Here is a 115,343-nt window from a genome sequence, read left to right as displayed (position 1 = left end):
CCCGCTTATCTTTATTCGCAAAATGCGCGATGTGCAGCTTTTTGCATTTTCAACGGCAAGTTCAAATGCAACCCTACCGATTACAATTGAAGCTTCTGAACACAGATTAGGTGTCGATAATAAAATAGCCTCTTTCACTCTCCCCCTTGGTGCAACCATCAATATGGATGGCACCGCAATTATGCAAGGTGTCGCCACGGTATTTATCGCCCAAGTGTTTGGAATTGAATTAACACTGACCGATTATGCCGCCGTTGTAGTCACAGCAACTCTGGCATCTATCGGCACGGCAGGAGTACCTGGTGTCGGTCTTATTATGCTGGCCATGGTTCTCAATCAAGTGGGTTTACCTGTAGAAGGTATCGCATTGATCATTGGTGTTGACCGCTTACTCGATATGGTGCGTACCGCCGTTAACGTTACCGGTGATTGTGTCGCCACTGTTGTGATAGCTAAATCTGAAGGCGAATTTAATGAAACTGTGTTTAATAACACTCAAGCAGGGAAAGTTGCACGAAGCTTTGATGAACAAGTACACCTACTGGATAATTCAAAAAACTAGCTCCTGTTTAGCATATGACTCCTAATAAAAACGCCACATCACTGTGGCGTTTTTATTTATGTGCCAGTCATGCATGATATCCATAAGTGTGAACATACGGGTAGAATGAAACTTCATTTCTCGCTACATTAGTTAAATTTTTAATTTCAGCATAATGGAGAAATAACATGTGGTGGAGAAGCATTTGGATAATTGTCGCTTATTGGTTACTGAGTGCCCATTTCCTACGATATGACCAGCTATATTTAGCAGGTGCATTTGCGCTAGCACCACTTGGCATATATCTTAAACACAGCCTCATCATACGGTTATTACAAGTCATTCTATTTGTGAGTATTTTTTCAGTTTGGGGTGTTACCGCTATTGATGCAATACAAATACGAATGGCTCACGGTACACCTTGGATAAGATTAGCGGTAATTATGGGGGCTGTAATGCTGTTTACCTTTGGTGCAATTTTCTGCTTTAACGGTATATTGCGATTAAGGAGACAAAAATCCTACTGGGGCACTTCCTCTATTCATTAACATTGCGCACTCAAATCTCTTTTTAATACATTCTATTTAGTGTTTATTTTAATCAATGATTAACCTCGGTCAGCCTAGGTTAAGTTCATCTTAGATAGGATAAGACACTATTTGGCTCCAGTGGGTATTTTGCGTAAACTGAGCCTAATTGACGTTGAGGCATAAATGTTATGAGAATTTTGGTTGTTGAAGATGATGTTATTTTATCCCACCACCTAAAAGTACAACTAAGCGATTTAGGCAATCAGGTACAAGTTGCCCTCACGGCTAAAGAAGGGTTTTATCAAGCCACGAATTACCCCATCGATGTTGCGATTGTCGACTTGGGCTTACCAGACCAAGATGGGATCAGCCTTATTCAGCAACTGCGTGACGCAGAACTCAAAGCCCCTATTCTGATCTTAACCGCACGAGTAAACTGGCAAGATAAAGTGGAAGGTCTCAATGCTGGTGCTGACGACTATTTAGTCAAACCTTTTCAAAAAGAAGAACTTGTTGCTAGGCTAGATGCTTTAGTACGCCGCAGTGCTGGATTCGTTAAACCGGTTATCACAAGTGGGGAGTTAAAACTTGATCTCGCCGCAAAACAAGTCACGCTTGCCAATGAAGTGATGGAAGTCACCGCTTTTGAATATTTAATTCTCGAATATTTAATGCGTCATTGCCATGAAGTTGTCGCTAAGCAACGTTTACTCGATGTGATTTATGGCGATAAAGAAGGAGACCCCAATACAATTGAAGTGATGGTGAGTCGTCTACGTAAAAAACTTACCCGAGATGGTATAGATAATCCTATAGTAACAATTCGTGGCCAAGGATATAAATTTAACCTGCCATGCAACTAAAATTTACCTTTAAGAAACGTCTGCTCACGCGGATGTTTCTCACCTCACTATCAATAATCACTTTAGTGGGTTTTGGCTTAGCGTGGATGGTGAATATTCTGCACGCGCAAAATAGTTACAACGAAGAAACTGCCCAACTCATTGCCGAAATACCTCAAGTCGCCGCAGAGTTAAGGGAACATGATCTCATTCCTGATACCAGCGCATGGCTCGAAGAAAATAACAAACAAGAACGCTATGTTATCGCTAGTTGTGATGACAAGTTCAAACAGGTATGGACATCATCACTCGCAGTCGATCGTGGTTTATTTGATACCTGCGAACGTTTTAATGAAATCCGTAACGATTCACCGCCCTATTATCTAACCATGGCCGATGAAAGAGGCTACTTTGTCTATTTACTCGCAGTAGAAATTGCAGGCGTACACTATAACCTGCTGGTGATGAAAGATGCCGAGAAACTTGAACAAGAATACAGTAAATTCAGTAAGCGGACTTACATGCGCTTAGCCATGGTATTGGCCTTAGCCTTAATTTTACTCGTCAGTGCTGCCTATTGGGGAATGCGCCCTCTGGTACTGATGCAAAATGAGTTGCAATCGATCAATGAAGGTAAAACTAAATCCCTATCAGAGGGTTACCCTGTTGAGTTAGAAGGGGTAACTCAAGCACTGAACCAAATGTTACAACAATCAAGTGCCCAGCAACAACGCTATCAAAATGCGATGAACGATTTAGCTCACAGCCTTAAAACTCGTCTAGCCGCTGTCCATGCCATCACTGACGATACGAGTCTAAGCAAGCAATCTGCTAATGAAAAGATTATGGAGCAAATAAGCCAGATGGATCAACTGGTTAAATATCAGCTCAAGCGCGCGATGCTCGGCCGTCAAGGACTAAAACAAGAGCATACCGCTATAGCACCACTGGTTGATCAGCTTTCGCAGATGCTATTTAAAATTTACCGCGATAAACAAGTTAACTTTACCGCCAAGATAGCACCTAACTTACAGTTTCCAGGTAACAAAGGTGATCTAATGGAACTGTGTGGAAACTTAATGGAAAATGCTTTTCGACTATGTATTAGCCAAGTACAGCTCAGTGCTCATTTTAATGCACTGGGTGAATTTGAATTAATCGTCGAAGATGATGGACCAGGTGTAGAGGAAACACTGCGGCAAAAGATAATCCAACGCGGTGTACGTGCCGATACACAATCGCCAGGTCAAGGTATTGGTTTAGCCGTATGCGATGAAATTGTTCACAGTTATGGTGGGGCACTCGATATTGAAGAAAGTCATTTGGAAGGGGCTCTTTTTAGGATCCGCATCCCAGTCTAATCTCTACATACCATGATTAAGCGTATACCGTATATAATTGCTCAGCACGGTTAAACATGACCCAAGATGTTGCAATATATTTATCATTACTGATAGGCATATTGCCACGGTGGGAATGGGTAAACCCTGCTGGCGCTATAACCATAGTGCCTTTTTTAGGACTAATTTTACGTCGTTGGTAGTAAAACTCCGTTTCTCCCCCCTCCTCAACATCATTAAGATAAAACATATAAAACACAACACGGTGTAAGGCCTCATTATGGCCACTTTGTGGAAACTGTTCTGAATGCCAGTGGGGATAACCACCTTTATTACGCTGATATTTTTGAATATTGATACTGCCACTGCGATACAAATATTTAACTAGCCCATCAACCTTAGGCAATCCCAACTGAGCAAAATTTGAGGGGGTTAAGGTCGTAGGCTTTCCCTCAGCATCACTTACTGATACCGCCACCGCCCCCATTAATGCCATAGAATACTGAGTAAAATAATCGACAACTCCTTTTAAGGTATAACTTAAAAGCTCATTTTTTAAGGGCTGCATATCGTCAAAATTATCTAAGGTTAAATCTCGGCTGATCTTCTTTTCTGGGTCAACACCATTTCCTGTTTGTCCATCGACAACACCAGTATGTTGATCAAATGCTAAAATCAGACGGTCACACAGGTCATCTGGTAACGCATTAGGGTATACTTCAATAAAGTCCATACATCCTCAATGGTGTAATTGTTTCTATACTTGCTATGCTGACATGCTAGTTAAGTAATTGTAAAGCAGCATTATTGATATTAAATAACACCATTGACTTCGCGATAACAAAAATATGAAAAAAAGCTGTAAAGTGTCAGTTCATCAACTCCAGATAGGTAACTTTGTGCGTTTGCCCGTCGCTTGGAAAGATCATCCCTTTTTATTCAGTAGCTTCCATATAAAACAAGCTGCACAAATTGAGTTAATTAAAAACCTTGGCATTGCACATGTTATCGTCGATCTAGAGCGGAGCGACGTTGAACCTTTGAGTATTGATGCCGTAAACCCGATCAAGTTGCCTCCTGCTCCAGAGATCCATGACCTTAAAAATGACATGGAACTTTACAAGGCTGAGCAAATTGAAGTGCAAAAAAAATTGCGCAGAGATATCCATAAAACAGAACAAAACTTTACTCGCTCAGTGGCGATGATGCGTAGCATGATCTCCAAACTACGTAATCGCCCACTCAACGCCGTTGATGATGCAAAGGATTTAGTCCATAGCATAGTCGAACAGCTACTCACTTCTGACAATTTGGTTCTGCACTTAATGAGTGATGCTAAGCAAGATGAAAGCATCTATTACCATTCATTAAATGTCGCCATTCTATCAATGTTGATTGCGAAAGAGATGGAATGGAGTCGCAGTGAAATTGAAGCGATTGGTTTAAGCGCCCTTTTCCACGATGTGGGTAAACTCAAAATCCCCCCGCAGATCCTTAAAAAATCAACACCTTGGTCAGCGCCCGAACTTAACTTTATTAAACAACATCCATTACTCGGAGTTGAACTACTAAAACTAGCGGAAAACTTTCCACCTAGTGCACTCCCCGCCATTACTAACCACCATGAGTTTCTTGATGGCACTGGTTACCCTAAGGGACTTAAGGAGGCAGATTTGGATCAAATGTCACAGCTTCTTGCAGTAGTAAATGAGTACGACTCACTTTGCTATCCCAACCCGCAAGATAAACCAATGATGCCATACGCGGCTCTGGGGCATTTGTATAAACAATATAAAACGAAGTTAAATCAAGAATATATTGGAAAGATAATCAAAATGCTCGGCATCTATCCCCCTGGCAGTGTAGTGGAATTATCCAGTGGTCAATATGCCATGGTGATGTCAGTTAATCTGCAAAAGCTGCTCTGTCCTAAGATTCTGGTCTACGATGCCCAAGTGCCAAAGGATCAAGCGCCAATCGTCGATCTTGAACTGGAAGGTATTAGTATTGTTCGCTGCCTTCCTCCGGCCGCTCTGCCCGAAAAAGTACATGAATATCTTAATCCCCGTGAGCGTGTCAGTTACTATTTTGGTGGCGATAGCCGTAAGTAACCTGTCATAAAAAAAGCCGAATTAACTATTCGGCTTTGTCTCAATAATCTGACCTAGTGTTATAACCAGTGTTTACGTTTAAAGAAAAAGTAAGTGCCTGCCGCACTAGCTAACATCATTACTATTGCCATTGGATAACCATACTGCCACTCAAGCTCCGGCATACTGCTAAAGTTCATTCCATAGCTACTGGCAATGAGCGTCGGAGGCAGGAATACCACTGCCGCAACCGAGAATATTTTGATGATTTTATTTTGTTGTAATCCACTAAAACCCATCGCCGCATCAAGCAAAAAGTTTAATTTATCGAAAATAAACTGGCTATGGGGCATCAGTGACTCGATATCTGACAACATTTCCCGCAGATCTTTAAGATGCTCATCGGACAATTGTCCACGGTAGTAACGCTGCATATAACGCAGTGAACGCTGAGTATCGAGCAAACTTAGACGAATTTTTCCATTGGAGTCTTCTTGCAAGGTGATCAGTTTGAACACGCTATCAAGTTGATCGTTATCAAATACTTGCTCACCGACATTTTCCAATACGGTATATACGTCTTCAATTAAATCTGAAAGGTAGTCCACTTTGAGATTAAAAAGCTCGAGGAACAACTCCTGTGGAGTAGAAACCTCAAGTCGACCTAAACGTAGGTAGTTACGTAATAAGCGGATAAGTCCTACATCTTCTTCACGGATAGTCAGCAAAAAATTGCTGCGTAAATTAAATGAGACGTTTACACCGCGGACGTCTTGGCCTACACGTTGTGGAAACAGAGAGTTGATATGAAGCCCATCGCTATTTTGATAAAAACGCGCCGACGCCTCAATCTCATTAATATCTTCTTCATCAGGGACTTCTTCAACGGAAAAATGACTTAACCATTCTCGCTCTGCATCATCAGGTTTATAAAGATCTAACCAAATGGTCGACGTGGGAATACTGTCTTGTATACTGATTTCTGCCACGGTGAGGTGACGATTTTCGTAGATATAAGCAGTAATCATTTGTCCTCCTGAAACAAAACCTAAGCGAAAAGGCCACTTAAGTGCAGGCTAAAAAATTGTCGCTAGTTTACCGCATAAGTTAGCAATGAAAAGATGCATAAGATAATTTAGTAAAATAAAGAAAAGTTAATCTTCAATGATCTCTAGGCGCTCAGCCGTAGAAAAACGAATATGTATCCCTTCCACTGTTACCATTTTTGCCTCTGAAATATCCCCCTTGCGGGCTTGATACACACCACTATGAGTCCCAGTGGGTGACACAATAGTCACAGTGACAATTTTATGCTGATCACGCCAGTACCATACACTGTAGCTTAAGGTGCTAATTCCAATCAGTACAAATAATCCCGTCATCAAATAACGCCGCCAAAAAGGTGCATAAGGCACTATCGTTAACCTCTCTTGGTAATGACTTTGGCTTTGAGAACCAACACTTCGTCCTCGCTTTAACAGCAAAAACCAAGCACCGATAACGATCAGTAGAGTGAACAGAATTTTTGTTAGCAAGGAAAACTCCCGTAAAACCATACGCAGCAGCGCATTATACGCGAGTCAAAATGGATAAACTGCCTGTAAGATCAAGCTTAAAAGGAATAGGTGACAAAAAGAAGAACGCTATCATAGGATGATTCATTACAATATCGATTAAAACGCATCAAATGCTGTTGCCATACGTTGAATATGCGCAAGGGAAACATGATGACGATTACGCTCAGCACATAATCGTTGATGCTCAGTATTCAACGGCTCGCCCACAAGTACAATGCGTACTTGATAGCCAAGCGCTTTTGCCACGGCATCATAGGCCATATATTCCCAGTGACAAAGATTAGTGTTATCGCAGATAACAATAGGCTCATTCGATACGAGAGCTTGGATAAACGCGGTTAAATTACGTTGATGGTATTCAGGCAATTTTTTCGCATCAAAACGATATTCATTACCCTGATAGAAAAATGTATCGGTTGAAAAAAGTCCATATTGACGCAGACGAAAAGCCATATCCAAAGGTAAGTTGGCAATATACTGCTCAACCCAATAAGATTTACCGCTTCCAGGCAAACCACGCATAATAATCGCGAGTTTTTGGCTCATATTGTCACCAAGTCGCTACCAATCACTTTACCTGCCAAAATGGTATCAACAAGCCTAGGCACTATATCACCCGCTTTGCCTGTAAGGTGATATTGAAATTGACTGTGTCTATCGGGAGCCATTAAATTCACTTCAACCGTCTGAGCACCATGATGATTCGCGCTATCCACAAACCCTGCTGCGGGATAGACTGTGCCAGAGGTTCCTATTGCAATAAACAGATCGCAACTATCAAGCGCATCATGAATTCGATCCATTCCTAATGGCATTTCACCAAACCAGACCACGTGGGGACGTAAACGCTGAGCCGGAATACAGCAGGTACAGCAATTATCAGGACCAAATGGCTCACGCAAAAGAAAGGTTTGACGCGAACGCGGGCACCGACCTTTAGACAATTCGCCATGCATATGCAACAACCGGCGGGAGCCTGCTCGCTCATGCAAATCATCAATATTCTGCGTTACTATCAATAATTGCCCTACAAACTGCGCTTCGAGTTTTGCTAAAGCCTGATGTGCGGGGTTTGGAGCCACTGCCCCACTATGCAATTGTTGCCAACGGCTATTATAAAATCGTTCCACTAACTCAGCATCACGCTCATAGCCTTCTGGTGTAGCAACGTCTTCAATATGATGCTCTTCCCATAAACCATCTTGATCGCGAAAGGTACGCAATCCCGATTCAGCAGAGATCCCCGCGCCAGTTAATACCACTATATGTTGGTACATGCCGATTCCTTTTATTCTCTTTATTATTCTTATTGTCACGGACTTTTATGGTCGTGAACATTATTCCTTGGTATAACCTTACAAAAACTATGCTTGAATTGTCGCAATTTATTGTAATTTCGCGTCAATTAACACAATTTATCTGCATATAAGACCAGAAAGCTAGAACAAAGGTTTAAGTTTTCAATTTCACCCCCTATAATGACAAGCTCTATCCACGGATGAACCTATTGGTTCTGCAATCAAGAGATTAGCAATGACAGATGGAAATCAAGCGCTAAAAAAAGCGGGTTTGAAAATTACCCTGCCACGAGTCAAGATCCTAGAACTGATGCAAGGACCTGAAAATCAACATATCAGTGCAGAAGACTTATACAAGAAACTGCTCGATATTGGTGAAGAAATTGGTCTTGCTACAGTCTACCGTGTGTTAAACCAATTTGATGATGCCGGCATCGTCAGTCGTCATCATTTTGAAAGCGGTAAAGCCGTATTTGAATTGTCGACTCAGCACCACCATGATCACTTAGTTTGCCTATCCTGTGGCAAAGTGATTGAGTTTTCAGATGAAGTTATCGAACGTCGTCAAGATGAAATAGCCATGAAGCATAATATTAAGCTAACTAATCACAGCTTATATCTCTATGGCCATTGCACTAATGACAACTGCGATCACAACGACGAGTAGTCAACCGTCTTTAGCCACAGTCTCTAGACTGCAGGGTGTTAAACACACGAAATCTAAAAACCAGCCGTCGGCTGGTTTTTTATTTAGAGTGATAATTATAATGTTCTGGCGTAAATATTGACCCTATGCCCCATAAATTCACTGTACTCCCGCCAAGACATACCAATGCGTTTAGCCACAGCTTCAGAGGCCACGTTTCCCTCTAAAATTAATGCTATCGTTTTATCAATCCCAAATTGTGGAAATACCTTCAGTGCAGCCTGTGCCGCTTCACTGCCAATTCCCATTCCCCAATACTCAGGAAAATAACGATAACCAATTTCAACTTCGTTAAACTCTGGAATAAACTTCGGCCCACAAAAACCAATCACTTTATTATCGGCCTTGTGCTCAACGGCCCAACGGCCAAATCCGTGTTGTTGGTAATCTGCTTGGATCACATTATGAAATAATACTTCGGCCTGCTCACGGGAAGTAAAAGCCGCTGTGGGAATGTATTTCAGCATGGCTGGATTACTATTCATCAAATACAGCGCCTCAATATCTTGCTCTGTAAATGGCCTAATAATTAAGCGTTCGGTCTGCGTTATCATCTCAACTCCCTATACCACTGCTGAAAATAAGGCGTAAAGTAACACACTTACTTTACGCCAATTGATTAGCGGTGAAAATCGCCACTACGCTCTGGTTGATATACAATCTCTTCAATACGAACCTTAACCATAGTGCCGCCAGGACCTGGCCATTCAATATCATCACCTTGTGATAATCCAAGCAATGCGCTGCCTACTGGGGCAAGAATGGAAATAGTTCCTTCGCCATTAGCATCCTTGGGATACACTAACCGTAGACAAAAAGTATCGTTACTGGATGAAACACTAAATTTAACCAACGAGTTCATTGTAACGACATTGTCAGGCATTTCGGTCGCGGGGACTATCTCTGCTCTATCAAGTTCAGCCTCTAATGCCGTTTTCCCTGGAAATGCATTCGCTGGTAGTGACTCTAATAATCGTTCTAATCTTTCCAAATCGATTTCAGAAATAATAATGTTAGGTGTATTCACAGTCTTTCCCTCATTAAAAAACCTGATGTAGTAGCCCATAGCGGTGGCAAACATCAAACCATTGCTTACCCTTTCCTTGCGATAAGCGCCATAAAAAATAACTACGCTTACAGCACTAAGCTGCAATCGTGTCGTATAAAAAAGTTAAGATTGGTTGCTGAAACAGCATTGATGCCATAAACACTAAGCTTACGGTTATAGGCTCAACTAGGACTCATTCGCGCCAAGAGACAAGCTGCCAATATCCTAGAATATGCTTTAATCTAACCCGTTAAAGATAAAATATCTAGTCTTCATGGTGTTAGCTCAATCCCATTCCCATCATTTGCTGGGTTTCATCACGTAAATGACCGCCAATAAAAAAGGCGCCTTAGGCGCCTTTTAGTGTTTAAACGGTTAGCTTACCAACCTGTTTTAGCACGTAGCGCTTTGCCGATATCCGCTAACGAGCGGACTGTGGTCACACCCGCCGCTTCTAAAGCTGCAAACTTGTCGGCAGCAGTACCTTTACCGCCAGCGATAATCGCGCCAGCATGGCCCATACGCTTACCAGCAGGTGCAGTGACACCGGCAATGTAAGAAACTACAGGCTTAGTCACGTGAGCTTTGATATAAGCCGCCGCTTCTTCTTCAGCAGTACCACCGATTTCACCGATCATCACGATGGCTTCAGTCTGTGGATCGTTTTGGAACATTTCCAATACGTCGATGAAGTTAGTACCTGGAATTGGGTCACCACCAATACCTACGCAAGTAGATTGGCCGAAACCTTCGTCAGTGGTTTGCTTAACCGCTTCGTAAGTCAAAGTACCTGAACGAGAAACGATACCCACTTTACCTTTTAAGTGGATATGACCTGGCATGATGCCGATCTTACACTCACCAGGGGTGATAACACCTGGGCAGTTAGGACCGATCATACGAACGCCAGTTTCTTCAAGCTTCACTTTCACTTGTAGCATATCCAGTGTAGGAATGCCTTCAGTGATACAAACGATAAGCTCGATGCCACCATCGATTGCTTCAAGAATAGCGTCTTTACAGAAAGGTGCTGGAACATAGATAACAGAAGCTGTTGCGCCAGTTGCTGCAACCGCGTCTTTCACTGTGTTAAACACTGGTAGGCCTAAATGTTCAGTCCCACCTTTACCAGGAGACACACCACCGACCATTTGCGTACCGTAATCGATAGCTTGCTGTGAATGGAATGTACCTTGACCACCGGTAAAGCCTTGGCAAATTACCTTGGTATCTTTATTGATTAAGACAGACATTATTTGCCCTCCGCAGCTTTAACTACTCGTTCAGCCGCATCAGTCAGACTGGTAGCTGCAATGATATCAAGACCAGATTTTGCCAGAACTTCACGGCCTAATTCAGCGTTAGTACCTTCTAAACGCACCACAACTGGAACCTTAACGCCCACTTCTTTAACGGCGCCAATAATACCTTCAGCGATCATGTCACAACGTACGATACCGCCGAAAATGTTAACCAGAACCGCTTTCACATTGCTATCAGACAGAATGATTTTAAACGCTTCAGCAACACGTTCTTTAGTCGCACCGCCGCCTACGTCGAGGAAGTTTGCTGGCTTGCCACCGTGCAGGTTAACGATGTCCATCGTACCCATAGCAAGCCCTGCACCGTTCACCATACAGCCAACGTTACCGTCTAATGCTACGTAGTTCAGTTCGAACATCGCTGCGTGGGCTTCACGGGCGTCATCCTGTGATGGGTCGTGCATTGCTTTAACTTTTGGCTGACGGAACAGTGCGTTACCATCGATACCAATTTTACCGTCTAGGCAGTGCAGGTTACCTTCAGTGGTGATAACCAGTGGGTTGATTTCAAGTAGCGCAAAATCGTGATCAACGAACATCGTCGCCAGACCCATAAAGATCTTAGTGAACTGTTTCATTTGAGTTGGATTCAAACCCAGTTTGAAGCCAAGATCACGGGCTTGATATGGCTGTGGGCCTGTTAGCGGATCGATAATCGCTTTGTGAATGAGTTCTGGCGTTTCTTCTGCCACTTTCTCAATTTCAACACCACCTTCAGTTGACGCCATAAACACGACGCGGCGTGTGCTACGGTCAACGACTGCGCCTAAGTACAGTTCGTTAGCGATGTCGGTGCAGCTTTCTACTAAAATTTTAGCAACGGGCTGACCTTTCTCATCTGTTTGATAAGTCACCAGATTTTTGCCTAACCAGTGTTCGGCAAAGGCTCTGATTTCTTCTTTATCGCCAGTGACTTTAACGCCACCCGCTTTACCGCGGCCGCCAGCGTGTACTTGACACTTAACAACCCATAAATTTCCGCCAATACGGCCTGCCGCTTCTACAGCTTCTTGGGCTGTATCACATGCAAAACCTTCTGACACTGGTAAACCATATTCGGCAAATAGGGATTTTGCCTGATACTCATGCAAATTCATGATGATCTATCCGTATACTTCTAATCAAATCCAACTGGCCCTTAGGGCCAGTCACGAGGGTATGTCTGGCTTTTTCTTATAGATCGAGCAGCAGACGTGTTGGGTCTTCTAGGAAGTCTTTAATCGCAACCAAGAAACCAACAGACTCACGGCCATCAACAATACGATGGTCATATGAGAGTGCTAGGTACATCATGGGCAGGATTTCAACCTGACCATTGACTGCCATTGGACGATCTTTAATGGCATGCATGCCTAAAATCGCACTTTGTGGCAGGTTAAGGATCGGTGTAGACATCAGTGAACCGAAAACGCCGCCGTTAGTCACGGTGAAGTTACCACCAGTCATATCGGCAACCGTCAGTTTGCCATCACGGCCTTTGATAGCGAGATCGCGTACTGCTTTTTCAATTTCAGCAAGACTCATAGTATCTGTGTCACGTAAGACAGGTGTTACCAGACCACGTGGTGTTGATACAGCAATGCTAATATCGAAATAATTGTGATAAACAATATCATCACCATCGATTGATGCGTTCACTTCTGGGAAGCGTTTCAGGGCTTCTGTCACTGCTTTCACATAGAAAGACATAAAACCTAAACGGATGCCGTGGCGCTTTTCAAAGATATCTTGGTACTGCTTACGGATATCCATGATGGGCTTCATGTTCACTTCGTTGAACGTCGTGAGCATAGCGGTAGAGTTTTTCGCTTCTAATAGACGGTTAGCGATAGTTTTACGTAAACGTGTCATAGGTACACGTTTCTCACTACGGCCTTCTGCTAATGGCGCGACGGCAGGTGCTGCAGGAGCCGCTGCTTTGGGCGCCCCTTTTGATGCAGAGCTAACAAAAGCTTCAACGTCTTCTTTAGTGATACGACCGCCTACACCTGTACCTTTCACTTTGCTAGCATCAACATTGTGCTCTGCCAGTAAACGGCGTACAGATGGACTTAACGCATCATTACTTTCATCACTTGTTTCAGCAACCGGTGCTGCCGCTTCAGCTTGGGCTTTAGTGACTTCTTGACCAGCAACAGCCCCCGCGATGAACTTAGCAATCACTTGTTCACCAAGTACGGTATCGCCCTCTTGGAACAGAAACTCACCAATGTGGCCATCTTCAGGCGCAACCACTTCGAGTACAACTTTATCTGTTTCAATATCAACAAGATTTTGATCACGAGAAACATGCTCACCCACTTTAACGTGCCAAGTGGCAATCGTAGCATCGGCAACAGATTCTGGTAGTACGGGTACCTTGATTTCGATACTCATGAAAAACGATCCTTTTATAAAATGTCTATTACTACAGTTTCAATGCACTGTTCACTAAAGATTCTTGCTGATGTGCGTGCAACTCAGGGTAACCACATGCGGGTGCAGCCGAGGCTTCACGACCAGCATAGGTTAACTGTGCACCAGCAGGAATCGCGGCCCAGAAGTGATGTTGACTAGAATACCAAGCACCTTGGTTTTGCGGTTCTTCCTGACACCAAACGAAATCTTTCACATGTTGAAAATCAGCCAAAGCAACGATCATTTCATCATGTGGGAACGGATATAACTGCTCGACACGGATAAGCGCTACATTAGTGATATTTTCTTTACGGCGTTTTTCCAGTAGTTCAAAGTAAACTTTACCGCTACAGAACACAACGCGATCAACCTTGCTCGCTTCCAACGTATCGATTTCACCGATCACGTTCTGGAAACTCCCATTGGCTAACTCTTCCATGCTTGAAATCGCTAATGGATGACGTAGCAATGACTTAGGTGACATCACCACCAAAGGACGACGCATAGGACGCACCACCTGACGGCGCAACATATGGTAAACCTGTGCTGGTGTTGACGGTATACACACTTGCATATTGTGGTTAGCACACATCTGCAAGAAACGCTCTAAACGGGCGCTTGAATGCTCAGGGCCTTGACCTTCATAGCCGTGGGGTAACAACATAGTCAGACCACATAAACGGCCCCACTTCTGCTCACCGGATGACAAGAACTGATCGATAACTACTTGTGCACAGTTAGCAAAGTCACCAAACTGCGCTTCCCAAATCGTTAAACCACCGGGTTCTGCTGTGGCATAACCATACTCAAACGCCAATACAGAGGCTTCAGATAATACTGAGTCAGTAATATCAATTGGGCCTTGTTCATCAGCAATATTGCGCAATGGCATGTAAGTCGTGCCATCGTTTTGATTGTGCAGCACAGCGTGACGATGGAAGAAAGTGCCGCGGCCTGAGTCTTGACCTGTGATACGTACGCGCTGCTTATCCTCCAAAATAGAAGCATAAGCTAAGGTTTCTGCAAAGCCCCAATCGAGTGGCTTCTCACCTTTTGCCATTGCAACACGGTCGCTATAAATCTTAGCCACACGAGATTGCAAAGAATGACTCTCAGGAACATAACTCAACTTATCAGCAAGGCGTTGCAAGCGTTCCATTGACATAGAGGCTTGATATGCTTCATCCCACTCACGGCCAATATGAGGTGTCCAGTCAACAGAATGCAACGTCATTGGACGCCATTCTTTTACGACACAATCACCCTGATCTAACGCGTCACGATAGTTGTTAACCATACCTGTCACGTCATCGGCAGCGATGGTATTTTCAGCAATCAATTTATCAGCATAGATCTTACGTGGTGTAGGGTGTTTCTTAATTTTGGCATACATCAACGGCTGAGTCGCACTTGGCTCATCCGCTTCGTTATGACCATGACGGCGATAACAGACTAATTCAACCACAACATCACGTTTAAATTCATTACGAAAATCAACGGCCAACTGGGACACAAAAGCAACCGCTTCAGGATCATCAGAGTTAACGTGGAAAATAGGAGCCTGCACCATCTTAGCAATATCGGTACAGTATTCAGTCGAGCGGACATCCGCATGATTAGAAGTGGTGAAACCAACTTGGTTGTTTACCACAATACGGATACTGCCACCCACTTTAAAGCCACGGGTTTGAGACATGTTAAATGTCTCTTGTACTATACCTTGACCAGTAATTGCGGAGTCACCGTGGATAGTAATTGGCATAACCTGTAGGCCATCCTTACAACCACGACGGTCTTGGCGCGCACGCACAGATCCCATCACCACTGGATTAACGATTTCAAGGTGCGATGGGTTAAAGGCCAGTGCTAAATGCACATTGCCACCCGGAGTTTCAAAATCAGACGAGAAACCTTGGTGGTATTTTACGTCACCGGATCCTAAGTTATCGTTATGCTTACCCGCAAACTCATCAAACAAATCAGCAGGACGTTTACCGAGTATATTCACTAACAGGTTTAGACGTCCGCGGTGAGCCATACCCACAACGATCTCTTTAGTGCCTGCCTCACCTGCGCGATAAATAATTTCACGCATCATAGGCACTAACGCATCACCACCTTCTAAGGAAAAACGTTTTGCGCCAGGGAATTTAGCGCCTAAGTATTTTTCAATACCTTCTGCCGCATTTAATCCTTCAAGGATCCGAGTTTTAACACTCTTATCGTAGTTGGCTCTACCTAAGGACGGCTCAAGACGCTGTTGGATCCAACGCTTTTCATCGGTATCGGTAATGTGCATATATTCAGCACCGATAGAACCGCAATAGGTGGCTTTCAGTGCTTTTACTAGATCCGCCAGCTTCATGGTTTCGCCACCATGAGCAAAAGAACCGGTATTGAATTCGCGCTCCATGTCTTCTTTAGTCAAACCATGGAAGGCGGGATCTAAATCGGCAACAGGTTCACGTTTCCACAGTTCAAGGGGATCAAGGTTAGCACCTTGGTGGCCACGGAAACGATAGGCGTTAATTAACTGTAGGACTTTAACTTGTTTAGCGTCCATTTCAGGATCGGTCACACGAGCAAAACTCTTATGACGCCCTTCTAGGGCTAAACTGCGAAAATAATCACGTACTTTTGAGTGAGCAGCTTCAGGCGCATCTTTAGCAGCACCGTTCACCGGAGGGAGATTATCAAATACCGCACGCCAATCGTCAGAGACTGACTGTGGGTCCTCTTGATAGGCTTCATACATCTCTTCTACGTAGGTCGAATTTGCACCACTTAAGTGAGATGATTCGAGCCAGGCTTTCATGATGCCTTGGTGCATTTCTATTCCTTTCAAACTTTATACACGTGCTTAGCCATAGTATTAAATATGCAGTCTTTAGAGATTACCTTCGACGCATAATTTCTGCCGCCCCTAGATATCCAGATATACGGCGCGTTGTCTTCCATTACATACGCAAAAGAGCCACCTTCTAAACTCAGAAAGTGACTCTTTCAAGAGCTATATTATTATTGGTTTTAGCTCGGGTTCTCGCATTACACTGCTCGCTTCAACAGCATGGACTTAATATGACCAATTGCTTTAGTCGGATTAAGACCTTTTGGACACACATCAACGCAGTTCATGATGCCGTGGCAACGGAACACGCTATAGGCGTCGTCCAGCTCAGATAAACGCTCTTCTGTAGCTGTATCGCGACTGTCGATCAAGAAACGGTATGCATGGAGCAAACCGCTAGGACCGATAAACTTATCAGGGTTCCACCAGAATGATGGACAAGCCGTAGAACAGCATGCACACATGATACATTCGTACAACCCGTCTAAATGAGCACGCTCTTCAGGGGATTGTAAATGTTCACGGGCAGGCATTTTCTCATCATTGATGAGATAAGGCTTGATCTTCTCATACTGCTTATAGAACTGAGTAAGATCAACCACTAAGTCACGCACAACAGGCATACCTGGTAACGGACGGATCTCCAATTTCTTACCTTTAAAGGTTGAAATCGGGGTAATACACGCCAGACCATTTTTACCATTCATGTTCACGCCATCGCTACCACACACACCTTCACGGCATGAGCGGCGGAATGATAGCGTCGGATCTTGCTCTTTTAACTTGATCAGTGCATCAAGCACCATCATGTCTGAGCCATCTGCCACTTCTATGCTGTAATCCTGCATGTATGGTTTAGTATCTACATCAGGATTGTAACGATAAACTGCAAATTCCAATTTCATCTTTGCAACTCCTAGTAGGTACGCTTCTTCGGTGGGAATGCTTCACGTAACTTAGGTGCCATATTCACAGCACGACGGTCCATGGTCTCTGTCACAGGGTCAAACAAGCTGTGGCATAACCAATTTTCATCGTCACGCTCTAAATAATCTTCACGCGAATGAGCGCCGCGGCTCTCAGTACGGAAGTTGGCAGCATAAGCAGTCGCAATCGCCGTCGCCATTAAGTTATCTAACTCTAAACATTCAATACGTTGCGTGTTGAATTCACGGGAGTTATCTGACAACTTAGCATTTTCTAACCGCTTACGAATCGCTTTTAACTGCTCTAAGCCTTCAGCCATAGCATCACCACGGCGGAATACAGAGAAGTTTAATTGCATGCAAAGTTGTAAATCCTTACGGATTTGCGCTGGATCTTCACCATCTTTGTTGTTTTCCCAACGGTTCAGACGTGCAAGTGACGCTTGAATATCCGCATCGGTCGCATCTTTAGGATCGGCTGTCTCATCGAGCGCCTTACCTAAATGTTGTCCCGCTGCACGACCAAATACCACTAAGTCAAGCAGTGAGTTGCCACCTAAACGGTTAGCACCGTGTACAGATACACAGGCAATCTCACCTACCGCGAATAAACCGATAACATCCTGTTCAGTGCCGTCTTCATGCTTACGAATCACTTGACCGCTAACCTTAGTTGGCAGACCGCCCATCATATAGTGACACGTTGGTAATACTGGGATTGGGCCATCGGCCGGATCGATATGGGCAAAGGTACGAGACAATTCACACACGCCTGGTAAACGTGCTTCTAATGTTTCTTTACCTAAGTGATCAAGCTTCAGTAAACAGTGTGGACCTAATGGACCATCTAAACCACGGCCTTCACGGATTTCAGTCATCATAGAACGTGCTACTACGTCGCGTGATGCTAAATCCTTCGCGTTGGGCGCATAACGCTCCATAAAACGCTCGCCGTCTTTATTTAGAAGATATCCACCTTCTCCACGACAACCTTCAGTCACAAGTACACCCGCGCCGGCGATGCCCGTTGGGTGGAATTGCCACATTTCCATATCTTGCATTTGTACGCCAGCACGCATTGCCATACCGACACCGTCACCGGTGTTAATATGTGCGTTTGTTGTAGACGCATAAATACGACCTGCACCACCCGTTGCTAAAACGGTGGCTTTGGCTTTGAAGTAAACGATATCGCCTGTTTCGATTTCAATCGCGGTACAGCCTACGATAGCACCATCAGCGTTCTTCACTAAATCTAAGGCATACCACTCAGAGAAGACTTGCGTTTTGTGTTTAACGTTTTGCTGATACAAACAATGCAGTAAAGCATGACCTGTACGGTCGGCAGCTGCCGCCGTACGCGCCGCCTGCTCACCACCAAAGTTCTTAGATTGACCGCCGAAAGGACGTTGATAAATCTTACCATTTTCAAAACGAGAGAAAGGCAACCCCATATGCTCAAGTTCAATAATGGCTTCTGGACCAGTTTGACACATAAATTCGATAGCATCTTGGTCGCCGATAAAATCGGAACCTTTAACGGTATCGTACATATGTTGTTCCCAGTGATCTTCATGGGCATTACCTAACGCAACGGTAATACCTCCCTGTGCAGACACAGTATGAGAACGTGTTGGGAAAACTTTTGATAAAAGCGCACAGCTTTTACCTTCTTTAGAAATCTGCAGAGCTGCGCGCATACCCGCACCGCCCGCTCCTATCACTACTGCATCAAATTCGCGTACTGGAATACTCACTTAGACACCCCACACAATAACAATGCCAGCCGCCAGATAACAAAAGACGGTAACGACAAAGGTGAACTGTAAAACACCACGTAACGACGTGCACTTAACGTAATCGGTCAATACTTGCCATACACCAATCCATGCATGTACTAACAATGCGACTAACGCTAAAAGAGTGAATACTTTCATCGGCAGAGCGCTAAACAGGCCATGCCAAACGTCGTAGGTGAGAGGGGAACTACATGCAATAAAGCCAACCAAGAAAATAGTATAACAGGCGAGGATCACTGCACTAGCGCGTAGTAAAATAAAGTCATGAACACCACTGCGTCCAAAACTTGCTGCATTGGTTACCATACCCAGATCCCCGCTACAATTGAAAAGGCTACCGTTAGCACGAAAACAGCTTTCGCTGAGGCGGTACCCGAAGCCAACTCTTCCCAACGACCGGTATCCATTACTAAGTGACGTAAACCACCGAATAAATGATAGGCCAATGCGGTCATAATGCCCCATAGGATAAACTTCATAATGAAGTTATCAAATAGAGATTGTACGCTAGCAAAACTTTCAGCGGAGGCTAAAGAAGAATTTAGCAACCAAATCAGAATGCCAACAGCGAACAGCATGATGACACCGGATACACGGTGAAGAATTGACGCAATCGCTGTTGCAGGAAAGCGAATGGTCTGCAGATCTAAATGGACAGGTCTTTGCTTTTTCACGTTCTGCTCACTCAGCTCCATTGAGCATTTTTTTTGTTATGTGAACCGCTTTTGTACAAACTTTAAACTGGGAGATAAATCACGGCAAAAGTAAACACAAAAGCAAAGTTTAAACAAACAGTTAACTATTTGAACACACACTCATTTAACATGTAAAAAATGGGTGCTTTATAATCATTGTTTGCAGCCCTTATTGGGCGGAGGCAAGTATACTCGCGGCAAATGTCAAATACAAACATCACAGAATGCAAATTATGTTTTTTTAATAACTTTTTCGCGTAAGTACCAGTCGTAGCAAGGAAAGTAACCGCTTTTATACCATGGTCTAACAAATTTAAACGCTTATTTAAATTGAAATGTGATCTAGAATGGCTGTAAAGTAATGGCGGTTTGACATGCCGCACTCACAGATAAAAATGAAGTAAGGAGAACGGGGTATGGCTGATTTAAGAGCCAAATTAGAATTACCAGGGAACGACTCGATAGAATTGCCAGTAAAGCAGGGATCCGCTGGTTTTGATGTAATCGATATCAGTAAACTTGGCAGCAAAGGTTACTTTACCTTTGATCCAGGTTTTCTCGCGACAGCCTCCTGTGAATCTGCAATAACCTATATCGATGGCGATCAGGGTATATTGTTACACCGTGGCTATCCAATTGAGCAACTCGCCGTTGACTCCGATTACCTAGACCTGTGTTATCTGTTGCTTTACGGTGAACTGCCGACGAAAGCGCAATATGCTGAGTTTGTACATACAGTAAAAACCCACACTATGGTCCATGAGCAGCTAGCCTTCTTCTTTAGAGGCTTCCGTCGTGATGCTCATCCTATGGCGATGTTATGTGGTGTGACTGGTGCATTGTCTGCATTTTACCAAGACTCACTCGATGTCAACGATCCTCGCCACCGCGAAATCGCCGCTTATCGCCTAGTCTCCAAAATGCCAACGATTGCTGCTATGTGCTACAAGTATTCTTCAGGCCAACCATTCGTTTACCCACGTAATGACTTGAGCTATGCAGGCAACTTCTTAAGCATGATGTTTGCAGTGCCGTGTGAAGAGTACAAAGTAAATCCAATTGTTGAACGCGCTATGGACAGGATCTTCATTTTACATGCCGATCATGAACAAAATGCATCAACCTCAACCGTACGTTTAGCCGGTTCTTCAGGTGCCAACCCATTTGCCTGTATTGCAGCGGGTATTGCTTCACTGTGGGGTCCTGCACACGGCGGTGCCAACGAAGCTTGTTTACAAATGTTAGAAGAAATCGGTTCTGTAGACCGTATTCCTGAATTCATTGAACGCGCGAAAGACAAGAATGATCCATTCCGTCTGATGGGCTTTGGACACCGTGTTTACAAAAACTTTGACCCACGTGCCAAAGTGATGCGTGAAACCTGTCATGAAGTGTTAAAAGAGCTAAAAGTACAAGATCCACTGTTAGATGTAGCAATGGAACTTGAACGTATTGCCCTTGAGGATGAATACTTTATTTCTAAAAAGCTGTATCCAAACGTCGATTTCTACTCTGGCATCATCATGAAAGCCATTGGTATTCCGACCAGTATGTTCACTGTGCTGTTCGCACTGGCCCGTACTGTAGGCTGGATTGCCCACTGGAAAGAAATGTTAGATCAACCCGGTCATAAGATCAGCCGTCCACGTCAATTGTACACTGGCGAAGTCGCACGCGATTTTGTTGACTTAGACAAACGCTAAGCATTGATGCTGAAGTCTAGTCCTGAAATAAGTTGATTCTTATTTCTACCTAAAAAGCGCCTTTATGGCGCTTTTTTCATGTCAAAGACACTATCCAAGTCACTCTGTCATTAATTGTTACAATGACATCCTTGAATAATCGCTATTAACCGCATTTAGTTATTCTCATCACTTTTTAAACTTTTTAGCTACATTTAGTAAAATCAATCAATTCAAAACAAGCATATAAAATCATAACCAATTGAAATTTAAAAACATTAAACATTGGCATATTTAATGCTAATCGTTGACATCATAATTAAGATAATAGGTCTCTCTCTTATGGAAAAGTCTAAAATAACCACCTTCGCTTTGCCTTTATTAATGATGTCTATGTTGGCGGCCTGTGGTGAAGAACAAGTCACAAAAAAAGAAGATAAATATGCCATTCCGGTCGAAACTACCACTGTGATGCAAGGAGATGTTTCTTCTTTTTACAGTACAACAGCGACCTTAGAAGCCCCACAGGAAGCCAATGTCGTCAGTCGTATCTCTGGACTCATTGAATCCATCACTGTAGAAGAAGGCGACCGCGTACGAAAAGGTCAAGTGCTGGCGGTTATCGATGCTAAAAGACAACAATATGATTTAGACCGCTCGGAAGCCGAAGTAAAAATCATTGAACAAGAACTTAACCGTTTAAATAAAATGAGCAATAAGGAATTTATTAGCGCCGATTCTTTGGCAAAACTTGAATACAATTTGCAAGCCGCTATCGCGAAAAAAGACCTTGCCGAGCTACAAGTGAAGGAAAGCCGGGTTATCTCCCCTATTGATGGCGTTATCGCCAAACGCTACGTGAAAGCGGGTAATATGGCCAAAGAATTTGGCGATCTGTTCTATATCGTCAATCAAGATGAACTTCACGGCATAGTCCATTTGCCAGAACAACAACTCACTAGCCTTAAACTTGGCCAAGAAGCACAAATTTTTAGCAACCAACAAAGCAATCAGACTATTGATGCTAAAGTACTGCGTATTAGTCCAATCGTCGATCCCCAAAGTGGTACTTTTAAGGTGACGCTCGCCGTTCCTAATGAAAATGCCCGCCTCAAAGCAGGCATGTTTACCCGGGTTGAACTTAAATACGATACCCATGAAAATGTGATTACCGTTCCCTACAGTGCCTTGATTAACCAAGATAATAAACAAGCACTGTATGTTATTGAGGGAACAAATGCTAATCGTCGCGAAGTCACAATTGGCTATCGTGAAGGGGATGCGGTTGAAATTGTTTCAGGTATCAAACCTGGTGAGCAAGTCGTTACCCGTGGGCACCAAAACTTGAAAGACCAATCCTTAGTCGAAGTGATCACACCACTCGATCTCGCATCTGCTAAGAACTAAATAGGAGTCTTTCATGTCAATTATTAGCACCTCGGTTAAGCGGCCAGTCACAGTATGGATGTTTATGCTGGCAGTAATCTTATTCGGAATGGTCGGTTTTTCTCGCTTGGCTGTGAAATTACTTCCTGACTTAAGCTATCCAACCCTCACGATTCGCACTACCTATGATGGTGCTGCGCCCGTTGAAGTAGAGCAGCTGGTCTCCAAACCTATTGAGGAAGCAGTTGGTGTTGTTAAGGGCCTACGAAAAATTAGCTCTATTTCCCGTTCAGGCATGTCGGACGTTGTGCTTGAATTTGAATGGGGTACCACTATGGATATGGCAAGTTTAGATGTACGTGAAAAGCTCGACACTATTGCCCTACCACTCGATGTTAAAAAACCACTCTTACTGCGCTTTAACCCAAATCTTGACCCCATCATGCGCCTTGCACTGTCAGTGCCAAACGTCTCTGAAGCCGAGCTTAAACAAATGCGTACCTATGCCGATGAAGAGCTCAAACGGCGCTTAGAAGCACTTTCAGGAGTGGCTGCGGTACGCTTATCTGGCGGTCTAGAGCAGGAAGTACACATTCTGCTCAACCAAGAGAAACTGTCGCAACTTAATCTTAATGCCGATGATATTAAACGTCGCATTAACGAAGAAAATATTAACCTCTCTGCGGGCAAGGTAATCCAAGGTGATCGTGAATACTTAGTACGAACACTTAACCAATTCAATTCATTAGAAGAGTTGGGCCAAGTTATCGTTTATCGTGATGAACAAAATTTAGTACGGCTGTTTGAAGTGGCAACTATCAGTGATGCCTATAAAGAGCGCAGCGATATCACTCGCATTGGTAGCCAAGAATCTATTGAATTAGCCATTTATAAAGAAGGTGATGCCAATACCGTAGCCGTTGCCAAAAAATTACGCGATGAACTGGCTAAAATCAATCAAGACCCCAAGCAAAATAAACTTGAGGTGATTTACGATCAATCTGAGTTTATCGAAAGTGCGGTCAGTGAAGTCACCTCTTCGGCCCTAATGGGCAGCGTATTATCTATGTTGGTTATCTACCTCTTTTTACGCAATATTATACCAACACTGATTATTTCTATCTCGATCCCCTTCTCTGTTATCGCGACCTTTAACATGATGTATTTCGCCGATATCAGCTTAAACATTATGTCATTAGGCGGGATCGCTCTCGCCATTGGGTTACTGGTTGATAATGCCATTGTTGTACTAGAAAACATCGACCGCTGCCGCAGTGAAGGCATGAGTAAGCTAGACGCGGCAGTAACGGGCACCAAAGAAGTGGCCGGTGCAATTTTTGCTTCAACACTCACCACATTGGCGGTGTTTATACCATTGGTGTTTGTTGATGGAATAGCCGGAGCATTATTCTCGGATCAAGCCTTAACAGTCACTTTTGCACTATTGGCCTCGCTATTGGTCGCCTTAACATCCATTCCAATGTTGGCATCTCGGGAAGGCTTTAGCACCTTGCCAGCATTAATAAAAACTGAGCCGAAAAACAAACCCACCACCAAAATGGGCAAACTAAAACACTACAGTGCGACAGTGTTCTCCTTCCCTATTCTATTAATTTTTAGCTACTTACCAAGTGCAGCGCTCACCTTAGTGCTAATTTTAGGCCGCTTATTCTCATGGCTAATCGGTTTAGTGATGCGGCCTCTAAGCTCGGCTTTTAATTTTATATACCACGGTATTGAGAAGGTGTATCACACACTATTAGCCTCGGCACTACGCCAACAAAAAATAACACTGTTACTGACCATTGCGCTCACAGGTGCTTGCATTAGTTTGTTACCGCGCCTTGGTATGGAATTGATCCCCCCCATGAATCAGGGTGAGTTTTATGTGGAAATTCTACTCCCCCCCGGAACGGCAGTCAGTGAAACGGACAAGGTATTGCAGCAACTTGCGCTATCGATTAAAGACAAAACGGAAGTCAAGCATGCCTATAGTCAAGCGGGCAGTGGCGGCTTAATGACCTCAGATACTGCCCGTGGTGGCGAGAACTGGGGACGTTTACAAGTCGTACTTAACGATCACAGTGCCTATAATGCCATCACTCAAGTGCTACGTGATACCGCGCGCCGTATTCCTGAGCTTGAGACCAAAATCGAGCAACCTGAGTTATTTAGCTTTAAAACGCCGCTTGAAATTGAACTCACAGGCTATGATTTACAGTTACTCAAACGCAGTGCAGATAATCTGGTTAAAGCCCTCGCAGTTTCAGATCGTTTTGCTGACGTCAATACCAGTCTGCGTGATGGTCAACCCGAATTGAGTATTCGCTTTGATCATGCTCGCTTAGCTGCGCTAGGCATGGATGCGCCTATGGTTGCAAATCGTATCGCCCAACGTGTAGGTGGTACCATTGCCAGCCAATACACAGTGCGAGACCGTAAGATTGATATTCTGGTGCGCAGCGAGCTCGCGGAACGGGATAATATCAGTGATATTGATGCCTTGATCATCAATCCAAACAGCAGTCATCCCATAGCACTAAGTGCAGTGGCCGAAGTATCACTTCAACTAGGCCCCTCAGCAATAAACCGCATCAGCCAACAACGGGTCGCACTCGTATCGGCAAACCTTGCCTACGGTGATTTAAGTGATGCAGTGGCTACAGCGCAGGACATCTTGTCACAACAAGTACTTCCTGCATCGGTACAAGCCCGCTTTGGTGGTCAAAATGAAGAAATGGAGCACTCGTTCCAATCCCTCAAAATTGCCCTTATCTTAGCCATTTTCTTAGTGTATTTAGTGATGGCGAGTCAATTTGAGTCTCTGCTTCATCCCCTATTAATCCTCTTTGCAGTACCTATGGCACTGGGTGGCAGTATTCTTGGGCTCTACCTTACCCAAACTCATTTGAGTGTGGTGGTGTTTATTGGTCTTATTATGCTGGCAGGTATTGTGGTCAACAACGCCATTGTATTGGTTGATCGTATTAATCAATTACGTTCTGAAGGCGTACAAAGACTTCATGCGATAAGTGTGGCGGCAAAATCACGCCTACGTCCCATTATGATGACCACACTCACTACCACTCTTGGTTTACTACCAATGGCCTTAGGTTTAGGTGATGGTTCAGAGGTGCGTGCCCCAATGGCGATTACAGTGATCTTTGGTCTGAGTTTATCGACTTTACTGACCTTAATTGTGCTGCCAGTGCTTTACGCCCTATTCGACCGGAAAACCTATGCCGTGACGGACTCACATGTCAGCGTTGAGGAGGCTCGCCCATGAACCTCACTCGTTTAGCCATTAAACGCCCTGTCACTACCAGCATGTTTTTCTTTGCTATTTTGCTTTTTGGGCTAGTATCTAGTCGCCTATTACCATTGGAAATGTTCCCCGGTATCGATATCCCACAGATAGTGGTGGAAGTGCCTTACAAAGGCTCGACACCTGCGGAGGTTGAGCGAGATATCACGAAGATTTTGGAAGAATCACTCGCTACTATGGGGGGGATTGATGAGCTTGAATCAGAGTCCTCCCAAGAAGGCGCCGAAATCGAAATCAACATGAAGTGGGGCGAAAACGTTGCCACTAAGAGCTTAGAAGCGCGGGAAAAAATTGATGCGGTAAGGCACTTACTCCCCAAGGATGTTGAGCGTGTTTTTATTCGTCAGTTCTCTACTGCTGATATGCCAGTACTAACCATTCGTATATCGAGTGAGCGAGAACTCTCTGGCGCGTTCGATCTACTTGATAAACAACTCAAGCGACCACTTGAGCGAGTTGAAGGTGTGTCTAAGGTCAATCTTTATGGCGTTGAACAAAAACAAATTGAAGTGCGTATCAACGCCGATCGTCTGGCAGCCAGTGGCATTTCGGCAACCGATTTACAGGAGCGTTTAAACAGAGAGAACTTTGTGATTAGCGCAGGTACGCTCAGGGCCAGCAATATCGTTTATCAAGTGTCACCTAAGGGAGAATTTAGAAACCTTGAAGATATTAATGCACTGGTACTGATCCCCGGACTCACCCTTGGCGATATCGCCGATGTACAGTTTGCCTTACCCGAACGTGTACAAGGCCGGCATTTAGATAAACACTATGCCGTAGGTTTAGATGTATTTAAAGAATCAGGCGCTAATCTAGTCGATGTGTCTGAGCGTGTGCTCAAAGTGATCGATCAAGCGAAACAAGACCAACAATTCCAAGGTATTCGCCTTTTTATCATGGAAGATCAAGCCTCTGGAGTAAAATCCTCATTAATGGATTTGCTACTTTCTGGATTAATCGGTGCACTGTTGTCCTTTATAGTGCTGTATTTGTTCCTGCGTAATTTAAAAATGACCTTAGTTGTCGTGTCGTCTGTGCCTATTTCAATCGGCATGACACTCGCTGCCATGTATTTGCTCGGCTACAGCTTGAATATTCTGTCTATGATGGGGTTATTGCTTGCCATTGGTATGCTCATTGATAACGCCGTTGTGGTAACAGAGAGCGTGCTCCAGGAGAAACAAGGTAAACACCCTAAAGACAATGAAGAGTCAGTGATGACGGGGGTCGATAAGGTCTCTCTGGCTGTATTAGCAGGCACAATGACCACCGCCATTGTCTTTTTACCCAATATCTTTGGGGTAAAGGTCGAGATCACCATTTTTCTCGAGCATGTTGCCATTGCCATTTGTATTTCCCTCGCAGCATCATTGCTGGTTGCCAAGACCTTAATCCCTTTGCTGCTCACTAAGCTCCACTTCGACATCCCGACCAAAAAAGAGACGGGTAATTTACAACGCTTCTATAACAAGAGCCTTAACTGGGTGTTACTCAGACCTTGGCGGTCAGGCATGATCGCTGTGGCAATTCTCACCTCGACTGCGCTACCACTCTCCATGGTTAAGCAGGACCAAGAAGATAGCCAAAGCAAAGAGCGAATTTATATCAATTATCAGGTGGAAGGTCGCCATAACCTTAATGTCACAGAAGCCATGGTGAATCAAATGGAAGAATATCTTTATAAAAATAAAGAAGAATTCCATATAGATTCTGTCTATAGCTACTATGCCTCTGACGATGGCTCATCGGTCATTCTGTTAAAAAAAGACTTACCTATACCACTTGATGAGTTAAAAAAGAAAATCCGCAGTGGCTTCCCTAAATATTCCATCGCCAAGCCACAATTTGGCTGGGGCAATGATAACTCCGGCGTTCGAGTCACACTCACAGGTCGCTCAACCACTGAACTTATTCACTTAAGTGAACAAGTGCTCCCTTTGCTCTCCAATATTAAAGGATTGCAAGATGTTCGCTCCGAGCTTAACGGTGCGCAGCAAGAAGTGGTGATCCGTATCGATAGGCAAATGGCGGCGCGGTTAGATTTAAAGCTCAATGAAGTAGCATCGAGTATTTCTATGGCGCTTCGAGGTTCTCCACTGCGATCATTCCGCCACGATCCCAATGGCGAGCTCCGTATTGAAATGGCCTATGAAAAGGAATGGCAAAAATCCTTAGAGAAACTTAAACAGTTGCCCATAGTACGCATAGACCAAAGGGTTTACACCTTAGATAACTTAGCGAAAATCGAAATCCAACCACGTTTCGATACTATTCGGCATTACAATCGTCAAACCTCATTGTCGATTGGCGCTAACCTAGAGGAGATGACCACGGAAGAGGCGCAAACAAAAATCAAGCAAGTAATGGAAAATATCCATTTCCCTGATGGATATAACTACTCACTGCGTGGTGGATTCGAGCGTCAAGATGAAGACCAAAGTGTCATGGCTATTAATATGTTACTCGCCGTGGCGATGATTTATATTGTGATGGCGGCGCTATTTGAATCTTTGCTTTTACCTGCGGCCATTATCACCTCAATCCTATTTTCGATAACTGGCGTATTTTGGGCGCTATTCTTAACGGGTACTCCCAATTCGGTCATGGCAATGATTGGGATCTTGATTTTAATGGGTATCGTGGTGAACAACGGTATAGTACTGGTTGATCAAATCAACCAAATGACGCCAGATCTCGATAAACTTTCCGACACAATACGCGAGGTTTGCATCACGCGTTTACGCCCAGTGTTAATGACGGTTGGTACAACGGTACTGGGTTTACTGCCACTGGCGTTGGGCGAAACCCAAATCGGCGGTGGTGGCCCGCCATACTACCCCATGGCAATTGCTATTATCGGTGGTTTATCGTTCTCGACCGTGACTAGCTTGTACTTAGTCCCCTTGTGCTATCAAGCCTTTTATCGAATGCGTCACCACGCCGCAATTCGTTTAGGTGAGTCTAACAGACTGGCTCAAAAGCTATTGCCATGGACGGTTTAATCTAATCAAAAACTGTGAAAAGGCTGCATGACAGCCTTTTTTATTTCACTATTTTCTTTCTATTTATCAATAAATTGAATTTACAACACCACAAAGCTAATCATATACAATTGTTCAAGTCCGGGATAAATCTCGGCTATCACACTGCGAAGCTGTGGCAGCGTCATATTCTCTTGCTCGGCATGAACGTCGGTGAGCTCAGTTAACTTCACTGGCATGACATCAATAATCTGGATATCACAGAACCAACGATCAGTTTCGAAGGTTGAAACAGGCAAAATTTGCCCCGCAACTACATGGGATTCTGTTTCATCGCGCAGGGTTATCGTTTTAGCACCACTTAAAATATCTTGCTCAAAACGTTCAAAAAAAGTGATTTTACTAAGTAACACAACTTATCCTCAGCTCAGTATATAAGTCATTAAAATGGTATTAGTGTCAAAAATGCGGAGCAACATAATGGCTTTTGATCCGTACTGACAGCATGTCTAGCAAAATATCCATTATCTGTTCCCCCACGCGGTCTCCTATTTGAGTCACATTTATATGCTAAGAATCTCTCGAAATTGTGCCACAAAAAGTTGTGCTTCTTTTCGACAAAATACAGCAAAATATAGTCAGTTCGCTTGGATTGAGTTAGAATCCGCCCTCAATTGAGCCCTTGGCCTCATGTTCCTGCGTATAGCGGGTACGCAACGAAATTAGAGACGTCATGAACAAGAAACAAAAGATCATCAAGAAAATAGCAAAACGTGCCAAGGCTAGACTGAATAAAGTCGACCCAGTGACTATCGGCTCACCTGCCAAATCAGGTTACATCTCTAAAGCTGAACGTGCACGACTCGAGGCGCTTGATGTATCCGCTAGTAGCCAAGTTGCAGAAGCTGACTGCGACTCTAACGCAAAATAATCACTCAAGATCACAAATAAAACGCCACATTGATTGTGGCGTTTTATTTTAGGGATAGTTTTCCAGATGATAACGAAACGATTCGTCAAAGGTATCACTCACCCACTTTAGATTTGGTTCGGTTATCCTTGGTCCCTTCTACTTTATCCGGTTTGTTAACATCGTCACTCGTTAATATGGACTGGCATTCCTGTTCTTCAGTCATTTGTCCCATTTGTACATGGGAAGAAGACAAAGGGTTTGTGGCACTCGGTAAGTTCTCAGCGACACAATTGGCAATCTCGTCCTCATCAGTAAGTAATACTTGTTCAGAGTTTAAGGGCGTACTAATCGCCTCGGCGTTTACAGGTAAAACGCCAGCCTTAGCTTGGGCAGCTACTTTGTCGACTAAACGGTAGGCCACCAGCACACCTAAAACCCCAAATAAAATAGAACCGATAACTTGGCCAATCAACACACCATATACGCCGCCCCAAAGCGCCCCAAAATAAACAAAGGGAATTGTGCCTAAAGTCGCCTTGCCTACATTAAATAGCGTTGAGTATTTTGCTTTACCAAGATTATTAAATGAAGCATTTGCCACAAATAAAACACCTGAGAAGGTAAAAAAAACAGCAATATAACTGCAGAAAAACTCGATTAACTCTGCGCTATCTCCCTTCATGTCAAACACGCTAACGACTTGGGATTTCAAAAGAAATAATAACAGAGACACGGAAAGTACATACAAAGTACAAAACTGAATAGCCTTCGTCAGGCTCTCACGCACTCGCTCGAATTGTCCTGCGCCAAAATTTTGCCCAACAATGGGACCAATGGCTCCAGATAAGGCAAAAATCATCCCAAATGCAACGGGAACAAGTCGGCCTAATACGGCCCACCCTGCCACATAGGCATCGCCAAAATCGGCTATCGCTCGGGTTACAAAAGCATTACCAATAGGCGTGGCAATATTTGTCATCATCGCTGGGCCTGCAATGGCAAATATAGGCCTAAGATCGGCCATAAAATGGGATAAATCAAATTGACCTAAGAGCTGATGTTTTACCACCACGCCTCTGCCCGCAATGATAAACACTGCGATACGTGCCAACACAGATGCCAGCGCAGCGCCTTCAATTCCCATCGCAAACAGGAAGATAAAAATCGGATCCAGTACCGCATTGACGCCACCGCCCGCTAAGGTCGACATCATTGACAACTTAGCATCACCCACGGCCCGAAGCGCGCCACCAAGTGCCATTGCAAGACATATAAAAGGCAGTGAGGGCACAAGGATATACAAATAACTTTCAGCAAGCTCGGCCGTATAACCATTCGCCCCAACAAGAGCGACGAGTTCAGGAATAAAGAGGGTGACGACTACGCTAACTAATACACTTATAAGGGTCGTGACAACGGCACTATTAAGCAATAATCGCTTCGCCAGTAACACATCCTTAGCACCGATGGAACGCGAAACTAACGCACCGAGGGCAATGGATAAACCTATCCCGATGGATGTGGTAAAAAATGAAATACTGCCCGCATAACCGACCGCAGCAGCAAGCTCATGTTCACCAAGCAAACTTAGGAAAAAGATATCGATTAAATCAACCACAAATAGGGCTGAAATCCCCACCGCAGCAGTCGAACTCATGACTAAAATATGCCTAAGAATCGGGCCTTCAACGAACTTTGCCTGTGTCATAGCTGAGGTGCACCTGCAGAATAAAAATATTTAGCGACCATATTAAGTTGCGTTCTTTGCCGTTGAAGAGTCAAGCAAATCAAGCTCACAACCACAACGGCTACAATACATTGCATCAAGATCATGGCCTGACTTATGGCACTGGTTACAGGAGCGTAAATCTCGATGGCGCTCAACCTCTTGGGATATTTCAGCCGTCAAAATCCCCGTAGGAATAGCAATAATCGAATATCCCAATAGCATAGTAAACGCCGCTATCGCTTGGCCCAATCCTGTTTTGGGCGTGATATCGCCATAACCTACCGTTGTAAGTGTCACTATGGTCCAATACACAGATTTAGGGATAGAGCTAAAGCCATTTTCGGGTCCTTCGACTACATACATCACTGCGCCAAGCACCATAATGATCAAGCTAACCGAAAAGAAAAATAAAAACACTTTACGACTAGACTGTATCATCGCCCTTAGCAGTACATTCCCTTCGCTTAAATAACGCAATAGCTTAAGTACACGAAAAATTCTAAAGAGACGCAATACTCTGATCACGAGAGTCAAGTTTGCACCTGGGATAAAGAGCGATAAATAAGTTGGGAGTATGGAGAGTAAATCCACAAGGCCATAAAAACTACGTGCATATAACACTGGATGAGTTGCGCAGTACAACCTTAGCCCATACTCAATAGTGAAAATAATAGTAAAGCCCCATTCCAAGAATAGAATGAGATCTCCATAATCCCGATGAACAGTTTCAACCGTATCAAGGAATACCAACCCGACACTCAACGCAATACAAATCATCAAAGCAATATCAAAGTAACGTCCTGCAGGCGTATCAGTTCCAAAAATAATCGTCCGTAATTGGCGTTTTAATGGGGTTTCGCTGTCGATTTTTTCAGGTAATGATTCAGACATAGGGGCAAAAACTTCCTTGAAATATCAGATGTAACACACTAATAACTCTCTCCAGATAGTCAGAGTCTGACACGCAATCACACACAGCTCAAAATTATCTACTCACAGCACAAGAAATTTGCGGTATGATGCGCGAAAAAGACCAACATTTGAGTCACTTTTTCGAGGAAGATATGCGCATTAACCTACTTTCGACACTGACATCCATGACTGTGGCAATTGCAGTCCTTGTTTCTCCCCATGTGTATGCCTCATCGAGCATAGGTAAAGTTGATCTTGTCGTTATCACTAAATCTGAGTCCAATATGGCCTTACTACGTGATGGCAAAGTACTAAAACAGTATCGGATTGCGATGGGAGATTTACCTGCTGGACATAAACTTAAAGAAGGTGATCAACGTACTCCACAAGGACGCTATATTCTTGACTACAAAAAACCTGACAGTGCCTACTACAAATCAATTCACATTTCCTACCCCAATGAAGAAGATAAGCTAAGAGCTAAAGCCCTAGGTATCAAACCGGGTGGAATGATCATGATCCATGGTCAAGATCCCAAATCACCATTATCGCCAGCACAAGCACAACAGTTTAATTGGACTAACGGCTGTATCGCCCTCACCAATGCTGAAATGGATGAACTATGGAAAGCCGTTGATGAAGGTACGCCGATTGAGATTTGGCCTTAAATTTGATCATATAGAATATACGAGTTTCAGAGCGCCGAAAGTGCGTTTCCATGCCGTTAACATCAGTCCGCTGAATTCTGCATCTTCAGGTTGTTTGGGGATATATAGCTAACGCCCAATACAATGGGCGTTTTTATTTGCTCGTCATATAGTGTTGCCACAGGAGCCCTAATGTCACACTCAAAGGAACTCAACTTGACTCCCAATACTGCAACTCGCATCGCCAGCCTCCGTTATGATGATCTCATAAAAAGCTGGCCTGCATTTGAAGCCAAAATTTTACATTTACTCGCCACATTAGGTTTAGCAGACAAAAATCTTGAATGTGATCATGTGGCACTCAGGGTTAATTCCATTGCAAGTGCCGATGCCCTTCGCCATGACTTTAGTCAACTGGGTACTGTTATCTCTGATAATCAAATCAACGGTCGGCCTATATTGATCATCGAATTGAATTCACCACTCACCCTAGGTACGTTTTCTATTCCCTGTGTTGAACTGCCCTATCCTAGCGATAAGCACTATCCACAGGAAGGTTGGGAACATATTGAGCTCGTTATTCCCTCAAACGCACAGGACTGTGAAACCTTGAGCCAAGATCTTCAAGCAATCAGCCCTATTCTCAGCTCGCTATTATCAGGGGAAATTGAGGCGTCAAAGGGGGCAATTAAGCTGAAAATGAGTTCACCTAAGGGCGATAGGGAACGCTTAGCTAATCCGACCATCGCCTTTAAGCAAGGAGATATTTGCATCAAGCTACATCCACATGGGATAAAAACCGTTATTGCTAGCGAGCAAAATGAATATGCTCAAGCGAGTGCGCTGACCATAAAGTAGGAAACGGTGCATCTATTTATCAAACTGCGCACTATCGAGATTCAATCGTCTATTCATTGAAGCACAGGAAACAGAATATGAAGTCCCATAAAAACGATGTGCAATTGCTAAAGTTTGCCCTAGAAATTGGTATCGGTTATGCCAAAAAACGCGGATTTGATGATTTTGAACGGGGGGTCTCTCCCAAGGACAAAGTGGAATGCATCTATCGACTCCTCGTTACCGATAATCTTATTCAACCCTTAGCAAAAGACAAAGAGGATGGACCCAATATGAAACATAAATTGATTTTGTGGATTACCCGTCAGTTACCTGCAGATCATCCACTGTTAAAATAATTCTTTTACACTCATCCGTTGAAACGAGATCTGAAAATCCAATTGACTAAAAATTAACAGTCAATTGGATAAAAATGGTGCAGTACTGCACCATTTAAGTATTGAATTTAATCCTTTTTAGCCGATTTCTTTGCTTTCTCATTTGCTAACACTGTTGCCATAGGCGGGACTATCGTGGTGGGATCGAGGCGCATTTGATACCAATTCAAACGCCAATCTAAATGTGGACCATTTGCGCGTCCCGTGGCTCCGACTTCGGCCACAGCTTGGCCTTGTTTTACAGTTTCACCCGCTTGGACATAGAGCTTACTCAAATGCAGAAAACTCGAGCTCACACCATAACCATGGTCGATCACCATAGTCCCACCGGAATAAAACATATCGGGAACAGATAGGCTTACCACACCATCAGCAGGAGCCACAACAACAGTACCGGTTTTTGCTGCCACATCGACACCAAAGTGAGGGTTACCGGGTACATCGTTATAAATTCGTTGGCTACCATAAACGCCTGAAATGCGCCCTGTCAGCGGCCAAATAAACTCCTGCAAAAAAGCAGTCTGTTCACTAAATGTCGCTCGCGCCGCTTTTACCTGTGCTGTATCTTTAGCTGCTCTTTCCTGCGCAGCAGGATCAGGTTTCATAATTTTATGACTAATACCTTTAACACTTTGGATATCATATTCCCGCTGAGCAATAGTCAAAGGCTTAACCTCGGTTAAACCATCGGGATAGACTAATGTTAACTGTTGATTAAGTTCTGCATCACGCTCAAAACCGAAGGCAAAGTGACCGTTCGGAGTCACTCTTAACGCTTCGCCATTTAAACTGACTTGAGTGCCTGCGGGCACTTGTCCTCGAATAAGCGCGCCCTGTTCAAATTTGCCCTCAAAACTCACCTGAGCATTCGCATTTGTCATCATAACGAGCATGCTTAATGCTGAAAAAATAATGCCATTTACGACCTTTGGTATGCTTTGCAGGTAAATCAATCGCTGAAAAGCAACACAAGACTGACCTAGACTGCGTGGTTTCAGGTAATGAAACATCTTCACAAAAATCCTTATTAGGTTGATTAAATACGACAGCAAACCCTAGTGTTTAAACTAGGTGGATACACCTTTAGTCACTATGGCCCCCTTACCAACGCCCTCATAGGCCACCACAGTAAACTGGCTAGTGGGCACTTTAGCCGCCAATGTGGTTGCCATATAATCGGCTAACAATTCAACCGTAGTGTCATGGGGGATCAGATCACAACATTCTTTTGGCATTGCCAACTGAAAATCGCCTTGAGGAGCCTGATAGTGAAATCCATAGTGGCTACGATTAGAAATACGGGTTTGTGGTGATAGGTTTAAGGTGTTGACGGAAACTACATCTTCTTCACTACCCAAGTAAATATCATGCCAACGCTTAGCCCAATATTCATCCCACTTAGGTGCAGGAACGCCATTTTCGAAGACATTCACAGGACTACGATGCCCATGGGCAATACGTTGGCAATTACCGTCATGTTTACGTAAACCATGGCTGTAATGATAGTAGGGCGAATTGAGTACCTCGTGCCTTAGGGTCAACGTAATAGCTTCAACATTGGCAGGTAAACTTTCCCGTAGGGCTTTTTGTAAAAAGGTATTCACACTTTGAATATCAATTTGTTCTGTTGGCACTAAGGCAAACGCCTGTGACGGGCAAGCTAAATGGATTTCACCCAATGCGCTATCAAAATCCATCCATACTCTATCGCCCTGCTGCTGCCATCGCACATGGCTGCACGCAGTGGGCACAAGTAAACGATGATCGGCCACCGCATCTATCGTTTGCTTAATCGTACGTTTTACCTTCGCAAAATCGAGCACCATATTTTGCTCGTCGAGACCACCTTCAAGCAGTACATCAACAATCCAACTTTCCCCCACCATGCCACGCTTAGGGCAAAGGTAGGAAAAATCGATCACAGTTAATTCTTTTACAAACAGTTGCATTTTCTCTCCTCGGCGGAAAAACAGTCCACCTTTGTATCCGGTAGCACCACTTAGCAATGGCCAAACATGCTAGATTGAATGGCGTTAAATCCATCCACGAAATGGGATTCTAATCAATTCTGCCCTCAGTCGCGACAAATGAATCGGTACTACAGGTCATTTTGAGCAAACAAGCTAAAATGAAGTGATGGTATTGATTATAAAAATAGCGGTTATCTGTTGAATCACAGCTAGCGTGGCAAAATGACAGCACATGGCTGGAGATATTCATCGCTCACAGAAATACAACATCTAATTTGTCGATTAGCAACCAAAAACCTAACCGGTGCGACATAAACCCTATCTAATAAATGAAGCAAAAACAGCGTATTAGATCACAAAAACTTAATCCGTAACAGCGATAGACCCAATCGAAACAAGGCGTTATCACTCTGTAAAATTAAGCGTTAGTATCCCCCCGTAAACCATACAAAAACCAAGGTTATATAGGGAGAAACAAGATGACTAAACTCACATCTATCGCTATTTTCATCGCAGGTATGTTTGCCAGCGCCCATGCCACCAGTGCAGAGCCCATTGAGGTGATCGCCGCGGCTAAGATCACTGAGCCAGAAAAAGTCGAATTAGGTAAAATGCTATTCTTCGAACCACGATTATCAAAGTCTGGGTTTATCTCTTGTAACTCATGTCATAATTTATCGACTGGCGGGGTTGATGCACTACCAACGTCAATCGGGCACCACTGGCAAGAAGGTCCTATTAATTCGCCCACAGTGCTTAATGCTGATTTTATGCTGGCTCAATTTTGGGACGGCCGCGCAAGTGATTTAAAAGAGCAAGCTGCTGGCCCGATTGCCAACCCAAAAGAAATGGGCTTTACCCATGAACTTGCAACTGAAACGATTGCCTCTATGCCTGCTTATCGAGCGCGTTTCGCTAAAGTCTATGGCGATGAAACCGTCAGCATTGACCGTTTAACCGATGCTATTGCCGCCTTTGAAAAAACCTTAGTAACTCCCAACAGTCCCTTCGATCAATACCTCTTAGGCAAGCAAGAGGCGATTAGCGCAGATGCCAAAGCGGGTTATCAACTGTTTAAAGATAAGGGTTGTGTCAGTTGCCATAATGGTCCTGCAGTCGGTGGAACCATGTTTATGAAGATGGGACTTATCAAGCCGTTCCACACAAACAATCCTGCTGAAGGTCGTAAGGGCGTTACTGGCAAAGAGGGGGATAAATTTGTATTTAAAGTACCTACATTACGTAATATTGAACTCACCTATCCCTACTTCCATGATGGTAGCGTATGGACCTTGGAAGAAGCGGTAAATACCATGGCCGATATCCAGCTAGGACAAAAATTATCAGATAAAGAAGTGAAAGAGATGGTCGCCTTCCTTGACTCTTTAACGGGTGATCAACCACAGATTACCTTACCTATACTACCCCCATCGAATAAAGATACGCCGCGTCCAGTTCCTTTTGGACGAAGTGCGCAATAAATTGGTTAAAAAAATCGTTTAATCAAAAAAGCAAATAGGCCGAGAATAATGATTCTCGGCCTATTTTTAAAACAAGATATTAATCTAGGCTATTCGCCTTTTAAACGACGGTCGAGTTGATCCTTTAAGTTTGCTGGCACGCCTTTGATTAAAATCGTGTCTGAAATCGGATCATAGATCACACGTTGACCTAAATGACCGCCATCAAAACTTAAGGTCACGCCACCGCCAGTGCCTGAAAATTTCTTCAATTGGCGCAGAGTCGATTTATCGGCTGGAAACTCTTCGTCGAGATCATAACTGCCACCACGGGCGAAATCGTAGAAGGAGTCCATACCTTGATCGGCTAACTCATCGGCCAAATCTTTGATTTCGATATCTGCACCTTCGTCAAAACGCTCACTGCAATATTCAAACACTTTATTACGGCACTGCTGACGCTCATCTTTAGTGAGATCGCTACTAGCAACAAAATCTTCAACCGCATTCATCAGTGTCTTGTTTTGCGCTTTAGTGTTTACCCCTTCGACACAGCCCATAAAATCGAGGAAGAAGTCGGCAACTTTACGCCCCGCGCGGCCGCGGATAAAGGAAATATACTTACGAGAATCTTTATCCGCCTGCCATTCGCTCAAATCAATACGGGCAGCAAGCTGAATATTGTTTAAATCTAAGTGGTTGTTTTGTGAAAGCTCCATATCATCCAATACTGTCATGGAAGATTTTGCGCTCAAGAGTGCCACAAACAGATAATCGCTGGTGATGCTGGTGTAGCAAGACATCAGCAGGAATCCACCTTGACTGAAATCATATTTCGCCAATTCTTCCTGCAACAATTTACTGGCTTGACCTGAAAACTCCACAAAACCTAACTCGCCAGCACGGTACTGTGTTAATGCATTGGCAAAGGCAGGATTGGCTTCGCCATCATCACCGTGAATGCCAAAATAGCCAAATCCCTTCCCCGCTTTACTGGTATAGGTTTGGTGCAATTCGTCCAGCATCACCTCGACCGCTTGTCCGTTCAGCAGGGGTTGAGGACGTAAACGGCAACGCAACTGCCCCTGACTGTCCTGGGAAATCTCGTGAATAATTGCTTGTTCGATGTTAATACTCATAAGCCCTGATAGTGATACTGGGATAAATCCGCTATTATATGCCGCTAATCCATTCCAAAGTGAAACATTTTTTGATTATGGCAATCCAATCCAAATACTCAAACACACAAGTTGAATCATTAATCGCCGAAGTATTGGCTGTGTTAGAAAAACATAAAGCCCCTACTGATCTAAGCCTGATGGCGCTCGGCAATTGCGTCACCTATTTGTTAGAGCGTAAAGTACCTAGCGAATCACGCCAAGCGGTAGCTGAGCAATTTGCGAAAGCACTCGCACAATCGGTCAAATCCAATTAAGTTAGTTGGGTTATAATCGCCAAAAAATAAGATACAACGTCTTTTAGGAATAAGCGGATCACTATGGTCGAGCGTAAAAAGCAAATGAGCCGCGATCGCGTTTCACGGCTCATCAACTGGGGACATTGGTTTGCCTTCTTCAATGGCTTATTAGCTATGATTATAGGTACCCGATATCTGAGTAGCGTCGGTTATCCAGAAACTTGGTATGGCTGGATTTATCTCACTGTAAGCACAATTGGCCAGTTCAGTTTTCTTGCTTTTATTGCTTACTTGATCTGCCTATTCCCACTGACCTTAATATTACCTTATTCAAAGATATTGAGAGGCTTAGCGGCAATAATCGCGACATTAAGCCTGTGTATCTTATTATATGACACCATTGTTTATGCCGATTATGGTATACATTTAAGCCCATTTGCCTTTGATTTAGCATGGGCAGATCTCAATGCACTACTCCATGGCACATCTTACATTGTCACCCCACTGGCCATTATCACCATCGAGCTCACCCTTGCCAATTTTTTGTGGAAACGCATAGATAAGCTCCAAAAACTGAATTTAGGCAATAAGGTTATTGGCTTTGTAGGCATCTGTTTTATTAGTAGCCACTTAATCCACATTTGGGCCGATGCTGCCGATATCACCGAAATAACCCGTTTCGATGAAGCTTATCCTTTGTCTTATCCAGCAACCGCTCGCTCCTTTATGGAAAGTCACGGCATCGATGGTTCATCCCAGAACAATGACGGAGTACGAGTGCTCAGCTATCCAACACAGCCCTTGCTATGTCAAGCTGACACACAAACCAACGTATTGATGGTCGCCATCGACAGCTTACGTGCAGACATGGTTGACCCTAAGACTATGCCATTTTTATATCAGTACATGGAAAAGAACCAGTCGTTTACAGAACACTACAGTGGCGGAAATCAGTTTAGAACGGGCATGTTCTCGCTCCTTTATGGCATTCAGGGCAGCTATGGTGATGCCAGAGTTTTTAATAGTACGAGCCCGATAATCACTAGAAGCTTCCAACAGGCGGGTTATCAGTTAGGCCTTTTTATCCCTGAAACTAACTTAAATCTACGCTCAGCCCAAGCTATGTTTAATGATTTTAATACTGTGATAGCCAAAGAAGCGAATGGCAGTGCCGATGCTGACTTACATACCGTCGCCAGTTTCAAAGAATGGCACGGCATACAAAATAAACCTTGGTTTGCCTTAGTCAATCTAAAAGCCCCTGAGAATTTTGATACCCCCGTAGGCTTTTTAGGTGTTGAAACGATAAAGGCCAATCCCAACTTAACACCGGCGCAAAAAGTACTCTTTAATCAATATCGTCAATCACTGTATTTTATTGATAAACAGCTACAAGCCATCCTAACCGATGTGAAAAATGATACTTTAGTGATTATTACAGGTGTAAACGGCAAGATGTTTACCAGTAATAGTGATGAGGCCATGCGCAATTTATCACCAGAAAGTATTAAAGTGCCCTTAGTGATCCACTGGCCTAATGCAAGTGAAGCTAAGGTTAAATATCGCACAAGCCACTATGGTCTCGTGCCGACCCTAATGACCCATGTGTTAGGCTGTACGAATAACACGACCGACTATAGTGCAGGACGTAGTCTATTAGAACCTAGCAAAGAGACTTGGATTTATATTGGTGATAGCCGCATTTTTGCGATTTACCAACAGTCAGAAATCACAGTGATTGACAGACATGGTAAATACCGGATATATGATGAAAATTTTCAGCATCGACTGCGTAAAAAAATCAGCGCACCCGAGTTAATTGAAGTTATGCGAGAAGGTAGACGTCTCTATAATCATTAATTAAACAATAAATAAAAAGCCCTAATCCAGCAATGGCTTAGGGCTTTTTAGTGATAAAGCATCAAGATTGAAATAACCAGTCGCTCAGCCAACCTTAACCGTTGAATAGCGCTCCAACCAATGGGCATAGGAGGATGGTAGCACCCAAGATGGACGGTCTATCTTTAATATTTGTGCCGCTTGATAAGGCCAATGCGGATTAGCTAAAAACGCCTTGCCTATCATCACTAAATCCATTTGCTCATTTTCAATTGCCGCATTGGCTTGATGTGGATCATCCATCCCCCAGGAAGTCGCAACAGGGAATCCCACCTCCTTACGCACCCGCGCTGCAATAGGCGCTAACAATGCAGGACGCCATGGAATATTGGCTGTTGGGGTCGAAAAACAAATGCTCACATTTAGCATATCCAAACCTATCTGCTTGAACTGTTTAACCAATTCAATTGATTCTGATAAGGTTTGCTCATCTTTGTCATCAAATTCAATCACTCCGAAACGTGCCGTTAAGGGCAGATGTTGTGGCCAAATCTCTCTTACGGCTTTAATCGTTTCTAATAGGAATCGTCCACGCCCTTCAGCACTACCACCATATTGATCTGAACGCTGGTTGGCATAGGTTGAAAAAAAGCTTTGTGCTAGGTAACCATGGGCAAAATGCAATTCTAACCATTCAAAACCAGCGGCTAAGGCGCGCTTAGCTGCCGTCACAAAATCGACTTTAACGCGCTCAATATCTTCAACGGTCATCTCTGTGGGCACTTTTGATAAGTTAGCCCCAAAAGCCACTGGAGACGGTGAAATAGGTTGCCACGCTTCAGCCTCACCATTGGCAATATGGTCATCCCCTTCCCAAGGAATGTTGGCACTCGCCTTACGTCCAGCATGACCAATTTGGATCCCTGCTACAGCACCAGCACTTTTAATTGCATTCGCGACTTTAGCTAAACCAGCAGCTTGCTCATCGTTCCAAAGTCCAAGACAACGGGGAGTAATACGTCCTTCAGGGGACACTGCGGTTGCCTCAACGATGACAAGCCCTGCACCACCTCTAGCAAGGCTAGTGTAATGCACTTGATGCCACTCATTGGGAAGCCCTTCTTTGGCTTGATATTGGCACATAGGAGCAACAACTATTCGGTTTTTAAGGGTGATATCTTTAAGTTTAAATGATGAAAATAGATCAGCCATGGGTATTTAATTTCCTGTATCCGTCGAATGTTCAGAATCAATGACGACAGCCTAATCCCATCATGCCATAATTAAAAGCACTCTTAGATTATAGGTTTGATAAGATTTCATTATGATAAATCCACAATGGTTACACACATTTGCCGTTTTAGTCGAAAAAGGTAATTTTACCCGCACGGCAGAAGCCATTGGTATAACCCAAGCGGCAGTCAGCCAGCATATCAGTCGCTTAGAAGAAGAATATGGCACCTTATTTTTACGACGAACGCGCCAGCTTGAAATAACGCCAATAGGCGAAAATTTACTCACCTATGTAAAAGAAGTAGAATGCGCGGAAAAACGATTACGACAAAAACTGATCAAAGATGACACCGACGTCGGTGATATCAGTCTTATCACACCAGGAAGCATAGGCTTAACACTTTTCCCATTGTTATTGGAGTTACAAACTGCTTTTCCCGCCTTAAATATACGACACCGCTTTGCACCAGATAACGAAATCCTAACATCCGTTCTAGCCAATCAGCATGAAATTGGTATGGTGACGTTAAAGCCCTCCGATCCTCGGATTTTCAGTACTTACTTTACCGAAGAACCTTTAGAGTTAGTCGTACCTGCCGGCCATAAAATTAACACATGGCAGGACTTACAACGGTTAGGCTTTATCTCTCATCCTGACGGTGAAGCCATGGCCATGAGGTTACTGACCCGAAAGTATCCTGGTTGTCCCAATATTCAAGAACTCCCCTGCAAAGGGTTTACCAATCAAATTAGCCTTATTCTTGAACCTGTTGCTAGAGGCTTAGGCTTTACCGTTATACCAAGATATGCACGTAAAGCTTTTGAGCGGCAAGAAGATATTTATGTAGTGGAATGTGGCATCCAAGTGGTTGATACCATTTGGCTTATTCACCGCGCAGAATGGCCCTTGTCGCGCCGAGCCCAAAAAGCAGTCGAGTTCCTTAAAAGCAGAATATAAATGCCTAATCTTATACCAATCGTATTAAGGGGTGACTTAACATTTAATTTTGCCTTGCAAATCAAAAACTCATTTATCAATGTAAATATCAATACAAACAAAAAAGCCTATAAACTGTTAGGTTTATAGGCTTTTTTACTCTTATATAAAGAGGAATTTGGTCGGTATGAGAGGATTCGAACCTCCGACCCCTGACACCCCATGACAGTGCGCTACCGGGCTGCGCTACATACCGAATTTTTCAGTGATAGATTTTTATTCTATAAAAATGCTAACACAATTGACCTAAGGCGCTATTGCTGGGGTAACCTTAAGTGAGCGTGACTTTAGCAATTGCCTCGCGCCTGTGCAAGTGCTTAGTGACATCTCTTTGATTAACTGCTTAGTTTCTGGTCTGAATAACAGATTTTTGGTATGTAGCCGTAGACGTTTATGTCCTAATCCCCATGTTAAGTCACTTATGTTAAGTCACTTATGTTAAGTCACTTAGTTAAGATGACATATCTATCGTATATGACATTAACGGGGTTGGGCAAAGTCAGGTTAAGATCAACCACCTATTTTTCTACTGACCTGATATAAACCACGATGATCATAGGAAACCCTCACGCTAAGTTTGCTTTCTATCTGCCCACTGCGCCAATCATTCCAGATGACTGGCACTATGCTCAAGTTGATGCAATCACATCACTTACCACACTAAATGGTAATCATTGGCGTAAGATATTCACTATCATGGCAAAAATTTGCGTAACCGATGCTGACTGGCGTACCTACCGTGATCATATATTGCTCAAACAACAGGAAATGCTCATTATCGGCGGTAAAACACTTGTGCCTAATGCCAGTATTCACCTTATTTGTGGGCATGTTGCAGCGGCCAATTTAGGTATCACCCATAAAGAAATTACACGGCCCACTCGACCAGTCGATCTTCAACATAAACGGATCGACTCGATAGTAACTATTCCCTATGTGACACCAGCAATAACACATTGTTTACTCACGCCCTATTTGGACTATCGCCAATATCCCAATGCACTAATTGAACTGACTCGTCAACAGTTATACCAATCGTATTAAATATCTGTTCATTCAGCGGGAGCCACACAGGCCCCCCACTCCGCTGTTGCATTGACTTAAAAGGGAATGACCATTTCTGCGTCAATGCGCCTTGGATTGAGATGCCTGTGAGGCTCTGAACTGATTAGATATTTAATGTGATTGGTATTGCTGACAAGAGAACCTTCTAATCAGTCATAAAAAAGCACCCTAGATCATACCATCTGGGTGCTTAGCGCAATCATAACGAGCAAGAGAAATCAGTCATAGATAGTCGCAATAGGCTGACGCTTATGTTGGGTGGCTTTGTAGATATTAATCAACTTAGTCTCAACTGATTTATCAACCTCTTTGCCTTCAAGAAAGTCATCAATTTGGGCATAGGTTAAGCCCAATGCAACTTCATCTTCTAACAGTGGTTGATTATCTTCAAGATCAGCCGTCGGCGCTTTATACACTAAGGATTCTGGTGCCCCAAGGTAAGCTGCAAGTTGGCGAACTTGGCGTTTGTTCAAGCCAAATAATGGGGCTAAATCACAGGCCCCGTCACCCCATTTAGTGTAAAAACCCGTGATATTTTCAGCACTATGATCTGTACCAACAACTAAACCGCCCACAAGTCCAGCAAGTTCATATTGGGCGATCATGCGCATACGGGCCTTAACATTCCCTTTGACAAAATCTACCTTTGCCGCATCGGGTAACGTCAACCCAGCCTCGACAAAAGCCGCTAATGTAGCACCATGTACAGCATCAACACCTTGATGCACATTTACAGTGACAAGCTTCGAAGGTTGAATAAACTGACAAGCAAGCTGGGCTTCATGTTCATCTTTTTGGATATGATAGGGTAAGCGCACCGCAATAAACTGATAATCACTATTGGCTTGTTCACTGTTTAAGCTATCAACGGCTAGCTGACATAAACGCCCCGCCGTTGATGAGTCAACGCCACCACTGATCCCCAATACGAGTGCCTTACTGCGCGCTTCTTTCAGTGTGGTTTTGATAAACGCGACACGACGTTGCACTTCAAACTCTGGCTCAATCGCCTTGAGCACCTTCATTTCTCTTAAGATTTGCGCTTTCACCGAAAATTCCACCTTAAATAATCGCTGTAATTTGGGTCAAATAGAACAAAACTAACGGTAACATTTATTTGCAACTGCCTGTAGCAAAAAATCATGCTGCTTGAGTTAATTATTGATATAAGGTGCTAAAAACAAGCGCAATAACAATAGGCTGTTATTGCGCTTGCATTAAATCGTGAGCTTGAGATAAGCCAAGAAGCGATAGCTTATCTTTCCCAATAGGATTCTTCTAAGCTGTCTTCCCGTTCAGGCAAGCCACGGGATAAACGCGGGCTATGCTGTGCAAGCACTTCATAGGCGACACGGTTAGCATATTTACAAATTTGCGAGAATGAGGAATAACACAAACCATCGCGCTTATGTTTACTCGAGCCTGGCACATTGGTTTTATGGAAAGTATTGGCCGCTAAATCGTGCAATAACGCCGATAATGCGCCATCACCCGCACCATTAGTGTTGCCGATTTTTTCAGGGCCGCCCATATAGGGTGAAATATGGGCATACACTTTGATGGGTGTTTCACAGTCACTTTTTAATTTGGGGCGGGAGAATTCATAGCGATTAAATTCAGGGATAGCACCCGGCAGTAAAGTATGGGTCGTTTCACGCTTTTCAGAATCCTCAGTGTAACCTGCGGTATAAAGGCCGATTGGCCCCGCAGTGGTGAGTACCATATCACACCACTCTAGCGCTTTTTCACTGGCAAGCAGAGGGTCGCGCGACCCCGTTAAGGCTTCACCTTCATCCTCATTCATCGCCAGAATGGTGACATGTTCTTTAATAAAGTTCTGCCACCAGAGGGGATCTTCTTCAATCAAAAAACGTGTACCTAATGTTAATACCACGGGCACATCAGCAGCTTTGGCATATTCAATAGCGCACATAGCCGCATCGGTAATTCGATCGCCGCCACTGGCACGCATTAAGTATGCCGTTAGCACTAAAGCCGAACTGCCCTGCACGACATCTTTATCGATAAACTCTGGAGTAAGTTTATCCATTGCACCTTTGCTGATGGCAAAAGTGCGTTCACCACAATCAGAAATTAACGTAAAACAACGGCCAATAGGTCCATCGACGGGTTGCAGATAGTTAAGATCAACTTTTGAGGATGTGTTGCAAAGGTAACGATAGGCATAACTACCCACTTCGATATTTTGGCTCATCACCCCAAATAACACTGAACGGTCATCGGCCAAAATGGAATAATTGTGCACTGTATTACCGATAGTGCCACCAGCAAATTCATCGCTGATCAGGCCATGAATTTTTAACTCTGTGTAAAGTCTGTGGGCCTGTTCATCATTTATGAGGGTTGAATTACCTTTGGGTAAGCCATATCTGCTAAGCAATTCATCTTCTACTTTCGCTTCGATATCCACTAAGGTTTGATCGATACCGCTGATATAAGTCGCAAACGGTTGAGGTTGTTGAGTCAGCTGTTCAAGCAACGGATCTCGGGTTTTTACTGGAAAATAATGTTTCGATTTGCGCTGACCGGGAAACTTCATAGTGGTTCTCTTTCCTGGCATCCATGCTAATTGGCGTTATGACGAGATAAACTCGCCAGAGTCCTAAAAATAATGAGTCTAGGCTAGAGAGACCAAAAATCCACTCCTTAGCCGGAAGGGCGCAGATTCTACCATAAAATCAGCATGAAACTAGGGGGATCAACAATGCTTCGCAATGTTTACTTAAAAATGTAGTTCGCCTCCTTTAACTCCTTAAACAGCCTTAGTCCTGCATTTTCAGCGCTTAGGGATAATTCCAAGAATGTGCCTGTTCTTGGACTAATTGCCTTAATAATTCTATATGCATCTCATCATCATTAAGGCAGGGAATAAAACGATATGTTTCACCACCCGCATGTAAGAAGGTTTCTTTGCCACCAATAGAAATCTCTTCTAGGGTTTCTAGGCAATCGGTTGCAAAAGCGGGACAAATGACATCAACACTTTTAATGCCCTGTGAAGGTAACTTAGCAAGCAATTCATCAGCATAGGGGGTAAGCCATTCTTCACGACCAAAGCGCGATTGAAAACAAACCTGCCATTGTGCTTCATTCAACTCAAGCTTTTGTGCCAAAAGTTTCGCTGTCACAAGACATTGTTCGCGGTATGGATCGCCCTCTTTCACATAACGTAGTGGAATGCCGTGGAACGAAAGCAGTAATTTGTCCGCTTGACCATAGGTTTTCCAATGGCGTTTGACACTGTGGGCAAGTGCTGCGATATAAGCTTCATGGTCAAAATAGTGTTTATTAAAACGAAGTTCCGGCATATCGCGCACGGTTTTAAGATAACTGGCAACAGCATCAAACACGCTTGCTACCGTCGAGCAAGAATATTGCGGATAAAGAGGTAAGACTACAATCCGCTCAGCACCTTGTGCCTTAAGCCTCGCAAAACCGCTATCAATCGACGGATTACCGTAGCTCATCCCCAATTCAACGGGAATATCTTGATTAAAGGTCGCGCTTAAATCCACCGCCAATTTTTGGGCTTGGCGTGAGCTTAACACCATTAAGGGCGAGCCTTCATCTGTCCAAATACTCTGATATAACTTGGCCACTTTCGCAGGACGCGTATTGAGAATAATGCCATTTAACAGCGGTTGCCACAGCCAAGGCGAGAGATCGACGACCCGAGGATCACTTAAAAACTGCTTGAGAAACCGCTTAACCGCTTTTGGAGTAGGTTCATCGGGCGTACCAAGATTTACTAATAACACGCCAAACGCAGGAGAGGGAGAAGTCAATGTGTTACCTTTTATCAGCCAATTACCTCGGCAGGCTAACATTCAGTCACACATAAAAAAAGCCTGCTTAGGCAGGCTTTTTCTTAATATGAGAACTTGTTCTCGAATTTAGCTAATGTGGCTTATTTAAGTACACTGGCAAGCTGCTCACTCACCGCAGCAACTGACTGAGTACCATCAAATTTGTTGTACTTCGTTTGGCCTGCGGCTGCCACTTTACCGTAGTATTCAACGAGCGGTTTAGTTTGCTCATGGTAAATCGCGAGGCGTTTACGCACTGTCGCTTCTTCATCATCGGGACGAATCGCTAAATCTTCACCGGTCACATCGTCTTTACCTTCCACTTTAGGTGGATTAAACACCACATGGTAAACACGACCAGAACCAGGATGAACGCGACGACCGCTCATGCGCTTAACAATTTCTTCGTCGGGCACATCGATTTCAATCACGTGATCAATGCTAATACCGTTTGCCGCCATCGCATCCGCTTGTGGGATAGTGCGTGGGAAACCGTCTAACAGAAAACCTTTAGCACAGTCGTCCTGTGCGATACGCTCTTTCACCAGTCCAATGATCAGATCATCAGAAACCAGTTGGCCTGCATCCATCACTTTTTTCGCTTCTAAACCCAGCGGAGTACCGGCTTTAACGGCGGCACGTAACATATCGCCAGTAGAAATTTGTGGGATACCATACTGTTCCATAATGAACTGGGCTTGGGTACCTTTACCGGCACCTGGGGCGCCCAATAGGATAATGCGCATCTCAAGAGTCCTCTTTTTCGCATTGATATTCTTCTTAGGGCGGCGATCTTCGCACATCTGGCCGCCATTGAGAAGGCTTTTAGCTTCGACTTTAGCCTCAGAAAGTGCAAATAAACTGCGGAGAATCGGCTATTTTGATGATTAATAAAGTAAAGTATAAAGCTTACGGCGATATTGATTAGCAAGCGGGTTACCTTGACCAAGTGCGGTAAGTAATTCCATAAACACTTGTTTTACAGTACCATTCTCAGCATTTAGGTCCTTAGCTAACACACCAAACAATAGACTTAACGCCTCTTCATCACGGTGTGCGGCGTGTAACGCCTTACTCAGTTCGAGTAATAACACTAAATCCTGTGGATTTTGCGCAAACTTTTGCTGTAAATCGCGAATTTCAGGGGTATCTGCTGCATCCAAGGCCAGTGCAAGCTTAGCTTTTAGACTTTGGTAATAACCATCTTGATCCGCAAGACCAATCTGCTCCAATAAGGTTTGTGCTAACGCTAATTCTCCCTGCATTAAATACACATCGGCAAGCACTAAACTGACCTCGCCTGCCTTATTAGACGAACTATGGGCTTCTTTTAGCAGTATCACTGCCGTTGCTAAGTCCTCATGGGTGACTTGGCTTAACGTGAGCAATTCCTTCGCTTGGGCTAATTGCAATTGCCACATGGGAGGCAGATGCTTATCAAGCATAGCATTCACTTGCATTGCTTCCTGTATGCCAGCAAAACCATCAATAGGTTGCCCTTTATCGAGCACGAGAGTAGTAGGCAAACTTTGAATACGAAAATAATTGGCAATTTCTAATTCGGTTTCACAATTCACTTTGGCAAGTACAAAACGCCCCGAATGCTGCGAAGCGATCTGCTCTAACGTTTGCACCATAGTGACACTTTGTGGTTGAGATTGTGCCCAAAAGACCAACACCACGATCTGTTGCATCGAGGCATCAACCACTTGCTGAATATTGTCTTTTGTCAGATCGAGGATATTATCCATGGTATTTCCTTAATATCGAAAGGTGACTAACCGACGCCATCATTAAGCTTTAGTCCTCACCTTGATACACATGCCTTTGTGGTAACATTCGCCACGCGTTATAGCGTAAATCATGTCAACCAATAAAATACATAGACGCTAGTTTTAACATGCTTAAGCTAAAACATAACTAAGTTAAAACTGAGATAAGCTCAAAAATAGTTGGGGCCCATTTGAGCAATAACGTCCATGGGCCCCAAATTTTTTACTTCATATTTGCCAGTAACATTTGGTTCATCAGCTTAATAAAGGCCGATGGATCCGCAAGGCTACCTTTTTCAGATAATTGCGCCTGTTGTAACAGTAAGTTTGACCAATCCGCAAAAGCGGTTTCATCTTGAAGATCATTTAAGCGCGACACTAATGGGTGCGCAGGGTTTACCTCAAATGTTGGCTTCACTTCCGGCACGGGTTGACCGGCAGCTTGCATCAGCTTGATCATTTGCGTCGACATTTCGCCTTCACCCGTGACCACACAGGCTGGGGTGTCAGTTAAACGAGAGGTCACTTTCACATCGGCAACCTTTGTACCTAGTGCAGCTTTAATACGCTCGATAAGAGGAGCAGACTCCTCGGCAAGTTTCTCCTGTGCTTCCTTCTCCGCTGCATCTTCCAGTTCGCCAAGTTCAAGTTCACCACGAGTCACTGAGTGCAATTGTTTTTCTTTGTACTCTGTTAAGTGGTTGATTAACCACTCATCGATACGCTCAGACATCAGTAATACTTCAATGTCTTTTTTGCGCAATAACTCTAAATGTGGACTGTTAGCGGCGGCGTCATAGCTGTCGGCAACAATATAGTAAATCTTCGTTTGGCCTTCTTTCATACGGCTGATGTAGTCATCGAGTGACACAGTCGGCGCAGCGCTACCCGTGTGGGTTGAAGCAAAACGCAGTAAGCCAGCAATACGTTCACGGTTTGCGAAATCTTCTGCGGGTCCTTCTTTTAACACTTGGCCAAATTCAGCCCAGAACTGTTGATATTTTTCCGCATCGTCTTTCGCCAGTTTCTCCAACATACCCAGCACGCGCTTAGTGATACCAGTGCGCATCGCTTTGGTAATGTGATTGTCCTGCAAAATTTCGCGGGAGACGTTCAGCGGCAGATCGTTTGAGTCAATTAAGCCCTGCACAAAACGCAGGTAAGATGGCATAAATTGCTCTGCGTCATCCATAATAAACACACGTTGCACAAACAGTTTTAGACCGTGTTTACGGTCACGATTCCACAGATCCCATGGCGCTTTTGAAGGAATATACAAGAGGTTAGTATATTCTTGCTTACCTTCTACGCGGTTGTGGCTCCACAGTAATGCGTCTGTGTAGTCATGGGAAATGTGCTTATAAAATTCTTGATATTCTTCGTCGCTAATCTCAGACTTATTGCGCATCCACAGGGCTGTCGCCTTGTTCATAACTTTCCAGTAACCTTCGGTTGCAGGAATTTTTTCGCCGTCTGGACCGTCGCGCTCTGGTGTGCCTTCCTGCCACATCTCTACGGGCACAGAGATATGATCTGAGTATTTAGTGATGATAGAACGTAGGCGCCAATCATCGGCAAACTCTTTTTCTTCATCACGTAGGTGCAGGGTGATTTCAGTACCACGGCTCGCCTTAGTGATGGTTTCAACGGTGAAACTACCCTCACCTTCCGATTCCCACAATACTGCTTCATCGGCCTTATGGCCGGCGGCACGGGTGCGAACGGTGACTTTTTTCGCCACTATAAAGGCGGAGTAGAAACCCACACCGAACTGACCAATTAACTGCGAGTCCTTTGAGGCTTCGCCAGAGAGGTTTTTGAAGAATTCGGCGGTGCCTGATTTTGCAATAGTGCCTAAATGCTCAATCACGCCATCACGGGTCATACCCACACCATTATCTTCGATGGTCACTGTGCCTTTATCTTTGTCTGCACTAATGCGCACACGCAGCTCACCGTCACCTTCATATAATGCGTCATTGGTCAACGCGAGGTAACGCAGCTTATCGGCCGCATCCGCAGCGTTGGAGACCAGTTCACGCAAGAAAATTTCTTTGTTGGAGTACAAAGAATGGATCATCAAATGCAACAGCTGTTTGACTTCAGTTTGAAAACCATGAGTTTCTTGTTGTGACATGAAATTTTCCTTATTTGTTACGCAATTTGGTAAAAGTAACGCTCAGTGCTTACTTAAATGGGGCTGCAAATTTGCTTTTCAAGGGCAAGGAATAAAACGAGGTTTGAATGATGAAAAATAAGACAAAAGAAAGCCACTGTAAAATAGCGGCCTTTACTTAACAATCACAGGCGTGAGCCAGGACAACAGCATTAAACGACAATATCTAGAAACAATATCTAGAAACAATATCTAGTAACAGTAAGACCCGCAAAAGCGAGTCCTATCAACTTGATTAACAATCCATTATCGGCAAGATTTACAACGGCAAACGCCCATTAAATGAGAGTGCCAACGTGGTGCTATCCACATATTCAAGCTCACCGCCAACGGGAACACCGTGGGCAATACGGCTGATCATCACCTTATGACGTCTTGCCATATCGGCAATAAAATGCGCTGTCGCTTCACCTTCTACCGTTGGGTTGGTTGCTAGAATCAACTCACTGACATCCCCCGAGGCTAAATGACGCTCGAGTAAAGCCAGCCCTAATTCTTCAGGGCCAACACCGTCAAGGGGAGATAAATGGCCAAGTAGTACAAAATAACGGCCTGTGAAATGTCCACCCGCCTCAATAGCCAACACATCGGCAGGCGTTTCCACTACACAAATGGTGGAAGATGAGCCGCGTTTATGGCTAGCACAAATGGGGCACAGCGTTTCTTCAGTATAAGTTCGGCAAGACTGACAGTGGCCAACATCACTCATGGCACTGGACAGTGCACTGGCTAATTTAAGCCCTGCTTTTCTGTCCCGTTCAAGCAATTGAAACGCCATACGTTGTGCCGATTTAGGTCCGACCCCAGGTAAACAACGCAGGGATTGAATTAACTCGTCAAGCAGTGGACTGAATTTCATTGCTTATCTCAATTAAAACGGCATTTTCATGCCTGGTGGTAATTGCATACCGCCAGTCACTTCAGCCATTTTAGCTTTTTGATTCTCTTCGATTCGACGTGCTGCATCGTTACAGGCCGCAGCAATCAAATCTTCCAGCATTTCTTTATCGTCTTCCATCAAACTTGGGTCGATTTCGACTTTACGCACTGTGTGTGCACCCGTCATAGTGACTTTGACTAGACCTGCACCCGATTCGCCCACCATTTCCATGCGAGCAATTTCTTCCTGCATCTTCGCCATTTTTTCTTGCATCATCTGGGCTTGTTTCATCAGATTGCCCATACCGCCTTTTCCAAACATAGTCTTTTCTCTTCTATTAGGGTTAGTCGCAAGCTTTAAAGCTGGCTAATCTTACTGAAATTAATGGGATTGGCAATCTATGCCGTGATCCCATTAATAAACTTATGATCTTGATAGCGAGTTTCCATCAATGACTCATTTTAATACTGCTATTCAGGCACATTGATAATTAAGCCTTACTTAGCGCTAGTTTACCCTCGCTCTGAGTGAACTCATTCGTCAACTCTGGTTCAGGTAACGCTTGGATCTGCTGGCTCCGTTGGTTTAACAGATCGGGAGGATACACTAAAGTATCGGTATCAAGCTCTGCACCCAAACGCTGAATAAGCCATTGAACATTATCGTCTTTAATTAACGACTGCTGTGCCTGTTGTAATAGTTCTTGATGAAAACGCTTACGTAACTCAAGGGGTGTTTCCCGCTTTGGATCGCTTCCTATGACTACTTGTACTCGCCTTGGGTTCCCGAGCGCCGCCGTCAATGCTTGTTCTAATTGCACGATTGCGACATCGGCTGCTAAGTGTTTTTGATCGGGTTTTAACAGTAATGGTAGTGGATCGCTTTGCGCTTGGCATACTGAATTAACCGCAAGTTGGCGTACTCGACCGCCAATATCTAAACTCGCCATTAACTTATACCAATGTAAATCCAATGGATTACCACTTACAGATTGCACCACACTCAGTCCGGTTTGATTCGACAAACCCGTTACTGGTTCAGTTAATGATTCCTTGACCGCATCCTCTATAGGGTCGCTCATAAGTGAAACGGGCGTATGGGGAGCCTGATCAATTGGTGCCAATTCATCTTGCATTGCAGTAGGAACTACTGGCTCCAACGCTGAAACAGGGTGTACCACAGGATGCTGCATATTTGTAGCAGGGGCAGCCTCCCAAGGCGGACGATCATTGGGATCATCGACGCTGACGGGTTTTTCCCCCGAAGGTTTTTGCCCATTTTGTGTTATTTGCCCATTTTGTGTTAAAGGTTGCGATGCTTCTGGATTTTTGTTTGCTTGTGTAACGCTTTGAGCGAACCCTCCATCCATCTGTGGCGCAGGCTCAAAATCATCGTCAAAATCAAATTCTGAGTCAATGGATTCTACAGACTGAGATACCGCCTTTACCGCTTTAGGAGAAGTGGTTATATCTGATCTGGTGGCAGATAACGGGCCAATTGTTGGCTCTTTACGTTTAAAATCCAGTGAAGGCTTTTTTTCATCACCATCCTTCGCGCTCAAGGCATCGAGATCCAACAACAGCGACTCTCTTGCAGCTAATACCGCCGATAAAATATCGTCATCCTCCAACGAGGCTGTGGCAGTTTGCTTGAAACTGGATTGCCCTAAAGAGGGATCCACCGCGATGCCTGTGGCGGTTGGAATAGTGACTCCAGTGGTATTTTCAACTTGAGTTGAGGTTTGAGTTGCAGGGCTAACAGGGTTAATAGTCGCTTGTTCAGCCACCATTTCCTGAGTCAACGAACTGTATGACTCAGAAGAAAAGCTAGCATAATCATCTTGATAAATATCCAATGGCGCGACATCTTGGGTGTAATCCCCATGCCCATAGACATAATCTAATTGGGTATCACTGTCAGTGTTATTTACAACTGCCTGCTCATTGGTTGAGACCAGTGTTTCGACTTTGGTATCTTCACTTTGCGATATCGCAGCGACAGGTATCTCGATGCTTGTTGGTGCAATGGATTCAGATAACTTATATCCCTGACTTAGGGCTTGGCTAATGATCAGCGTTTGCTCTGCGAACAAAGCGCTATCTGCTGTATCCGAAGGTGCATTAATCTCAACTGCAGCATGTACGTTAACATCTGTAGGTTGTTCAACTAAATCTGTTTTTTTTTCAGCTGCCGATGTCGCTAACGCCGCCAATGAAGTTGATGTTTGCCCTACAGGTAAACTCACCTCGGCTGGCGATTCGACTTGCCAGCGTTTAACGGGCTTTTCTGGCACAAAGGCAACGGCCCGTAAGAGTGCCATTTCTAGGCCTGATTTAGGATCTGGGGCATGGGGTAAATCCTTGCGACCCGTTAATAGGATCTGATAATAAAGCTGTACTTGCTCCGGCGTTAATTGCTCAGCAAAAGCACGAATTTGTGCGCTGTATAAGGACTGCTGAGCACAAGCGGGGGCAAACTGCGTTAGAGTAATTTGATGTAACAGCTCAAGCAAACTGCGCAACACTTCTTGGGCATCGGCGCCGTACGCGAGCACTTGGGCACTGGTTTGCATTAGTACTGTGATATCGGCATCCGTTAAGGCTTTCAGTAAGGCGATAACGTGTTGCTCATCAATACTACCAAGCATGGTCTGCACTTGTGTGAGCATCACAGTACCACCACCAAAAGCAATGGCCTGATCCGTTAAGCTCAACGCATCACGCATACTACCATTGGCGGCTTTGGCAAGGAGTGTTAGCGCTTCAACCTCAAAGGGGAGCTGCTCCTGCGTCAAGATATGATTAAGCTGAGTGCCAATTTCATCCTGTGTCAGACTTTTTAAATTAAACTGCAAGCAACGGGATAACACAGTCACGGGTAGTTTCTGTGGGTCTGTTGTCGCGAGGAGAAATTTAACGTGCTCAGGGGGTTCTTCTAAGGTCTTAAGCAGTGCGTTAAAACTGCTGCGCGACAGCATATGCACTTCGTCGATAAGATAAACCTTAAAACGGCCACGGGTCGGGCGATACTGCACATTGTCCAGCAGCTCGCGCGTATCATCGACCTTAGTGCGGGACGCTGCATCAACTTCAATTAAATCGACAAATCGGCCTTGGGCGATCTCGACACAACTACCGCAGACGCCGCAGGGAGTTGCAGTAACGCCTTGTTCGCAGTTTAAGCCTTTGGCAAAGAGTCGCGCTAAGCTGGTTTTACCTACGCCTCGCGTCCCTGTAAACAGGTAAGCATGGTGTAAACGCTGCTGACTTAGTGCATTGGTTAAAGCATGCAATACATGGCTTTGACCAACCATTTGTTCAAATGTGGCAGGGCGCCATTTTCTGGCTAACACCTGATATGACATGGAACTCCCCAGAGTGTGTGATACAAAAATGGGAGCATGCGCCCCGGGAACTTTGAAAGATAACATGTCATGGTGTGACATGCCATCAAACTATCCTAAGGCGCCTTTGGCTGAAGAATTATTCGCCTTCAAACTCACAAAGTTTAACCAACTCAAGCCCTAATGCCGTTAAACGCGCCTCACCACCTAAATCGGGTAATGAAATCACAAAAGCAGCATCTTTCACTTCACCACCTAATTGGCGGATAAGTTTTACCGTCGCTTCAATCGTACCACCGGTTGCGAGTAAATCGTCAACAACGAGCACTTTGTCATTTGCGCTAATCGCATCAGTATGAATTTCTAGGCTATCGTGACCATATTCAAGTTCATAGCTTTGGCTGATAGTCGCTCGGGGTAATTTACCGGGTTTACGAACGGGCACAAAACCAATGCCTAATTCTAAAGCAAGTGGTGCACCAAATAAGAAACCACGGGCTTCAGTGCCGACAATTTTGGTAAAACCTTGACCACGATAATGTTCAACCAATAAATCGATGGCCGCTTTATAGGCTGCGGCATTCTCAAGTAAACTGGTGACATCGCGAAATAGGATCCCTTCCTTAGGATAGTTCGGAATCGTTTTAATGCTTTGCTTTATCAAGGATAAGGTTTCTGTATTCATAGCCATCATATTTACTTAGTAAGTTACTTAATCAATTCGCCAAGATTGGCGGTATAAAACAAAACGTCCACATCGAGTGTGGACGAATTGCAAAAAATCGCACAAAGCTTATGCCGCTTTGGTTTGAGTTGCAACAATCACAACGCACAAGTAATAAATTGGTTATCGATTTGTGCCTGAGATCAAACCCTGTAAGCACAACGGCAAAATCTCCCTAAAAGAAGGATTCAGCCACCCGTTATTCAACTTCGGGAATACTTTTGAGATACCAAAGTAAAATCAATGCCATAGCAATGAGCATTCCTTTTACCCACATAATGGGCACCAGCATAATGCTGATGCTAAAACTCAGAGCACTAATCAGCATTGCTTTACGCTTTAAGCCTTTGCGTATTGCACCTTGTTGCTGCCATTGGGTTAATGCATCGGCAAACCAAGGGTGAGTCATCAACCAGATATGTAAACGCTCGCTCGAACGGGCAAAACAAAACGCAGCCAGCAAAATAAAAGGGACTGTCGGTAACAGGGGCAGCACTATGCCAAGTAATCCAAGGGCTAAAGCTGTTAATCCCAAAAGTAAAAAAAATCCGCGCTTCAATACCATAAGCTGATAATGCCCTTCTCTAAAAAACAAAAGCCACTCAATAGAGTGGCAATTGTATACCCATTCGAGATTAAAACCCGCTTAAATTAAACCTAACTGCTTTAACCACATTAGGGTTGCTGGCAGAGTTGGTAGCAATAAGACTAAAATAAAACCAATAAAATACATAAAGTTAAATGGGTCTTTAAATGGCTGACTACTCATTACAGCTCCTAAGGTATATGCAAGTATAAGTGTGCAGAAATCAAACGGTGATGGAGATCACAAAACGGGCGACATTGTAGCCGTTTGTCAAATCAACAAAAACCCTTTTTATGTAGGGTTATTGCAATTATTTTGATCAATAGTCGTGCTAAGACTGATGAGTTCGCACTATGCCTTTGATGGCTAACTGTTCGAGTAGCTGCAAACAACCTTGTGCTAAAGCCTCAGGCGTTATCTGCGGATAAGTTATTGTTAACCAATTGACTATACCATCAAAACTCATCAAGCCTTGCTCAGCAAGATAGGCTAACACTTGGGCACTTAGTGGGTTTAATTGCAAAAAACGGACTTCACTATCTTCATCTTGGTAAATACAAAAAAATACTGGCGTATCAAGACATGCTGTAGGACAAAAGTCATCACGAATAAGTTGCACTGGATAATGGTACTGCGCAACCCTCGCTGTAGACGAAAGGCACAGCGGGAGATCTTGAATATTTTCAGGCTTGAGCTCCACTTCCTTAGCATCCTGTTGTGCGACTGCAACGACAAGTTCAAGCCACTCATAATGAGCCAACTCCAACATAAACACAGGATCAGTATTTTTAAGTTGGTATTCCTGTTGCAGAAAATCGAGGAACTCCCCAGCGATATCGATGAAAAGTGGAGACTGGCAGTCGTGCTGACTAAAAAAATCTTGTACCAAAATCAACCAATCATTCTCGGTGTATAAACTCTTCAAAACCGGAAAACCGTTAGAGACAAACCCCATCACATTACTAAAAAATAATTCACGGTAAACCTGCATTCGCTCAATGGATGTCCCAGCCGGTAATGGCTTAGCAGGGTCGCGAATATAGTCGATAAAAGACTGCTGAACCTGTTTAAAATTCACTAAGCACTCCTTTTCGCAACAGCCGAATTAAACGCAATCGCTTGATGTTGATGAATTTGTTCAATCTCGCGTAATAGCTCAGAGGTGGGTGGTAAATTAAAATCCCGCTCTAATAACGTCGGTAACACCCCATGCTTGGCATAGCAAACTTGTAATAGTGCCCACACGGGATCATTAATATCGGCGCCATGGGTATCGATAATCAGATCCTCTGCTTGTTTATAGTGCCCAGCAATATGTAAATAAGCGATACGCTCAGTGGGCATTGCGTTTAAAAAGACATTGGCATCGTAGCGATGATTTATCGAGTTTACATAAATATTATTGATATCCAAGAGCAGCTTACAGTCAGCCTCTTCCAGTACTGCATTTAAGAATTGAAGCTCTGTCATCTGTGCAGCAGGCGCTGCGTAAAAAGAGACATTTTCTAAAATAAGTGGTCGCTCTAAGATATCTTCAACCTGCTTAACCCGTGCTGCCACATATTTGACTGCGGTATCGGTAAACGGTATAGGCATCAAGTCATATAAATGGCCTTGGCCTGAGCAGTAACTTAAATGTTCGGAGTACACTTGAATTTTGTGCAAATCCATAAAGGCCTTTACACGGCGAACAAACTCGACATCTAAGGGTGCTGGACTACCAATGGATAAGCTAAGCCCATGACAATAAAAAGTATGTTGCTCCGTAAGCTGACGAAACTGCTTGCCATATTTACCACCAAGGGTCATCCAATTCTCAGGTGCAACTTCAAAAAATTGAATGGTACTGGGCACTTGATGGCAAAACTCCGTTAGCATTTCCCGCCGAAGGCCAAGCCCAACCTGCTCAAGATATGGATTTCTCATAAAACCTCTTTGCCATAACAGGCAAATCTCATGCAGCAATATCATCAAGATCATTGAAAGTACAAGCCAGCTCTCGCTGGCTTGTTATTCAACATCCCACACAATGCCTGTTCAGTGTTGAAAATGCTGAAACTTATTTTACTTCTTTTTTAACCTCTTCCACTTTTTCTGCGGCTTTCTTCATATCACCACCACATTTGCCTTCTCCGCATTTGCCTTCTTTGGCTTTATCAACGGCTTTTTTCATATCGCCGCCACACTTGCCTTCCCCGCATTTGCCTTCTTTAGCTTTATCAACGGCTTTTTTCATATCGCCGCCACACTTGCCTTCCCCGCATTTGCCTTCTTTAGCTTTATCGGCGGCTTTTTTCATTCCTTCGCCACATTTACCCTCACCACACTTACCTTCAGATCCAACGACTTGATAGCCGGCATCCATAGTTTGAAAACCAAATGGATTGGTTTGTGCGTTTACAGCAAAAGCAGAGCTGACAACAACAGTACCTAATGCAACTGCGGCGGCGGTTTTCTTAACTGAGTTCATAATATTTTCCTTGTCGTTTATGGTGTAAAGTGCCCAACAACAGTTTATGTAGCTGGTTTGTAACAAGAGACCTGTTGAAACTCAATTCTATTGCAAAAAACACATTTAGATCACAGAAATATTCAATATTCCCTGATAGAGGGCGAATCAATAACTCAATCCAGCTGGAAAAGTTTCTTGTTCGCAACGCTAGAACGATAAGGTAGAATGCACGCCCTTTGAGAACTGATGCGGGTTAACGGCTGTGCGTGTGATTTTGGCTCCAATGGAAGGTGTGGTAGACGATTTGATGCGTGACATCCTCTCTGCAATCAATCCCTACGACTTACTTGTCACTGAATTTGTACGAGTGGTAGATCAACTTCTGCCAGAGAAAGTTTTTCTTAAACTTTGCCCTGAATTACACAATCAGGGGAATACACCATCAGGTACGCCAGTACGTGTTCAATTACTCGGTCAAGAACCCCAATGTATGGGAGAAAATGCCCTACGAGCAGTAGAGCTAGGTTCCCATGGCGTCGATGCCAACTTTGGTTGTCCGGCGAAAATGGTTAACCGCAGTAACGGTGGCGCTGTACTCCTGCAATATCCAGATAGTATTCACGATATTGTCCGCGCAATGCGTCAAGCCGTGCCTAGCGAGCACCCTGTTACGGCAAAAATCCGCCTAGGTTATGAAGATAAGTCACTCTTTATGGAAAATGCCTTGGCTGTCTATGAAGCGGGGGCAACCGAACTTGCCATTCATGCACGCAGTAAAGTTGATGGCTATAAACCTCCCGCCTATTGGGAATACATTACTGAAGTGAGAAAACGTCTGCCTATCCCAGTGATTGCTAACGGGGAAATTTGGAACAGTGATGATGCCAAGCGTTGTATGGCCGTGACTGGCTGCGATAGCATTATGATTGGTCGTGGCGCCATTTCATTGCCCAATTTAGCTGACACCATAAAAACAGGAGCCGCACCTTATACTTGGGCGCAAACCTTAGCACTTATGCTCAGTTATACTCAAAGGGAACTCAATGGCCGTAAAAGCGATTATTACCCCGCCCGAATCAAACAGTGGTTTACCTACCTCAATCGACAATATCCTGAAGCGGATACCCTTTTTAGAACATTAAGAGTCCATAAAACAACCGAAGACATCGTCAGAGAACTTGAAGCGGCACACAATGCTTTACCAAAAACACATTAATTTGCCTATGTAATAGTAACGCCATGGGTGATGGGTATTGATACCGTACATTTGCAGCAATAATTCAATAGGAATGAAGTACTTTTCTGGTTTATTACTGCGAAAAAACTAAAAATCTCGCTGATACTTGATCTTTATCATAGTCGCTGATAGTGGAACTATTAGACTGAACACCTAGAGTCAGATAAAACAGGCGATTTTACGTGAGCACCACCCATATCAGACATGAATTGTCAGAGCTTGAGGCTAATCTAAGGAAAGAAATCGGCGCGCTCCCGCAGTTCCTTGAAGTACTCGGGACGCATTATGCCAACCTAAGTTTAGGCGAATTGATCGATCAATTGGCACAAAGTCCCTTGGCCGAACACCCTCTTTTCTGCCAATTAAATAAACTTGATGCCGCGATCTGTCAGCTTGACTTAGGTCTCTATGGTCTGTGCTCAGATTGTGAAGCAGAAATAGAAATTGAACGCTTAAATCAAGATCCCACCGAACAACGCTGCGCCACCTGTGCAGAACACTACCAGCATGAGCACCGTCACGAGCTACGACTTACTCACTAATAAGTGTTCTATTTATTGTTATCCAATAAATGCCGTACTGACACACGAATATAAACCACATTACACTGCAATCTAGCTGTATCAAAGTCATTAACGCCAGCATACCCAGTATGTAATCAGTAAAATGACTGGTTATATTTCAGCTAAATCACAGTAATAACTCGAATCATTAAAAGTAAAAAATGCCACTCAGGTGAGTGGCATTTATGCTTAAACAAATATCGATTAGTTGTTACAGTTTACAACCTTCAACACTTGATGAGTTTTCATAAACGATGTCGCCTACAGGATTATAGTCTGCAGCAACGATCGTTTGTTTGTCTTTTAAGAATGTATACAGTAAATCAGCATCAACATAACCCGTTTGAATTGGGCTTGCTAATTTCGGATAACCGTCACCACCAGCAGCATTAAAACTCGGCACAGTGAACTTATAGGTTGCTCCGGCACTAAAATCTTTACCATTGATTTGACTGATATTGGCGGTCTTAGCCACACAGTCAATGGTCATTTTCACACCTGTGATTTGTGCATAACCACCGGATCCAATTTGAAGACTGCCCACTGCGCCTAAGTATGCAGCAACTTCAGTCCCAGTCATTTCGTTCAATGTCACCATGTTACCAAACGGTTGTACGGTAAGTACGTCACGGTAAGTAATGTTACCTGCTTTGATAGAGGCGCGCACACCTCCCGAGTTCATCACACCGAAGTCTGCAGACACTTTACCACTTTGCGCCATCGCTAACATACGGCCTAAGTTAGTTTGTTTATTACGCACGTTTGCGCGTTCACCATCTAACAGGGCATCTGTCGTTGCAATCACTTCATCTAGCTTAGCTTGCCCTTTTTCTTGATAGTAAGACAGTAACTCTTTTAACTCAGTATCTGGTTCAATTTTAGCACCAGCTAACTCGGTAGTTTTAGCACCTTTCTCATCCAGTTTACGCATGTTAACAGGCACAAGTTTGTAGCTTGCTAGATGTAGCTCACCGTTGAAATATTCAAAATCAGCTCGGCCTACATATTTACCCCATTCATGGGCTTGCATAATCCACGTACCATTTTGCTTATCTGGAGCACACTCATCACCCGGCTTAAAATCGGCGTAAACTTTGTTTTCACTGCCAGATTCCATACAAACAGGATTCTGTGAGTGGCCACCAATAACAACTTGCAAATCACCTTCTTTCAGCGCGCGTGCGAGAGCAACATCACCTGGAGCGTTACTGCCATTTTGACCGTCAGCATAGTGGCCCATGTGTGTCGTTGCGAAAATAATATCAGCCGATTTGGCATCTTTAATTTCTTTGATGACCTTAGCAATTTCAACTTTGGGATCAGTAAAAATCAGATCGCTAATAAATTCAGGGTTACCAATTTTAGCAGTATCTTCGGTAGTTAAACCGATGACAGCAATTTTTAAACCGTTAACATTAAAAATTTTATAGGCATCAAAATAGCGCTCACCTTGACTACCATCGGTATTTTTACGGTATATATTGGCAGCCAACATTGGAAATTCTGCAAGACGGCGCTGCATATCAAGTACTGATAACGGATTGTCAAATTCATGGTTACCAACGGCCATTGCGTCATAACCAATTTTATTCATACCGGTAAAATCAGGAATAGCATCTTGTAAATCTGATTCTGGTACACCAGTATTGATATCACCACCCGATAATAATAAAGTTTGACCGCCATTCTTGCTCACTTCAGCACGAATCTGGTCTACAAGTGTTTTCTGCGCTGCTAAACCATATTCGCCGTCACTGTTTTCCCAGAAACGACCATGGTTATCATTGGTATGTAAAATAGTGAATGCTTTACACGCACTCCCTGCTTCAGCACATGTTGTTGGAATTTTATCATCATCACTATTGTTACAACCTGCGAGAGCTGCAAGCACAGCCGTTGCAACTAATCCTTTAATAAGCTTATTTATCATTACATCAACCCCTTGATTTTAATTATTTTATCATAGAAAGTTTGTCTCGAACTCTATCAAGTTCGACGCAGAGCATAATAGCAAATAATAAAGATGAAATGTGTCATTTTTATTAATAAAAGTGACTTTAATGTGGTATTTACCAAAGGGTTTAAGATAAATTTGTTTCAAATAAAAAATAAGCTTAACAATTAAATTTTATACATTTAAGCTAGAAGAAATAAAAACAAAATAATTAGTTTTAAACCTTTAAATATAAACAACTTAGAAGGAAATAAATGAAATCACTATTGTTCACTTAAAAGAACAGGCATGGATAATATTGACATTACCGCATGCCGTTTTTATCAGCAATTAGACTTAGCTACATTTCAAATTGCTGTAATAACCACTGACGAATATCGTTTAACTGGGCAGGAATAACCGAATGTGCCATGGGGTAAGTTTGCCACTGCACTTGATATCCATCCGATATTAAAACATCTTTGGCTAAGGCTCCCGCAGATAGCGGGACAACATCATCCTGCACACCGTGTTGTTGTAATATCGGAGTATTACGGTTAGCCATACTTAAGTCCGCTGGTAACGCATCGGCTGTCGGTAAATAACAAGATAACGCCATGATGCCAGCAAGCCTTTTTTCAAAACGTAGCCCTGAGAATAAGCTCATCACACCCCCTTGGCTAAATCCAGCCAAGACAATGCGTTCACTCGGAATACCTGCCGCGATTTGTTCATTAATCAATGCGTTAACATGTAACTCTGATGCCAAAACCCCTTGCATATCGGCTCTGTCATGTAAATCCATGCTTTTAATATCATACCAAGCTCGCATGACGTAGCCGCCATTGATGGTTACAGCTTGCTCTGGTGCATGGGGAAAAATAAACCGAATGCTATGATGACTGGGTAACCCTAAGGCTGGCACAACAGGGGCAAATCCTGCCCCCGAATCCCCTAATCCATGTAACCAAATGACCACGGCCGTAGCAGGCGTCTTAGGCTCAACGACAATACGCTCAAGAGAAGCTGACATACTAAAAAATCCCTAATTCGATATTAAACACTCATCAACTAAAAAGTGATGATAGATCTATAAGTTAGACACGCGACGCAGGCGTACTTTATTCCGCATCCATTCCCAGCACATCTTGAATCGCACGTAACTGGGTATTTGAGTCCAATACTAAGCTCCAACGCACACCGCCACCATCGGCGATCAACATAGGTGGCTGACGTCGCAAACCTATATCCTCCGCACTCGCTTGCAGTACGATACTGGCAACATTGAGCCGCACTTGCACTTCAAACTCAGTGACGATGAGCTTACCCTGCGAAAAATCTATCACCATTATGATAACCGTCCTATGTGAAAACACCGTAATCATAGCAAACTTGTGGTCTTTTACCGATGGCATTTCCTTGCCAGCATACGAGCCATTAAAGTTTGATTACATTTGAGCTAACAGTGAGATCACAAATCCAGTGGATTATCAGGTAAACTTTTGCCCGATATTGAATGGGTCAATAGAACACCAAGCAAATTGTTGCACTTATCGCCCAAAACTCGAGCTAAAATACTTCATCATTAGGCTGTTAAATAATGCTTTCACTTCGCCCAACCGTCCTTTGCAGCGCCCTACTGTTTGCGCTGCAATTTCTTCCCAGCACCTATGCCAATAGCACTGATGCCAATAGCGCTTCTAACACCTTCGCCTCCGAGCCTGCTGCCACTTTTGCACAAACACAGACGCAGCAGAACCAAGATACACTGACCTATGCCAATTACACTGAAGTCAGCGTGAGTCATGTGGCGCTTGCCCTTGCCATCGATTTTAAGCAAAACCACTTATCCGGCGAAGTCATCCTCGATTTGGCTTGGCATAAGGCGGGGAAAGAACTCATCTTAGATACTCGAGATCTAACGATTAACAGCGTAACGGCTTTAAATACAGCTGGGAAATGGCAAAGCGTGCCCTTCACCCTAGCCAACGCTGACACGGTAAAAGGCGCGGCACTGACCATCAAACTTGCAGATGAAGATACCCAAAAGGTTAAAATCAGCTATCACACCTCGAATAATCCGTCCGGTATTCAATGGTTAACCCCTGAGCAAACCCAAGGTAAACTGTTGCCTTTTATGTTCAGTCAGAGTCAGGCGATTCACGCCCGCAGTTGGATCCCACTGCAAGATACGCCAGCCGTTCGCCAAACCTATAGTGCGATAATAACCGCAGATAAAGCCATTACTGTGGTCATGGGGGCCGAACGTAAGGTGTTATCAAGCACCCAAACCCAGTTCACTATGCCGCAGGCCATTCCCGCTTATTTGATTGCTATTGCTGCTGGGGATTTAAAATTTTCTCCCTTAGATAACATCTCGGGTATTTGGGCAGAGCCAGTTATGCTCGACAAAGCCAGCAAAGAATTTTCCGACACGCCTGAAATGATAAAAACAGCATCCAAGCGTTATGGCGATTACCGTTGGGGACGTTATGATCTGCTTATCTTGCCGCCTAGCTTCCCCTTCGGTGGCATGGAAAACCCCCGTTTATCATTTATTACGCCAACGGTCATTGCCGGAGATAAAAGCTTAGTCAGCCTCATTGCACACGAACTCGCCCATTCTTGGTCAGGCAATTTAGTCACCAACGCAACTTGGCGCGATCTCTGGCTTAATGAAGGTTTTACCACCTATGTTGAAAACCGCATTATGGAAGATCTCTATGGTCGTGACCGAGCCCTGATGGAACAAACGATTGGATACTCTGAACTGTTAGCAGAGATTGAAGCATTACCACCTGAGGACTCAGTGCTGCATATCACACTGGGTGAACGGGATCCAGACGATGCCTTTAGCGGCGTCCCCTATGTGAAAGGCCAGTTATTCTTAATCTTTTTGGAGCAAAAATATGGCCGTCAACGCTTCGATGCGTTTGTGAAAGATTATTTCAGTCATTTCGCGTTTCAGAGTATTACCACTGAGCAGTTTCGCGAGTATTTATCTTTAAATCTATTAAACAAATACCCTAATATTGTCAGTGAAGCTGAAGTCGATACTTGGATTGAGGGCCAGGGATTACCCTCATTCCTCGTGCCCCCCAATTCCCACGCCTTTGATGATGTCGATCTTCAAAGACAAACTTGGCTTGAAGGAAAGGTTAGCGCCAAAGCCCTTAAAACGAAGACATGGACCGTCCACCAGTGGTTGCGGTTTATTAGCGAAATGCCAAGAATTAATTTACACCAAGCTAAACTTGCCGAGCTAGATAATGCCTTCCATTTTACAGGCACTAGCAACAGTGAAATCGCTTTCGCATGGTATTCACTCGCATTAGATAACCGCTATTACACTGTATTACCCGCGCTAAAGCAGTATGTAAACGAAATTGGTCGACGCCGACTTATCCTGCCTTTATATCAAACGCTGGCGAGTACCGAGCACTATGATTGGGCCAAGCATGTCTACCTTAATGCTCGTTCGGGATATCATCCCCAAACGCAAGCAAGCCTTGACCTGCTGTTTGCAGACAAACCCATAGCGCATGAACATAACCACTAGCGAGATAGAAAAAGACAAAAAAGCCCAAACCAACAGGTTTGGGCTTTTAACTTCAAGATTGCATACCCGTTTTACTCATCTTCAATCGAGGAACAAAACCAAGTTTCAAATCCTAAAAATTAGTGGTGATGACCACCAGCACCATGGGCATGACCATGGGCGATTTCTTCATCAGAGGCATCGCGAGCACCGACAATTTCGATATCGAAGGTTAAATCACGGCCCGCTAAGGGATGGTTCACATCCACAGTCGCCATAAATTTACCTACTTTAACGATAGTGACTTGACGTTGACCGTGGTCAGTGTGTACCACAGCCGTCATACCTGGCTTCCACACGCTGGCGCCTAATAGGTGTTTCACAGACACTCGTTGTTGCGCAGCGTCTCCTTCAACGCGCTCACCGTAGGTTTCCGACGCAGGTAAAGTCACGGTAAACTTGTCACCAACAGCTTTGCCATTAATGGCATTTTCAACACCTGGCATCATATTGTCATGGCCATGTAAATAGGCAATGGCTTCACGGCCTTCGTTGGTCTCAATCACATCACCTTTCTCATCGCGCAGAGTGTAGTTAAACTGCACAACCATGTCGTCTTTAATAATGCTCATCGAATATCCTTTGATTTACTTCGATTTCAAATGTGAGGCGAGCTTAACAAAACTGACCTTTTCACTCCACATTTTTATCCCGACTGCACTGCACATCTGCTTAACATTAAAGCGTTAGCCCTAAAGCGGCGAACACCTCAGGACTTGGGAAACCATCAGCAATCATTTTTTTACTGCGCTGAAAAGCTTGGATCCCAGCCATTGAATTACGCCCTAGCACACCATCGGGTTTACCAACCTCAAACCCCGCCTCATTCAATTTTTCTTGCAGTTGTTTAACTTGCTCACGACTGAGACGAGGCTGTTCAGGTGGAGCGACTTTTAGAGGCTCGCCACCATTAATACGATCCGCTAGATGTCCTACGGTAATGGCATAGAACTCTGAACGGTTCCAACGCATGATCACATTAAAGTTTTCATACCCTAGGAATGCAGGACCCGTATGACCCGCGGGTAAATATAATGCAGCCTGAATATCCGCTTGTGGCAAAGGTTGTCCATTAGTCAGGGTTACAGACTGCGCAGCCCATTCAGCTAAAGGCAATGTCTGTTTTGCACCTAAATGGCTGTAACTAAAATTCTTTGGTAGTAAAACTTCACGCCCCCAACGCTCATTACGCTGCCAACCTAAACTTTGTAAAAAATTAGCCGCAGAGGTTAATGCATCTGCCGTGCTATTCCACAAATCCACTTTACCGTCACCGTCGCCATCAATAGCATACTTAGCATAGGCTGAAGGCATAAACTGTGTATGCCCCATTGCCCCCGCCCAAGAGCCCACCATAGTGTTTTTATCAAACTGATATTTTTCTTTTAACTTAAGTGCTTGCATCAATTCGGTGGTGAAATAACTGCTACGACGAGGCTCACAAGCCAAGGTTGCCAGCGAGTCCAATACGGCCATTTTTCCTTTGTAAGAGCCATAGTTGGTCTCAAGTCCCCAAAAAGACAGAATATATTGTGGTGGTACCCCATACTGCAGCGACAACTTATCCAGCAATGCTCGATGCTTTTGTAATAAACGTCGCCCTTCATTGACACGCCAATCGGTAGCTCTCTTAGTAAAATAATTCGCAAAAGTTTGACTAAATTCAGGTTGCTGTTGGTCGAGCTCAATCACGCGCGGCACAAATTGTAAATGCGCAACGGTATTATTAATGGTTTCCTCTGATAACCCCTCACTTCGCGCTCGTGCCTGTAGCGTTGTGAGGCAACTAGCAAAGGCATCGGCATTTAATTGCACTGTGGCATTGATATCCACAGTGGCAAGTGCCGCATTAGGATCTGCAATGGCATTATTACTGCTAACACTGGACGTTGGCGCACTCGAGCAAGCACTCACACTAACGCAGGCTGCAAAGCTAGCCGCAAGATAGGTCAACCCTTTCATTTTAATCAAATCGACAACTCCAATATTTGATTTCACAACAATCACTGTATTGTACTCAACTGAGTTAATAATCCTGACCCATAGTGGCGGCTAACACAATCCTTATTGACATAAATACGCTTATGTCGAGTCTTATTGCTCAGTTATCCAACACAAGAAAAATCTTAACAAAGAATCCCTTGGCCTCTGTCGATGTTACCGTATAATGGGCAGGTTAACGGCATACTTCAAAGAGACCTATCATGACAGAAATCAATGCGGCTTTGGCTGGCTTTATCGAAAATGTAAAAGAACATCAGACGCTTTGGGGTCTAATGGATGAAACAGGTGAAGGTTGGGTTGTTTGCGACTCATCTGAATTTGAAGACACTGATGTGATGCCATTATGGTCAAGCGAAGCTGCCGCAAAATCCCATTGCAGTGACGAATGGCATGATTACCAAGCTGTCGCCATTTCCCTTGAAGAATTCCTTGAGTATTGGGTGTCAGATCTAAATGACGATGGCGTGTTGATCGGTGTTGATTGGCAAACAAATGAAGAATGTTTGGAACTCGACCCTATTGTATTAGCAAAAGACTTAGTTGATGTTGAAGAGTGTTAAGCACGTCAATCATCTATTAACGACATCAAGGAATGAGGTAATCAAACCTTGATGTCTGCTATCCCCATCATAGATATTCCCTTCGATAAACGTCATACCTGCTGGTTTTGTGGCGAACCTTGTAATCAACATTTTGAGTATCACAGCCAAACTCATACCCCTCACCCATCATTGGCCGTTCCTGCCTGTAGTGAGTGTGCCAAACTAGCTAAGCAACATCCGTTAACCTCGATTTGGGACTGCCGTATAGCAGTTAAAGATGCATTGATGCGAATTTATGCCAAGCATTTGGCGATCGGGATCAACTGGACGGAAGCTGAACTCGCCGAGTCGGAGTTTTCCTGCAACGTATTTGAAGGATTTAAGAAAAGTGCTTGGATGATGTACCAAATCGCTCGAGATAGGATCAATGCTCCAGGCTGGCCACTACGGCTCGAAGAAATAGAAATTGATGATCAAGGTTATAGTGCGGGCTTTGAATTTGATGGTGTTACTTATACATCAGTACATGCTGCTATCCACTATTACAGCACTCAATTTACTTTAGATCCGACCTTTTTTGCCGACCTCGTGCGTTTAGTCGGTCGAGCTCGCTTCAATTATGCCCTCAGGCTCGCACGTATTCACATTGCTTCCGCTAAGGAAATGAAACGTCAAGTGTTAACCGATCTTGAAGCCGAATTGATATAACGCGATGGTTCAAGGCGACAAGACCGGACTATCTCTTGCTAACTTAATGGTAAATTAATCCACTAAACAAACTTCAACAAAGGAACGAAACATTTATTGCGCAATAATTTGTCTTAATCTTTCCTGAACCACTTCCACTAACAGATCGGGTTGGAATTTTGAAATAAAACGATCGCATCCAACCTTTTCAACCATAGCATGGTTAAAACTACCACTAAGCGAAGTATTTAGCGTAATAAATAAATCCGCCATTGCTTTATCGCTGCGGACTTCATGGGTGAGTTTATAACCGTCCATTTCAGGCATTTCGGCATCGGTAATCATCATCAATAATTCTTTTGAGATCTGCTTCCCTTCATCACGCCATTTTTGCAATAACTGTAATGCTTGCAAACCATCGGAAGCCTCAATGATTTCAATACCGAGTTGACCTAACGTCTCGCGAACCTGGCGTCTTGCCGTTGAAGAATCATCTACAATCAAAATCTTACGCCCAGGCATTTCATGGACTAAGGTTTCGTCAAGTACACCCTCAGAAAGCCTAATATCGTAGTGAATGATCTCCGCCAGCACTTTCTCTACGTCAATAATCGACACTAATTGCGACTGGCCTTGGTGCTCAATGCGGGTAATTGCCGTCAGATAATTATTCCGTCCAGCCATTTTAGGCGGCGGCATAATGTCGCTCCATGTCATGTTGATGATATGTTCTACCTTGCCCACTAAGAAACCTTGAACACTGCGGTTATATTCGGTGATGATCATATTAGCATCATCACCTGGAGCAACAGGCTTAAAACCAATAGCAGAACGTAAATCAATGACAGGAATGGATATACCGCGAATGTTTGCAACACCAAATATATGCGGATGGCTGCCTGGCATGGCATTAAGGGGCGGAAGTTTTACCACCTCTTTCACTTTGAACACATTAATGGCAAATAGCTGCGTGGAATTTATACGAAAAAGCAGTAATTCAAGCCGATTTTCACCAACGAGTTTGGTACGTTGATCTACGGTTGCCAATACGTTTGCCATAATGCTGCTTCTCTAATGTGGAGGAAAATACTTTCATCGCATGCGACGAACTTGGCTAAATTATAGCGGCAAACTCACCGTGAGAACTATGCTAAAAGTCGATTTTATCTAAAAATTACAACCACTCTCGCAAAACGGCTCTCTAAACCTAGAGCGTCATTAGACGGTCAGGGGCTGTAAAGTGTTATCCAGCGCCGCATTTTCAACAGCAAATCAATCTATACCCATTAAAATAGTGGCAATACCAATACTCACCGCACCATTTATCGCTGTGATATTTTTTGTGCTAACACCATTCCTGCAAGATTGAACATATTTCTATCGCAAACAAGGTGAAATCCTTCTTGGTGTAACACCGCTAAAAGTTCTCTGTGATCAAAGCGGTTCTGCTGTGGATGTTCAAACAAGCGGCGACTAATTGGATTACAAATTGCTGATCGGTATAAATCCTCAATCACAAAAAAACCACCGAGTTTGAGCACTCTTGCCACCTCTGCAATAGCCGTCTGCCAAGCCGGAATGTGATGAAATACAGCAAAATTAAATACGATATCAAACCGATCCTCAGCAAAGGGAAGTTGCGTTGCATCCGCAACAGAAAAGTGCAAATTGTTTAGACCATGGGAAGAATCCTGCCAGCGTTTCTGAGCCGCTGCCACCATTTCGGGATCAATATCCATTGCGGTAACATGGCCAGCACCAAAGTGTTCGCGGATCAAATGAATACCATTACCAAAGCCACAGCCTATTTCTAAAGCCTGCTCAAAACAAGCCAAAGGTTTTGGCATCATAGAGGTCAGTAAAGGAGCTTCCACTTGATTTTGCAGCCAAAAACGCAATGGATGCTGCACTAACCTTTTCTCAAATTGATTTAACTTCATATCATCCTCAACATTAAGTGATCTATTATTTGATTAACTGATCAAACTCTCGCTATGGTACGTAATAAAAGAGACTTAAGTTCATCTGAGGCCACTATGAAATTACCTCTTTTCCCATTACCTATCTGCCTATTACCTGAGGGATACACTCAGCTACGGATATTTGAACCTCGATATAAACGCTTAGTTGCCGAATCTCTTAAATCCGCGCAAGGTTTTGGCCTATGCATGATAGAAGAAGACAATAAAACCATTCAATCAATTGGCACTTTAGCTCATATCATTGACTTTGAAACATTAGCCGATGGAATGTTAGGTATTAGTATTCAGGGAATACAACGCTTTAAACTGACGAGCTTCGAAATTGAAAATGATGGGTTAAAACGGGGTGAAGTTAGTCTACTCGATAACTGGCCCACAGCCGCCATCGCGACAGATGAACGCTACCTTAGTCAAATGTTGAAAAACATCCTCAAGGAATATCCTCAACATTTACAACACTATCACCCTAAACAATTCGATGATATTGCCTGGGTTTGCCAACGCTGGCTGGAGATCCTTCCTGTTCCAGCCTCAGAAAAATATTCCTGTATAAACGCGCTAGACCACACTACGGCAAGGGATTTATTGCGGGCTGTTATAAAATAATTTTTCAGTGATCTTTTTTTTGCCCATACCGTATTGACTTAGCAAGCAAACGAATTCAATGCGCTTTATTGGCGGAGAATCACGATCATAGTGTTCTAAACACAGGATTTAATGATTAAGTTAAGAGCAAAATAATGGAAAATATTCAATCACAAAGCCGCCAAAATCGGTATCATAAGCACATATCGTCCTTCACTGAATCGGCTATGGATATCGACACTAAAGCTCCCTGCGTAAGTGAACCACAAATAGAATTGTTGTCCACATTAATGCTCAAAGTGGCAAATCATAGAGATAGAGCCGCTTTTGGATATTTATTTACTTATTTTATGCCCAAAATCCGAGCGTTCGGTCTACAAAGACTCAATCAACAAGGACTTGCCATGGATCTGGTGCAAGAAACCATGACGAGTGTCTGGACCAAAGCTCATCTCTATAATGCTGACAAAGGTTCAGTTGCCACTTGGGTATTTACCATCATGCGTAATCAGTGCTTCGATATGTTAAGACGAGTCCAACATAATAAGGAAGATGCCTACGGTGATGATATTTGGCCTTTATGCGATACGGCCACGAGTCAAGAAACTCAAATTGATCATAAATTAACAGCCAACCTACTCAAACATTTAGATAATCTTCCCCTTGCACAACGTCAGGTTGTACAAGGTATTTATATGCAAGAACTCACTCAGCAAGAATTGGCTGACGCCCTAGAAGTCCCGATAGGAACAATAAAATCTCGCCTAAGATTGGGGCTAGAAAAGCTGAAAAGCTTTTTGGAGACACCAAATGATTAAGCATCACCCAAATCAACAACTATTGCTTGCCCATGCAAAGGGCGAGTTATCTTTATCAATGGCTATTGCCGTTTCAGCCCATTGTGCGCTGTGTGATACCTGTAAAACAGCTGTTGCTCAATACACAAAAGAAGCCGCGTCCCTCGCCTTCAATCAAGAGGAGATAGCCGATACAACAGCAGATAAAGCCGACATCAGTGCTCACAGTATTGCATTCATGGAATACGATGTTCCTGAAGAGTTGCAAACCATGTTAGCGCAAATACTTTGTCAACCAGAGTCAACGACGACTCCAAGTTATGAACCTCTTTTCGTCTCGGTAAAAAATCAGCAATACTCAGTACCATCAGTATTTCGCCAACATCTTGATCATCCTTGGCAACAGTTAGGCAAAGTTAGCCGCATGCGTTTCGATTTAGATGAGATGAATACACGCGCAAGCCTATTACATATTGATGCATTAGGGGAAATTCCACAGCATACACACAAAGGCTATGAACTCACCCTCCTACTTGCCGGAGAATTTAGTGATATTAATGGCCACTATGTTCCTGGTGACTTTATTATGCTGGACCAGCATACTAAACATGCACCTAAAACACTCGAGGGGTGCTTATGTTACACAGTGCTAAATGCGCCTCTGCACTTCACTAAAGGATTGAGCAAGTTATTAAACCCCATTGGCGAACTCATTTATTGACCATATCAAAAATTCAAGCGTCAACTTAACCACAACATATAACGCTTAAGTTAAGCTAGTGAAACCTCCATTAAAATGCTCTATTTTGATGGAGGTTATCGTAAAACAGTTGCAAATAATGGGCGCGACAACCACACCAAAAAGCAACGTAAATTCAACAAAAAAGCAAGGGTATTAAAATTAAATTATAAATAACTTGCGTAAGTCGTTTTTCCTGATACACTTCGCCTCGTTTTGAGATTCACCTTGTTGTTCTTTTTAATCCAGTTTGATAAATATTTAATCAAATCTTGATCCTCACAAAGAAAGCCTACTACAAGCAAAACCCCATAAACTTAATTAATTGATAGTTACATATACATGATTAGGTGTATTGAACTTATTAAACCTTATGCTGTCATAGTCTTGTCATCAAGCTATGTTTAACTGGTTTAATTGAGTTAATCCATTGACATAATCGCTGACGTGTATTAATTATCGATAAAACATCTCTTGATTAATGAATCAGAGATGGGGTAACCTCGATACTCACTAGAACCATCTTTTGCACTTAATGCTAAGGATATTTTATTGTTAAAACTCTCTCACCCAAGGGTGAATTAAAACAGAAGGAGTGTGGCATATGTCATACAAAATTAATGGACATGAAATTACAGTGAACTTCCCTGTAGATTCAATCTCAGTAAATAAAACCTCAATTGCTTTTACTGATCGTCAAGGTAAAAACAGACAGACTTTTTCTAAACGCACAGAAGCCATCAGCTTTATGAAATGGTTATTGTCCGCGAACAAATAAGTCAAAAGTCAGTAAAACTGATAAGTTAAAAATTAATACCGCAGTACCCGTTTACTCAAGTGTATTTAATCGGTTTCCATTATCTTCGCAGTACCGAGCACTTTAAGTAAACTGATAGCCGAATGTCACGAACACGCTATCCTTTTTACGTCATTATGACGAACGCATTTGGTTCAGGCTGTATCTCTCTCACACAGATACCTGCCGAACCAAATGAGTCAAATCCAGCGTTAGATCACCTCTTTCCATTGCAGCATCCGCTAATATTCATACACATGAATACTGTTCAGCACATCATCTATGCCAAAACCCAATACTCAAATTGCCATGCAAACCTTGATAAACCAGATCAAAGAGACTATCCCACTCAATTTAGAAGAAGCACAACTGTGCCAGGGACAATGTTTAGGTTGTTCGAAGAAAATGCTGGAAATGTTGGATGCCGAAATCAGTTATTGGCAATTTAGTGAGGTGACGCCTAGCCTAAAAGATTTAAAAAACCTCGAAAATATTGGCCGTCGTACCTATAAAATTCTTAAACGAAACCAGTTGCTGTCTTAATCACTTCTATTTGCATTTTACTATTAATGGGGCGTTTTACTTACACGACTTAAAATAAATGTAAAACTTAACTGACAATATGACCCTAATAGAAATCGCATTGCCAGTTTTATCTTCGCTATTGTCGATAGCCGTTAAAAATCAAAAATCGATAGGCTCAACTTCTAGACTCTGCCAACCTTGCGCGAATATCTGCCAAAGAATATTCCGTTAATAGTTCACCATCGGCAAATACAGGAACAAACTCGCAATTGTTAACATCTTGCCAGCTGGCTTGATCTTTAAGATAAAATTGACCCTGCTCATCTTTAAATACCGCCACTAAACCCTTAGCGGATTTTTTAGTGCCATCATCTGTTTTAGGATCTTTAAATATTTCTCTGTCTTTGCCATCCACTTTCGCAAAGGTTGCTTTCACCGCGTAACCGTCAGTATCTCGGGTCACGTGTTGATAGGTAAAACTGCCAATCCCAAACACAATATTGGTTGACGCAAAACCTTTGGCCTTTAAGCCGGCACAAATGGCTTCAGCACGTTCAATGGTGATTGAATCGCCATAAATCAGTCCAACATGGCTATTCAGCGCTTTGTAACCTTTGGCAGTTGTGCTGCCCCCAAAGACGTCCCACAGACACTCAATAGCGCCTTTATATTCGGGACTCCCGATTGGTGCTTGTGGATCGCCACAAATGATCTTCACAGGACAACCCGTATCGGGCCTAAACACCACTTTGCCATCGCGGGCAAGAATGCGGTCTTTTAACGCTAAGGTGAACTCTGTCATCACCTGCCAAAAATCCCAAGAATCAGAAACGATACTGACAATGCCCGTAGGATAAATATCTTCGATCAAGCGGCGGAACGTCTCTAATTCATTCTCCATACCACCCGCACACATCACACTGTGCTCCGTTGCGGCCACACTGCCACCAACGAGTTCCTTATCACTGTCTGCAAGATAATATTGTTCAAGAAAATCAATGGCGGGTATGGTATCAGTCCCAGTAAAACTGAGTAAATGGGCGGCGCCGCTCATAACAGCAGCCTCTGCACCATACATGCCACGGAAACTAAAATCGTGACCCTGCCAATCAACAAAAGCGATGTCACCATCGGTTTCTAACGCATAAGTCTCAAATATTTTGCGGTATTGCAGCGCGGTAGTGGCACTGGTACACATACCCCACACATTAGCGGAAAGGATAGTTTCGAGATAATTAGTCAACCAAAAGAATCGCTCATCAGTATTGTATAAAATCAAGCAAGGCACTTTTAATGGATACACTGAGCCTTCAGGTAATGCCATAATTTTAATGGGTAAATAGCCTAAATCATGCAACTCCTCAATATGCTGAGTGCCGACGTTATTCGGCCCGAGATAGTTATTGATACGGCGGGAGAATTGGCGAATGACCTGCTCTTTAGGTTGTTGAAAGAAATCACGGTTCCAACTGTCGATCAAGAAATGCTTGATAAAATATTGCAAGCCAAAAAACACCATTTGGTCAGTATAACCACGACGGGATTTACGGGCGGTTAAGTTACTAAAAATCACTTGAGTATTATCGGGATATTGACGACGGTGGTCGACTTTATAGCCATCAATGGCGGTAACGGGATTCAAGTACATAATATTTTCCTTAATGATTCATATAACTCAAAACAGCATGGCAATGGCAGAACTCGCTCGAAATATGTGTAGGGACACCTAAACTATCGGTACAAAATAATCTGTCTATGCCCGCCTCTCGCAGTGCCAACTCACTGGCCTTATCTTCATAATGTGACACGATCAAAATGACGCTTTGGGCCCCCTTTTGCTTTAATTTGATGGCAAGTTCAATAAAGGTTCTGCCACCTGCGCAAATATCGTCAACGATTAAGCAGGTTTTACCCGACAAGTCATCACAGAACACTTCGGTAGCGATAATATGGCCATTGACCACATCACGATGTTTATCGGCCCTGATCACAGGCATTCCCTGTAACGCTTTAGCTAAGCCGAATACTTTTTTATTCGCCCCCGCATCGGGCGAGACTAACACTAGCTCCCCCGTTAATTGGGCTGCGATCGCGGCAACAAAACTGTGGTTATCTATTACCCGAACTCGGTCTAACAATGCGGCGGTGACATCGCTGTGAGGGTCAAAAACGCTGACAGAAGCATATTGCTGCTGATTAATCAGGCTAGCATAGACTTTTACCGACAAGGCTTCACCCAGATTACACACCCTATCTTGGCGAGCGCCAGGCATATAAGGCAGTAACAGATCGATTTGCTCTGCACCGCTGCGACGCAGTGCATCAGTTAACAACAAGAGCTGCATGATGGAATGATCGCCCCGATAACTGAAAAAGATCGTTACTCGTTTAGCAGGAGGAACAAGTATTTGAACATGGTTTTCCCCCGCACCAAATTGAAATAAACGGTAGTGAGCCTCATCGCTAGCTGCGGGTAACCGATAAAAATCGGCTTGCGAACATTGAGCGTGAGAAGCATCTTGAGACGTTTGAATACGTTGAGACATAGTAACCTCCTGTCTGTGGCAAGATTGCCGAAATTGACGGCGCCCTTGTTGTCTACATGAACAATAGTGTCTTAAAGACATTATCATGTAAAGTTGATTTTTAGACTATTTCAGACGGAGCAATCTGAAATGTTATGCTTAAATGGTATATAGTGTCCTTTAGACACTATTAATGGGCGCGACAACTAAGAAGCCACAATATGTGGTATCGAGTAATACAAGAACCGGAGGCATTAGGGCAAAATCAGTAATTAAACAGCCTTTACTGATTCAAAGTCACCATGAATAAGGCATAAGCAGTTGCTGTTACTCATATTGAGCAAGGCGAATATCTTGCTTAAATCCACATTCACTGTGATTAACATTCTAAATTTCTTAAGAAGCGATACGATGCGGTATTGGGTTTCAAGCGGTATAAATTAGCAGGACGACCCCGTTCGGTGCGCTTTAATCCCGTATCGATCAATAAATCGGCCTGTTCAACCCGCCGACGAAAAGATTTACCTTGGATAGGCTTACCCAGTAGAACCTCATGTACATGCTGCAATTCTGGCAAGGTAAAAGGTTCAGACAGTGCAAATCCTGGCACTAAAGAATATAAGGCTTTTTGTGTTAAGCGTTCCCGCGCTTGCTCGATTAACTGCAGATGATCAAACGCCAAGGGCATCTGCAACACATCCACTAGTGGCCACCACTTAACATCACTCACTGAATCAATCTGGATTTGGCAAGCTTGATAACTCATCAAGGCGGTATAACATACAGTCACAGACCAGCCTCTTATATCACGACTACAATTACCCACAGTGCATAGCTGCTCAATATAAGGTGGCACTACTGCGGTTTTTTCCTGCAGTTTACGTAATACAGTTTGCTCAAGGGATTGATCGCAATTTTCATCGATAAACCCACCAGGTAATCCCCATAAACCTAAAAATGGATGATTTGAGCGTTGTACTAGGAGTACTTTAAGTTGCTGATCGTGATAGGTAAACAATACGGCATCCACTGTCAGTAGCTGAGCCTTAAAAACCTTAGGATCGTAATTGGCGAGATATTCCGCTTCAGTCATTGATATTCCCCATCGTTACAAATCATCAGTTTAACTTAGCATTACATAGCTTCAAACATATTATGTCTTAGCGTCACTAAGTCAATGATCAGAGGCACAGGATGAGCCACTTTGCCCAAATTTACGCTGATAACGTGGCAACATGGTCTCGTTCCCGAGTAAGCCACCTTGGTGGATATACATCACAGGACGAGAGCCTCCGTCTTGTAAATATTCCTCAAGCACAATAAAACCTAAGGGATCGTAGAGTAATTCAAACTGCACGCCTGAGGCGCAGACCCGCTGCCACATGGCATAAAATTCCGGATAAAGTTTACCAAAATGATATTTCTTGCCGACATTAACAATCTGTGGATGCTCACTGGTATTGGAATTAAGTAAGGAAAATTGCAAGCGCAAATAATCATCGCCACCGACAACGGCACAAGTCACGACGCGAATATCCGTTTGCTGACGGATAAAATACTGATTTAAAAATAACGCAGTCGTTCCCGTCCCCGAAGGTAAAAACACCGTTAAATCAACCAATCCATTCGCCTTCGCAAACTGTATTACCTCTTGCGCCAATCTATTCACCCCATATTCGGCGTAAGCACAGCGACCACCCTCTGGGATAAAAAGCGCCGTCGGCTCATTCACGAGTACTTGAGCCTCGATATAATCTGGGCAACTCAGTCGCACATCGCCCACTTGCGCAGTAGGGTCAGGCCTAGCATTAAGATTTGACAAAACGTGAGGTTCAGATTGCGACTGAGTGCACGCCTGCTTTTGTGCTATTAACACACTTAAATCGATAATATTGGCGCCATTCGCTAAAGCGGCAGCGTAATTGCCCGTAGGATGTTTAACCACTTGACTGGCAATATGATCTACATAAAAATCACACTGCCAACCTTTCATCTTCGCTAATGTTGACAATGAATACAGTGAGTTAGCCAATGGCGAGCCGTGACCTATCACCTTGCTGATGCCTGCAAACTCATGATCTAAAAAATAGCCGAACTTGCGAGCTTTATTGCCACTAAACGCCGGATGCAGTAAATCATCACGTTTTAGGAAAATGTCTCTGCCAGCAAAGGCAAACGTATCAACAGGGGAATTTGCAAACATCAAGCGACTCAAGCAATTAAATTCTCTGGCTTTTAAACCAGTTAAGGGAATAGTGAGTGTAACTCCAACTTTCCTGTTACGCCCTTAAGAAATTATCAATTTGGCGAAAAACTAGTGAAAATGACACATGAATCTCGAATACATAAATTTAACCAATTGATTATTAATAATTTAAATAGTTGGCATAGTTATCGCTTAGACATTGACATACATTCAATTTATCAAAGCTAACGATAAAGGCTAACAGGGTAAACATAAGGAGTTTTCAATGGCTGTATTACGCTTAATATTCAACATAGCTTGGTTTGTACTCGGCGGATTTGTGATGGGACTCGCTTGGTGGCTCGCAGGTATCCTGTGTTTTATCAGTATCATTGGTATTCCCTTCGGCCGCGCCTGTTTTGTTATCGGCGAAATGACCTTTTGGCCCTTCGGCCAAGAACAAATGAACCGTCGCCACTTAACTGGACGTGAAGACTTGGGCACAGGTGCATTAGGCATGGTAGGAAATATCATTTGGTTCTTACTGTTTGGGATCTGGTTAGCCATAGGGCATTTGGTCCACGCCTTAGCCTGTTTTGTGACGATTATCGGTATTCCCTTTGGGATACAGCATCTTAAGTTGGCTTTACTCAGCCTCACACCGATAGGCCAAACTATCGTCGCCAAAGCCTAAACTCAATGAGTCAAGCTGCATCCATTACACTGGCAGCACCGTATTATCAGGTGTCTGTCAGTTGGATTTTTCATAAACACTTTTTGACAATGTGTTATTCAATCGCCACTACTTCATCTAACCAGACTCTAGCTCGATCCCGCTCATTCATAGCAAAAATCTTAACCGGGCAAGGCAACATAAACGCTAAAGCATTTACCATTGCATCGAGCTTTTTCATATCAGCAATCATCACTACACGGGAAAAATCGCTTAAATGAAATAAGCTGAGCATGGCATCATCCCAAAGGGCCCCCACAGATATCCCTTCAAACTCAGAGCTAAACTCATACCACAATCGTATTGTGGCATGATCTTGAAGTTTTGCTTCAATTGAAGGTAATAGTTGGGATTCAATATCGAGATGATTAATCCACCCAGACGCAATAACAGTAATAATATTGTCGGCATCGCTAGAAGAAATTGTCAGCATGTCTCACCTTTTCAATACACCCAACATCCCATTTTCAGCATCAACTAAAAACTCATAAATATGGGATATAGTTGCACAGAAAACAAAAGAAACTAACCCTTTTGTTTTCTCTATCGAAATAAAAAGCAATTTATGCCTGTAACTGAAACATGCTCAGAACTAATTAAACAACCACATCATGCAAATAAGTTTGGGCCCATGCAATTGCTTGACCGCGGCTTGAAACCCCGATCTTACGAAACACTCTATACAAATGAGTTTTTATGGTACTTTCACTAACAAATAACTGATTTGCAATGTCTAAGTTTGTGCTGCCAGAGAGTAAGGCCTGTAATACTTCGCGCTCACGGATGGTTAGCGGTTCAGTATCCTCAAATAAGCCAAAATCATCATTGACGCCATTAATCAGTTGCATTGGAATGACCCTATGCCCTCTTAGGATATTGGAGAGCCCTAAACTGATTTCAGCTATACCAGCATCAAGATAAAATACCCCCGCAGTTGTCGCCGATTGTGTTAAAAAACGCGCATCAACTTGCTTGGGAAATTGGATATAAACCACTCGAACACTAGGGTGCTCACGCGCAAGTGATCGCTGAAATTGATAGGCTTTTTGTAGATCAACTGTCGCTAAGTCAATCACGACCATAGAGGCTTGGTTATCTTTGATGTGCTCAAGCATTACATCGGGATTAACTGGTGAAAGTTTAACCAAAAACTCCTGTGGCCAACGCCCTGCAAGTAATTCCACTAATATTTGCGATCGTGACACTACAATCCAATGTAAAATTTTGAACATCCTGCCCACTCCCTGTCTAGTTAACGATTATTCACTTTGAGATAAAGTCTCTCAATACGACTTCAACATCCGTCGAATAGACTTCCAAGTCTATTACTTGCCACGATATTAGCACTAGATAAAACAGAATCAAAAGACTTACGAGAAAAACATTTACCGTACAAAAACCAATATATGTAGGTTTTATTTTTAACATTCTCAAGAAGTAAACTGAATTCAAACTTAAAATAATTTTGCCCAGCTAAGATATGAACGTAATATCAAGACAATACCATTATAAATACTTTCAATATGAAACGATTACATCAACATGACTGACTTTATAACATGTAATATTTAGCTTACACTAAATGGTATACAGCCCTTTTTCTATCTCACGGTTTCAATATTCCATTGATACAATTAGCGCACTGCTAATGTTACCCTTTCCTAAAATGTACTTATTACAGTGTTTAAAATTGAAGTTTCCACAACATTAATATGATTAATACGAAGAAAAGATATAATTGTATTATGTTTGTTAAGATACCAATACGAGACAATGGTATGTACTAGCAGTAACTCACTTATGCTTAAGCCCAAGTTTAAAATTGAATTAACAATCACAAAAATTTAACACAATTCACTCGCTGGGCTTTAACTCGAGATTTGCTAAAAATTATCATCATAAAAAATGCCAGCAAATTGCTGGCATTTTTTGATATAGAACTGATGGCTAACACCAACAGAGCTCGGGTCTATTTTTTCAAAACAGATCCAGATGTACGACCATCATCATGGCAGCTCTCACAAGTAGGTTTTTCACCTACATTCATATCATGTACTTTGTGACAATCTGCACACACTAAACTGCCATCATGCGGTTTATGAACTGCGTCCATCTCAGCAAGAGATCCGTGGCAGCTTTGACACTGTTCAAATTCAAAAGCACCATCAGCGGAAGGTGAACCATCCTTATGGCAACTCTCACATCCACCCGATTCGGCGTGAAAATCTGATAGTTTTTGACCTGCAGCAAATGCGGTTGGCGACAGCGCTAGCGCTGCGAGACTTGCCCCGAAAAGTGCACTTAATAGTTTTTTGCTCACAATAGTATCCTCCAATGGCGATTGTCAGTGGAAGTTCTTGTCAGGGTGACTTCCATCTCGCAACCAAAAATAAATAGCACGACTCGATCTAACTTAGCTAAGGATTAACTAATAAGCAACCCCATTCTAAGTAGCCCACTTTAGCAATATACTCAGGAGTAAAATGTGCGCTGCATCATGTAACCACATGCTTATATAAGAGTTTTACATTTTTAAAACTAGAAATTCACATAACTAGAATTACCTAGCGCGATAATGTGTAATCACCTTGAGTACGCGTACAGCTTGAGTTGCTTGATGTTGTCATAAAGAAGTCCTCTTTATGTCAACGTATTTCAGGACGGGACAGAATGGCAATAAAAAGGAGACCTTATGGTCTCCTTTTTATCACTCTTTACTATATTAGCGGGCTTGTAAAGCCGCAATACGCTTCTCTAATGGTGGATGACTCATCATCATCTCAGCCATTGAACGCTTACCATTAATACCAAATGCTGACATTTGCGCAGGCATTGCAGTGCTCTCTGGGCCTTGGCGTAAACGCTCTAAAGCCGCAATCATCTTATGTTTGCCTGCTAAACGCGCTGCACCTTCATCTGCACGGTATTCGCGAATACGTGAGAAATAAGCAACAATGATTGAAGCCAAAATACCGAACAACATATCTAACACAAATACTACGGCCATATAGGCAAACATACCTAAGCCTTCGCCTTCTTCATCATTACTGGAGACAACATTATTAATAATCCCTGCAACAACACGAGCAGCGAAGATAACAAAGGTGTTCACTACCCCTTGGATCAGTGTCAAAGTTACCATATCACCATTGGCAACATGGCTCACTTCATGGGCTAATACCGCTTCCACTTCATCTTGGCTCATGCCATACAGTAGACCAGTACTCACGGCGACTAATGAATTGTCTTTGCTTGGACCTGTGGCAAATGCATTCATTTCTGGAGACTGATAAATCGCCACCTCTGGCATTTTAATTCCAGCTTGCTGTGCTTGGCGGGCAACCGTCTCAACTAACCAACGTTCAGTACCATCGCGGGGCATTGTAATCACTTCACAACCCATGGCTTTTTTCGCCATCCATTTTGAAATCGCTAAGCTGATAAAAGCCCCGCCAAATCCAAAAATTGCAGCAAACACCAATAATCCACCCATAGTAGACGTGTTAACGCCCAAAATGGACATCACAATTGAGGCTACTAGCAATACGGCTAGGTTAGTCGCAATTAATAAAAAAATACGCTTCATTTCAGCTCCTTTAGGGCACTAAATATGCCATTTAACTTTGCTCAAAGACATAATATGTCCAAATAATCGAAATTCAAGGGGTAAATACAAAGAGTTTTTATCGGGTTATCCTTTTCGTATATTTCTAGACACTGTCTTTTATGATTCGAGAGTCTAGGGACAGTGTATTAACCAAAACTTAAATCTAAACCTTGCCTATATTACAAGCTAATTCATGTTTATTTCTCTATATTTATCAGGATTAATCTTTGTTAACATACCCATACTTTCTGGGATTTTAGGATTCAAAATGACCATCAACGCCTTACTTCTGAGCAGTTCTCGTGTCGGCGACACTCCCTACTTAGCCCACGCGATTCCTTTTATAAAACCACTCACCACTCAAGCACAAAAATGGATTTTCATTCCCTATGCTGGCGTCAGTATGAGCTACGACAATTATTTAGCATCCGTCGTTATGGGTCTTGCCGAGCTAAACCTCGATATCAGTGGTATACATCAGCATCCAGATCCTTGTCAGGCAATAAAAGATGCTGATGGCATTTTGATTGGGGGAGGCAATACTTTCCACCTATTGCACGAATTGTATCGTTATAATCTTATCAATCTTATTCGTGAAAAAGTCGCTCAAGGTACACCTTATGTTGGCTGGAGCGCAGGCGCAAATGTATCGGGTGCCAGTATCAAAACGACTAACGATATGCCTATCATAGAACCGCCTTCTTTCGATGCACTGAAGATAGTTCCCTTCCAGTTAAATCCCCATTATTCCAATTACCGTACACCTGGACACAATGGTGAAACCCGCGCACAACGCTTGCTCGAATTTACGAAGGTTGAGCCATTAACGCCTGTAATTGCCATTGCCGAAGGCTCTGCTCTTTGGCGTAGAGATAATACCTTAGTACTTCTCGGGAAAAATCCCGCTTATTTATTCTGCGGTGAGCAACAGGAAATGTTAATCCCTATTGGTAGTGATTTATCGCATTTATTGAAATAGATGTAACTCTACAGCATTCTGTCAAAGTGACTATTTTTACGCGTAAATTGTTACAAATCGATTAATATTGAAACAAGAAAATTTAAAAATGTGTGAATTTCGCCCAAATAGATCGCTTTTCAGTGATAATTGAGTACAGATAAAATGCTTGTGCCGCTAAACTATCAACACTTGCTATTGCTGATAGGGTTATTACTGATAGATATTTTAAAATGTAAAAGAAATGCCCCTTGTCTCAATCAATGATAGTCCCATAGTTCATAATAGGTAAGAGTCTACTAAATAAGTACAATAGAGATTAAACGCTAAGATTCAATCGACATCATCTAGGATCATGAAAGTGAGGAGTTTCCATTTTGCGACTGCATTCAACATTTCGTAATTTAACCCACTATTGCCATGGCGCAATAGCAAAGCAAAAATTAACTACATTCACCTTCTGTCTATGGAGTTTTCTTGCCTGTAACATTGTTATCCACCCCGCTCTTGCTGCCAGCAGTGCTGATAATAAAAAAGGCAAAACATTTTCTCATGACACTGTCGTGACGCTTGCAGAGCAACTTGCACAAAAGCCCTTTAAAGAGGCAAAAAAAGCCCCAAAAGAACTGACCGATTTAGATTTTGTAACCTATGGCAAAATTAATTATCAAGAAGATGCAGCCATTTGGGGGGGAAGTCCCACAAAGTTTTCAGTCCAACTATTTGCTCCAGGTTTTTTATACAAAAACCTTGTGGATATTGATGTGGTCGAAAATAGCCATGCTTTTCCAATAGAGCTGACTGAAACCGCCTTTAATGTTCCAAGTGATGCTATTGAAAAATTACTCACACAAGTCGGCCAGTACGCTGGTATACGACTTCATTATCCTATCAATGATGAAGGGATAAAAGATGAATTCATTATGTTCCAGGGCGCCAGTTACTTTCGAGCCCTCTCGAAGGGACAAACCTACGGATTATCCAATCGCGGCCTTGCAATAGATGTCGCTCAGCCTAAAGGTGAAGAATATCCCCTCTTTAAACGCTTTTGGGTAGAAAGGCCTTCTAAATATCAAACCGCCATAGTCGTACATGCGCTATTGGATAGTCAAAGTGTGACAGGAGCCTATCGTTTTGGGATTTATCCAGGCTCACCAACTCGAGTGGAGGTTGATGTCACCCTATTTCCTCGTCGTGATATCCAATATGTCGGCCTAGCACCTTTAACCTCCATGTTTTTATATGGTGGGTTAGATTCACCAGATAAACCTGATTATCGCCCCGCGGTGCATAACTCAGAAGGATTACAAATTGATCGTGGTAATGGTGAGCGTTTATGGCGTCCATTAAATAACCCAAATAAATTGCAGATCAGTGCTTTTGGCGATGAAGATATTAAAGGTTTTGGTTTAATACAACGCCATCGTAATTTTGATTATTACCAAGATCTCGAATCAAATTACCATTTACGTCCATCCGCATGGATTGAGCCACTAAACGATTGGGGTAAAGGCCAACTTACCCTGCTAGAAATCCCTTCTAATGCCGAAACCAATGATAATATTGTGGCCTATTGGGAACCTAAGGGAGGTCTGAAAAAAGGTGAACCTTATCGCTATTCCTATCGCATAACGGCTTCAAATGATAGCCCGAATATGGCTTCTAAGGCCCGTGTTGTTCGTAGCTCAAAAGGACAGAAACAGTCTAAAGGTAAAGAATTACTGATTGATTACAGCAATGTAAAAAGCCAAGATATTGATAAAATTGCAATAGATGCCAGTATCAGTAAAGGTAAAATCCTTTCATCACGTATGGTTGCACATCCAGATATCAATGGTGTACGCGTATTTGTCACTTTTGAACCTGAAAGTACAAATGTAGCAGAACTGAGGATCCAGTTGAAAAAAGACGATAAGCCCATTGCAGCAACATGGTTATACCGCTGGAATAGTGATGACTGGCCATAGTTGCCCCCAATAAAGGTTGGTTGCATCCTAGACGTTGAAAGCCAGCATTTGCTGGCTTTTTTATAACATGATAAAAATAATTAAGCCTTTGAATAAAAAAGGAAATACAATTTAAAACAATAATAAATACCTTCACATAAATCGAATCAAACCATATAAACAGCCCTGTAGCACGAATAAAAAGATGAATTCTCAGTTCCACTAATTTTCTTTAAATACAGGAACTTTTAATAAAAGCTACATTTACTCACCTTCTAGATAAAGGTAGTATTAAACTCTATTCGCTAAAGATACTTTTAATTAGTAGTGTAACTAATATATTTTCTATCTTTGAATCAAAATGTCAGAGAAAATGCAATGAGACCAATCCAAGTTAACATTGAACACACATTTAAATCTGCAGCATTATCAATCATATTATATACACTATTACTTTTACTATGCGCCCCATTTATCGGTAGACTTCTTTGGCTTGGATTAGTATTACTTTACCATTTCATATGGTTAACTTGAACTATAGTAAATTTTGAATATATCAATCTAAAGATATTAGTATAATTCGTATCAAGAGCTAAAGTATTATTCTAATATCGTTGCCTATGGATTATGTTTTATGTTGCCCCTTTATATTCGGTTAACACTGCTCTTTTCGATAGCATCGGTCTCTAATGCATTCGCAACTAATACCACTTTTAGCGACTATGGGCCATTACGAGTCTATGCTCAGTCACCTGCCCAAGCTGTAAGCTTAACACCTCTGCTACGATCTGGTTTTGCATTACCCCATGGGCAAAAAGAAGTTTACTTATCAGGGACAGCAGCAAGTGTGTGGGCTGAAACCGATGACTACTTTGCCGACTATTATCACAATACCCTGAGTGCAGGCCTGCGATGGCAGTTTAGTGACAAATGGATGCTTGACACAAATTATCAATGGCGCTTTAGCTCGAATAACCACCTCGACTCTGTTACAACGTGGTTTCATGATGCTCTCGGCTTTAATCAAAATGGCCGAGGCGACACACCAAAGCATCAAAATCAAATATATTCAAATGATGGTATTCATTTAACTGACTTTTCAGGTGAAACATTAAATAATGCATTCACTTTTTATTTAAGTTATCAGTTATTTCAGAACGCATGTCACGGTCTCTCGATTGGTGGCAGCTTGTATTACAACACAGTTGATTCAGGTCCTTTTGCAAATGAAAACTTTGAACAAGCAGTACAACTTAATTACAGTTACCGCCAAAATAGACATCACTTCCACTCCACTCTTGGCATTAGTTTTAGGCAAGATGAAGAAGTATTAAGAAATATTCCCTATAATGATAATGCCTTAATGTATGGATTAGGATATGAGTATCAGGTAGATCGTCACGGTTGGTTAATTGAAATTCACCATTTTCAGGGTGTGCTTGAAACTGGTAATGATTTTTCAAAATCCTCAAATGAAGTATTACTGGGATATAGATACTACTTAGATAATAGCACAATTGAATTTACTGTAATTGAAAACTTCCTCAACATGGATAATAGTACAGATATTGCATTCACTCTTGGCTATAGCAAAAAACTGTAAATTTAAAAATATTATTGCTTTTATTAGTCCCACTCCAAATCCGATTCCCTCTTACAACACTGTACAAAAAGAGTACAGCCCATTCTTTCTAGCTAAAATATTTAAATTACATTCAAGGAAATAATACTTCGAATGTAATTTTTTTGTGACCCGCCAGGTGGTTTTAAACAATATCTTAAGGAATAATGACGGGCATCACTAAGTCCGATATTTTTCTGTGACTCAAGTTGCATTTGATTTTTGACACCTATGATTTTTGACACCTATGCACAACCCATTAATTCAGTATCCTCCTCAAGCAAATTAAGGGTACACCTTTTAATAAGGAAACGCTAATGCAAATAATGGTTATGACTGAGGATTTTTTAGTTACGGTCGCCACCCTATGTTACTACCCAGTAAAACTCGGATTAGTCGCAATGGTACTTTACGTGGTGATACTGGCTGGTAACCAACTCCGAGAATATCTCAATCGTAGACAAGGAGAACGTCCTCTAATTGACACTTTCCGTCATAAATTAGTCCATGTTATCCAAGATTCCCAACAAAAATATTTAGATCTCGAACTCGAAAAATTAATACAAGAAACAGAACATTTAGCCAATACGAATATTGAACGTCTTCGTTTTATCGTCCGTGCCGCACCAGGGATTGGATTGATGGGAACACTTATTCCGATGGGGATTGCGCTCGCCGCCCTTGCACAGGGGAATATGCCTGAAATGGCCGGAATGATGGTTAACGCATTTAATTCTGCCATTGTTGGATTAGGAACAGGCGTCATTGCTTTTGCGCTAGCGTTAGTCAAAGAAAGCTGGATAAATAACGACAAGAATGAAATACGTTACCTTGCGGAACTAGCATCGATCGACCACACATCAATTTGTTCGCAAACGACCCTCAATTCAAATCCACTCAATGAAGCGCATGCAATAGAGGGCTCACTATGAGTCTGAAATTTATGCGAAAGAACACGTTAACTTCTCACCGTGAAGATATAGACCCCTTAGCGGGTATCGCTAACTTATTTGATGCCAGTATTGTTGTGATTGTCAGCATGATGATCGCACTCTTTACCACTTTTAATTTGCTTGGGCTAATGGATGAAAAATCCCAAGTGACTATTACAACTAAAAATGCCCAAGGAGAAATGCAAATTGTCACCAAACAAGGGGCAGAAATAAAAGTGCAAAAAGTAACCAAGACTGAATTGAGTGGTGAAGGTGTAAGGCTAGGTACCGCCTTTCAGCTAGATGATGGCCGAGTGGTATATGTTCCAGACTAAATATTATAAAACATCATTTACTCTATTCCTTTGTGTGTTTTTGCTGTTCGTTACTCAACTTGCATGGGCTAAAACGACGCGTGTCAGTTTATTACTGGGTGATAGCTCACTACGACAATCCTCCTCAGTGATAAAAGATATTTACTCAGAATTTGATCTAATCACGGATACTGATATTCGTATTTACTCGAGCACTAAGCTAAACGAGCAAGATTTAAGTCATGTTCGCCAGTCAGATTTAATTATCATACAAACGATTGGAAGAAATCTAATAAACCGTGTGCAGCTCGATCTACAACAGGCAATGAATAATGGTGCCAAAGTATATGCGTTTGGCACTAGTATTAATGAAACCGATAAAAATGCTGGCATTATTGAGGATCCTCAAGTCCAACAGTATTTTGTCAATGCTGGAGCAAATAATATCCGTAATGGATTGCTTTACGCACTTAATCAAATAGGAGTTAACCTGCCCTATCAGCCACCTGAAACTGTACCTGAAATAGGTTTATATCATGCAGGTACGGGAACGATTTATGCTGATTTTGATCGTTTTAAGCAAGATTATCATCAATACAAACCTGGTAAACCTTGGGTTGGATTTGTGGTTTATCAAAGCAATATTATTGCAGGCAGTACCTCCCATATTGATGCTGTCATTAAGGCTCTGGAGAATCGGGACCTAAACGTGATGACGGTATTTGGTTATCCTGCACAACTTCCCATCGAGCGCTATTTTTTCGATGACCAAGGCCATTCAAGGGTAGAAGTCATTATTGCTGCAAGCATAAAAATTGGCGTCACTCCAGAGATCCTGACACCATTATTTCAACGCCTCAATGTCCCGGTGATAAATGCTATTTCACTGTTTTCAACATCAATCGAGGAATGGGAGGCTTCATCGGTTGGGATGGATATTACCGAACGCTCTTGGCAATTAGCCATGCCGGAAATGGCCGGGTTAATACAACCTACCGTATATGCTGCTAAACAGATGATACAAGATCCTCTAACTGGTATGACTTATATAGAAGAGCAGCCCATACCAGAACGCGTTGCCATGTTGGCAAACAGAGTCAAACGATGGGTAACCTTGCGTCAAAAACCTAATTCAGAAAAGCGCATTTTTTTGCAGTATTTTAATTTTCCTCCTGGACGAGACAATGTTGGTGCCGCATACCTTAATGTGTTGCCGCAAAGCATTTGGCAAGTGGTTAAACGCCTCGAGCAAGAAGGATATCACACCCAAAACCTGCCTCAGGATCCTGCCCTATTACGTGAAGACATTCTCAAATATGGTGCCAATCTCCCCAATTGGGAGCAATCACAAATTGATACTCTCGCCGCCTCAGGTGAGCCTGTTCTTTTACCAATATCGACCTATCAACAATGGTTTTCAGCATTACCACAGTCAGCACAGGAAATGGTGACAAATACTTGGGGAAGTCCAGAAGAAAGTAACACCATGACCTATAAAGACAGTGCAGGAATGGCATACTTTGTTTTACCTGTACGCCGCTATGGTAATGTCCTACTTGGACCACAGCCCTCCAGAGGGAAAACTGAAAATCCGGAAAAACTCTATCACGACCTAAAATTTCCACCGTCACATCAATATATTGCGTTTTACCTTTGGCTGCACAACGTTTTTAGAGCCGATGCCATGTTTCAATTTGGCACACACGGCACCCATGAATGGCTTCCTGGTCGAGAAGCGGGTATGAGCATTACCGATGCACCCGAATATCTCATTCGAGATCTGCCAAACTTTTATAGTTTTATCATGGATAATGCCGGAGAAGGTACCATTGCAATGCGTCGTGGTATGGGCATTATGATCACCCATTTAACCCCTCCCATGGATCGAACCGCCTTAAACCCTGAGCTACAAACCCTTAAGGAACTGATCGAAAGTTACCAGCGTGCGCGGCAACAAAACCCACAATTAGCAGAATCACAAATTAAAGAAATTGAGCTACAGGCAGAAAAACTCGGAATTTTACAAGACTTGGGTAAAACCCCCACTGCAATCGGCGCAAACACATCGACATTAATCACTCAGGAGAATGAGCCATCCCATCAACTCGTTGAGGATATTCATCATTATCTTGAAGAAATTTCAGACCGTATTAATCCGATGGGACTGCATAGCTTTGGAGTGTCTCCAAGTGCAGACCAAATCCAAAAAACGGCGCAAGCGATTCTATCAATTGAGCCTTCACTGGATAAACAGCAGTACAAACAACGCATAGCACAATTAACGTCAGCTATTTCATCTAGCGCTAAACAAGAACTCGATGCTCTTATTGCTGGTTTTTCAGGCCAGTACATTCCAGCAGGCGTAGGGGGGGATCCATTGCGTAATCCCGATGCGTTACCCACTGGACGCAATTTTTACTCCTTTGACCCACGCCGAATTCCAGCTAAATCAACTTATGAAATAGGTAAAAAGCTCGCCAATCAACTCATTGAGGACTATCGACAACGCCATAACGAATACCCTAAAAAGTTAACCTTTACCCTTTGGGGCGTTGAAACTATGCGTAATGAAGGAGTTCAAGAAGCGCAGATCATGTATTTGCTCGGTATACGCCCTCGCTACGATGAAAGAGGCATAGTGCGCGGCGTTGAAGCCATATCGCGTGAAGAATTAGGCAGACCTCGAATTGATGTCACAGTGATCCCATCCGGATTACATCGGGATCTCTTTGCTAATGTAGTTACCTTACTAGACCAAGCTTTTACGCTTGCCCAAGCACAGGATGAGCCGGATAACCAACTACGTATCAATACGATAAAAACACAAGCTATGCTTGAAGCCAAAGGCGTTGAAACCACCTTAGCCACCAGAATGGCCTCGGTTAGGCTATTTTCCGTTCCCTCTGGAGCCTATGGCACAAACTTGGAAAGCGCGATAGATCGTTCTGATACTTGGGATAACGAGCAGACGCTGACAGAGATGTACTTTAATCGAATGAGCCATCTCTATGGACAAGGCTTTTGGGGAGAATCTGGAGATACGGCTGAAACGGGTAAATCCTCCCAAGTTGGGCAAATACTACTCAAAAATGCCTTATCGGGAACCGCCATCACTGTTCATGCGCGCTCTAGTCATGTATTTCAAGTCCTTGATGGCGACGATCCCTTTGCATCCTTTGGCGGCGTATCCATGGCCGTCAGAGCCGTAGATGGCAAAAGCCCCGAGGTGATGATAAGTAACCTTGCGGATCCGAACCAAGCTCAACAAGAAACCCTAGAACGGTTTATGGGGCGCGAATTACGCTCTCGCTACCTAAATCCAGAATGGATAAAAGCAATGCAAGCAGAGGGCTATGCTGGCGCTAAGTTCATTAATAGTGTGGTGCAGAATATGTGGGGATGGCAGGTCACAGTGCCAGACGCCGTGGATGCAAGCAAGTGGGATGAGATGTACCAAACCTATGTACAGGATCGCTATCAATTAGATATGGAACAATTTTTCCGTGATTCTGAAAATTTAGGGGCATACCAAATGATGATGTCCCGTATGCTGGAGGCCGTCCGAAAAGGCTATTGGCAAGCGGATGCAAAAACCATTCAAGATCTGAGTGAGCGCATCACCCAACTGGCAGAAGAGCAAGGCGTCCATTGTGACGACCAAGGATGTGAAGATCCCATATTAGCAAAGCTGATCCAGACAAAATTAGTGGCAGCCCCTAAATTAGTACCGCAGCCAATGATGCCAGCGCCCCCAATTTCGCCAAGCAAAGCATCACCTGAAACGCTAAAAAAGCCGAATGAGGCAACACAAGCCATCCAAGGATATGCAATCGAAGAAGTCAATTTGACACATCCAACTGACCAGCAAAATACCTCAGTTTGGTTTCATTGGCTTAGCTACCTGTTGCTGTGCTTAGCCTTTATCTTTGGTTTCAACCGATCCCCGAAAGCAATTAATCCATAATACGCGTGGAGATAATAATGATGTATCTAGGCCGCAGCCCCCATATTCCTTATCCTTTAAGTGTACTCGCGCTAACACTCTTTCTTGCTACCACGGGTATGCAAGCACAAGCATCAACCACAAAAGAGACCGATGAAATGGAGATCATCGTCGTTTCAGCAACACGTACTGCGCAGGATATTAAATCCTCCCCTTCCGCCATCAATGTGATCACGGAAGAAGATATCCAAGGAATGACACTCTTTACCATTGATGAAGCCTTAGGAAAAACTGCAGGTGTAATGGACCGACGTACTAAAGGATTTATGGAAACCACTCCATCGCTCACGATACGGGGATTGAGTAATGCGCGAGATACATTAGTGCTAGTCGATGGTGTTCCCCAAAATGATTCCCGCAATGGGCAAGTCAACTGGACGATGATTGATAGTGAAAATGTGCAGCAAATTGAAGTTGTACGCGGCCCCTTTTCTAGCCTTTATGGTGGTAATGCTATTGGCGGTGTCGTCAATATTTTTACCAAAGTCCCCGAAGAAAACAGTTTTTCAATGAAGCTGGGTATAGGCGGTCCAGCTGATAGTATCGCTCCTGAAAATTTTAGCGATCAAGCCTTACAGGGTACCTTAAAAATACTGGATTCCGTTACATTAGGCGCAAACTACCGCAAGCGTGAAACCGATGGTTATCCAACAACCCATGTAAATGCGTCCGATGCTGTTATTGATAAACTTCCCGAAGGCGTTACAGGTTGGGTCCCCTACACAACTAACGTCGGAGGAAAAAGTAATCTTATTGGTGATATGGGAGATAACTGGTTCAATGATGAAACCTACGGCCTTCGATTAACTTACACCCCATCAGATGATACTCGTCTAAACCTTAGCTACGCTAACTCAGACTCAGTATATGGTTATGATCAGCCCCATAGCCTACTACGCACCACCGAAGTCACAGCATCAGGCAAGATCGATAACATTCCAACCTATAGCAATATCCCCATGACGACTTGGCTAAATGGTGCGTTATTTGCTCGAGGGGGAAGTACAACGCAAACCAATACAGGGTTAAATTTGAGTACAAGCTGGGATCAAATCAATTTACACATCTCCGCTGGGCATATTAGTAAAGAGACTACGACAATTATTGCAGGACTCACCACCGCCAATGCTGGACATGCCCCCATAAATCCAGTCACCTTTGAGGGTGGCGATGGTCGGCTAGCACCTGCAACTGAAAGCACCAGAAAAAGCATTGATGTTCAGCTAGATATGCCCCTAGGTGATAACCATACGCTAGTGCTAGGAGTCGCTGCAAACGAAGGGGATGTCACTGAAGAGCGTTGGAGCTTAAGCAATTGGACAGATCCAACGTCCAAAGTATTTATGTCGGCGGACACCACAGCCAAAGACCAAATACGTTCTTTTTATGTCCAAGATGCTTGGCAACTGAATGATAAATTCACTGCCTATATCGGTGCCAGACAAGATTGGTGGAAAATGCGCGGTGGAGAATCTCACTCCTATACTCAAGCAGGTGGAACTGGCAGTATTACCTATGACAAGGTAACGGACTCCCCTATCAGCCCTAAAATATCAATGGTTTATAAACCCAGTACCAATACCAGTTACCGCGCCTCTCTAGGCAAAGCTTTTCGAGCGCCCAATTTGTACGAGTTTTTTGGTACCGCAAACCTAGGAGGAAATATCTATGTCGGTAACCCTGATTTAAAACCAGAGACTTTGGTGTCATGGGAGTTGGGGGTTGACCACAGCTTTCAAAATAATATCAATGCGATAGCGACGATTTACCGTTCCGAGATTGATGATCGAATTGCAACTCAAACGGTTGATGGTATCAGTATGCCTCAAAATGTCGCTGAGGCAAAAATTCAAGGAGTCGAGTTAGAACTCAAAGGCACATGGCACTACGGTTTAGGCTGGTCAGCCAACTACACTTATACGGACAGTGAAGTCACCCAAGACCCCAATCCGAATGTTGTCGGTAAAGCACTCCCCCATACCCCAAAAAAGATGTACAACTTGAACCTGAATTGGCGCCAAGGCGATTGGTATATCACTGCAAACCATAGCTATCAAAGTAAGCGATTTACGAATGTAACCAATACGGATGTCGTGACTCACGTGCCAGGCTCAACAGACTCCTTTATGTTAACCGATGTAAAAACCACTTATTTTGTTTCCGACAACATCACAGCTTCATTAGGGATCAATAACTTATTCAATGAACAATACAACCAGTTTTATATCAGTCCGGGGCGTTTTTGGTTTGCAGAATTACGTCTAAGTTATTAGGCTTATCTTAATTTTCATACTGTTAGCAAAGGGTCAGGTGTGACCTTTTGCTAAATACAGCTCGCATAACACTAAAAGCAACATGCCGAGCTACTCCGGTTAATTAGCTTCAGGAATAACCCGCTTTAGTAATGCTTCACAATGTAAAAAATTCGCCGCATTGTCAGCCGAGGGCTCATCGAGAAATGGCACACAACCGAGGAAAGGTGCAGTCATCATCTCTTTAAGACTCGTCAGATTCTCCTCAAACATACTCATGTTCGGATCGACACTATTCGCGACCCAACCTGCAATCTTAAGCCCATCGGCCAATATCGCCTCTTGAGTCAGCAATGCATGATTTAAGCAACCGAGTTTCATGCCAACCACGAGTATCACAGGCAGTTCTAATCTCTGTACGACTTCCGAAAGATACCTGCCATCACCTAAGGGTAAACGCCAGCCCCCCGCGCCCTCAATCAAGCAAAAATCCGCTTGAGCAAATGCCACTAAATCTAAACTTTCAATAATAACTTCAGGCGCTAAACTCACGCCCACTTGGGCGGCGGCAATGTGCGGTGCAATCGCAGGTTCGAAGGTAAATGGGTTAATGACGGGATAGGCAAGTTTTAGTGACGATGACGTCATCAACTGTAACGCATCGGCATTACGCAATCCTTCAGAGGTTTGCGTGCAGCCAGAGGCAATAGGCTTAACACCTAAAGTCAACATAGTATTAGCCGCAAGGATACTCACAGCGGAGTCAGCATGGGCGATATTACCTAAACGATTTACTGCGGTTAATAATGCCGATGAAACCAAGGTCTTACCGCTGTCGGTATCTGTTCCTGTTACAAAAAACATATTAGATCCTTTATTAAACTACCCCGTTATCCGATTCGGTTAACCTAATCGACGCGCACGAATTTGTGCAATTTGATAAGTCAGAGGTAAGCCTTGCGGTTGGCGCAACATTTCAGCATGTAAGATGAGATCCTGCCAATCTTTGCGGCCGCGAAGCTTAAGTATTTCACCATGTGGCAATGCGCTAACACGGTAAGATTGAACAGAAGCGCCAACCCCTTTAATGGAATAAAGCAGTGCTTTAAGTGTGTCAAAATGTACTGTCATTGGGACTAATGTAACCTTGGATAGTTGCCATTTCTCAGAATCAAAAGCACCGATTAACTCATCCATAGGAGAAAAAGCATTGACTCGTAGGCCTAATGCTGACAATTCATTAAGGCTACCATCGGCAACAATCGCCAAATGGCATTCACCATTTGGCCTTAGCACCCGCGCCATTTCGGCAACCACAGCCGGAAAATCCGCACACCATTGCAATGCAAGATTGGAGTAGATGCTATCCATAGTACCCTCACCCAAAGGTAATTGCGCGGCATCAGCACAAATACTTTGGTAATGAGGATAAGTCTGCTTCAGTTTTTTCAGCATCCCCAAGGCAATATCTAGCGCAAAAACCTTCGGCTTAGAGATTGCCGCTTGTGGAAATTCAAACCGAGTTCCTGGTCCTGCGCCAATATCTAAAAGATTGCCAGTAGCAATAAAACCGTCCAGTAAACTCGCGGCACTCAGTCGCTGTAACTTGTTATGATCTTGATAGTGATGGGCGGCAGCGGAAAAACGCTCCGCAATCGACGGAACTTGGATATCCCCTGCATAGCTAAGCTCACTCGACTTGATTTGGTTCATAACAACTCACATTCTGTTTTTACAATCTGCATTCACTCACGATACTCATATTGGTACAGTCCAAAGTCAGCATGAATAATGGACTTTTGTCATAAACGACAAAGAAACGGCATAAAAGATAACATCGCTCAAACGAGATTACTCTGGACGTTCACGCTCGCTGACCGAAGGCAGATGAGCATTATCCAGCACCTGAGCGAGCACATTGACACAGTAGGCAATATCACTGGCACTATGGGATGCCGTTAACGTAATGCGAAGCCGCGCGGATCCAACAGGCACAGTGGGTGGACGAATCGCCCCAACCCAAATCCCTCTCTCCTTTAGCGCACTTGAAATCCTTAAAGTTTGCTGGGAATCGCCAATGATCACTGGCTGAATAGCGGTATCTGAACCGAGTAACGGCACTTTTGCCTCAAGACATAACTGTTTAAATAATTGAATATTTTCAAGAAGCTTTAGCCGCAGTTCAGGGTGTGCAACACAGTGCTCAGTTGCGGCCAATGCCAGCGCTGCATTTACGGGCGAAAGTGCCGTAGAATAAATGTATTCACGGGCATTACTCACCAAAAAGTCGATCAAGGCTTTGCTACCTAAAACCGCAGCGCCCTGACAACCTAAAGCCTTACCAAAGGTTACCACTTGCACATCCATAAGTTCGGCAGCTTTGCCAGCATCAAACCCGGGCAGTACACCAAAACCATGGGCATCATCGACTATCAACCAAGTATGATGTTGACGGCAGAGGGTCGATAATGCGGCGACCGGCGCACAGTCTCCATCCATACTAAATACGCTTTCGGTGATAAGCGCCGATGCAGAGTTACGGCTAAGGAGCCGCTCGGCGCTCTCGAGGCAATTATGTAGGAAACGCTTAAGATCGGCGCCACTATCGCATAAACCATCAATAATAGAGGCATGCACTAGCTTATCGGCAACGACTATATCCTGTTTATCAAACAGGGTTTTCATCAAGGCAGTATTCGCACTAAAACCTGAACTAAAGAGCAACGCCGCTTCGTGACCTGTCAGTTCACAGAGCCTTTGCTCAAGGGTAAAATGTGCCTTACTGTAACCTGTCACTAAGGGGGATGCGCCGCTGCCTACCCCATATTGAAGCGCCGCACTGTGCAGCGCTTCAATCAACGCGGGGTTACGGGATAAACCTAAATAATCGTTGCTGCTGAAATTAAGATAGCTACCCCCCTCGAATAAAAATCGAGGACTTAAATCTCCTATGCTATCAGCGCATAAACTGTCTGTGCATAAGGCGTTACGTTGTCTCAGCAGTCCTTGCTCAAACAAAGCCTGTTGACGAGCAGCTATTTTCGCATCGAGCTGAAAACTCATTTAATTACAGCGCCGCAGCATCATAGAACTGCGCTGTTGATTTATCTTGATGGGCAGCCGCTTTAGCCAGCACCGCCTGTTCATCATCAAGGGTTGCCACGGCGCCCTGCTCAGGACGCAAACCTAAACGACGGAATAACCCCATATCATCGCTTTCTTCTGGGTTAGGTGTGGTTAGCAATTTGCAACCATAGAAAATCGAATTGGCACCAGCAAAGAAACACATCGCCTGCAGTTCATCACTCATATTTTCGCGACCCGCCGATAAACGCACGCGAGAAAGTGGCATTAAGATACGCGCCACGGCGATAGTACGCACGAATTCGAGTGGGTCGAGATCGTCAAGCTTCTCAAACGGCGTCCCCGCCACTTTGACTAACATATTGATAGGCACTGAATCAGGATGTTGCGGTAAATTAGCCAGTTGTTGCAGTAAGCCTGCGCGATCAGTTGCCTTTTCACCCATACCGACAATTCCACCTGAGCACACTTTCATCCCAGATGCGCGTACATGAGTTAATGTATCTAAACGATTTTGATAGGTACGCGTCGTGATCACATCACCGTAATATTCAGGCGAAGTGTCTAAATTGTGGTTGTAATAATCTAGTCCAGCATCTGCTAACTCATTCGCTTGTTCAGCGGATAACATACCAAGCGTCATGCAGGTTTCCATACCTAAGGCTTTGACCTCTTGTACCATTTGCTTAAGGTATGGCATGTCTTTTTCTTTGGGGTTACGCCAAGCTGCACCCATGCAGAAACGGGAAGCTCCCGCGGCTTTCGCACTGCGTGCCTCGGTCAACACGGTTTCCATCGCCAGCAAACGCTCTTTCTCTAGACCTGTATCATAGCGAGCACTCTGCGGGCAATATTTACAATCCTCAGGACAAGCCCCCGTTTTAATTGATAGCAAACGGCTGATCTGCACTTCATTAGGATCGTACACCTCACGGTGAATACTGTGGGCTTTAAATAATAAGTCATTCATCGGTAGCGCAAATAAGGCTTCGATCTCTTCCCGCTTCCAATCATGGCGAACTTGCAACTGCGACATTACACACCTTTTATTATTCTGTCTTTTATCTTGGCTAGGATAACCTCAGCCCTTAAACTGTCAACGCCAACCAGTAAGGCAAGTTTACTACTGATTACTTTACAACCAAAAATGTGAGCTATTATGCGTAATTTACTCGATTTTGACTTTGACAGTGCCCATATTTGGCACCCTTACACCTCCATGACCCACTCTCTTCCGGTTTTTGGCGTGCACAGTGCAAAGGGCTGTGAGTTAGAGTTAATCGATGGTCGTAAACTGATTGACGGCACAAGTTCATGGTGGGCATGCGTCCATGGTTATGCCCATCCCGACATATTGAGTGCGATGGAAAAGCAACTACATCAACTAAGCCATGTGATGTTTGGCGGCATTACCCACGAGCCCGCTATCGCACTGTGTAAAAAGCTCATTGCCATGACCTGTGAGCCGCTAACAAAAGTCTTTTTATGCGACTCTGGCTCCATCGCCGTCGAAGTCGCCATCAAGATGGCTTTGCAATATTGGCAAGGCCAAGAACAACCTCAGAAGCAACGCATTCTGACTGTTAAAAAGGGCTACCACGGCGACACCTTTGCTGCTATGAGTGTCTGCGATCCCGAGGGTGGTATGCACACCATGTTTGGGGATGCTGTGACTAAACAATGCTTTGTCGATGCGCCACAAACCGCTTTTGGCGAAGCATTACAAGCGGATGATTTAACCGCAATGCGTAACACCTTAAGTACACACCATAATGATATTGCTGCAGTGATTATCGAGCCTATCATGCAAGGCGCGGGCGGTATGCGCTTTTACAGTGCGGAGTATTTAATAGGACTTCGTGCCCTGTGTGATGAATTCAACATCCTATTGATCTTGGATGAAATCGCCACTGGCTTTGGCCGCACGGGTAAACTATTTGCCTATGAACACGCCCAAATCACCCCAGATATCTTATGTTTAGGTAAAGCGCTGACCGGTGGTTATATCAGCTTAGCGGCAACCCTATGTACTGATGAAGTGGCTCAGGGGATAAGCCAATCCCCCGCAGGCGTATTTATGCATGGCCCTACCTTTATGGGTAATCCTCTTGCCTGTGCAGCAGCTTGTGCAAGTCTTGATGTCATTAATCGGAATGAATGGCAGATCCAAGTAGCAGCCATTGAACAGCAAATGCGTACAGAGCTTAAAGATGCAATTGAAATTCCAAGTGTGAAGGCGGTGCGAGTACTAGGTGCCGTGGGAGTACTGGAAATGCATGAGCCAGTCAATACAGCCGCACTGCAACAACAATTTGTCGATTTAGGGGTATGGGTTCGCCCTTTCTCACACCTGATTTATATTATGCCGCCTTATATCATTAATACGACACAATTAAGCCAACTCACTCAAGCAATGAAGCGAGTTGCAGCAACAATTACGCCAGCAAACCCAACTCAAGCTCGCTCAAACAACACTAAGCAATTGATCAGCCATGGCTAGTCTCTAAATAACGATCACTTATTGGCGATGAGCAATGTTGCAATTGCAACCTTGCTCACAATTGTGACGAATAGACTGGTGTTTACGCTGTTTATTTTGCGGGTTAACTGGAAAATTTAGTAAATATGGCAATGCTTATATCGCTCAGTTTAGTTGCCCTTTTTCTAACATCCCCTGTAACTACAAAAGCTGAGGAATAGCTTAAGCCGCGATACAAAGACAAGGAGATCACATGTTAAAACTCGCGAACATCAGCGTTAATCGAAAACTCGCCCTCCCATTATTTGCAGCACTTACGGGCACCTTAATCTTACTGTTTCTTTCAGCTAACGCCCTTAAAAACAATCTGATGACAGAGAGGGAGGCGCGGCTTAATGCCGTCTTAACATTGGCAATGAGCCGTATTCAAGCACTAGCGCAATCACTCCCGATGGAGCAAGCTCAGCAAGCAGCGAAGGAGATGCTGAATGATATGCGCTTTGATGGAGACAACTATATTTTTGTCATTGATGAATCACGACGTGTTGTCGTCCATCCCATCAGAAAAGAGCTGGTTGGACAGCAAATGGGAGATTCGGACAAGGAAAATTACTGGTTTAAGATGGTCGATCTCGGCCGAAATGGACAACATGGTGTCTTACAATACCAATGGATGACAGCATCTGGGGATGCAGCACAAAAAATGTCACTCGTTATAGGCTTTAAGCCTTGGGGTTGGATTTTAGGGTCAGGAATGTTACTCCAAGATATCGAAGACACTATTTGGCGAGAATATATCATCATGGGAAGTACCACCTTTGTACTTATCCTCTTTATGGCTTGGCTAGGTTATGTGATTAGCCATTCCATTATTCGCTCAGTTGATGATATCAACGAGGCAATGCACGGTATTGCCCAAGGGGATTTAACCATAGAACTCAAAATTTATGGGACGGATGAACTAAGCCAGCTTGCCCAGAACATAAACAAAAGTATGGCAGCGATCCGCAGTGCGCTGAGTGAAGCAAGCAAAGGAGCGGATAATGTGGCACAGGCTTCAGCGAGAATAGCCTCAACAGCAGAAGAAACGAACCAAGCGGTTAATAATCAACGGGATCAGCTCGCCCAATTAGCCACTGCAATGAATGAAATGAGCGCGACCATTGCAGATGTTGCTAACAATGCTGAAAACACGGCAAAAGATACCAAAGAAGCAACATGGGAAGCGGGGCTAGGTAACCAAGATGTCCATGCGAGTGTTGATGGTATTCATGCCCTTGCAAAAGAGGTTGAACAGGCAACCTCCCAAGTCAATCAATTAAAAGAAGAGGTGATGCAAATAAGTGAAGTCACCTCTGTGATCAGCGCCATTTCAGAGCAAACCAATTTACTCGCATTAAATGCCGCCATTGAAGCGGCCCGCGCGGGGGAGCAAGGCCGTGGATTTGCTGTCGTTGCAGATGAAGTCAGGCAACTTGCTAGTCGAACGAGGCAATCCACTGAAGAAATTCAAACCACAATTTCACGATTACAGCAGCGGGCCGTCAATGCTGCCAACGCCATGGATGAAAGTCGAGAACTTGCAGAAAAAAGCGTTGAGCAATCGACAAAAGCTGGGAATGATTTATCCTTAATTGTCAACCATATCAAACATGTGAGTGATATGGCCACCCAAATAGCCACCGCTGCCGAAGAACAAAGTGTGGTCGCAGAGGATATGAATCGAAATGTATGTGGTATCAATAACTCCGCATTGGAGGTGTCTGAGTCGGCCACTTATCTTGCGCAAGAAAGTGAGACGTTAGCGGAACTCTCACTGAATTTAAACAGCAAATTAGCAATATTTAAGATTTAACGGTATAAGCAAAAAGCACTGATATTTCAGTGCTTTTTGCTTGTTACTCAGATTGTCAGACTGATTTTACGAGGCTTGAAATCAAGGCTCGCAGTGCTGCTGGCTTAATCATTTTCGCCATATAGTGATAACCACGGCGCTGCACATCCTCAACCAATTCTTTACGGGTATTCGCAGTGATCAAAATACCGGGTAAATCTTGCCCATACAAGGCACGAATACCGTCCATCGCATCGACCCCATTTTGTCCATCATCCAAATGAAAATCCGCTAAGACGATATCTGGTGCTACGCCTTTCAAACCCAGCTTAATTCGGGCTTCTGATAAATTCTTGGCACAGATAACTTCGCACTGCCAACGACTTAATAAACTTTCTAATCCCGCCAAAATCGCCTCCTCATTATCGATGCACAACACCTTAATGCCGGATAAGGGCTGTAATAATGAGGGTAAAGCTTTGATCTGTGGTTGGCGCACGGTTTCACCTAAAGGGACGCGAATCGAAAACACTGAGCCACGGCCGAGTTGTGATGACACATAAATACTGTGCTCTAGCACTTTACTTATCCTATCTGCAATCGCTAATCCTAAACCCAAACCACTCACACTATTACTTTTAGGATTATTTAATCGTTTAAACTCCTTAAAAATCTCTTGGGTTTCACGTTCATCAATGCCACAACCCGTATCTAATACTTGAATTTCAAGTTCGCGCCCCCGATGACGACAACCAAAAAGTACCCGCCCACCACGGGCATAGCGATAGGCATTGGTTAAAAAGTTTTGCAGCACTCGCCTAAGGAGTGACGGATCGGAGTTTACTGTGGCGCTGCAAGGCATCATCTTAAAGCGAATTTGACTATCCCCCGCCATCGCTTCAAATTCGACGGATAATCCATTAAGCAGCTCTGATATTGCAAAATCACGCCGGTTTACCTCCACCATCCCCGAATCCAGCTTAGAGATATCGAGTAAATCGGTTAGGAGTTCACCCGCAATTTTCAGCGAACTATTCACATGGGATAAGGTCGTGCGCGCCTCTCGGTCTAAATTGGGATATTGGGATAGCGATGCGGTAAATAACCGCGCCGCATTTAAGGGTTGCATCAAATCGTGGCCTACCGCGGCAAGAAAACGACTCTTAGACGCATTCGCCATTTCCTCTTGGGCTTTAGCCTCTAACAGTTCGCTATTTAACATCGCAAGTTCAAAGGTACGTTCCTTAACTCTGCTTTCAAGGGTTTCATTGGCTTCGAGTAAAGCACGTTCCTGCTCACGGTATTGGGTAATATCGGTAAAAGTCATAACAAACCCACCATCTGGCATAGGGTTCCCTTGAATTTTAATAACTTTCCCGTCTTTACGATATCGCTCTGAAGTATGCGGCGTACCATTACGCATATGCTGTACCCGCTTTTCAACCTGTAATTCGATATCCCCTTGCCCGCAATACCCCCGCGCAGCGTTAAAGCGGATCACTTCGCTGATAGGCATTCCCTGCTGCAAAAAACCTTCTGGATATTGATAAAGCTCTACATATTTATAATTCCACGCCACGAGGTTCAGATCGCTATCAATAACACTCATCCCCTCATAGGCATGCTCAATCGCGCCGCGTAGCATATCTTGGCTAAGCATGATTTTTGATGATGCTTCATCGACAAGGCTAAATACTTCATCCAAAGCAAGATCGCGCCCTTGCAGCACAGAATCCATTACCAAAGACGCACTTGAGGCACCAAGGACGCTGGCAAGTAAACGCTCAGTATGAGAAATCAGCGCAGGAGGAGCCGCTTTATGCCAACTATCACTTTTAACCGCATCAGTTGAGAAACGGCTAAAACTCTCATAGGCACGGGTTGGGCTGACAAAGCGACTCGCAAGGATTAATAAATCCTGTTGTGAAATTGGCCCATTCTTTTTATTAGCATTATTTTTGAGTTTACCGGGGCTCACAAAAGCACTGGCCTGAATACGCTCAGCCACCCCTGCCCTAAACCAAATAGAACCCAGTATATAACACGCAATATTGACAAATAACGCCGTTAAGGCATCACGCACATTAGGCTGAATCGCACTGGTCAGTTCAAAATGGGTTGAAATCGGTGCGCCAGAGCTTTGAGTATCCGCCATACCTTGGAGCATCAGATAAAACCATAGGACAAAACCTACGCCTAATCCTAAAAACACACCTGCACGGTTACCATGCTTCCAATAAAGCCCGCCCACAAGTGCAGGGGCTAGCTGGGCAAAAGCACCAAAGGACAACATACCTAAGTGAGATAAAGAGTCACTGTCCGCTAGAGCGAGGTAACTGCAGTAGCCCAAACCAAGGATAATGACGATAGCTAACCGGCGAACATTAAGGAGCATTTGGGAGAATTGGCTAAAATTTTTCTCGCGAATATGCCCAGCGCGTAACATTACCGGCACTAACCATTCATTACTGACCATAACACTGATGGTCACAACGGCCACAATGACCATTCCCGTCGCCGCAGATAAAGTCCCTAGCAAAGCGATAACGGCCAGCAGAGGTTGATCTAATGCGAGTGGCAAATTGATCACATAAGTATCGGCGGCAACTGAATCCCCCAAGATCAATTGACCAGCAAGGGCGAGTGGTCCAACAAATAAGCCAAATAATGCTAAATACAAAGGAAATAACCACCGCCCTTTTGATAAGACGGACTCATCAGCACATTCAACAACCATGACATGGAACTGCCTTGGCATACACAGGAAGGCTGCCATGCCCACTAATAGCTCAGGCATTAAGGCTTCAATACGCGGATTGGGATTATTGATCAATGATTTGGCACTTGCCTGCTGCCAGATATCACCAAAACCATCAAATACCCCAAAGCTAATGACAATCCCAACTAACAGAAAAGCCGCAAGTTTAACCAAAGACTCAAAGGCAATCGCGAGCATCATGCCGGGATTATGCTCAGTTGCATCTAGTTTTCGGGTACCAAATAAAATGGCAAAAATGGCGAGTAATGCGGTGATCAATAACGAAATGGTGACCCCATCAAGGGGATCATCTGCGGGTTGAAATAAATTCAGGCTAAACACCATCGCCTTAAGTTGTAAAGCGATGTAAGGCATGATGCCAAACAACGCAATCAAAGTGACGAGAGCGGCAAGGGTTTGGGATTTTCCATAACGTGCGGCAATAAAGTCAGCAACAGAGGTAATATTTTGTGCTTTAGACACAAGTACCATTTTGCGCAACATGCCAAACCCCAGAGTAAAGATCAGGATCGGGCCGATAAATATGGGTAAAAAAGACCAAAGATCCTTAGCTGATTGCCCTACAGTCCCCAAAAAACTCCATGAGGAGCAATAAACGGCAAGACTAAGGCCATAAATCACAACCTGTAACTTTTTTGTCACCCCACCAAACCAACGCTCGGCTCCCCAAGCTAACAGGAATAAAAGTGATACATAACAAACAGCAATGACGGAAACGACTAAGGTTAAATTCATATTTTGCTCTTTTTTCCCATTATAATGCGATAAATAATGGATGAAATCTAGCCAGATTTTAGAGTGCAACAGACTAAATATAAAGGAAATTTTAACACTAGACCAAGGTCTAATGGAGTTGCCGCCCCCTTGCATACCATACTCAGTCCACGCAATTTTTTTAAAGGGAAGCCCTATGAGCTCGCAGTCTCTCTACAAAGTCTCCGGCAATATCGCTGCCAATGCACTTGTAAATAACGAACAATATAAAACAATGTACCAAGAGTCGATTGTCAACCCAGAGGGTTTCTGGAGAGAGCACGGCAAACGCATTGACTGGATAAAACCCTATACAAAGATCAAAAAAACCTCTTTTGACGATCATAATTTGTCAATTAACTGGTTTTACGATGGCACCCTGAATGCTTCTGCCAACTGTTTAGATCGTCATTTAGCCGAACACAGTGATCGCGTGGCGATTATTTGGGAAGGTGATAACGCCAGCGAACAACGCAAAATCACCTACGGAGAATTACATGCAGATGTGTGTAAGTTTGCCAACGCACTGCGCAGTCAAGGCGTGCGCCGTGGTGACATAGTCACCATTTACATGCCAATGGTGCCAGAAGCCGCCGTTGCTATGCTTGCTTGCGCACGCATTGGCGCGGTTCATTCAGTCGTATTTGGTGGCTTCTCACCTGACTCTATCGCCTCCCGTGTGATCGATGGCAAATCAAAAGTGGTGATCACCTCTGATGAGGGGATGCGCGGTGGCCGAGCCATTCCGCTAAAGCGTAATATCGATGACGCGCTCAATCATCCCGATGTCACTAGCGTAGAAAAAGTCATCGTCCTTAAACGTACAGGTGGCAAAATCGACTGGGTTGAAGGCCGTGATGTTTGGTGGCACAGCTTACTTGAAACCGCATCGGAGCACTGCCAGCCAGAAGAAATGGGCGCCGAAGACCCACTGTTTTTACTCTATACCTCAGGCTCTACCGGTAATCCTAAAGGTGTTTTACATACCACTGGTGGTTACATGGTTTATGCGTCGATGACCCATGAATATGTCTTTGATTATAAAGCCGGAGAAGTGTACTGGTGTACGGCTGATGTAGGTTGGATCACGGGCCACTCATATATGGTTTACGGTCCACTCGCCAATGGTGCCACTGTACTTATCCATGAAGGCGTGCCCAATCATCCAAGCCCCGCTCGACTTGGTGAGATGATTGACCGTCATAAGGTCAATATCCTTTACACCGCACCGACGTTGATCCGTGCATTAATGGCCGAAGGCAAACAGCATTTTGATCAATTCGATGGAAGTACACTGCGGATCATGGGCTCAGTTGGCGAACCTATCAATCCAGAAGCATGGCGTTGGTATCACGAAGTCATTGGTCACGAGCATTGTCCGATTGTCGATACTTGGTGGCAAACCGAGACTGGCGGTATTTTAATAACGCCACTGCCGGGTGCGACGGACACAAAACCGGGATCAGCCACCCGTCCATTCTTTGGCGTACAACCCGCCCTAGTAGACAATATGGGTAACATTTTAGAGGGTGAGAATGAAGGTAACTTAGTTTTACTCGATTCTTGGCCAGGCCAAATGCGGACTGTGTATGGCGATCACGAACGATTCGTGCTGACCTACTTTAAAACCTTCCGCGGCATGTATTTTACCGGTGATGGTGCCCGTCGCGATGAAGACGGTTACTACTGGATCACGGGGCGTGTCGATGACGTCATTAACGTCTCTGGACACCGTTTAGGTACCGCTGAAGTGGAAAGTGCATTGGTATCCCATGAACTGGTTGCTGAAGCCGCTGTTGTGGGCTATCCACACGATATTAAAGGCCAAGGTATCTATGCCTACGTCACGCTAACCCGTGGAACAGAAGAAAGTGAAGAGCTACGCCAGGAACTGCGCCAATGGGTGCGTAAAGAGATTGGTGCATTAGCAACTCCAGACCTCATCCAATGGGCAAGTGGATTACCTAAAACCCGTTCAGGCAAAATTATGCGCCGCTTCCTACGTAAGATTGCTGCTAACGAAGTCACCAACTTAGGTGATGCATCAACCTTAGCCGATCCAGCGGTTATCGAAACCTTGATTGAAACCCGTTTAAATCGTACAGAATAAACCAATGTACGCGCGCTTAATCTAGTTTGGTGTGGATTAAGCGCATCTATCTAAGTTGTCACTTTCAGTAAGATGAAACCCTGTTGAGAAAGAGCCCGATTGCCCCTTTCTCTTGCTTGCCCCTCCAACCAAGGGGCATTTTTTTTGATGACTGTGCTAAACTTGTCGCCTCATTTTGGTCGATATAGATCTTTTATCAGCGTGCCAGTTAACCTCCGAGACTATCAACAGCAAGCAGTCGATGCTGCCATACAACATTTTAAGCAAAGCACCGCTTCAGCCGTACTCGTCTTGCCTACTGGTGCCGGCAAAAGTATCGTCATCGCTGAACTGGCACGTATTGCTAAAGGTCGAGTGCTAGTACTTACTCATGTGAAAGAATTGGTTGCACAAAATGCAGAGAAAGTCGGTTTACTGACAACCGAAGCCAGTATTTATGCGGCGGGACTCAATCAAAAAGCCACCGACGGAAAAACCGTCGTTGCCAGTATTCAATCAGCAGCGCGGGGATTATCGCAGTTCGATCAGCCATTCTCGTTAGTCATTATTGATGAATGCCACAGAGTCAGCCTAGAAAAAACCAGCCAATATCAGCAAGTACTCAAGCATTTACGCACGAAAAATCCCCAATTAAGATTGCTCGGTCTCACCGCCACACCCTATCGCCTTGGCACTGGCTGGATTTATCAGCAACACTATCACGGCAAAGTGGGGTCTCCCGAACATGCCGTGTTTGAACATTGTGTGTTCGAGCTGCCCATCAGGCCACTCATTAAACAAGGTTACCTCACAGCGCCTACGCTATTCGACGGCCTCAGTGCCCAGTACGATTTCAGCCAACTTAAAGCCAATGAGAATGGCGAATATGCCGAAGCCGAGGTTAATGATTTGCTGGGGCATTACGGCCGCGCGACCACAGCGATTGTGAAACAACTCATTGAACTGAGCCAACATAGAAAAGGCATTATCATTTTTGCGGCAACGGTGCGCCACGCCAATGAGATTTTTAATTTACTCAACCAGACTCACGCAGCACAGAGCGCCATGATCACAGCACAAACGCACGACGATGAACGTGACGCGACGATTGAACGCTTTAAAGCCCAAGAGCTTAAGTTTTTAGTCAACGTAGCAGTGCTAACGACAGGCTTCGACGCGCCCCATGTGGATTTAATTGCGATTTTGCGCCCAACCGCCTCAGTCAGTCTTTTTCAACAAATGATCGGCCGTGGATTGCGAATCGCTGAAGGCAAAAAAGATTGTCTTATCATCGACTATGCTGCCAATGGTTATGACTTGTATTTCCCCGAGGTCGGCCAAGCGAAACCCAACAGTAAATCGGTACCCGTGCAAGTGCATTGCCCTGTGTGCGATTTTGCCAATATATTCTGGGGACTCACGGACGACGATGGCGACATTATCGAACACTTTGGTCGCCGCTGTCAGGGTATCGTCGAACCGCAAGGTAAAAAGCAGCAGTGCGACTTTCGCTTTAGATCTAAATCTTGCCCCGATTGCGGAGAAGAGAATGATATCGCGGCGCGCATTTGCCAGCACTGCCAATCGACCCTCATCGATCCCGATAAACGCCTGCGCCAAGTGCTCAGCCAGCAGCACCATCATTTATTCCGCTGCCAACATATGACGCTCATCGACGATGACGGCAATCTGAAAGTGCAGTACCTCGATATCGACGGTAATGAATTCAATCGCCGCTTTAAATTGCAAACGCCGGCCCAGTGGCGAGCCCTATATGCCTTATTCATCTTTCCCCATAGCCGTACACCAGGATTAAAACCAAAAAAGTACACTAAGGTGACAGAGTTAATCAACGACGCGGATAAATTCCGCATGCCCGATCTCTTGCTGCTGAAGAAACATAAAAAAGGCTGGGATCTGCTCGAAAGCTATTTTGATTATCAAGGTCGCTATCAAACTGAAAATAAACGCGGCTGACATTATCAATTCACTTAGGCCTATGGTATAAAACGACTAAAGTAATCCTAAGGAGCTATTATGTTCGTTGTTATTTTTGGCCGTCCAGGCTGTCCTTATTGCGTTCGTGCGGTGCAATTATCTGAGCAACTCGTTGAAAAGCGTGATGACTTCAAGTTCAGATATGTCGATATTCATGCAGAAGGCATCTCTAAAGCAGATTTAGAAAAAACTGTTGGTAAGCCAGTTGAAACAGTACCGCAGATTTTCGTTGATGAGAAACATGTTGGTGGCTGTACAGATTTTGAACAATACGTTCGTGATAATAACCTACTAGGTTAAGCTCACACAAAAATTAACAGTTAATACCGAACAAAAGGAGACCTAATGTCTCCTTTTTCGTTTAGAAAACATGAGGATAATAAAAAATACCATTCTGTATAAAGGATAAAAACTGACGGGCTAGCGGAACAATTTATTGCGCAGCTGGAGACCCCGCTTAACGGCGGGTCGACCGCCATGGATGGTGGAAGTGTCAATAATGAAGGAACATTTATTGACCGACATCGAGGGAAGTTTTCGCGAAGCGGAAAAACACAAAAGCCCTAGCGGTTTAGGCTAGGGCTTTTGTCTTTATTTGGGCGCTTGGCGATGACCTACTCTCACATGGGGAGACCCCACACTACCATCGGCGCGATTGCGTTTCACTTCTGAGTTCGGGATGGGATCAGGTGGTTCCACAATGCTATTGTCACCAAGCATATTCGGTTTTAAACAAGACTCGAGAGCGCACTGCGTGCTGCTAGATTCTAGGTTCTAGGTTCTAGGTTCTAGGAACTAAAACCTGCTCTTATCTTATTTAATAATTTGAAAAGCTGATTGTTTTTTGAGTTCAAGTACACGGATGTACTGTGTGTCATAAATGCAGGAGCATTTTATGACCACACTTCATTAAGTGTTTATATTCTGTCTAAGGCTTCTTTGTAAAACCCATCTGGGTTGTATGGTTAAGCCTCTCGAGTCATTAGTACATGTTAGCTCAACGCCTCACAACGCTTACACACCATGCCTATCAACGTCCTAGTCTCGAACGGCTCTTTAGTGGACTTATAGTCCAAGGGATGACTCATCTTGGGGCTCGCTTCCCGCTTAGATGCTTTCAGCGGTTATCGATTCCGAACGTAGCTACCGGGCAATGCCATTGGCATGACAACCCGAACACCAGCGGTTCGTTCACTCCGGTCCTCTCGTACTAGGAGCAACTCCCCTCAATCATCCAACGCCCACGGCAGATAGGGACCGAACTGTCTCACGACGTTCTGAACCCAGCTCGCGTACCACTTTAAATGGCGAACAGCCATACCCTTGGGACCGACTTCAGCCCCAGGATGTGATGAGCCGACATCGAGGTGCCAAACACCGCCGTCGATATGAACTCTTGGGCGGTATCAGCCTGTTATCCCCGGAGTACCTTTTATCCGTTGAGCGATGGCCCTTCCATTCAGAACCACCGGATCACTATGACCTACTTTCGTACCTGCTCGACGTGTATGTCTCGCAGTTAAGCTGGCTTATGCCATTGCACTAACCGTACGATGTCCGACCGTACTTAGCCAACCTTCGTGCTCCTCCGTTACTCTTTGGGAGGAGACCGCCCCAGTCAAACTACCCACCAGGCACTGTCCCTAACCCCGATTAGGGGTCTAGGTTAGAACATCAAAACTACAAGGGTGGTATTTCAAGGACGACTCCATCAGGACTAGCGTCCCAACTTCATAGTCTCCCACCTATCCTACACATGTAGGTTCAATGTTCAGTGCCAAGCTATAGTAAAGGTTCACGGGGTCTTTCCGTCTAGCCGCGGGTATACGGCATCTTCACCGCAATTTCAACTTCACTGAGTCTCGGCTGGAGACAGCGTGGCCATCATTACGCCATTCGTGCAGGTCGGAACTTACCCGACAAGGAATTTCGCTACCTTAGGACCGTTATAGTTACGGCCGCCGTTTACCGGGGCTTCGATCATGAGCTTCTCTTGCGATAACCCAATCAATTAACCTTCCGGCACCGGGCAGGCGTCACACCGTATACTTCCTCTTGCGAGTTTGCACAGTGCTGTGTTTTTGATAAACAGTTGCAGCCACCTGGTATCTGCGACTCCCGTCAGCTTAGAGAGCAAGTCTCATCACCAACAGGAGCGTACCTTCTCCCGAAGTTACGGTACCATTTTGCCTAGTTCCTTCAGCCGAGTTCTCTCAAGCGCCTTGGTATTCTCTACCCGACCACCTGTGTCGGTTTGGGGTACGATTCCCGCTAACCTGAAGCTTAGAAGATTTTCCTGGAAGCATGGCATCAACTACTTCAGTCCCGTAGGACCTCGTCATCAGCTCTCAGTGTATAGCAACCCGGATTTGCCTAAGTCACCCACCTACCACCTTAAACGCGGACTACCAACGCCGCGCTAGCCTAGCCTTCTCCGTCTCTCCATCGCAGTTAGCGGAAGTACAGAAATATTAATCTGTTTCCCATCGATTACGCCTTTCGGCCTCACCTTAGGGGTCGACTCACCCTGCCCCGATTAACGTTGGACAGGAACCCTTGGTCTTTCGGCGAGGGGGTTTTTCACCCCCTTTATCGTTACTCATGTCAGCATTCGCACTTCTGATACCTCCAGCGTGGGTTACCCCTTCACCTTCAACGGCTTACAGAACGCTCCTCTACCGCGCAACCCTAATGGGCTGCACCCGTAGCTTCGGTGGTATGTTTAGCCCCGTTACATCTTCCGCGCAGGC

99 protein-coding genes, 1 tRNA gene and 2 rRNA genes (2 of these 102 cut by a window edge) are annotated in these 115,343 nt (G+C 43.8%); 42 read left to right on the top strand and 60 right to left on the bottom strand.

The window, feature by feature from the left end; genetic code table 11:
• The 4 genes from SPUTW3181_RS09160 to SPUTW3181_RS09145 form a co-directional block, all read left to right on the top strand.
• A protein-coding gene (locus SPUTW3181_RS09160; RefSeq protein WP_011789089.1) for a dicarboxylate/amino acid:cation symporter crosses the window boundary here: on the top strand, positions 1–562 show its final stretch. The gene continues 764 nt to the left of window position 1, outside the view; 562 of the gene's 1,326 nt are visible here — the last part of the coding sequence; its start codon lies beyond the left edge, outside the window; it ends in the stop codon at positions 560–562.
• 167 nt (positions 563–729) lie between these two features.
• Positions 730–1,089, top strand: coding sequence for a hypothetical protein (locus SPUTW3181_RS09155; protein WP_011789088.1), 360 nt, complete (start codon positions 730–732; stop codon positions 1,087–1,089).
• A gap of 170 nt (positions 1,090–1,259) precedes the next feature.
• Entirely contained in the window at positions 1,260–1,934 is a 675-nt protein-coding gene (locus SPUTW3181_RS09150) for a response regulator (protein ID WP_011789087.1), read from the top strand.
• Positions 1,925–3,274 carry a sensor histidine kinase gene (locus SPUTW3181_RS09145; RefSeq protein ID WP_011789086.1) on the top strand — a complete coding sequence of 450 codons (1,350 nt, stop codon included), beginning with the start codon at positions 1,925–1,927 and terminating at the stop codon, positions 3,272–3,274. Before SPUTW3181_RS09150 ends, SPUTW3181_RS09145 begins: the two co-directional genes overlap by 10 nt.
• A 16-nt stretch (positions 3,275–3,290) precedes the next feature.
• Here SPUTW3181_RS09145 and SPUTW3181_RS09140 read toward each other — a convergent pair whose 3' ends face one another.
• On the bottom strand, positions 3,291–3,986 hold the full coding sequence (locus SPUTW3181_RS09140; RefSeq protein WP_011789085.1) for a 2OG-Fe(II) oxygenase: 696 nt from the start codon (positions 3,984–3,986) through the stop codon (positions 3,291–3,293).
• A 115-nt stretch (positions 3,987–4,101) separates the two neighbouring features.
• On the opposite strand from SPUTW3181_RS09140, the gene SPUTW3181_RS09135 reads away from it, so the two are divergent.
• A complete protein-coding gene (locus SPUTW3181_RS09135) occupies positions 4,102–5,364 on the top strand; it encodes an HD-GYP domain-containing protein (RefSeq protein WP_011789084.1) in 1,263 nt (420 codons plus the stop codon).
• Positions 5,365–5,423: 59 nt separating this feature from the next.
• Here the strand turns inward: SPUTW3181_RS09135 and corA are convergent, their stop codons facing one another.
• The 4 genes from corA to cobB all read right to left on the bottom strand — a co-directional run bounded on the left by corA (position 5,424) and on the right by cobB (position 8,197).
• Positions 5,424–6,371, bottom strand: coding sequence for a magnesium/cobalt transporter CorA (corA, locus tag SPUTW3181_RS09130; RefSeq protein WP_011789083.1), 948 nt, complete (start codon positions 6,369–6,371; stop codon positions 5,424–5,426).
• 126 nt (positions 6,372–6,497) lie between these two features.
• Positions 6,498–6,878, bottom strand: coding sequence for a hypothetical protein (locus SPUTW3181_RS09125; protein WP_014610730.1), 381 nt, complete (start codon positions 6,876–6,878; stop codon positions 6,498–6,500).
• Positions 6,879–7,016: 138 nt separating this feature from the next.
• Entirely contained in the window at positions 7,017–7,466 is a 450-nt protein-coding gene (locus SPUTW3181_RS09120; protein WP_011789081.1) for an ATP-binding protein, read from the bottom strand.
• Complete coding sequence (gene cobB / locus SPUTW3181_RS09115) at positions 7,463–8,197, bottom strand: Sir2 family NAD+-dependent deacetylase (protein ID WP_011789080.1); 735 nt, start codon at positions 8,195–8,197, stop codon at positions 7,463–7,465. The genes SPUTW3181_RS09120 and cobB overlap by 4 nt, the downstream gene beginning before the upstream one ends.
• A gap of 256 nt (positions 8,198–8,453) precedes the next feature.
• Here cobB and fur point away from each other — a divergent pair, with 256 nt between their 5' ends.
• The gene (gene fur, locus SPUTW3181_RS09110) at positions 8,454–8,885 is read left to right on the top strand and encodes a ferric iron uptake transcriptional regulator (protein ID WP_011789079.1); all 432 of its coding nucleotides are present in this window, start codon (positions 8,454–8,456) and stop codon (positions 8,883–8,885) included.
• 95 nt (positions 8,886–8,980) lie between these two features.
• Here fur and SPUTW3181_RS09105 read toward each other — a convergent pair whose 3' ends face one another.
• The 10 genes from SPUTW3181_RS09105 to sdhC form a co-directional block, all read right to left on the bottom strand.
• Positions 8,981–9,478, bottom strand: a complete 498-nt coding sequence (locus tag SPUTW3181_RS09105; RefSeq protein ID WP_011789078.1) for a GNAT family N-acetyltransferase — start codon at positions 9,476–9,478, stop codon at positions 8,981–8,983.
• A gap of 65 nt (positions 9,479–9,543) precedes the next feature.
• Complete coding sequence (gene rnk / locus SPUTW3181_RS09100) at positions 9,544–9,951, bottom strand: nucleoside diphosphate kinase regulator (RefSeq protein WP_011789077.1); 408 nt, start codon at positions 9,949–9,951, stop codon at positions 9,544–9,546.
• 401 nt (positions 9,952–10,352) lie between these two features.
• Positions 10,353–11,225 (bottom strand): succinate--CoA ligase subunit alpha, encoded by an 873-nt coding sequence (gene sucD / locus SPUTW3181_RS09095; protein ID WP_011789076.1) that lies wholly within the window; start codon positions 11,223–11,225, stop codon positions 10,353–10,355.
• Positions 11,225–12,391, bottom strand: a complete 1,167-nt coding sequence (gene sucC / locus SPUTW3181_RS09090; RefSeq protein WP_011789075.1) for an ADP-forming succinate--CoA ligase subunit beta — start codon at positions 12,389–12,391, stop codon at positions 11,225–11,227. The genes sucD and sucC overlap by 1 nt, the downstream gene beginning before the upstream one ends.
• Before the next feature lie 76 nt (positions 12,392–12,467).
• A complete protein-coding gene (gene odhB / locus SPUTW3181_RS09085) occupies positions 12,468–13,670 on the bottom strand; it encodes a 2-oxoglutarate dehydrogenase complex dihydrolipoyllysine-residue succinyltransferase (RefSeq protein ID WP_011789074.1) in 1,203 nt (400 codons plus the stop codon).
• A 31-nt stretch (positions 13,671–13,701) separates the two neighbouring features.
• A complete protein-coding gene (sucA, locus tag SPUTW3181_RS09080; RefSeq protein ID WP_011789073.1) occupies positions 13,702–16,521 on the bottom strand; it encodes a 2-oxoglutarate dehydrogenase E1 component in 2,820 nt (939 codons plus the stop codon).
• A 215-nt stretch (positions 16,522–16,736) separates the two neighbouring features.
• A complete protein-coding gene (locus SPUTW3181_RS09075; RefSeq protein ID WP_011789072.1) occupies positions 16,737–17,444 on the bottom strand; it encodes a succinate dehydrogenase iron-sulfur subunit in 708 nt (235 codons plus the stop codon).
• Between the two features lie 11 nt (positions 17,445–17,455).
• Positions 17,456–19,222, bottom strand: coding sequence for a succinate dehydrogenase flavoprotein subunit (gene sdhA, locus SPUTW3181_RS09070; protein ID WP_011789071.1), 1,767 nt, complete (start codon positions 19,220–19,222; stop codon positions 17,456–17,458).
• The gene (gene sdhD / locus SPUTW3181_RS09065; protein ID WP_011789070.1) at positions 19,223–19,570 is read right to left on the bottom strand and encodes a succinate dehydrogenase, hydrophobic membrane anchor protein; all 348 of its coding nucleotides are present in this window, start codon (positions 19,568–19,570) and stop codon (positions 19,223–19,225) included. It abuts the gene before it with no gap.
• Positions 19,564–19,959 carry a succinate dehydrogenase cytochrome b556 subunit gene (gene sdhC / locus SPUTW3181_RS09060; RefSeq protein WP_011789069.1) on the bottom strand — a complete coding sequence of 132 codons (396 nt, stop codon included), beginning with the start codon at positions 19,957–19,959 and terminating at the stop codon, positions 19,564–19,566. Before sdhC ends, sdhD begins: the two co-directional genes overlap by 7 nt.
• A gap of 416 nt (positions 19,960–20,375) precedes the next feature.
• On the opposite strand from sdhC, the gene SPUTW3181_RS09055 reads away from it, so the two are divergent.
• From SPUTW3181_RS09055 to SPUTW3181_RS09040, 4 genes are all read left to right on the top strand, one after another.
• The gene (locus tag SPUTW3181_RS09055; protein ID WP_011789068.1) at positions 20,376–21,662 is read left to right on the top strand and encodes a citrate synthase; all 1,287 of its coding nucleotides are present in this window, start codon (positions 20,376–20,378) and stop codon (positions 21,660–21,662) included.
• Between the two features lie 321 nt (positions 21,663–21,983).
• Positions 21,984–23,048, top strand: a complete 1,065-nt coding sequence (locus SPUTW3181_RS09050; protein WP_011789067.1) for an efflux RND transporter periplasmic adaptor subunit — start codon at positions 21,984–21,986, stop codon at positions 23,046–23,048.
• Between the two features lie 13 nt (positions 23,049–23,061).
• The gene (locus SPUTW3181_RS09045; protein ID WP_011789066.1) at positions 23,062–26,313 is read left to right on the top strand and encodes an efflux RND transporter permease subunit; all 3,252 of its coding nucleotides are present in this window, start codon (positions 23,062–23,064) and stop codon (positions 26,311–26,313) included.
• Positions 26,310–29,357, top strand: coding sequence for an efflux RND transporter permease subunit (locus SPUTW3181_RS09040; protein WP_011789065.1), 3,048 nt, complete (start codon positions 26,310–26,312; stop codon positions 29,355–29,357). Before SPUTW3181_RS09045 ends, SPUTW3181_RS09040 begins: the two co-directional genes overlap by 4 nt.
• Before the next feature lie 80 nt (positions 29,358–29,437).
• On the opposite strand, the gene yqfB is transcribed toward SPUTW3181_RS09040, so the two are convergent.
• Complete coding sequence (gene yqfB / locus SPUTW3181_RS09035) at positions 29,438–29,749, bottom strand: N(4)-acetylcytidine aminohydrolase (RefSeq protein WP_011789064.1); 312 nt, start codon at positions 29,747–29,749, stop codon at positions 29,438–29,440.
• A 320-nt stretch (positions 29,750–30,069) separates the two neighbouring features.
• On the opposite strand from yqfB, the gene SPUTW3181_RS09030 reads away from it, so the two are divergent.
• Positions 30,070–30,267 carry a DUF2986 domain-containing protein gene (locus SPUTW3181_RS09030; RefSeq protein ID WP_011789063.1) on the top strand — a complete coding sequence of 66 codons (198 nt, stop codon included), beginning with the start codon at positions 30,070–30,072 and terminating at the stop codon, positions 30,265–30,267.
• A 94-nt stretch (positions 30,268–30,361) separates the two neighbouring features.
• On the opposite strand, the gene SPUTW3181_RS09025 is transcribed toward SPUTW3181_RS09030, so the two are convergent.
• Complete coding sequence (locus SPUTW3181_RS09025; protein WP_011789062.1) at positions 30,362–31,957, bottom strand: MATE family efflux transporter; 1,596 nt, start codon at positions 31,955–31,957, stop codon at positions 30,362–30,364.
• A 42-nt stretch (positions 31,958–31,999) separates the two neighbouring features.
• Complete coding sequence (locus SPUTW3181_RS09020) at positions 32,000–32,869, bottom strand: ion transporter (RefSeq protein WP_011789061.1); 870 nt, start codon at positions 32,867–32,869, stop codon at positions 32,000–32,002.
• A 173-nt stretch (positions 32,870–33,042) separates the two neighbouring features.
• Here SPUTW3181_RS09020 and SPUTW3181_RS09015 point away from each other — a divergent pair, with 173 nt between their 5' ends.
• From SPUTW3181_RS09015 to SPUTW3181_RS09005, 3 genes are all read left to right on the top strand, one after another.
• On the top strand, positions 33,043–33,558 hold the full coding sequence (locus SPUTW3181_RS09015; protein ID WP_011789060.1) for a L,D-transpeptidase family protein: 516 nt from the start codon (positions 33,043–33,045) through the stop codon (positions 33,556–33,558).
• A gap of 171 nt (positions 33,559–33,729) precedes the next feature.
• Complete coding sequence (locus SPUTW3181_RS09010; RefSeq protein ID WP_011789059.1) at positions 33,730–34,395, top strand: VOC family protein; 666 nt, start codon at positions 33,730–33,732, stop codon at positions 34,393–34,395.
• Between the two features lie 77 nt (positions 34,396–34,472).
• A complete protein-coding gene (locus SPUTW3181_RS09005) occupies positions 34,473–34,733 on the top strand; it encodes a DUF5062 family protein (RefSeq protein ID WP_011789058.1) in 261 nt (86 codons plus the stop codon).
• 107 nt (positions 34,734–34,840) lie between these two features.
• Here the strand turns inward: SPUTW3181_RS09005 and SPUTW3181_RS09000 are convergent, their stop codons facing one another.
• Positions 34,841–35,665 carry a M23 family metallopeptidase gene (locus SPUTW3181_RS09000; protein ID WP_082785999.1) on the bottom strand — a complete coding sequence of 275 codons (825 nt, stop codon included), beginning with the start codon at positions 35,663–35,665 and terminating at the stop codon, positions 34,841–34,843.
• A gap of 174 nt (positions 35,666–35,839) precedes the next feature.
• Positions 35,840–36,721 carry a 6-carboxytetrahydropterin synthase gene (locus SPUTW3181_RS08995; protein WP_011789056.1) on the bottom strand — a complete coding sequence of 294 codons (882 nt, stop codon included), beginning with the start codon at positions 36,719–36,721 and terminating at the stop codon, positions 35,840–35,842.
• Positions 36,722–37,221: 500 nt separating this feature from the next.
• Between SPUTW3181_RS08995 and SPUTW3181_RS08990 the strand changes: the two genes are divergently transcribed.
• The gene (locus SPUTW3181_RS08990) at positions 37,222–38,223 is read left to right on the top strand and encodes a cytochrome-c peroxidase (RefSeq protein WP_011789055.1); all 1,002 of its coding nucleotides are present in this window, start codon (positions 37,222–37,224) and stop codon (positions 38,221–38,223) included.
• Positions 38,224–38,312: 89 nt separating this feature from the next.
• Here the strand turns inward: SPUTW3181_RS08990 and yejK are convergent, their stop codons facing one another.
• Entirely contained in the window at positions 38,313–39,341 is a 1,029-nt protein-coding gene (yejK, locus tag SPUTW3181_RS08985) for a nucleoid-associated protein YejK (protein ID WP_011789054.1), read from the bottom strand.
• 77 nt (positions 39,342–39,418) lie between these two features.
• Here yejK and SPUTW3181_RS08980 point away from each other — a divergent pair, with 77 nt between their 5' ends.
• Both SPUTW3181_RS08980 and SPUTW3181_RS08975 read left to right on the top strand, forming a co-directional pair.
• The gene (locus SPUTW3181_RS08980) at positions 39,419–39,637 is read left to right on the top strand and encodes a YejL family protein (RefSeq protein ID WP_011789053.1); all 219 of its coding nucleotides are present in this window, start codon (positions 39,419–39,421) and stop codon (positions 39,635–39,637) included.
• Between the two features lie 63 nt (positions 39,638–39,700).
• On the top strand, positions 39,701–41,479 hold the full coding sequence (locus SPUTW3181_RS08975; protein WP_011789052.1) for a DUF3413 domain-containing protein: 1,779 nt from the start codon (positions 39,701–39,703) through the stop codon (positions 41,477–41,479).
• Between the two features lie 84 nt (positions 41,480–41,563).
• Here the strand turns inward: SPUTW3181_RS08975 and SPUTW3181_RS08970 are convergent, their stop codons facing one another.
• Positions 41,564–42,670, bottom strand: coding sequence for an NADH:flavin oxidoreductase/NADH oxidase (locus tag SPUTW3181_RS08970; RefSeq protein ID WP_011789051.1), 1,107 nt, complete (start codon positions 42,668–42,670; stop codon positions 41,564–41,566).
• A 112-nt stretch (positions 42,671–42,782) separates the two neighbouring features.
• Here SPUTW3181_RS08970 and SPUTW3181_RS08965 point away from each other — a divergent pair, with 112 nt between their 5' ends.
• Positions 42,783–43,649, top strand: coding sequence for a LysR family transcriptional regulator (locus tag SPUTW3181_RS08965; RefSeq protein ID WP_011789050.1), 867 nt, complete (start codon positions 42,783–42,785; stop codon positions 43,647–43,649).
• A 158-nt stretch (positions 43,650–43,807) separates the two neighbouring features.
• Here the strand turns inward: SPUTW3181_RS08965 and SPUTW3181_RS08960 are convergent.
• Positions 43,808–43,884, bottom strand: a tRNA-Pro gene (locus tag SPUTW3181_RS08960).
• A 353-nt stretch (positions 43,885–44,237) separates the two neighbouring features.
• On the opposite strand from SPUTW3181_RS08960, the gene SPUTW3181_RS08955 reads away from it, so the two are divergent.
• Complete coding sequence (locus SPUTW3181_RS08955) at positions 44,238–44,732, top strand: DUF6942 family protein (protein ID WP_011789049.1); 495 nt, start codon at positions 44,238–44,240, stop codon at positions 44,730–44,732.
• 239 nt (positions 44,733–44,971) lie between these two features.
• Here the strand turns inward: SPUTW3181_RS08955 and nadE are convergent, their stop codons facing one another.
• The 15 genes from nadE to SPUTW3181_RS08880 all read right to left on the bottom strand — a co-directional run bounded on the left by nadE (position 44,972) and on the right by SPUTW3181_RS08880 (position 60,531).
• Complete coding sequence (gene nadE / locus SPUTW3181_RS08950; protein WP_011789048.1) at positions 44,972–45,802, bottom strand: ammonia-dependent NAD(+) synthetase; 831 nt, start codon at positions 45,800–45,802, stop codon at positions 44,972–44,974.
• Between the two features lie 206 nt (positions 45,803–46,008).
• Positions 46,009–47,313 (bottom strand): inosine/guanosine kinase, encoded by a 1,305-nt coding sequence (locus SPUTW3181_RS08945; protein ID WP_011789047.1) that lies wholly within the window; start codon positions 47,311–47,313, stop codon positions 46,009–46,011.
• 244 nt (positions 47,314–47,557) lie between these two features.
• A complete protein-coding gene (hemH, locus tag SPUTW3181_RS08940) occupies positions 47,558–48,601 on the bottom strand; it encodes a ferrochelatase (RefSeq protein WP_011789046.1) in 1,044 nt (347 codons plus the stop codon).
• Positions 48,602–48,681: 80 nt separating this feature from the next.
• Positions 48,682–49,326, bottom strand: coding sequence for an adenylate kinase (adk, locus tag SPUTW3181_RS08935; protein ID WP_011789045.1), 645 nt, complete (start codon positions 49,324–49,326; stop codon positions 48,682–48,684).
• A gap of 141 nt (positions 49,327–49,467) precedes the next feature.
• Entirely contained in the window at positions 49,468–50,331 is an 864-nt protein-coding gene (locus SPUTW3181_RS08930) for a tetratricopeptide repeat protein (protein WP_011789044.1), read from the bottom strand.
• Between the two features lie 244 nt (positions 50,332–50,575).
• On the bottom strand, positions 50,576–52,489 hold the full coding sequence (htpG, locus tag SPUTW3181_RS08925) for a molecular chaperone HtpG (RefSeq protein WP_011789043.1): 1,914 nt from the start codon (positions 52,487–52,489) through the stop codon (positions 50,576–50,578).
• A 298-nt stretch (positions 52,490–52,787) separates the two neighbouring features.
• Entirely contained in the window at positions 52,788–53,387 is a 600-nt protein-coding gene (gene recR / locus SPUTW3181_RS08920) for a recombination mediator RecR (protein WP_011789042.1), read from the bottom strand.
• A gap of 12 nt (positions 53,388–53,399) precedes the next feature.
• Positions 53,400–53,729 carry a YbaB/EbfC family nucleoid-associated protein gene (locus SPUTW3181_RS08915; RefSeq protein ID WP_007648738.1) on the bottom strand — a complete coding sequence of 110 codons (330 nt, stop codon included), beginning with the start codon at positions 53,727–53,729 and terminating at the stop codon, positions 53,400–53,402.
• 169 nt (positions 53,730–53,898) lie between these two features.
• Positions 53,899–56,853 carry a DNA polymerase III subunit gamma/tau gene (gene dnaX / locus SPUTW3181_RS08910; RefSeq protein ID WP_011789041.1) on the bottom strand — a complete coding sequence of 985 codons (2,955 nt, stop codon included), beginning with the start codon at positions 56,851–56,853 and terminating at the stop codon, positions 53,899–53,901.
• A gap of 37 nt (positions 56,854–56,890) precedes the next feature.
• Positions 56,891–57,442, bottom strand: coding sequence for an adenine phosphoribosyltransferase (apt, locus tag SPUTW3181_RS08905; protein WP_081429832.1), 552 nt, complete (start codon positions 57,440–57,442; stop codon positions 56,891–56,893).
• Between the two features lie 232 nt (positions 57,443–57,674).
• Positions 57,675–58,040, bottom strand: coding sequence for a YbaN family protein (locus SPUTW3181_RS08900; RefSeq protein ID WP_011789039.1), 366 nt, complete (start codon positions 58,038–58,040; stop codon positions 57,675–57,677).
• Between the two features lie 81 nt (positions 58,041–58,121).
• Complete coding sequence (locus SPUTW3181_RS22230; RefSeq protein WP_011789038.1) at positions 58,122–58,244, bottom strand: hypothetical protein; 123 nt, start codon at positions 58,242–58,244, stop codon at positions 58,122–58,124.
• A 148-nt stretch (positions 58,245–58,392) separates the two neighbouring features.
• The gene (locus SPUTW3181_RS08890) at positions 58,393–59,139 is read right to left on the bottom strand and encodes a DUF2063 domain-containing protein (RefSeq protein WP_011789037.1); all 747 of its coding nucleotides are present in this window, start codon (positions 59,137–59,139) and stop codon (positions 58,393–58,395) included.
• A complete protein-coding gene (locus SPUTW3181_RS08885) occupies positions 59,139–59,987 on the bottom strand; it encodes a DUF692 domain-containing protein (RefSeq protein WP_014610751.1) in 849 nt (282 codons plus the stop codon). The genes SPUTW3181_RS08890 and SPUTW3181_RS08885 overlap by 1 nt, the downstream gene beginning before the upstream one ends.
• Positions 59,988–60,120: 133 nt before the next feature.
• Complete coding sequence (locus SPUTW3181_RS08880; protein ID WP_011789035.1) at positions 60,121–60,531, bottom strand: hypothetical protein; 411 nt, start codon at positions 60,529–60,531, stop codon at positions 60,121–60,123.
• 244 nt (positions 60,532–60,775) lie between these two features.
• Between SPUTW3181_RS08880 and dusC the strand changes: the two genes are divergently transcribed.
• Both dusC and SPUTW3181_RS08870 read left to right on the top strand, forming a co-directional pair.
• A complete protein-coding gene (gene dusC / locus SPUTW3181_RS08875) occupies positions 60,776–61,729 on the top strand; it encodes a tRNA dihydrouridine(16) synthase DusC (protein ID WP_011789034.1) in 954 nt (317 codons plus the stop codon).
• A gap of 203 nt (positions 61,730–61,932) precedes the next feature.
• Complete coding sequence (locus SPUTW3181_RS08870) at positions 61,933–62,292, top strand: TraR/DksA family transcriptional regulator (RefSeq protein WP_011789033.1); 360 nt, start codon at positions 61,933–61,935, stop codon at positions 62,290–62,292.
• Between the two features lie 232 nt (positions 62,293–62,524).
• On the opposite strand, the gene ushA is transcribed toward SPUTW3181_RS08870, so the two are convergent.
• From ushA to SPUTW3181_RS08855, 3 genes are all read right to left on the bottom strand, one after another.
• Complete coding sequence (gene ushA, locus SPUTW3181_RS08865) at positions 62,525–64,243, bottom strand: bifunctional UDP-sugar hydrolase/5'-nucleotidase UshA (protein WP_011789032.1); 1,719 nt, start codon at positions 64,241–64,243, stop codon at positions 62,525–62,527.
• Between the two features lie 364 nt (positions 64,244–64,607).
• A complete protein-coding gene (locus SPUTW3181_RS08860) occupies positions 64,608–65,279 on the bottom strand; it encodes an alpha/beta hydrolase (protein WP_011789031.1) in 672 nt (223 codons plus the stop codon).
• Positions 65,280–65,367: 88 nt separating this feature from the next.
• A complete protein-coding gene (locus SPUTW3181_RS08855; RefSeq protein ID WP_011789030.1) occupies positions 65,368–65,595 on the bottom strand; it encodes a DUF3389 family protein in 228 nt (75 codons plus the stop codon).
• A 251-nt stretch (positions 65,596–65,846) separates the two neighbouring features.
• Between SPUTW3181_RS08855 and SPUTW3181_RS08850 the strand changes: the two genes are divergently transcribed.
• Positions 65,847–67,805: a M1 family metallopeptidase gene (locus SPUTW3181_RS08850; protein ID WP_011789029.1), complete on the top strand. Its 1,959-nt coding sequence runs from the start codon at positions 65,847–65,849 to the stop codon at positions 67,803–67,805.
• A gap of 119 nt (positions 67,806–67,924) precedes the next feature.
• On the opposite strand, the gene SPUTW3181_RS08845 is transcribed toward SPUTW3181_RS08850, so the two are convergent.
• Complete coding sequence (locus SPUTW3181_RS08845; protein ID WP_011789028.1) at positions 67,925–68,416, bottom strand: FKBP-type peptidyl-prolyl cis-trans isomerase; 492 nt, start codon at positions 68,414–68,416, stop codon at positions 67,925–67,927.
• Positions 68,417–68,522: 106 nt separating this feature from the next.
• Positions 68,523–69,815: a lytic murein transglycosylase gene (locus tag SPUTW3181_RS08840; RefSeq protein WP_041408367.1), complete on the bottom strand. Its 1,293-nt coding sequence runs from the start codon at positions 69,813–69,815 to the stop codon at positions 68,523–68,525.
• Between the two features lie 233 nt (positions 69,816–70,048).
• Between SPUTW3181_RS08840 and SPUTW3181_RS08835 the strand changes: the two genes are divergently transcribed.
• Positions 70,049–70,408, top strand: a complete 360-nt coding sequence (locus tag SPUTW3181_RS08835) for a DUF2750 domain-containing protein (protein ID WP_011789026.1) — start codon at positions 70,049–70,051, stop codon at positions 70,406–70,408.
• A 51-nt stretch (positions 70,409–70,459) separates the two neighbouring features.
• On the top strand, positions 70,460–71,098 hold the full coding sequence (locus SPUTW3181_RS08830; protein ID WP_011789025.1) for a hypothetical protein: 639 nt from the start codon (positions 70,460–70,462) through the stop codon (positions 71,096–71,098).
• Between the two features lie 93 nt (positions 71,099–71,191).
• Here the strand turns inward: SPUTW3181_RS08830 and SPUTW3181_RS08825 are convergent, their stop codons facing one another.
• Entirely contained in the window at positions 71,192–72,136 is a 945-nt protein-coding gene (locus tag SPUTW3181_RS08825; protein WP_011789024.1) for a chemotaxis protein CheV, read from the bottom strand.
• 263 nt (positions 72,137–72,399) lie between these two features.
• Positions 72,400–73,017: a class I SAM-dependent methyltransferase gene (locus tag SPUTW3181_RS08820; protein ID WP_011789023.1), complete on the bottom strand. Its 618-nt coding sequence runs from the start codon at positions 73,015–73,017 to the stop codon at positions 72,400–72,402.
• 96 nt (positions 73,018–73,113) lie between these two features.
• On the opposite strand from SPUTW3181_RS08820, the gene SPUTW3181_RS08815 reads away from it, so the two are divergent.
• The 5 genes from SPUTW3181_RS08815 (at position 73,114) to SPUTW3181_RS08795 (ending at position 76,519) form a co-directional block, all read left to right on the top strand.
• Positions 73,114–73,665, top strand: coding sequence for an LON peptidase substrate-binding domain-containing protein (locus SPUTW3181_RS08815; RefSeq protein ID WP_011789022.1), 552 nt, complete (start codon positions 73,114–73,116; stop codon positions 73,663–73,665).
• Between the two features lie 134 nt (positions 73,666–73,799).
• The gene (locus SPUTW3181_RS08810; RefSeq protein ID WP_011789021.1) at positions 73,800–74,462 is read left to right on the top strand and encodes a sigma-70 family RNA polymerase sigma factor; all 663 of its coding nucleotides are present in this window, start codon (positions 73,800–73,802) and stop codon (positions 74,460–74,462) included.
• Positions 74,455–75,162 carry a ChrR family anti-sigma-E factor gene (locus SPUTW3181_RS08805; RefSeq protein ID WP_011789020.1) on the top strand — a complete coding sequence of 236 codons (708 nt, stop codon included), beginning with the start codon at positions 74,455–74,457 and terminating at the stop codon, positions 75,160–75,162. The genes SPUTW3181_RS08810 and SPUTW3181_RS08805 overlap by 8 nt, the downstream gene beginning before the upstream one ends.
• Before the next feature lie 622 nt (positions 75,163–75,784).
• Positions 75,785–75,958: a hypothetical protein gene (locus tag SPUTW3181_RS08800; RefSeq protein WP_006082106.1), complete on the top strand. Its 174-nt coding sequence runs from the start codon at positions 75,785–75,787 to the stop codon at positions 75,956–75,958.
• 300 nt (positions 75,959–76,258) lie between these two features.
• On the top strand, positions 76,259–76,519 hold the full coding sequence (locus tag SPUTW3181_RS08795) for a hypothetical protein (protein WP_011789018.1): 261 nt from the start codon (positions 76,259–76,261) through the stop codon (positions 76,517–76,519).
• A 157-nt stretch (positions 76,520–76,676) separates the two neighbouring features.
• On the opposite strand, the gene SPUTW3181_RS08790 is transcribed toward SPUTW3181_RS08795, so the two are convergent.
• The 4 genes from SPUTW3181_RS08790 to SPUTW3181_RS08775 all read right to left on the bottom strand — a co-directional run bounded on the left by SPUTW3181_RS08790 (position 76,677) and on the right by SPUTW3181_RS08775 (position 81,229).
• Complete coding sequence (locus SPUTW3181_RS08790) at positions 76,677–78,149, bottom strand: nicotinate phosphoribosyltransferase (protein ID WP_011789017.1); 1,473 nt, start codon at positions 78,147–78,149, stop codon at positions 76,677–76,679.
• A gap of 10 nt (positions 78,150–78,159) precedes the next feature.
• Complete coding sequence (prs, locus tag SPUTW3181_RS08785) at positions 78,160–79,047, bottom strand: ribose-phosphate diphosphokinase (protein ID WP_011789016.1); 888 nt, start codon at positions 79,045–79,047, stop codon at positions 78,160–78,162.
• A gap of 358 nt (positions 79,048–79,405) precedes the next feature.
• Complete coding sequence (locus SPUTW3181_RS08780) at positions 79,406–80,119, bottom strand: NUDIX hydrolase (protein WP_011789015.1); 714 nt, start codon at positions 80,117–80,119, stop codon at positions 79,406–79,408.
• Between the two features lie 81 nt (positions 80,120–80,200).
• Positions 80,201–81,229: a pyridoxal-phosphate dependent enzyme gene (locus SPUTW3181_RS08775; RefSeq protein WP_011789014.1), complete on the bottom strand. Its 1,029-nt coding sequence runs from the start codon at positions 81,227–81,229 to the stop codon at positions 80,201–80,203.
• A 268-nt stretch (positions 81,230–81,497) separates the two neighbouring features.
• Between SPUTW3181_RS08775 and SPUTW3181_RS08770 the strand changes: the two genes are divergently transcribed.
• Entirely contained in the window at positions 81,498–81,905 is a 408-nt protein-coding gene (locus SPUTW3181_RS08770) for a YccF domain-containing protein (protein WP_011789013.1), read from the top strand.
• A 94-nt stretch (positions 81,906–81,999) separates the two neighbouring features.
• Here SPUTW3181_RS08770 and SPUTW3181_RS08765 read toward each other — a convergent pair whose 3' ends face one another.
• The 4 genes from SPUTW3181_RS08765 to htpX all read right to left on the bottom strand — a co-directional run bounded on the left by SPUTW3181_RS08765 (position 82,000) and on the right by htpX (position 85,530).
• A complete protein-coding gene (locus SPUTW3181_RS08765) occupies positions 82,000–82,377 on the bottom strand; it encodes an STAS/SEC14 domain-containing protein (RefSeq protein ID WP_011789012.1) in 378 nt (125 codons plus the stop codon).
• Between the two features lie 163 nt (positions 82,378–82,540).
• Positions 82,541–83,176: a LuxR C-terminal-related transcriptional regulator gene (locus SPUTW3181_RS08760; RefSeq protein ID WP_011789011.1), complete on the bottom strand. Its 636-nt coding sequence runs from the start codon at positions 83,174–83,176 to the stop codon at positions 82,541–82,543.
• A gap of 737 nt (positions 83,177–83,913) precedes the next feature.
• Entirely contained in the window at positions 83,914–84,264 is a 351-nt protein-coding gene (gene cctA / locus SPUTW3181_RS08755; protein ID WP_011789010.1) for a tetraheme c-type cytochrome CctA, read from the bottom strand.
• 402 nt (positions 84,265–84,666) lie between these two features.
• Positions 84,667–85,530, bottom strand: a complete 864-nt coding sequence (gene htpX / locus SPUTW3181_RS08750; protein WP_011789009.1) for a protease HtpX — start codon at positions 85,528–85,530, stop codon at positions 84,667–84,669.
• Between the two features lie 289 nt (positions 85,531–85,819).
• Here htpX and pepE point away from each other — a divergent pair, with 289 nt between their 5' ends.
• From pepE to SPUTW3181_RS08715, 7 genes are all read left to right on the top strand, one after another.
• On the top strand, positions 85,820–86,530 hold the full coding sequence (gene pepE / locus SPUTW3181_RS08745; protein ID WP_011789008.1) for a dipeptidase PepE: 711 nt from the start codon (positions 85,820–85,822) through the stop codon (positions 86,528–86,530).
• Between the two features lie 356 nt (positions 86,531–86,886).
• Positions 86,887–88,476, top strand: a complete 1,590-nt coding sequence (locus SPUTW3181_RS08740; RefSeq protein ID WP_011789007.1) for a glucan biosynthesis protein G — start codon at positions 86,887–86,889, stop codon at positions 88,474–88,476.
• A gap of 613 nt (positions 88,477–89,089) precedes the next feature.
• Positions 89,090–90,058, top strand: coding sequence for a DUF3187 family protein (locus tag SPUTW3181_RS08735; protein ID WP_011789006.1), 969 nt, complete (start codon positions 89,090–89,092; stop codon positions 90,056–90,058).
• A gap of 335 nt (positions 90,059–90,393) precedes the next feature.
• Entirely contained in the window at positions 90,394–91,008 is a 615-nt protein-coding gene (locus SPUTW3181_RS08730) for a MotA/TolQ/ExbB proton channel family protein (RefSeq protein WP_011789005.1), read from the top strand.
• Positions 91,005–91,343 carry a DUF2149 domain-containing protein gene (locus SPUTW3181_RS08725; protein ID WP_011789004.1) on the top strand — a complete coding sequence of 113 codons (339 nt, stop codon included), beginning with the start codon at positions 91,005–91,007 and terminating at the stop codon, positions 91,341–91,343. The genes SPUTW3181_RS08730 and SPUTW3181_RS08725 overlap by 4 nt, the downstream gene beginning before the upstream one ends.
• The gene (locus tag SPUTW3181_RS08720) at positions 91,330–95,286 is read left to right on the top strand and encodes a cobaltochelatase subunit CobN (protein ID WP_011789003.1); all 3,957 of its coding nucleotides are present in this window, start codon (positions 91,330–91,332) and stop codon (positions 95,284–95,286) included. Before SPUTW3181_RS08725 ends, SPUTW3181_RS08720 begins: the two co-directional genes overlap by 14 nt.
• Before the next feature lie 17 nt (positions 95,287–95,303).
• On the top strand, positions 95,304–97,598 hold the full coding sequence (locus tag SPUTW3181_RS08715) for a TonB-dependent receptor (RefSeq protein ID WP_011789002.1): 2,295 nt from the start codon (positions 95,304–95,306) through the stop codon (positions 97,596–97,598).
• 99 nt (positions 97,599–97,697) lie between these two features.
• Here SPUTW3181_RS08715 and bioD read toward each other — a convergent pair whose 3' ends face one another.
• The 4 genes from bioD to bioB all read right to left on the bottom strand — a co-directional run bounded on the left by bioD (position 97,698) and on the right by bioB (position 101,697).
• The gene (gene bioD, locus SPUTW3181_RS08710) at positions 97,698–98,441 is read right to left on the bottom strand and encodes a dethiobiotin synthase (protein WP_011789001.1); all 744 of its coding nucleotides are present in this window, start codon (positions 98,439–98,441) and stop codon (positions 97,698–97,700) included.
• Positions 98,442–98,480: 39 nt separating this feature from the next.
• Positions 98,481–99,290 carry a malonyl-ACP O-methyltransferase BioC gene (gene bioC / locus SPUTW3181_RS08705; protein WP_011789000.1) on the bottom strand — a complete coding sequence of 270 codons (810 nt, stop codon included), beginning with the start codon at positions 99,288–99,290 and terminating at the stop codon, positions 98,481–98,483.
• 138 nt (positions 99,291–99,428) lie between these two features.
• Entirely contained in the window at positions 99,429–100,640 is a 1,212-nt protein-coding gene (locus tag SPUTW3181_RS08700) for an aminotransferase class I/II-fold pyridoxal phosphate-dependent enzyme (protein WP_011788999.1), read from the bottom strand.
• 4 nt (positions 100,641–100,644) lie between these two features.
• Positions 100,645–101,697, bottom strand: coding sequence for a biotin synthase BioB (bioB, locus tag SPUTW3181_RS08695; protein WP_011788998.1), 1,053 nt, complete (start codon positions 101,695–101,697; stop codon positions 100,645–100,647).
• A 123-nt stretch (positions 101,698–101,820) separates the two neighbouring features.
• Between bioB and bioA the strand changes: the two genes are divergently transcribed.
• Complete coding sequence (gene bioA, locus SPUTW3181_RS08690; RefSeq protein ID WP_011788997.1) at positions 101,821–103,161, top strand: adenosylmethionine--8-amino-7-oxononanoate transaminase; 1,341 nt, start codon at positions 101,821–101,823, stop codon at positions 103,159–103,161.
• A 232-nt stretch (positions 103,162–103,393) separates the two neighbouring features.
• Positions 103,394–104,995: a methyl-accepting chemotaxis protein gene (locus tag SPUTW3181_RS08685; RefSeq protein ID WP_011788996.1), complete on the top strand. Its 1,602-nt coding sequence runs from the start codon at positions 103,394–103,396 to the stop codon at positions 104,993–104,995.
• Between the two features lie 55 nt (positions 104,996–105,050).
• On the opposite strand, the gene SPUTW3181_RS08680 is transcribed toward SPUTW3181_RS08685, so the two are convergent.
• Positions 105,051–108,488, bottom strand: a complete 3,438-nt coding sequence (locus SPUTW3181_RS08680; protein ID WP_011788995.1) for a NahK/ErcS family hybrid sensor histidine kinase/response regulator — start codon at positions 108,486–108,488, stop codon at positions 105,051–105,053.
• A gap of 175 nt (positions 108,489–108,663) precedes the next feature.
• Between SPUTW3181_RS08680 and acs the strand changes: the two genes are divergently transcribed.
• The 3 genes from acs to SPUTW3181_RS08665 all read left to right on the top strand — a co-directional run bounded on the left by acs (position 108,664) and on the right by SPUTW3181_RS08665 (position 112,893).
• Positions 108,664–110,616 carry an acetate--CoA ligase gene (gene acs, locus SPUTW3181_RS08675; RefSeq protein WP_011788994.1) on the top strand — a complete coding sequence of 651 codons (1,953 nt, stop codon included), beginning with the start codon at positions 108,664–108,666 and terminating at the stop codon, positions 110,614–110,616.
• 147 nt (positions 110,617–110,763) lie between these two features.
• Positions 110,764–112,572, top strand: a complete 1,809-nt coding sequence (locus SPUTW3181_RS08670; protein WP_011788993.1) for a DEAD/DEAH box helicase — start codon at positions 110,764–110,766, stop codon at positions 112,570–112,572.
• 60 nt (positions 112,573–112,632) lie between these two features.
• Complete coding sequence (locus SPUTW3181_RS08665) at positions 112,633–112,893, top strand: GrxA family glutaredoxin (RefSeq protein WP_007648921.1); 261 nt, start codon at positions 112,633–112,635, stop codon at positions 112,891–112,893.
• Between the two features lie 301 nt (positions 112,894–113,194).
• On the opposite strand, the gene rrf is transcribed toward SPUTW3181_RS08665, so the two are convergent.
• A 5S ribosomal RNA gene (rrf, locus tag SPUTW3181_RS08660) occupies positions 113,195–113,310 on the bottom strand.
• Between the two features lie 244 nt (positions 113,311–113,554).
• Positions 113,555–115,343 (bottom strand): 23S ribosomal RNA (locus SPUTW3181_RS08655); it runs 1,104 nt beyond the window's last position.

Origin of the sequence: Shewanella sp. W3-18-1, from assembly GCF_000015185.1 — a bacterium.
GTDB classification, from domain to species: domain Bacteria; phylum Pseudomonadota; class Gammaproteobacteria; order Enterobacterales; family Shewanellaceae; genus Shewanella; species Shewanella putrefaciens.
This window is presented reverse-complemented; position numbering and strand designations above follow the sequence as displayed.

Excerpts from the sequence above, each read along its gene's own strand:
- SPUTW3181_RS09155 (WP_011789088.1), top strand. The coding sequence starts at position 730 with ATGTGGTGGAGAAGCATTTGGATAATTGTCGCTTATTGGTTACTGAGT.
- SPUTW3181_RS09150 (WP_011789087.1), top strand. The coding sequence starts at position 1,260 with ATGAGAATTTTGGTTGTTGAAGATGATGTTATTTTATCCCACCACCTA.
- SPUTW3181_RS09145 (WP_011789086.1), top strand. The coding sequence starts at position 1,925 with ATGCAACTAAAATTTACCTTTAAGAAACGTCTGCTCACGCGGATGTTT.
- SPUTW3181_RS09140 (WP_011789085.1), bottom strand. The coding sequence starts at position 3,986 with ATGGACTTTATTGAAGTATACCCTAATGCGTTACCAGATGACCTGTGT.
- SPUTW3181_RS09135 (WP_011789084.1), top strand. The coding sequence starts at position 4,102 with ATGAAAAAAAGCTGTAAAGTGTCAGTTCATCAACTCCAGATAGGTAAC.
- corA (WP_011789083.1), bottom strand. The coding sequence starts at position 6,371 with ATGATTACTGCTTATATCTACGAAAATCGTCACCTCACCGTGGCAGAA.
- SPUTW3181_RS09120 (WP_011789081.1), bottom strand. The coding sequence starts at position 7,466 with ATGAGCCAAAAACTCGCGATTATTATGCGTGGTTTGCCTGGAAGCGGT.
- cobB (WP_011789080.1), bottom strand. The coding sequence starts at position 8,197 with ATGTACCAACATATAGTGGTATTAACTGGCGCGGGGATCTCTGCTGAA.
- fur (WP_011789079.1), top strand. The coding sequence starts at position 8,454 with ATGACAGATGGAAATCAAGCGCTAAAAAAAGCGGGTTTGAAAATTACC.
- SPUTW3181_RS09105 (WP_011789078.1), bottom strand. The coding sequence starts at position 9,478 with ATGATAACGCAGACCGAACGCTTAATTATTAGGCCATTTACAGAGCAA.
- sucD (WP_011789076.1), bottom strand. The coding sequence starts at position 11,225 with ATGTCTGTCTTAATCAATAAAGATACCAAGGTAATTTGCCAAGGCTTT.
- sucC (WP_011789075.1), bottom strand. The coding sequence starts at position 12,391 with ATGAATTTGCATGAGTATCAGGCAAAATCCCTATTTGCCGAATATGGT.
- odhB (WP_011789074.1), bottom strand. The coding sequence starts at position 13,670 with ATGAGTATCGAAATCAAGGTACCCGTACTACCAGAATCTGTTGCCGAT.
- sucA (WP_011789073.1), bottom strand. The coding sequence starts at position 16,521 with ATGCACCAAGGCATCATGAAAGCCTGGCTCGAATCATCTCACTTAAGT.
- SPUTW3181_RS09075 (WP_011789072.1), bottom strand. The coding sequence starts at position 17,444 with ATGAAATTGGAATTTGCAGTTTATCGTTACAATCCTGATGTAGATACT.
- sdhD (WP_011789070.1), bottom strand. The coding sequence starts at position 19,570 with ATGGTAACCAATGCAGCAAGTTTTGGACGCAGTGGTGTTCATGACTTT.
- sdhC (WP_011789069.1), bottom strand. The coding sequence starts at position 19,959 with ATGGAGCTGAGTGAGCAGAACGTGAAAAAGCAAAGACCTGTCCATTTA.
- SPUTW3181_RS09055 (WP_011789068.1), top strand. The coding sequence starts at position 20,376 with ATGGCTGATTTAAGAGCCAAATTAGAATTACCAGGGAACGACTCGATA.
- SPUTW3181_RS09050 (WP_011789067.1), top strand. The coding sequence starts at position 21,984 with ATGGAAAAGTCTAAAATAACCACCTTCGCTTTGCCTTTATTAATGATG.
- SPUTW3181_RS09045 (WP_011789066.1), top strand. The coding sequence starts at position 23,062 with ATGTCAATTATTAGCACCTCGGTTAAGCGGCCAGTCACAGTATGGATG.
- SPUTW3181_RS09040 (WP_011789065.1), top strand. The coding sequence starts at position 26,310 with ATGAACCTCACTCGTTTAGCCATTAAACGCCCTGTCACTACCAGCATG.
- SPUTW3181_RS09030 (WP_011789063.1), top strand. The coding sequence starts at position 30,070 with ATGAACAAGAAACAAAAGATCATCAAGAAAATAGCAAAACGTGCCAAG.
- SPUTW3181_RS09025 (WP_011789062.1), bottom strand. The coding sequence starts at position 31,957 with ATGACACAGGCAAAGTTCGTTGAAGGCCCGATTCTTAGGCATATTTTA.
- SPUTW3181_RS09020 (WP_011789061.1), bottom strand. The coding sequence starts at position 32,869 with ATGTCTGAATCATTACCTGAAAAAATCGACAGCGAAACCCCATTAAAA.
- SPUTW3181_RS09015 (WP_011789060.1), top strand. The coding sequence starts at position 33,043 with ATGCGCATTAACCTACTTTCGACACTGACATCCATGACTGTGGCAATT.
- SPUTW3181_RS09010 (WP_011789059.1), top strand. The coding sequence starts at position 33,730 with ATGTCACACTCAAAGGAACTCAACTTGACTCCCAATACTGCAACTCGC.
- SPUTW3181_RS09005 (WP_011789058.1), top strand. The coding sequence starts at position 34,473 with ATGAAGTCCCATAAAAACGATGTGCAATTGCTAAAGTTTGCCCTAGAA.
- SPUTW3181_RS09000 (WP_082785999.1), bottom strand. The coding sequence starts at position 35,665 with ATGCTCGTTATGATGACAAATGCGAATGCTCAGGTGAGTTTTGAGGGC.
- SPUTW3181_RS08995 (WP_011789056.1), bottom strand. The coding sequence starts at position 36,721 with ATGCAACTGTTTGTAAAAGAATTAACTGTGATCGATTTTTCCTACCTT.
- SPUTW3181_RS08990 (WP_011789055.1), top strand. The coding sequence starts at position 37,222 with ATGACTAAACTCACATCTATCGCTATTTTCATCGCAGGTATGTTTGCC.
- yejK (WP_011789054.1), bottom strand. The coding sequence starts at position 39,341 with ATGAGTATTAACATCGAACAAGCAATTATTCACGAGATTTCCCAGGAC.
- SPUTW3181_RS08980 (WP_011789053.1), top strand. The coding sequence starts at position 39,419 with ATGGCAATCCAATCCAAATACTCAAACACACAAGTTGAATCATTAATC.
- SPUTW3181_RS08975 (WP_011789052.1), top strand. The coding sequence starts at position 39,701 with ATGGTCGAGCGTAAAAAGCAAATGAGCCGCGATCGCGTTTCACGGCTC.
- SPUTW3181_RS08970 (WP_011789051.1), bottom strand. The coding sequence starts at position 42,670 with ATGGCTGATCTATTTTCATCATTTAAACTTAAAGATATCACCCTTAAA.
- SPUTW3181_RS08965 (WP_011789050.1), top strand. The coding sequence starts at position 42,783 with ATGATAAATCCACAATGGTTACACACATTTGCCGTTTTAGTCGAAAAA.
- SPUTW3181_RS08955 (WP_011789049.1), top strand. The coding sequence starts at position 44,238 with ATGATCATAGGAAACCCTCACGCTAAGTTTGCTTTCTATCTGCCCACT.
- SPUTW3181_RS08945 (WP_011789047.1), bottom strand. The coding sequence starts at position 47,313 with ATGAAGTTTCCCGGTCAGCGCAAATCGAAACATTATTTTCCAGTAAAA.
- hemH (WP_011789046.1), bottom strand. The coding sequence starts at position 48,601 with ATGTTAGCCTGCCGAGGTAATTGGCTGATAAAAGGTAACACATTGACT.
- adk (WP_011789045.1), bottom strand. The coding sequence starts at position 49,326 with ATGCGCATTATCCTATTGGGCGCCCCAGGTGCCGGTAAAGGTACCCAA.
- SPUTW3181_RS08930 (WP_011789044.1), bottom strand. The coding sequence starts at position 50,331 with ATGGATAATATCCTCGATCTGACAAAAGACAATATTCAGCAAGTGGTT.
- htpG (WP_011789043.1), bottom strand. The coding sequence starts at position 52,489 with ATGTCACAACAAGAAACTCATGGTTTTCAAACTGAAGTCAAACAGCTG.
- recR (WP_011789042.1), bottom strand. The coding sequence starts at position 53,387 with ATGAAATTCAGTCCACTGCTTGACGAGTTAATTCAATCCCTGCGTTGT.
- SPUTW3181_RS08915 (WP_007648738.1), bottom strand. The coding sequence starts at position 53,729 with ATGTTTGGAAAAGGCGGTATGGGCAATCTGATGAAACAAGCCCAGATG.
- dnaX (WP_011789041.1), bottom strand. The coding sequence starts at position 56,853 with ATGTCACACCATGACATGTTATCTTTCAAAGTTCCCGGGGCGCATGCT.
- apt (WP_081429832.1), bottom strand. The coding sequence starts at position 57,442 with ATGGCTATGAATACAGAAACCTTATCCTTGATAAAGCAAAGCATTAAA.
- SPUTW3181_RS08900 (WP_011789039.1), bottom strand. The coding sequence starts at position 58,040 with ATGGTATTGAAGCGCGGATTTTTTTTACTTTTGGGATTAACAGCTTTA.
- SPUTW3181_RS22230 (WP_011789038.1), bottom strand. The coding sequence starts at position 58,244 with ATGAGTAGTCAGCCATTTAAAGACCCATTTAACTTTATGTATTTTATT.
- SPUTW3181_RS08885 (WP_014610751.1), bottom strand. The coding sequence starts at position 59,987 with ATGAGAAATCCATATCTTGAGCAGGTTGGGCTTGGCCTTCGGCGGGAA.
- SPUTW3181_RS08880 (WP_011789035.1), bottom strand. The coding sequence starts at position 60,531 with ATGAACTCAGTTAAGAAAACCGCCGCCGCAGTTGCATTAGGTACTGTT.
- ushA (WP_011789032.1), bottom strand. The coding sequence starts at position 64,243 with ATGATAAATAAGCTTATTAAAGGATTAGTTGCAACGGCTGTGCTTGCA.
- SPUTW3181_RS08860 (WP_011789031.1), bottom strand. The coding sequence starts at position 65,279 with ATGTCAGCTTCTCTTGAGCGTATTGTCGTTGAGCCTAAGACGCCTGCT.
- SPUTW3181_RS08855 (WP_011789030.1), bottom strand. The coding sequence starts at position 65,595 with ATGGTGATAGATTTTTCGCAGGGTAAGCTCATCGTCACTGAGTTTGAA.
- SPUTW3181_RS08850 (WP_011789029.1), top strand. The coding sequence starts at position 65,847 with ATGCTTTCACTTCGCCCAACCGTCCTTTGCAGCGCCCTACTGTTTGCG.
- SPUTW3181_RS08845 (WP_011789028.1), bottom strand. The coding sequence starts at position 68,416 with ATGAGCATTATTAAAGACGACATGGTTGTGCAGTTTAACTACACTCTG.
- SPUTW3181_RS08835 (WP_011789026.1), top strand. The coding sequence starts at position 70,049 with ATGACAGAAATCAATGCGGCTTTGGCTGGCTTTATCGAAAATGTAAAA.
- SPUTW3181_RS08830 (WP_011789025.1), top strand. The coding sequence starts at position 70,460 with ATGTCTGCTATCCCCATCATAGATATTCCCTTCGATAAACGTCATACC.
- SPUTW3181_RS08825 (WP_011789024.1), bottom strand. The coding sequence starts at position 72,136 with ATGGCAAACGTATTGGCAACCGTAGATCAACGTACCAAACTCGTTGGT.
- SPUTW3181_RS08820 (WP_011789023.1), bottom strand. The coding sequence starts at position 73,017 with ATGAAGTTAAATCAATTTGAGAAAAGGTTAGTGCAGCATCCATTGCGT.
- SPUTW3181_RS08815 (WP_011789022.1), top strand. The coding sequence starts at position 73,114 with ATGAAATTACCTCTTTTCCCATTACCTATCTGCCTATTACCTGAGGGA.
- SPUTW3181_RS08810 (WP_011789021.1), top strand. The coding sequence starts at position 73,800 with ATGGAAAATATTCAATCACAAAGCCGCCAAAATCGGTATCATAAGCAC.
- SPUTW3181_RS08805 (WP_011789020.1), top strand. The coding sequence starts at position 74,455 with ATGATTAAGCATCACCCAAATCAACAACTATTGCTTGCCCATGCAAAG.
- SPUTW3181_RS08800 (WP_006082106.1), top strand. The coding sequence starts at position 75,785 with ATGTCATACAAAATTAATGGACATGAAATTACAGTGAACTTCCCTGTA.
- SPUTW3181_RS08795 (WP_011789018.1), top strand. The coding sequence starts at position 76,259 with ATGCCAAAACCCAATACTCAAATTGCCATGCAAACCTTGATAAACCAG.
- SPUTW3181_RS08790 (WP_011789017.1), bottom strand. The coding sequence starts at position 78,149 with ATGTACTTGAATCCCGTTACCGCCATTGATGGCTATAAAGTCGACCAC.
- prs (WP_011789016.1), bottom strand. The coding sequence starts at position 79,047 with ATGTCTCAACGTATTCAAACGTCTCAAGATGCTTCTCACGCTCAATGT.
- SPUTW3181_RS08780 (WP_011789015.1), bottom strand. The coding sequence starts at position 80,119 with ATGACTGAAGCGGAATATCTCGCCAATTACGATCCTAAGGTTTTTAAG.
- SPUTW3181_RS08775 (WP_011789014.1), bottom strand. The coding sequence starts at position 81,229 with ATGTTTGCAAATTCCCCTGTTGATACGTTTGCCTTTGCTGGCAGAGAC.
- SPUTW3181_RS08770 (WP_011789013.1), top strand. The coding sequence starts at position 81,498 with ATGGCTGTATTACGCTTAATATTCAACATAGCTTGGTTTGTACTCGGC.
- SPUTW3181_RS08765 (WP_011789012.1), bottom strand. The coding sequence starts at position 82,377 with ATGCTGACAATTTCTTCTAGCGATGCCGACAATATTATTACTGTTATT.
- SPUTW3181_RS08760 (WP_011789011.1), bottom strand. The coding sequence starts at position 83,176 with ATGTTCAAAATTTTACATTGGATTGTAGTGTCACGATCGCAAATATTA.
- htpX (WP_011789009.1), bottom strand. The coding sequence starts at position 85,530 with ATGAAGCGTATTTTTTTATTAATTGCGACTAACCTAGCCGTATTGCTA.
- pepE (WP_011789008.1), top strand. The coding sequence starts at position 85,820 with ATGACCATCAACGCCTTACTTCTGAGCAGTTCTCGTGTCGGCGACACT.
- SPUTW3181_RS08735 (WP_011789006.1), top strand. The coding sequence starts at position 89,090 with ATGTTGCCCCTTTATATTCGGTTAACACTGCTCTTTTCGATAGCATCG.
- SPUTW3181_RS08730 (WP_011789005.1), top strand. The coding sequence starts at position 90,394 with ATGCAAATAATGGTTATGACTGAGGATTTTTTAGTTACGGTCGCCACC.
- SPUTW3181_RS08725 (WP_011789004.1), top strand. The coding sequence starts at position 91,005 with ATGAGTCTGAAATTTATGCGAAAGAACACGTTAACTTCTCACCGTGAA.
- SPUTW3181_RS08720 (WP_011789003.1), top strand. The coding sequence starts at position 91,330 with ATGTTCCAGACTAAATATTATAAAACATCATTTACTCTATTCCTTTGT.
- SPUTW3181_RS08715 (WP_011789002.1), top strand. The coding sequence starts at position 95,304 with ATGATGTATCTAGGCCGCAGCCCCCATATTCCTTATCCTTTAAGTGTA.
- bioD (WP_011789001.1), bottom strand. The coding sequence starts at position 98,441 with ATGTTTTTTGTAACAGGAACAGATACCGACAGCGGTAAGACCTTGGTT.
- bioC (WP_011789000.1), bottom strand. The coding sequence starts at position 99,290 with ATGAACCAAATCAAGTCGAGTGAGCTTAGCTATGCAGGGGATATCCAA.
- SPUTW3181_RS08700 (WP_011788999.1), bottom strand. The coding sequence starts at position 100,640 with ATGAGTTTTCAGCTCGATGCGAAAATAGCTGCTCGTCAACAGGCTTTG.
- bioB (WP_011788998.1), bottom strand. The coding sequence starts at position 101,697 with ATGTCGCAGTTGCAAGTTCGCCATGATTGGAAGCGGGAAGAGATCGAA.
- bioA (WP_011788997.1), top strand. The coding sequence starts at position 101,821 with ATGCGTAATTTACTCGATTTTGACTTTGACAGTGCCCATATTTGGCAC.
- SPUTW3181_RS08685 (WP_011788996.1), top strand. The coding sequence starts at position 103,394 with ATGTTAAAACTCGCGAACATCAGCGTTAATCGAAAACTCGCCCTCCCA.
- SPUTW3181_RS08680 (WP_011788995.1), bottom strand. The coding sequence starts at position 108,488 with ATGAATTTAACCTTAGTCGTTTCCGTCATTGCTGTTTGTTATGTATCA.
- acs (WP_011788994.1), top strand. The coding sequence starts at position 108,664 with ATGAGCTCGCAGTCTCTCTACAAAGTCTCCGGCAATATCGCTGCCAAT.
- SPUTW3181_RS08670 (WP_011788993.1), top strand. The coding sequence starts at position 110,764 with ATGACTGTGCTAAACTTGTCGCCTCATTTTGGTCGATATAGATCTTTT.
- SPUTW3181_RS08665 (WP_007648921.1), top strand. The coding sequence starts at position 112,633 with ATGTTCGTTGTTATTTTTGGCCGTCCAGGCTGTCCTTATTGCGTTCGT.